The 115,343-nt window shown below is 30.2% G+C and carries 120 protein-coding genes and 1 riboswitch (1 of these 121 running past the window's edge); of the genes, 12 read left to right on the top strand and 108 right to left on the bottom strand.

Annotated elements, in window-relative coordinates:
- The 4 genes from FYJ27_RS05920 to yunB all read right to left on the bottom strand — a co-directional run.
- Nucleotides 1-113 carry the 5' portion of an NUDIX domain-containing protein gene (locus FYJ27_RS05920; protein ID WP_154483929.1) on the bottom strand. Its footprint begins 331 nt before the window's first position, so only the first 113 of its 444 coding nucleotides appear in the window; the start codon lies at nt 111-113; its stop codon lies off the left edge, out of view.
- Nucleotides 114-241: 128 nt separating this feature from the next.
- On the bottom strand, nt 242-901 hold the full coding sequence (locus FYJ27_RS05915) for a HEAT repeat domain-containing protein (RefSeq protein ID WP_154483928.1): 660 nt from the start codon (nt 899-901) through the stop codon (nt 242-244).
- Between the two features lie 9 nt (nt 902-910).
- Nucleotides 911-2,200 carry a GTPase HflX gene (hflX, locus tag FYJ27_RS05910; RefSeq protein ID WP_154483927.1) on the bottom strand — a complete coding sequence of 430 codons (1,290 nt, stop codon included), beginning with the start codon at nt 2,198-2,200 and terminating at the stop codon, nt 911-913.
- A 56-nt stretch (nt 2,201-2,256) separates the two neighbouring features.
- A complete protein-coding gene (gene yunB, locus FYJ27_RS05905) occupies nt 2,257-2,901 on the bottom strand; it encodes a sporulation protein YunB (RefSeq protein WP_154483926.1) in 645 nt (214 codons plus the stop codon).
- A 171-nt stretch (nt 2,902-3,072) separates the two neighbouring features.
- Here yunB and FYJ27_RS05900 point away from each other — a divergent pair, with 171 nt between their 5' ends.
- Entirely contained in the window at nt 3,073-5,946 is a 2,874-nt protein-coding gene (locus FYJ27_RS05900) for a penicillin-binding protein 1A (RefSeq protein ID WP_154483925.1), read from the top strand.
- A 38-nt stretch (nt 5,947-5,984) separates the two neighbouring features.
- On the opposite strand, the gene spoVAE is transcribed toward FYJ27_RS05900, so the two are convergent.
- From spoVAE to FYJ27_RS05815, 17 genes are all read right to left on the bottom strand, one after another.
- Complete coding sequence (gene spoVAE / locus FYJ27_RS05895) at nt 5,985-6,341, bottom strand: stage V sporulation protein AE (RefSeq protein ID WP_154483924.1); 357 nt, start codon at nt 6,339-6,341, stop codon at nt 5,985-5,987.
- A 12-nt stretch (nt 6,342-6,353) separates the two neighbouring features.
- Complete coding sequence (gene spoVAD / locus FYJ27_RS05890; RefSeq protein ID WP_154483923.1) at nt 6,354-7,373, bottom strand: stage V sporulation protein AD; 1,020 nt, start codon at nt 7,371-7,373, stop codon at nt 6,354-6,356.
- Between the two features lies 1 nt (nt 7,374).
- Nucleotides 7,375-7,824: a stage V sporulation protein AC gene (spoVAC, locus tag FYJ27_RS05885; protein WP_154483922.1), complete on the bottom strand. Its 450-nt coding sequence runs from the start codon at nt 7,822-7,824 to the stop codon at nt 7,375-7,377.
- A gap of 13 nt (nt 7,825-7,837) precedes the next feature.
- A complete protein-coding gene (locus FYJ27_RS05880) occupies nt 7,838-8,257 on the bottom strand; it encodes a stage V sporulation protein AB (RefSeq protein WP_195839088.1) in 420 nt (139 codons plus the stop codon).
- An 11-nt stretch (nt 8,258-8,268) separates the two neighbouring features.
- Nucleotides 8,269-8,904, bottom strand: a complete 636-nt coding sequence (locus tag FYJ27_RS05875; protein WP_154483920.1) for a stage V sporulation protein AA — start codon at nt 8,902-8,904, stop codon at nt 8,269-8,271.
- Nucleotides 8,888-9,061 carry a hypothetical protein gene (locus FYJ27_RS05870; RefSeq protein ID WP_154483919.1) on the bottom strand — a complete coding sequence of 58 codons (174 nt, stop codon included), beginning with the start codon at nt 9,059-9,061 and terminating at the stop codon, nt 8,888-8,890. Before FYJ27_RS05870 ends, FYJ27_RS05875 begins: the two co-directional genes overlap by 17 nt.
- Before the next feature lie 82 nt (nt 9,062-9,143).
- Nucleotides 9,144-9,905: an RNA polymerase sporulation sigma factor SigF gene (sigF, locus tag FYJ27_RS05865; RefSeq protein WP_154483918.1), complete on the bottom strand. Its 762-nt coding sequence runs from the start codon at nt 9,903-9,905 to the stop codon at nt 9,144-9,146.
- A gap of 5 nt (nt 9,906-9,910) precedes the next feature.
- Nucleotides 9,911-10,351: an anti-sigma F factor gene (gene spoIIAB, locus FYJ27_RS05860; RefSeq protein WP_154483917.1), complete on the bottom strand. Its 441-nt coding sequence runs from the start codon at nt 10,349-10,351 to the stop codon at nt 9,911-9,913.
- 6 nt (nt 10,352-10,357) lie between these two features.
- Nucleotides 10,358-10,702 (bottom strand): anti-sigma F factor antagonist, encoded by a 345-nt coding sequence (gene spoIIAA / locus FYJ27_RS05855; protein WP_229775489.1) that lies wholly within the window; start codon nt 10,700-10,702, stop codon nt 10,358-10,360.
- A gap of 117 nt (nt 10,703-10,819) precedes the next feature.
- Nucleotides 10,820-11,665 (bottom strand): bifunctional 5,10-methylenetetrahydrofolate dehydrogenase/5,10-methenyltetrahydrofolate cyclohydrolase, encoded by an 846-nt coding sequence (locus FYJ27_RS05850; protein WP_154483916.1) that lies wholly within the window; start codon nt 11,663-11,665, stop codon nt 10,820-10,822.
- A gap of 85 nt (nt 11,666-11,750) precedes the next feature.
- Nucleotides 11,751-12,341 (bottom strand): hypothetical protein, encoded by a 591-nt coding sequence (locus FYJ27_RS05845; protein ID WP_154483915.1) that lies wholly within the window; start codon nt 12,339-12,341, stop codon nt 11,751-11,753.
- 52 nt (nt 12,342-12,393) lie between these two features.
- Nucleotides 12,394-13,191 (bottom strand): hypothetical protein, encoded by a 798-nt coding sequence (locus FYJ27_RS05840; protein WP_154483914.1) that lies wholly within the window; start codon nt 13,189-13,191, stop codon nt 12,394-12,396.
- Nucleotides 13,192-13,320: 129 nt separating this feature from the next.
- A complete protein-coding gene (locus FYJ27_RS05835; RefSeq protein ID WP_154483913.1) occupies nt 13,321-13,509 on the bottom strand; it encodes a ferredoxin in 189 nt (62 codons plus the stop codon).
- 87 nt (nt 13,510-13,596) lie between these two features.
- The gene (locus FYJ27_RS05830; RefSeq protein ID WP_154483912.1) at nt 13,597-14,469 is read right to left on the bottom strand and encodes a cation diffusion facilitator family transporter; all 873 of its coding nucleotides are present in this window, start codon (nt 14,467-14,469) and stop codon (nt 13,597-13,599) included.
- A gap of 212 nt (nt 14,470-14,681) precedes the next feature.
- Nucleotides 14,682-15,920 (bottom strand): metal-dependent hydrolase family protein, encoded by a 1,239-nt coding sequence (locus FYJ27_RS05825; RefSeq protein ID WP_154483911.1) that lies wholly within the window; start codon nt 15,918-15,920, stop codon nt 14,682-14,684.
- A gap of 46 nt (nt 15,921-15,966) precedes the next feature.
- Nucleotides 15,967-17,322, bottom strand: coding sequence for a Na+/H+ antiporter NhaC family protein (locus FYJ27_RS05820; protein WP_154483910.1), 1,356 nt, complete (start codon nt 17,320-17,322; stop codon nt 15,967-15,969).
- 189 nt (nt 17,323-17,511) lie between these two features.
- Nucleotides 17,512-18,870 (bottom strand): YjiH family protein, encoded by a 1,359-nt coding sequence (locus FYJ27_RS05815; protein WP_154483909.1) that lies wholly within the window; start codon nt 18,868-18,870, stop codon nt 17,512-17,514.
- 289 nt (nt 18,871-19,159) lie between these two features.
- Here FYJ27_RS05815 and rocF point away from each other — a divergent pair, with 289 nt between their 5' ends.
- On the top strand, nt 19,160-20,059 hold the full coding sequence (rocF, locus tag FYJ27_RS05810) for an arginase (RefSeq protein WP_154483908.1): 900 nt from the start codon (nt 19,160-19,162) through the stop codon (nt 20,057-20,059).
- A gap of 201 nt (nt 20,060-20,260) precedes the next feature.
- Here rocF and FYJ27_RS05805 read toward each other — a convergent pair whose 3' ends face one another.
- The gene (locus FYJ27_RS05805; RefSeq protein WP_154483907.1) at nt 20,261-20,986 is read right to left on the bottom strand and encodes a phosphatase; all 726 of its coding nucleotides are present in this window, start codon (nt 20,984-20,986) and stop codon (nt 20,261-20,263) included.
- 119 nt (nt 20,987-21,105) lie between these two features.
- On the opposite strand from FYJ27_RS05805, the gene FYJ27_RS05800 reads away from it, so the two are divergent.
- The 4 genes from FYJ27_RS05800 (at nt 21,106) to prxU (ending at nt 25,616) form a co-directional block, all read left to right on the top strand.
- Complete coding sequence (locus FYJ27_RS05800; protein ID WP_154483906.1) at nt 21,106-21,894, top strand: ABC transporter ATP-binding protein; 789 nt, start codon at nt 21,106-21,108, stop codon at nt 21,892-21,894.
- Nucleotides 21,895-21,897: 3 nt separating this feature from the next.
- Nucleotides 21,898-23,541: a hypothetical protein gene (locus tag FYJ27_RS05795; RefSeq protein ID WP_154483905.1), complete on the top strand. Its 1,644-nt coding sequence runs from the start codon at nt 21,898-21,900 to the stop codon at nt 23,539-23,541.
- Nucleotides 23,542-23,658: 117 nt separating this feature from the next.
- On the top strand, nt 23,659-24,699 hold the full coding sequence (splB, locus tag FYJ27_RS05790; protein ID WP_154483904.1) for a spore photoproduct lyase: 1,041 nt from the start codon (nt 23,659-23,661) through the stop codon (nt 24,697-24,699).
- Between the two features lie 200 nt (nt 24,700-24,899).
- Nucleotides 24,900-25,616, top strand: coding sequence for a thioredoxin-dependent peroxiredoxin (gene prxU / locus FYJ27_RS05785; protein ID WP_154483903.1), 717 nt, complete (start codon nt 24,900-24,902; stop codon nt 25,614-25,616).
- An 86-nt stretch (nt 25,617-25,702) separates the two neighbouring features.
- Here the strand turns inward: prxU and FYJ27_RS05780 are convergent, their stop codons facing one another.
- Both FYJ27_RS05780 and FYJ27_RS05775 read right to left on the bottom strand, forming a co-directional pair.
- On the bottom strand, nt 25,703-26,221 hold the full coding sequence (locus FYJ27_RS05780) for a GNAT family N-acetyltransferase (RefSeq protein WP_154483902.1): 519 nt from the start codon (nt 26,219-26,221) through the stop codon (nt 25,703-25,705).
- Nucleotides 26,222-26,301: 80 nt separating this feature from the next.
- Nucleotides 26,302-28,302 carry a methyl-accepting chemotaxis protein gene (locus FYJ27_RS05775; RefSeq protein ID WP_154483901.1) on the bottom strand — a complete coding sequence of 667 codons (2,001 nt, stop codon included), beginning with the start codon at nt 28,300-28,302 and terminating at the stop codon, nt 26,302-26,304.
- 126 nt (nt 28,303-28,428) lie between these two features.
- Between FYJ27_RS05775 and FYJ27_RS05770 the strand changes: the two genes are divergently transcribed.
- The gene (locus FYJ27_RS05770) at nt 28,429-28,941 is read left to right on the top strand and encodes a cupin domain-containing protein (RefSeq protein ID WP_229775493.1); all 513 of its coding nucleotides are present in this window, start codon (nt 28,429-28,431) and stop codon (nt 28,939-28,941) included.
- Between the two features lie 145 nt (nt 28,942-29,086).
- Here FYJ27_RS05770 and FYJ27_RS05765 read toward each other — a convergent pair whose 3' ends face one another.
- The 17 genes from FYJ27_RS05765 to FYJ27_RS05690 form a co-directional block, all read right to left on the bottom strand.
- Nucleotides 29,087-30,223, bottom strand: coding sequence for a pyridoxal-phosphate-dependent aminotransferase family protein (locus FYJ27_RS05765; RefSeq protein WP_154483900.1), 1,137 nt, complete (start codon nt 30,221-30,223; stop codon nt 29,087-29,089).
- Nucleotides 30,224-30,387: 164 nt separating this feature from the next.
- On the bottom strand, nt 30,388-34,815 hold the full coding sequence (locus tag FYJ27_RS05760; RefSeq protein ID WP_154483899.1) for a coiled-coil domain-containing protein: 4,428 nt from the start codon (nt 34,813-34,815) through the stop codon (nt 30,388-30,390).
- Nucleotides 34,799-35,551: a DUF6063 family protein gene (locus tag FYJ27_RS05755; protein WP_154483898.1), complete on the bottom strand. Its 753-nt coding sequence runs from the start codon at nt 35,549-35,551 to the stop codon at nt 34,799-34,801. Before FYJ27_RS05755 ends, FYJ27_RS05760 begins: the two co-directional genes overlap by 17 nt.
- Before the next feature lie 2 nt (nt 35,552-35,553).
- Nucleotides 35,554-37,050 carry a replicative DNA helicase gene (locus tag FYJ27_RS05750; RefSeq protein ID WP_154483897.1) on the bottom strand — a complete coding sequence of 499 codons (1,497 nt, stop codon included), beginning with the start codon at nt 37,048-37,050 and terminating at the stop codon, nt 35,554-35,556.
- Nucleotides 37,047-38,060, bottom strand: coding sequence for a Wadjet anti-phage system protein JetD domain-containing protein (locus FYJ27_RS05745; RefSeq protein WP_326831045.1), 1,014 nt, complete (start codon nt 38,058-38,060; stop codon nt 37,047-37,049). Before FYJ27_RS05745 ends, FYJ27_RS05750 begins: the two co-directional genes overlap by 4 nt.
- A gap of 163 nt (nt 38,061-38,223) precedes the next feature.
- Nucleotides 38,224-40,755, bottom strand: a complete 2,532-nt coding sequence (gene pglZ, locus FYJ27_RS05740) for a BREX-1 system phosphatase PglZ type A (RefSeq protein WP_154483896.1) — start codon at nt 40,753-40,755, stop codon at nt 38,224-38,226.
- Between the two features lie 16 nt (nt 40,756-40,771).
- The gene (gene pglX / locus FYJ27_RS05735) at nt 40,772-44,416 is read right to left on the bottom strand and encodes a BREX-1 system adenine-specific DNA-methyltransferase PglX (protein WP_154483895.1); all 3,645 of its coding nucleotides are present in this window, start codon (nt 44,414-44,416) and stop codon (nt 40,772-40,774) included.
- A 10-nt stretch (nt 44,417-44,426) separates the two neighbouring features.
- Nucleotides 44,427-47,984, bottom strand: coding sequence for a BREX system P-loop protein BrxC (brxC, locus tag FYJ27_RS05730; RefSeq protein WP_226808069.1), 3,558 nt, complete (start codon nt 47,982-47,984; stop codon nt 44,427-44,429).
- A 12-nt stretch (nt 47,985-47,996) separates the two neighbouring features.
- Nucleotides 47,997-48,188: a DUF1788 domain-containing protein gene (locus tag FYJ27_RS13090; RefSeq protein ID WP_412030654.1), complete on the bottom strand. Its 192-nt coding sequence runs from the start codon at nt 48,186-48,188 to the stop codon at nt 47,997-47,999.
- Nucleotides 48,189-48,199: 11 nt separating this feature from the next.
- Nucleotides 48,200-48,571, bottom strand: a complete 372-nt coding sequence (locus FYJ27_RS12905) for a BREX protein BrxB domain-containing protein (protein WP_268234898.1) — start codon at nt 48,569-48,571, stop codon at nt 48,200-48,202.
- Between the two features lies 1 nt (nt 48,572).
- Nucleotides 48,573-49,169 (bottom strand): DUF1819 family protein, encoded by a 597-nt coding sequence (locus tag FYJ27_RS05720; protein WP_154483894.1) that lies wholly within the window; start codon nt 49,167-49,169, stop codon nt 48,573-48,575.
- A 328-nt stretch (nt 49,170-49,497) separates the two neighbouring features.
- Nucleotides 49,498-49,809 carry a hypothetical protein gene (locus FYJ27_RS05715; RefSeq protein ID WP_154483893.1) on the bottom strand — a complete coding sequence of 104 codons (312 nt, stop codon included), beginning with the start codon at nt 49,807-49,809 and terminating at the stop codon, nt 49,498-49,500.
- Between the two features lie 365 nt (nt 49,810-50,174).
- Complete coding sequence (locus FYJ27_RS05710; protein ID WP_154483892.1) at nt 50,175-50,840, bottom strand: SatD family protein; 666 nt, start codon at nt 50,838-50,840, stop codon at nt 50,175-50,177.
- Nucleotides 50,841-51,193: 353 nt separating this feature from the next.
- Nucleotides 51,194-52,141: a peptidoglycan-binding protein gene (locus FYJ27_RS05705; protein WP_154483891.1), complete on the bottom strand. Its 948-nt coding sequence runs from the start codon at nt 52,139-52,141 to the stop codon at nt 51,194-51,196.
- A 192-nt stretch (nt 52,142-52,333) separates the two neighbouring features.
- Complete coding sequence (locus FYJ27_RS05700; RefSeq protein WP_154483890.1) at nt 52,334-53,083, bottom strand: ABC transporter permease; 750 nt, start codon at nt 53,081-53,083, stop codon at nt 52,334-52,336.
- A gap of 10 nt (nt 53,084-53,093) precedes the next feature.
- Complete coding sequence (locus tag FYJ27_RS05695; RefSeq protein ID WP_154483889.1) at nt 53,094-53,870, bottom strand: ABC transporter permease; 777 nt, start codon at nt 53,868-53,870, stop codon at nt 53,094-53,096.
- Nucleotides 53,871-53,885: 15 nt separating this feature from the next.
- Complete coding sequence (locus FYJ27_RS05690) at nt 53,886-54,782, bottom strand: ABC transporter ATP-binding protein (RefSeq protein WP_154483963.1); 897 nt, start codon at nt 54,780-54,782, stop codon at nt 53,886-53,888.
- Nucleotides 54,783-54,946: 164 nt separating this feature from the next.
- Between FYJ27_RS05690 and FYJ27_RS05685 the strand changes: the two genes are divergently transcribed.
- On the top strand, nt 54,947-55,645 hold the full coding sequence (locus FYJ27_RS05685) for a response regulator transcription factor (protein ID WP_229775492.1): 699 nt from the start codon (nt 54,947-54,949) through the stop codon (nt 55,643-55,645).
- A 115-nt stretch (nt 55,646-55,760) separates the two neighbouring features.
- On the top strand, nt 55,761-57,038 hold the full coding sequence (locus tag FYJ27_RS05680) for a sensor histidine kinase (protein WP_195839087.1): 1,278 nt from the start codon (nt 55,761-55,763) through the stop codon (nt 57,036-57,038).
- 97 nt (nt 57,039-57,135) lie between these two features.
- Here the strand turns inward: FYJ27_RS05680 and FYJ27_RS12900 are convergent, their stop codons facing one another.
- From FYJ27_RS12900 to FYJ27_RS05600, 16 genes are all read right to left on the bottom strand, one after another.
- Nucleotides 57,136-57,264: a hypothetical protein gene (locus tag FYJ27_RS12900; RefSeq protein ID WP_268234897.1), complete on the bottom strand. Its 129-nt coding sequence runs from the start codon at nt 57,262-57,264 to the stop codon at nt 57,136-57,138.
- A 57-nt stretch (nt 57,265-57,321) separates the two neighbouring features.
- Nucleotides 57,322-58,128, bottom strand: a complete 807-nt coding sequence (locus FYJ27_RS05675; RefSeq protein ID WP_154483886.1) for an ATP-grasp domain-containing protein — start codon at nt 58,126-58,128, stop codon at nt 57,322-57,324.
- Between the two features lie 120 nt (nt 58,129-58,248).
- A complete protein-coding gene (locus tag FYJ27_RS05670) occupies nt 58,249-58,710 on the bottom strand; it encodes a spore coat protein (RefSeq protein WP_195839086.1) in 462 nt (153 codons plus the stop codon).
- A 95-nt stretch (nt 58,711-58,805) separates the two neighbouring features.
- On the bottom strand, nt 58,806-59,297 hold the full coding sequence (locus tag FYJ27_RS05665; protein ID WP_229775488.1) for a DUF6512 family protein: 492 nt from the start codon (nt 59,295-59,297) through the stop codon (nt 58,806-58,808).
- A gap of 279 nt (nt 59,298-59,576) precedes the next feature.
- The gene (locus FYJ27_RS05655) at nt 59,577-60,245 is read right to left on the bottom strand and encodes a rhomboid family intramembrane serine protease (RefSeq protein ID WP_154483885.1); all 669 of its coding nucleotides are present in this window, start codon (nt 60,243-60,245) and stop codon (nt 59,577-59,579) included.
- A gap of 150 nt (nt 60,246-60,395) precedes the next feature.
- Nucleotides 60,396-62,225 (bottom strand): ATP-dependent zinc metalloprotease FtsH, encoded by a 1,830-nt coding sequence (gene ftsH, locus FYJ27_RS05650; protein ID WP_154483884.1) that lies wholly within the window; start codon nt 62,223-62,225, stop codon nt 60,396-60,398.
- A gap of 152 nt (nt 62,226-62,377) precedes the next feature.
- On the bottom strand, nt 62,378-65,809 hold the full coding sequence (locus tag FYJ27_RS05645) for a pyruvate carboxylase (protein ID WP_154483883.1): 3,432 nt from the start codon (nt 65,807-65,809) through the stop codon (nt 62,378-62,380).
- 36 nt (nt 65,810-65,845) lie between these two features.
- Complete coding sequence (locus FYJ27_RS05640) at nt 65,846-66,841, bottom strand: isocitrate/isopropylmalate dehydrogenase family protein (protein WP_154483882.1); 996 nt, start codon at nt 66,839-66,841, stop codon at nt 65,846-65,848.
- Between the two features lie 34 nt (nt 66,842-66,875).
- The gene (locus FYJ27_RS05635; RefSeq protein ID WP_154483881.1) at nt 66,876-68,801 is read right to left on the bottom strand and encodes an aconitate hydratase; all 1,926 of its coding nucleotides are present in this window, start codon (nt 68,799-68,801) and stop codon (nt 66,876-66,878) included.
- A 23-nt stretch (nt 68,802-68,824) separates the two neighbouring features.
- Nucleotides 68,825-70,171, bottom strand: a complete 1,347-nt coding sequence (locus FYJ27_RS05630; protein ID WP_154483880.1) for a beta/alpha barrel domain-containing protein — start codon at nt 70,169-70,171, stop codon at nt 68,825-68,827.
- A 375-nt stretch (nt 70,172-70,546) separates the two neighbouring features.
- The gene (locus FYJ27_RS05625; protein WP_154483879.1) at nt 70,547-71,374 is read right to left on the bottom strand and encodes a DUF4352 domain-containing protein; all 828 of its coding nucleotides are present in this window, start codon (nt 71,372-71,374) and stop codon (nt 70,547-70,549) included.
- Nucleotides 71,375-71,513: 139 nt separating this feature from the next.
- Entirely contained in the window at nt 71,514-73,016 is a 1,503-nt protein-coding gene (gene glpK / locus FYJ27_RS05620) for a glycerol kinase GlpK (RefSeq protein WP_326831044.1), read from the bottom strand.
- Nucleotides 73,017-73,071: 55 nt separating this feature from the next.
- Nucleotides 73,072-73,800, bottom strand: coding sequence for an MIP/aquaporin family protein (locus FYJ27_RS05615; protein ID WP_154483878.1), 729 nt, complete (start codon nt 73,798-73,800; stop codon nt 73,072-73,074).
- A gap of 89 nt (nt 73,801-73,889) precedes the next feature.
- Entirely contained in the window at nt 73,890-74,456 is a 567-nt protein-coding gene (locus FYJ27_RS05610; protein ID WP_154483877.1) for a glycerol-3-phosphate responsive antiterminator, read from the bottom strand.
- Nucleotides 74,457-75,000: 544 nt separating this feature from the next.
- Nucleotides 75,001-76,104 carry a DUF1648 domain-containing protein gene (locus tag FYJ27_RS05605; protein WP_195839085.1) on the bottom strand — a complete coding sequence of 368 codons (1,104 nt, stop codon included), beginning with the start codon at nt 76,102-76,104 and terminating at the stop codon, nt 75,001-75,003.
- Nucleotides 76,094-76,498 (bottom strand): GntR family transcriptional regulator, encoded by a 405-nt coding sequence (locus FYJ27_RS05600; RefSeq protein WP_154483875.1) that lies wholly within the window; start codon nt 76,496-76,498, stop codon nt 76,094-76,096. The genes FYJ27_RS05605 and FYJ27_RS05600 overlap by 11 nt, the downstream gene beginning before the upstream one ends.
- A 522-nt stretch (nt 76,499-77,020) precedes the next feature.
- On the opposite strand from FYJ27_RS05600, the gene FYJ27_RS05595 reads away from it, so the two are divergent.
- Genes FYJ27_RS05595 through nadC form a run of 3 tightly spaced genes read left to right on the top strand, consistent with a single transcriptional unit; the run spans nt 77,021 to nt 79,195 of the window.
- Entirely contained in the window at nt 77,021-77,407 is a 387-nt protein-coding gene (locus FYJ27_RS05595; protein ID WP_154483874.1) for a RidA family protein, read from the top strand.
- Nucleotides 77,408-77,426: 19 nt separating this feature from the next.
- Entirely contained in the window at nt 77,427-78,335 is a 909-nt protein-coding gene (nadA, locus tag FYJ27_RS05590) for a quinolinate synthase NadA (protein ID WP_154483873.1), read from the top strand.
- A 23-nt stretch (nt 78,336-78,358) separates the two neighbouring features.
- Complete coding sequence (gene nadC, locus FYJ27_RS05585; protein WP_154483872.1) at nt 78,359-79,195, top strand: carboxylating nicotinate-nucleotide diphosphorylase; 837 nt, start codon at nt 78,359-78,361, stop codon at nt 79,193-79,195.
- An 89-nt stretch (nt 79,196-79,284) separates the two neighbouring features.
- Here nadC and FYJ27_RS05580 read toward each other — a convergent pair whose 3' ends face one another.
- The 51 genes from FYJ27_RS05580 to FYJ27_RS12620 all read right to left on the bottom strand — a co-directional run.
- On the bottom strand, nt 79,285-81,030 hold the full coding sequence (locus FYJ27_RS05580; protein WP_154483871.1) for a SpaA isopeptide-forming pilin-related protein: 1,746 nt from the start codon (nt 81,028-81,030) through the stop codon (nt 79,285-79,287).
- Between the two features lie 296 nt (nt 81,031-81,326).
- Nucleotides 81,327-81,575 carry a hypothetical protein gene (locus tag FYJ27_RS05575; protein ID WP_154483870.1) on the bottom strand — a complete coding sequence of 83 codons (249 nt, stop codon included), beginning with the start codon at nt 81,573-81,575 and terminating at the stop codon, nt 81,327-81,329.
- A 144-nt stretch (nt 81,576-81,719) separates the two neighbouring features.
- On the bottom strand, nt 81,720-82,253 hold the full coding sequence (locus FYJ27_RS05570) for a folate family ECF transporter S component (RefSeq protein ID WP_154483869.1): 534 nt from the start codon (nt 82,251-82,253) through the stop codon (nt 81,720-81,722).
- Nucleotides 82,254-82,330: 77 nt separating this feature from the next.
- Nucleotides 82,331-82,427: riboswitch (THF riboswitch) on the bottom strand.
- 80 nt (nt 82,428-82,507) lie between these two features.
- Nucleotides 82,508-82,753 (bottom strand): hypothetical protein, encoded by a 246-nt coding sequence (locus FYJ27_RS05565; RefSeq protein WP_154483868.1) that lies wholly within the window; start codon nt 82,751-82,753, stop codon nt 82,508-82,510.
- A gap of 361 nt (nt 82,754-83,114) precedes the next feature.
- Nucleotides 83,115-83,465, bottom strand: coding sequence for a hydrogenase maturation nickel metallochaperone HypA/HybF (locus tag FYJ27_RS05560; protein ID WP_154483867.1), 351 nt, complete (start codon nt 83,463-83,465; stop codon nt 83,115-83,117).
- 8 nt (nt 83,466-83,473) lie between these two features.
- Complete coding sequence (locus FYJ27_RS05555; RefSeq protein WP_229775487.1) at nt 83,474-86,116, bottom strand: FAD-dependent oxidoreductase; 2,643 nt, start codon at nt 86,114-86,116, stop codon at nt 83,474-83,476.
- A 406-nt stretch (nt 86,117-86,522) separates the two neighbouring features.
- Entirely contained in the window at nt 86,523-86,759 is a 237-nt protein-coding gene (locus FYJ27_RS05550) for a hypothetical protein (protein WP_154483865.1), read from the bottom strand.
- 74 nt (nt 86,760-86,833) lie between these two features.
- Nucleotides 86,834-87,589: a DNA adenine methylase gene (locus FYJ27_RS05545; RefSeq protein ID WP_154483864.1), complete on the bottom strand. Its 756-nt coding sequence runs from the start codon at nt 87,587-87,589 to the stop codon at nt 86,834-86,836.
- A gap of 251 nt (nt 87,590-87,840) precedes the next feature.
- Entirely contained in the window at nt 87,841-88,950 is a 1,110-nt protein-coding gene (locus FYJ27_RS05540; protein ID WP_154483863.1) for a peptidoglycan-binding protein, read from the bottom strand.
- Between the two features lie 25 nt (nt 88,951-88,975).
- The gene (locus FYJ27_RS05535) at nt 88,976-89,263 is read right to left on the bottom strand and encodes a hypothetical protein (RefSeq protein WP_154483862.1); all 288 of its coding nucleotides are present in this window, start codon (nt 89,261-89,263) and stop codon (nt 88,976-88,978) included.
- Between the two features lie 15 nt (nt 89,264-89,278).
- Nucleotides 89,279-89,581, bottom strand: a complete 303-nt coding sequence (locus FYJ27_RS05530; protein ID WP_154483861.1) for a hypothetical protein — start codon at nt 89,579-89,581, stop codon at nt 89,279-89,281.
- Between the two features lie 27 nt (nt 89,582-89,608).
- The gene (locus FYJ27_RS05525) at nt 89,609-89,755 is read right to left on the bottom strand and encodes a hypothetical protein (RefSeq protein WP_154483860.1); all 147 of its coding nucleotides are present in this window, start codon (nt 89,753-89,755) and stop codon (nt 89,609-89,611) included.
- A gap of 38 nt (nt 89,756-89,793) precedes the next feature.
- Nucleotides 89,794-89,928 (bottom strand): XkdX family protein, encoded by a 135-nt coding sequence (locus tag FYJ27_RS05520; protein ID WP_154483859.1) that lies wholly within the window; start codon nt 89,926-89,928, stop codon nt 89,794-89,796.
- Nucleotides 89,928-90,131, bottom strand: coding sequence for a hypothetical protein (locus FYJ27_RS05515; protein WP_154483858.1), 204 nt, complete (start codon nt 90,129-90,131; stop codon nt 89,928-89,930). Before FYJ27_RS05515 ends, FYJ27_RS05520 begins: the two co-directional genes overlap by 1 nt.
- 2 nt (nt 90,132-90,133) lie before the next feature.
- Nucleotides 90,134-90,406: a hypothetical protein gene (locus FYJ27_RS05510; protein WP_154483857.1), complete on the bottom strand. Its 273-nt coding sequence runs from the start codon at nt 90,404-90,406 to the stop codon at nt 90,134-90,136.
- Nucleotides 90,406-90,831 carry a hypothetical protein gene (locus tag FYJ27_RS05505; protein ID WP_154483856.1) on the bottom strand — a complete coding sequence of 142 codons (426 nt, stop codon included), beginning with the start codon at nt 90,829-90,831 and terminating at the stop codon, nt 90,406-90,408. The genes FYJ27_RS05510 and FYJ27_RS05505 overlap by 1 nt, the downstream gene beginning before the upstream one ends.
- A gap of 11 nt (nt 90,832-90,842) precedes the next feature.
- Entirely contained in the window at nt 90,843-94,499 is a 3,657-nt protein-coding gene (locus tag FYJ27_RS05500; protein ID WP_154483855.1) for a Gp37-like protein, read from the bottom strand.
- Complete coding sequence (locus tag FYJ27_RS05495) at nt 94,481-95,098, bottom strand: hypothetical protein (RefSeq protein WP_154483854.1); 618 nt, start codon at nt 95,096-95,098, stop codon at nt 94,481-94,483. Before FYJ27_RS05495 ends, FYJ27_RS05500 begins: the two co-directional genes overlap by 19 nt.
- Before the next feature lie 12 nt (nt 95,099-95,110).
- Nucleotides 95,111-95,974: a phage tail family protein gene (locus FYJ27_RS05490; RefSeq protein ID WP_154483853.1), complete on the bottom strand. Its 864-nt coding sequence runs from the start codon at nt 95,972-95,974 to the stop codon at nt 95,111-95,113.
- A 4-nt stretch (nt 95,975-95,978) separates the two neighbouring features.
- Nucleotides 95,979-99,197 carry a phage tail tape measure protein gene (locus FYJ27_RS05485; RefSeq protein WP_154483852.1) on the bottom strand — a complete coding sequence of 1,073 codons (3,219 nt, stop codon included), beginning with the start codon at nt 99,195-99,197 and terminating at the stop codon, nt 95,979-95,981.
- A 54-nt stretch (nt 99,198-99,251) separates the two neighbouring features.
- A complete protein-coding gene (locus FYJ27_RS05480) occupies nt 99,252-99,410 on the bottom strand; it encodes a hypothetical protein (RefSeq protein WP_154483851.1) in 159 nt (52 codons plus the stop codon).
- A gap of 68 nt (nt 99,411-99,478) precedes the next feature.
- Complete coding sequence (locus FYJ27_RS05475; protein ID WP_154483850.1) at nt 99,479-99,805, bottom strand: hypothetical protein; 327 nt, start codon at nt 99,803-99,805, stop codon at nt 99,479-99,481.
- 49 nt (nt 99,806-99,854) lie between these two features.
- Entirely contained in the window at nt 99,855-100,478 is a 624-nt protein-coding gene (locus FYJ27_RS05470) for a major tail protein (RefSeq protein ID WP_154483849.1), read from the bottom strand.
- 36 nt (nt 100,479-100,514) lie between these two features.
- Nucleotides 100,515-100,874, bottom strand: a complete 360-nt coding sequence (locus tag FYJ27_RS05465) for a hypothetical protein (protein ID WP_229775486.1) — start codon at nt 100,872-100,874, stop codon at nt 100,515-100,517.
- A gap of 10 nt (nt 100,875-100,884) precedes the next feature.
- Nucleotides 100,885-101,244, bottom strand: a complete 360-nt coding sequence (locus tag FYJ27_RS05460) for an HK97-gp10 family putative phage morphogenesis protein (RefSeq protein WP_154483848.1) — start codon at nt 101,242-101,244, stop codon at nt 100,885-100,887.
- A gap of 37 nt (nt 101,245-101,281) precedes the next feature.
- Entirely contained in the window at nt 101,282-101,848 is a 567-nt protein-coding gene (locus tag FYJ27_RS05455) for a hypothetical protein (RefSeq protein WP_154483847.1), read from the bottom strand.
- A gap of 51 nt (nt 101,849-101,899) precedes the next feature.
- Nucleotides 101,900-102,229 (bottom strand): phage head closure protein, encoded by a 330-nt coding sequence (locus FYJ27_RS05450; protein ID WP_154483846.1) that lies wholly within the window; start codon nt 102,227-102,229, stop codon nt 101,900-101,902.
- A 1-nt stretch (nt 102,230) separates the two neighbouring features.
- Nucleotides 102,231-102,512 carry a head-tail connector protein gene (locus FYJ27_RS05445; RefSeq protein WP_154483845.1) on the bottom strand — a complete coding sequence of 94 codons (282 nt, stop codon included), beginning with the start codon at nt 102,510-102,512 and terminating at the stop codon, nt 102,231-102,233.
- 28 nt (nt 102,513-102,540) lie between these two features.
- On the bottom strand, nt 102,541-103,647 hold the full coding sequence (locus tag FYJ27_RS05440; protein ID WP_154483844.1) for a phage major capsid protein: 1,107 nt from the start codon (nt 103,645-103,647) through the stop codon (nt 102,541-102,543).
- Nucleotides 103,648-103,686: 39 nt separating this feature from the next.
- Nucleotides 103,687-104,385, bottom strand: coding sequence for a head maturation protease, ClpP-related (locus tag FYJ27_RS05435; protein WP_154483843.1), 699 nt, complete (start codon nt 104,383-104,385; stop codon nt 103,687-103,689).
- Nucleotides 104,386-104,387: 2 nt separating this feature from the next.
- Complete coding sequence (locus tag FYJ27_RS05430) at nt 104,388-105,632, bottom strand: phage portal protein (RefSeq protein ID WP_154483842.1); 1,245 nt, start codon at nt 105,630-105,632, stop codon at nt 104,388-104,390.
- 12 nt (nt 105,633-105,644) lie between these two features.
- Entirely contained in the window at nt 105,645-107,333 is a 1,689-nt protein-coding gene (locus tag FYJ27_RS05425) for a terminase large subunit (RefSeq protein WP_154483841.1), read from the bottom strand.
- A complete protein-coding gene (locus tag FYJ27_RS05420; protein ID WP_154483840.1) occupies nt 107,333-107,791 on the bottom strand; it encodes a phage terminase small subunit P27 family in 459 nt (152 codons plus the stop codon). The genes FYJ27_RS05425 and FYJ27_RS05420 overlap by 1 nt, the downstream gene beginning before the upstream one ends.
- Nucleotides 107,792-107,896: 105 nt before the next feature.
- Nucleotides 107,897-108,349: an HNH endonuclease gene (locus FYJ27_RS13030; RefSeq protein WP_326831043.1), complete on the bottom strand. Its 453-nt coding sequence runs from the start codon at nt 108,347-108,349 to the stop codon at nt 107,897-107,899.
- Between the two features lie 46 nt (nt 108,350-108,395).
- Nucleotides 108,396-109,127 carry a hypothetical protein gene (locus FYJ27_RS05410; RefSeq protein ID WP_154483839.1) on the bottom strand — a complete coding sequence of 244 codons (732 nt, stop codon included), beginning with the start codon at nt 109,125-109,127 and terminating at the stop codon, nt 108,396-108,398.
- 87 nt (nt 109,128-109,214) lie between these two features.
- Complete coding sequence (locus FYJ27_RS05405; RefSeq protein ID WP_229775485.1) at nt 109,215-109,541, bottom strand: type II toxin-antitoxin system HicB family antitoxin; 327 nt, start codon at nt 109,539-109,541, stop codon at nt 109,215-109,217.
- Between the two features lie 92 nt (nt 109,542-109,633).
- Nucleotides 109,634-109,855 carry a type II toxin-antitoxin system HicA family toxin gene (locus tag FYJ27_RS05400; protein WP_326831042.1) on the bottom strand — a complete coding sequence of 74 codons (222 nt, stop codon included), beginning with the start codon at nt 109,853-109,855 and terminating at the stop codon, nt 109,634-109,636.
- A 96-nt stretch (nt 109,856-109,951) separates the two neighbouring features.
- On the bottom strand, nt 109,952-110,119 hold the full coding sequence (locus tag FYJ27_RS05395; protein ID WP_154483837.1) for a hypothetical protein: 168 nt from the start codon (nt 110,117-110,119) through the stop codon (nt 109,952-109,954).
- Between the two features lie 220 nt (nt 110,120-110,339).
- Nucleotides 110,340-110,846 carry an RNA polymerase sigma factor gene (locus FYJ27_RS05390; RefSeq protein ID WP_154483836.1) on the bottom strand — a complete coding sequence of 169 codons (507 nt, stop codon included), beginning with the start codon at nt 110,844-110,846 and terminating at the stop codon, nt 110,340-110,342.
- An 18-nt stretch (nt 110,847-110,864) separates the two neighbouring features.
- Nucleotides 110,865-111,524 (bottom strand): putative HNHc nuclease, encoded by a 660-nt coding sequence (locus FYJ27_RS05385; protein WP_154483835.1) that lies wholly within the window; start codon nt 111,522-111,524, stop codon nt 110,865-110,867.
- Between the two features lie 34 nt (nt 111,525-111,558).
- Nucleotides 111,559-111,690, bottom strand: coding sequence for a hypothetical protein (locus FYJ27_RS12890; RefSeq protein WP_268234889.1), 132 nt, complete (start codon nt 111,688-111,690; stop codon nt 111,559-111,561).
- Between the two features lie 10 nt (nt 111,691-111,700).
- Nucleotides 111,701-111,874, bottom strand: a complete 174-nt coding sequence (locus FYJ27_RS05380) for a hypothetical protein (RefSeq protein ID WP_154483834.1) — start codon at nt 111,872-111,874, stop codon at nt 111,701-111,703.
- 1 nt (nt 111,875) lies between these two features.
- Entirely contained in the window at nt 111,876-112,463 is a 588-nt protein-coding gene (locus tag FYJ27_RS12630) for a nucleoside triphosphate pyrophosphohydrolase family protein (protein ID WP_195839092.1), read from the bottom strand.
- Nucleotides 112,464-112,675: 212 nt separating this feature from the next.
- A complete protein-coding gene (locus FYJ27_RS05370; protein ID WP_154483833.1) occupies nt 112,676-112,855 on the bottom strand; it encodes a hypothetical protein in 180 nt (59 codons plus the stop codon).
- The gene (locus FYJ27_RS05365) at nt 112,849-113,016 is read right to left on the bottom strand and encodes a hypothetical protein (RefSeq protein WP_154483832.1); all 168 of its coding nucleotides are present in this window, start codon (nt 113,014-113,016) and stop codon (nt 112,849-112,851) included. The genes FYJ27_RS05370 and FYJ27_RS05365 overlap by 7 nt, the downstream gene beginning before the upstream one ends.
- An 11-nt stretch (nt 113,017-113,027) precedes the next feature.
- Nucleotides 113,028-113,423: a DUF1064 domain-containing protein gene (locus FYJ27_RS05360; protein ID WP_154483831.1), complete on the bottom strand. Its 396-nt coding sequence runs from the start codon at nt 113,421-113,423 to the stop codon at nt 113,028-113,030.
- Nucleotides 113,389-113,538, bottom strand: coding sequence for a hypothetical protein (locus FYJ27_RS05355; RefSeq protein ID WP_154483830.1), 150 nt, complete (start codon nt 113,536-113,538; stop codon nt 113,389-113,391). Before FYJ27_RS05355 ends, FYJ27_RS05360 begins: the two co-directional genes overlap by 35 nt.
- Before the next feature lie 2 nt (nt 113,539-113,540).
- Nucleotides 113,541-113,702, bottom strand: a complete 162-nt coding sequence (locus tag FYJ27_RS05350; protein WP_154483829.1) for a hypothetical protein — start codon at nt 113,700-113,702, stop codon at nt 113,541-113,543.
- A 1-nt stretch (nt 113,703) separates the two neighbouring features.
- Nucleotides 113,704-114,057 (bottom strand): hypothetical protein, encoded by a 354-nt coding sequence (locus tag FYJ27_RS05345; RefSeq protein ID WP_154483828.1) that lies wholly within the window; start codon nt 114,055-114,057, stop codon nt 113,704-113,706.
- 11 nt (nt 114,058-114,068) lie between these two features.
- A complete protein-coding gene (locus tag FYJ27_RS13025) occupies nt 114,069-114,932 on the bottom strand; it encodes a DnaD domain protein (protein WP_195839084.1) in 864 nt (287 codons plus the stop codon).
- Between the two features lie 43 nt (nt 114,933-114,975).
- Nucleotides 114,976-115,343, bottom strand: a 368-nt coding sequence (locus FYJ27_RS12620) for an exodeoxyribonuclease X C-terminal domain-containing protein (protein WP_459410824.1), incomplete at its 5' end; no start/stop codon positions are given.

The raw sequence follows: 115,343 nt of genomic DNA, 5'->3' as shown, positions 1-115,343 counted from the left end.
GAACCGTTACGAATTTTCCCTTTTGGTAATACCCAGTGACCTTTATCATTTTTTAAAATAAACACCTTATTATTGTGGAAAACTATACCGCCAGCACATTTTCTTATTATCATTGGCATCAACCTCCCTTTCTCTTATATTTAATGATACATTAGATTTAATTGAATTTCAACATTTTTCTGAAAATACTTTTCCTAAAAGCCTTCTTAATATATCTTATGTAATACTTTTATTATTAATCCTAATTTTTCAATTTATTTTTTATTTCTTTAATAGATTGTTTAGCTGCCCTTTTTACATATTCTTTTTCATCTGTTAAAACAACTTCTCTTAACAATTCTAAAGTATGGGAATCTCCAATTTCTGATAAAGCTTTTACTGCATATTGTCTCACTTGGGGATTTTCATCTTTTAAAGTTGCTTCGAGCCAAGGTTTTGCTCCTTTATTCCCCATCTTACCTAGTGCAGAGCAAGCTAACCTTCTATAGTTTACATTTTTACTTCTCAGTTCCATTCTTAAAAAGGGAAGAAATCTTTCTTCATTAAGCTCACCTATAAGCCAGATAAGTATAATTCTATCCTCTTGATTTTTAAATTTAATATATCTATTGTATATTTCATCAGACAATTTATTCTTTTCTTCTTCTTTTATATCCTTTAAATACAAAATCCTATCTTTTTTAGGTAAGCTTATGATCTTTACCAACCTATCTTCTCTAATTTCTTTTTTTGAATCCTTTGACAAAAATATTTTACTTTTTATAATATCCTTTTCAACTTCTTGTTTAGACATTCTTCTTATGAGGGCAATACTTTCTATAGGTTTGCCCTCTTTGTATAATAAATAAGTTATAAAATAATCTTCAATTTTAGAAATATCTTTCCAAAGAGTTCTTTCCATCACAATATATCACCTGTTTTTAATGTAATTAAAATACTTTTCATAATCAATACTACTTAGTTCCACCTTTATCTCTGTGCCTTCTTCCTTATGTTCAATATATTCCACATTGTAATTATCCAATATATGGGATAATACATCTTGTTTATCATATGGAATAACTAAGGTAGTATCTATATAATTTATAGGTAGATTTTCTTGTATCATATCCAACAGTTTATCTATATTTTTTCCATTCTTTGCAGATGTAAATATTTTTTTATCAACATATTTAGTATCATATATTAATTGTCTATCTTCTACTTTATCCATTTTATTAAATACTGTAATAATTGGTTTATCTATTACTTTTAAATCTTTCAATATATTGTAAGTTGTTGCCATTTGAAGATCTAAATTTTTGTTTGAAGCATCCACTACATGAAGGAGTAAATCTGCATACTTTACCTCTTCTAAAGTACCTTTGAAAGCCTCTACTAAATCAGTAGGAAGTTTGCTAACAAAACCTACTGTATCAGTTATCAAAAAAGACTGACCATTAGGTAATCTACCTTTTCTAAGGGATGTATCTAATGTGGCAAAAAGCATATCATATACGAATACTTTTTTCCCTTCATCATAATTTTCATTTAGTTCAATTATTTTATTTAAAAGTGTAGATTTACCTGCATTTGTATAGCCTACTAACGCTACTATAGGAAGTTGAGTTTTTTCTCTTCTTTTCCTTTTTACATCTCTAGTCCTTTTTATATCTTTTAATTGTTTTTCAATATTGTCAATTTCCCTTAAAATATGGCGTCTATCCGTTTCTAACTTTTGTTCTCCAGGACCTCTAGTACCTATACCTCCACCTTCTCTAGATAGATAATCTCTGAGGCCTACAAGTCTAGGAAGTCTATACTTAAGTTGAGCTAATTCTACTTGAAGTTGTCCTTCTTTAGAACTTGCCCTTTTAGCAAATATATCTAAAATTAAATTGGTTCTATCTATTATCTTTCTTTCTATTATATTCTCTAGATTTTTTATTTGAGCCGGTGAAAGCTCATCATTGAATACTACAGTATCTATATTTAGTTCATAACAATAATTTTTTATCTCATTTGCCTTTCCTTTTCCTATATAGTAAGCTGCATTGATTTTTTCTCTTCTTTGAACAATTCTTTCTATCACTTGACCATTAGCTGCCTCCACAAGCTCTTCCAATTCTTTCATAGAATCCTCTATATCAAAATCCTTTTCTCCTAAATCTATTCCGACAACCAATATTCTCTCTTTTGACTCTTCAGTTAAAATCACCATATCACCATCCATATATTCTTTATAATATTATACTATATATTTTGTTTCTTTTCACATTATTTAACTACTCTAAGTACTTCATCCCTTGGAACATTTATATATTGATCTGGGACGTCACCTATTATTATGGTTTCTGCAATTGGTACATTAGTGCTAATTTTAACTTCTTCTGAAACCAAAGGTACAATAATTTTAATATTAGCCTCTACAATTAAATAAATCCTATGTCTAGTTTGATTGATACCTGATTCTTGAAATTCAGTTGCAAAATCTACATAAACTGTTCCTTCAGGTACCATTTTCATATTGATACTAGGTAATTTTAAAAGTTGTGTATCAAATGCATTTCTTAGTGGTACATCTACTTCTGATTCTGAAACTTTTTCCAATTGTTTTTGAACTTCTGAAGCAACTTCTGAAGATATATCGTTCATAATTATAGTATTTGCTTGCATCAAAGTAACCCTTCCATTATCATCATATCTAACAAATATTAAATCTTTATAATCTATATCATCATTTATTTTCAAATTAACAGAATCATTTATCACTTGATTAGCTATAGCTTTTGCTTTAATTTCTGATATAGCTACTAGTGTAGGTTTAATATTTTTGTCAATATATCTAAATATGTATATTCCAATGAAAACTACTAAAACTATCCATATAATATGTTTATTTCTTTTAAAAAAATGTTTCAAAAAAAGCCCCCCTCATATATAATATATGCATATTGATAGTTTAAAGTGTGTATTTATAGTAAAAATATATTATAATGATTATAGTAAAATACTATAAGTTAACAAGGAATAATTTATATGTTATAATTAACTTATTATTTTACCTTTTTTCCCATTTAAGGAGGTATTTTAATGTCAGAAAGCAATAAAAGAAGAACAAAAAATGAAAAAAGCAAAAAAGAAACAACCAAGAAAAGAAGTAAATTTAAAATATTTTTATTAGTTTTACTAATAGCTGTAGTAGTATCAATCGGTGCTGTAACTGGCATTGTGATAGCTATTGCGAAAGATGCACCAGATATAGAACCTTCAAATATAGAAGCACTACTAAATCAAACTTCTTTCATCTTAGATGAAAATGGAAAGGTCATAGAAAAAATTCAAACAGAAGAATATAGAACAATTGTAGATCTAGAAAAAATACCTAAACATTTACAAGATGCATTTGTTTCCATTGAAGATGAAAGATTTGAAAAGCATATGGGAGTAGATCCAAAAGGTATTATGAGTGCTGTTGTAGATAATATTCGAGCAAAATCTACAGTAAGAGGTGCTAGTACTATAACTCAACAGCTAGCTAGAAATCTCTATCTAACTAATGAAAAAAAGTTAGACAGAAAAATAAAAGAAGCTTATATAGCACTCCAATTAGAAAAAGCTCTTACAAAAGATCAAATACTTGAAGCATATTTAAATAGGATATATCTAGGCCAAGGAGCTTATGGTGTACAAGAAGCTTCACAAACTTATTTTTCAAAAGATGTAGAGGACTTGACTGTTGCAGAAAGTGCTCTTCTTGCAGGAATAGTCAAAAGTCCATCAAAATATCCACCTTATAAAACAGTTAAACCTGAAAACTTCGATAGCAATAGCAATATTGAAGTTGGACAAATTGATATATTAGGTGAAAAGTATATTGCTGTATATAACGAAGAAGCTGTAAAACGTCAAAAAGTAGTGCTTATGAAAATGAAAGAATTAGGTTATATTTCAAATGAAGAATACAATCAAGCCCTAAATGAAGATGTTAAAAAAGACTTAAAACCTGGAGAAAAGAAGATAAAAGGTATTTCTTCCTATTTTAATGATTTTGTTAAATCTCAAGCCATTGATGCCCTAGTTGAAAAGCTTGGCTATACAAAAGAAGAAGCAGAAAAAGAATTATACACTGGTGGTTTGAAAATTTATTCTACTATGGATATAGAAATGCAACATAAAATAGAGGAAGTATATAGAAACTTTACAGAGATACTATTTGGAAATCCAGGTGGATCAGGAAAACCTGTACTAATAAGCTGGTCTTTAGACGGAAATAGAAATATTAGAGATGATAGAAATAACATCATATATTATAATCAAGAAAATTTATTTGACGAAAACTTCAATCTAAAAATTGAAAAAGGTACTTTTCAACTTGAAAATGATAATTTAATAATCAACAATAAGAAATTTAATCCTTATACAAAAAGTATTGATATTGCTGATTATTATACTATTAATGACAAGAGAAATTTAGTTACTCATACAGTAGGTTCTTTAGCCATTAGCGAAGATGCATACAGCATTGGAGAAAATAAAGAAATAATCATTTCTAAGAATTTTTTAGCTGAAAATAAAGATTTTTATTCAATAGATGGGAATGGTAATTTAATTATAGCTAATAATTATTTCTTTAGAAGTAATGAAGGGGTTGTTCAACCTCAATCTGCTACAGTAATCATGGATCATCACAATGGTCAAATAAAAGCATTAGTAGGCGGAAGAGATATTCAAGGTAATAAACTATTAAATAGGGCTACATCTTCTCCTAGACAACCTGGTTCATCTATAAAGCCTATTGCTGTATATTTACCAGCATTAGATAATGGATTTACTGCAGCTACTGCTATTGATGATGCTCCTCATTATGATGGAGCTGGTAGATTGTGGCCAACTAACTGGTATAAAGGATATTGGGGACCTACTCCAGTTAGAAAATCTGTAGAACAATCTATAAATGTTAACTCTGTTAAAGCTTTAGAATCCATTGGTATAGATACCTCTATAGAATATCTATCTAGAATGGGAATTGTTAATAAAGATAAGCCTGAAGATGATAATTTTGTATCTCGCAGTGAAAATAAAAATAGTAATGATGAAAACCTTGCAGCTTTAGGTCTTGGTGGTATGACAAAAGGCCTTACTCCATTAGAAATGACAGCTGCCTATGGATCTATTGCAAACAATGGAACCTATATAGAACCTATAGCTTTCACTAAGATATTAGATAGAAATGGAAATATATTAATAGACAATCAACCAAAGAAAAATAAAGTAGTATCTCCACAAGTAGCCTATATAATGACCGACATTTTAAGAACTACTGTATCAAATGGTACAGCAAAAAGAGCAGCTATTCCTAATATGACTACAGCTGGTAAAACAGGTACTACTCAAGAAAATGCAGACGCTTGGTTTGTTGGATATACACCATATTATGTATCAGCAGTATGGATAGGTAATGACTCTCCTGCAATTAGATTGAATCAAGGAAGCTCTATGGCTTCTAGTCTATGGAGAAATACAATGACCAAAGCCCATGAAGGATTGCAAAATAAAAGTTTTGATAGGCCAGAAGGTATTGTAAGTGCTCAGATATGTACTCAATCTGGAAAATTACCTGGTCCATCATGTTCTGGTACTACTATAACAGAAATATTTGTACAGGGAACAGTTCCTGGTGAAATCTGTAGCGCTCACATAGGTATTCCAGAAGAAGAGCCTGAAGACGAGGAAGATGAGGAGTTGGAAGAAGAACCTGAAGATAATGAGGAAGAAGATAAGGATAAAGATAAAGATAAAGATGAAGATGAAAAAAATGAAGATAAGAAAGATGATAATGTAACAACTCCACCTGAAAAACCTGAAGAACCAGAAGATCCTAATGAAAAACCTTCAGACCCTGGAAAAGGAGATAGAAAACCTGGAGAAAATGATAAGCCTGAATCAGGAGACAACGAGAACTAAATAATATAATCCTAAAACAAAAGACTAAGGAAATTTCCTTAGTCTTTTGTTTTAGGATTTGATACTACAGACATAATATATCCAAATATAATTGCTCCTGCTATACCTCCAGCAGTAGCTTCCAATCCTCCAGTAAAAGCTCCTATAAGACCATTCTTCTTTACACCTTCAATAGCCCCCTTACAAAGAGCATATCCAAATCCTGGCAAAGGTACGGAGGCTCCTGCTTCAGCATATTTAATTAAAGGTTCATATATACCTACTGCTGTAAGTATAACTCCAGATGTAACAAATATTACTAGAATATGAGCAGGAGTCAATTTAGTAGTATCCATTAAAATTTGTCCTATAACACATATAATCCCACCAATTATAAAAGCTTTAAGATAATCCATTTTTAGCCTCCTCTACTCTATTGAATTGCTTATAGTTACTGCATGTGCTATGCCTGGTATAGATTCACCCTGCTGGGTACTAATAGAAGAATGAAGAGCACCTGTAGAGATTAAAAGAACCCTATTTAAACTTCCTTTCAAAAGCTCCTTATATACATAGCCAGCAAACACTACCGCTGAACAGCCACATCCACTTCCTCCAGAGTGGGTGTCCTGTTCTTCATGATAAAATATTTTAACTCCACTATCATTAAATACTTCTGATATATCATATCCTTCTTCTTTCATTAGATCAGAGGCTATTGATTTACCTACAGAACCTAGATCTCCAGTTATTATTAAATCATAATCATCTGGATTATACCCTGTATCTCTAAAATGATTTGAAATAGTATCTACTGCTGCAGGTGCCATAGCTGCTCCCATATTATTTGCATCCTTTATTCCCGGATCAATAACCTTTCCTGTAGTTACATATGTAATGAAAGGTCCCTCTCCTGAAGAAGATAATATAGCAGCACCAGCACCAGTAACAGTCCATTGTGCAGAAAAAGGTCTCTGGTTCCCAAATTCTAGAGGATAGCGAAATTGTCTTTCTGCTGAACTAAAATGGCTAGAAGTTACACAGGCAACCTTTTCTGCAAATCCACCATCTATAGTCATAGCTCCTAAGCTCAATGACTCAGCCATAGTAGAGCATGCACCATAGAGACCAAAATAAGGTATGCCTAGTTGTCTAGCACAATAGGAAGATGAAATAATTTGATTTAACAAATCCCCGGAAAAAAGATAATTCATATCACTTTCTGACAATGCTGCATTAGTTAAAGCCATCCTTACTGTTTCTTCCTGCAATTTGCTCTCACATTTTTCCCAAGATTCTGTCCCCCAAAGATCATCTTCTAAAATCATATCAAAGTACTCTTTTAAAGGTCCCTCACCTTCTTTAGGTCCTACAATACTAGCTGTACTAATAATAGATGGAGGATTTTCAAGTTTCACTGTCTGATTTCCAACCCTCTTTAATCCCATATTATCTTCCACCTCCAAACAATAGATAAACTATCCCAACTAAAATAGAACTTCCTACTCCATATACCAAAACTGGTCCTGCTATTATAAACATCTTAGCTGCTACTCCAAAAATATAGCCTTCCCTTTTATGCTCCATAGCTGGGGATACTATAGAATTGGCAAATCCAGTAATAGGTACTGCTGAACCTGCACCTGCAACCTTACCTAGTCTATCATAAACTCCAATACCAGTTAAGAAAGAACCAATAAACACTAATGTTATAGAAGTTCCTGCAGCTACCTGTTTTTCATTTAATCCCCTTGAAAAAAGCCAATTTCTAATTAACTGCCCTATTGTACATATCAATCCACCTACAACAAAAGCCCAAAATATATTTTTAAAATATGTAGGTTTTGGAATCTTCTTATCTGCATATTTTTCATATTCCTTTTTATTTAATCTATCCATAATATTCTCCTCTCTATTTGTAACTTACTAATACCAACCAATTTAATAGTGAAGCTGATACCTTTCCTAATAATATTGAAATAATTAAAAAAGGTATGTACTCAGTTATTTCCATTTTTCTAGATAAAACTGGGATTACATTTAAAACTTCTGCCAATGCAGAAGCAAATAACCCTACAAAAGTACCAAAAAACAATCCTGATATAATGGATAAATACTTATTAAATTTAAAAGAAAAATCAGAAAAAAATATAAAACTAAACATTGTCATTGATAAAATCAAAATCCACTCATATAAAGGTATTTTTTCATCTGTATCGCTTATCTGAGCTAATCTTGGTACTACACCTAGCAAAGCAATAAAAGCTCCTGCTGCATTTCCTACTACTATTCCTGTTGATAAACCTATAAAAGCTAATAAAACCCTTAACAACATACCACCACCTATTTAAGAGGTTTATTTGTGTTTTTTATTTTTTCAATAATATATTCATCTAGTTCTTTATTATATTGATCCATCTCAACTTCTAATGGTCCTGGCTCTTTTCGTTTAGATTTAACACTAAATACAGGACTAAAAAAAGCACCAATACCTATGCCTATACCTAAAGAATATGGTATAAGTACAATCAAAGGATTTTTCTGATATTCTCCTGTAATAATATAGAAAATTTTTTCCATACATTTTTGCATATTCACATCTTCGTGAAAATATATAATAGCCAATCCTGCTCCAAAAAATAAAACTAAGCAGACTACTAATACTTTAAAGTATTCAAATATTTTACTCTTTTCCTCTGATTTTTTTACTTCAATTAATACTTCAGGTTCTCCAACCATTATTACATCTATATTGTCCCTTTGATTTTCAATTTTACTTAAAATATCTATAGTAGATACAAATTCATATATTTCTTCATTTTTAGATTTATATACTTTAAGAGACTCTAAAAATTTTTGTACACTTGGATTGTTACAATATATTTCAGCTACATCGGTTAAATAAACATCACTATTTGGTTTAACAGTATATCTAGACTCTAATTTTATATAAGCTTGATCTTTATCTATGGTTCTCACCCCAATTTGTATAATAACTAATATTATCTACAAATTTTGCTTTTTTAGGAATGGTCTTATTAGATTTATTATTGTTCTGATATAATATTATCCCAATAGAGAAAGAGATTATAAGTACTAAAGCTAATATTAAAACCTTTCTAGGTTTTTTCTCCATTAAATCACTCCTATTTCTTTTATTCTTCACCTTTATTATTTACATTTATTTTTTTTTAATTCAAAAAAATAAAGGCATGATTTCATGCCTCTGCTAACATTCCTCTCATATCCTTCAATATTCTCTTTTCTATTCTAGATACTTGAACCTGGGATATACCCAACATTTTAGCCACCTCAACCTGGGTTTTATCTTTAAAATAGCGCATTACAATTATTTGTCTATCCCTAGGTTTTAACTTACTTAACATTTCTTTTAAAATAATTTTTTCAATAATATCCTTTTCATCATGTTCATCTGAGCTTATTTTGTCTATTAAGAAAAGAGGTGAACCATCACTTTCATGGATTATATCATGTAAATAATCAGGTTGATAGTTAGAGTCTAAAGCTACTACTACATCTTCTTTATCCATACCTATTTCATCAGCTATTTCTTGTATTGTAGCTTCTCTTCCCAATTCTTTAGCCAACTTTTCGGAAGCAGTTCTTACCCTTATTGTAGTCTGCTTCAAAGACCTGCTCACCTTTATAATTCCATCATCCCTTAAAAATCTCTTTATCTCTCCTATGATCATTGGAACAGCATATGTAGAGAATTTAACATTATAACTTGTATCAAATTTGTCTATAGCCTTTAAAAGCCCTATACATCCTATTTGAAATAAATCTTCAGTATCATAACCTCTATTGGTAAAACCTTTTAATACGCTTCTTACAAGACCTATATTTTTATTAACTAATATATCTTTTGCTTCTTCACTACCTTTTTGAGCCTCTTTTATAAACTTCATAGTTTCTTCGTGACTTAAAAGTCCTTTTTCATTGTTATCCACCCTAGTCATAGCATCTACTCCTTATTAGGAAGGCTTTTAAACTTTTTTATCATTCTTACCTTAGTCCCTTTCCCTGGCTCAGATACTACTTCTAATTTGTCCATAAAAGTCTCCATTACTGTAAAACCCATCCCCGATCTTTCTAACTCTGGTTTAGATGTATAAAAAGGTTCCAAAGCTTTTTCTAAATCATCAATACCCTTTCCATCATCTTTAATTATTATCTCTATTTCATTATCAACTATTCTACTTTCTATAGTTACCATTCCTTCAACATTTTCATATCCATGTATTATAGAGTTTGTTACTGCTTCAGAAACTGCAGTTTTTATATCCGATATTTCTTCTATAGTAGGATCCAATTGGGAAGCAAAGGCAGCCACTACTACCCTTGCAAAAGCTTCATTAGTAGATTTGCTAGCAAACTCTAATTTCATATAATTTGTATTTTTCATCAACTATCACCCCTCTAAACTATTTTCTAATATAGAGTCAACTGTTGGATAGACCCTTATTATCTTATAAATTCCTGACATACGTAAAATTCTCTCTACATTAGAATTGGAACTAACTATAAAGACTTCTCCTCCATTTTCCTTACAAGTTTTATATCTTCCCATTATAAGTCCAATACCTGAACTATCCATAAAATTCAATTCTCTTAAATCAAATATTATATTTTTTTTCCTTTTTTCAAAATACCACATATCAATTTTATTTCTAGCTTCTTCTGTAGTGTGATGATCTAATTCCCCCTTAAATTTAACTATTAGATTTTCATCAATTGTATCTAATATTAACCTCAAATTTATCCCTCCCATGCTACATATTCTTCTATCCACTCTTCTATTCTATATCCTATCTATATTTTCCTTCAAAGAAAATTGACTAGTTTTGTATAAAAAAGAAAAAAAGAGTCTTTTTTAAAGACTCTTCGCCGCAAGGATTACATGGCTTAGTAAAATAGATGTAGTCAAGCTTCCTACTCCTCCTGGAACTGGTGTAATAGCTTCAACCTTTGAAGATACATTGTCAAAATCTACATCTCCTGCCATTTTTCCATTTTCATCAAAACTTATTCCCACATCTATCACAACACTTTTCTCATTAAAATATTCATCAGTTACATACTTTGGTCTGCCCAATGCAGTTACTACAACATCTGCACTGTTAGTAAAACCTTTTAAATCTTTAGTTTTAGAATGGCAAATAGTTACAGTAGAGTTTTTACCTAAGAGCATCATTGATAGTGGCCTACCTACTACCATACTCCTATTTATAATCACTACATGAGCCCCTTCTAAAGGTATATTATAATGATCCATAATCATCACTGCTGCTTTTGGAGTACATGGAGCAAAACCTTCCATATTTCCTTCGAATATTTTCTCTAAGTTCAATGGATTCATACAATCTACATCTTTTAAAGGACTAATAGTTTTAGCTATTATATCTTCATCTATATGTTTTGGTAATGGTCTAAATATTAAAATACCATGAACATTATTATCTGTATTTAGTTCTTCTATTAAAGAAATCAAATCTTCTGTAGAAATATTTTCATCTTTTTCATAAACCTCTCCCTCTATTCCTACACCATCACAATTTTTAAGTATGCTTCTTTCATATGCTATATCGTCTGGATTTTCTCCTAATCTAATTATGGCTAAAGTAGGAGTAATACCTCTATTATTTAGATCTTTCACATCCCTCTTCATAGACTCCTTAACTTTTTTTACAACTTCCTTACCTTTTAGTATATTAGCCATAAAAATCCCCCTTATAATAATTTTGGTTGCACTTAAATAATTTTATCATATAATATGGAAAAAACAAGTTAAAACCAGTGTATATTTATAGCAACCATAACCCTAATAGAGTAGAAAATATCCCCACTAAAGTTCCTGCTACTAATTCTTTATATGTATGTCTTTTCAAATTTATTCTTGACCAAAATATTAAGGGCATAATTAAATACAAGAAAAGAATGGGTTTGCCTAAGAAATGATACAAAAGAGTAATAGGTCCTGACACTCCACAAGCATGTCCACTGGCTTTAAATTTTAAAATTTTATTTACAAAAGCCAAAAGTACTCCCGAAGCAACATAGGCAGCAAATATTTTTTTAACAATAAGAGGACCTCTAAGTAATAAAACAAGAAGACTTCCTATAATATAACCTGATACCGCTAAAATAAATGCAAGTTTCCTTTCCCCATCTCTTCCCGCATTTTTATACTTTGGCAATATATATTTTAATGGATAAGCAGATATAGGTAATATAGTTAGAAATAATATAGAGTGAAAATACCATAAAGGACTTATAAACTCTTTCTTAAATTTAATGTACAGTAAAGTAATTGTGGAAAAAGCAACTATTGGTACAACTGTTAAAACACTAATAATTCTAGCAATCTTCTCTTTCTTAGTAATACCCTCTTTCATTTTGATTCCCCCTCTTTATAAGAATATAGAAAAGATTAGCCCAAAATTTGAGCTAATCAATATTAATTGTCATTCCTCTATTAATTATATTTTTATTTATTATGTTCATGGAATTTACATTTTGAATTTTATCTTCTACTAAAGTATTACGATACAATATATCAACGATTTTAAAATTTAATTTATCTACAGTTTCTTTTGAATTAGAGCTTCTATTTAAAGCCCTATCTCTTGAAGCTATAGCTGGATTACCATTTAAAGCAATATCTTCTGAGGACAATTTGAATTCTTTTCCAAACTTATCTACAATTATGTATTCTTTTTCATCTTCATCATAGTCTTTAATCAATACATTATCGCCTTTCACAAGTCTATAATAAGATTCATCTTCATTAAATATGGTCTTAGTAACTTTTGAAACACCGGTAGTTATATTTATTAGTTCTTCCGATTCTTCATTTACTTCATCAAGTTTTACAAAGCCTTTATTAGAATTTTTAGTTATAAATAGTCCATATCCTCCATGACTATTTATAAGATATATAATTTCTCCTGATTCTAATTCATCTACAACTCTTCCTTCTGCACTAGCTTTATCTAATAAGAATGTTTCACTTATAACCTTGTAAGCTTTTTTTCCTTCCTTTGTCTTCAAAATATTTCTTTTTTTATCCTTAGATTTTCTTTTTTCCCTAAATATATCTTTCTTCTCTTTTATCATATTTATTGTTTCCTCTTTTATAGGCTCAGTATCTTGCAAATGCCCCCCAGCACTAGCAAAACTTGTGGTTGCCAACATTCCTATTAAAACTATAACTGCAGTGCAATACCTTCTAATACACCCCACCACAAACACATCCTTCTATTTTTACATATAATATTAATATTATTACAGTGAATATTATATTACATATTACATCTAGTATCAAGAGGTGAAAATACATAGCTAAAATTCTAGCTATGTATTTTAATTTAAAAGCTATTCAACTGTTATAGCAGCTACTGGACATGACTCCTCGGCTTCTTTAGCACTATCTACTAGTCCTTCAGAAACATCCTCATTATATGCTACTGCTTTTCCATCATCGTCCATTTCAAAAACCTCTGGACATATACTTGGACATAATCCACAGCCAATACAGGTATCTTTATCTACATATGCTTTCATTTTAAAGACCTCCTTTTTATTTTTATTCTTCACTCAATAAGATACCCATATTTTTTTAATATATAGCATAATAAAAAACTCAAGAAGTTAATCTTGAGTTTTTTTAGGTTCCACATGAACCATACAATGCTTCACACTTTCTACACTATTTTCAATAATATCATGAACTTCTTCAGCTATATCATGACCTTCTTTTACAGAAATAGAACCATTTACAGCAATCTCTATATCAACAAATATTTTATTTCCAAATACTCTAGTCTTTAAATCCCTGATCTCTTCTACACCTTTTACAGAAAAAATTAAACTTTTGATTTTTTCAATAGTCTCATCATCTGCTGCTTCATCTACCAATTCCCTCGTAGCTTTTAGATATAGTTCCACCCCTACTTTTACAACAAAAATACTAACAACTATTCCAGCTATAGGGTCTAACACCTTAATACCCATTCTAGCTCCCAAAATACCTACAAAAGTACCTATAGATGATAGCACATCTGACCTGTGATGCCAAGCATCTGCCTCTAAAGATAAACTTTTTATTTTCTTTGCCGTCTTTACAGTATACCAGTACATAGCCTCTTTAGAAACAATTGAAACTAAAGCAGCTACCAAAGCTATTAAGCCAGGTGTTTTAATATTACCACTTATTAAAACTTTCACACTTTCATAACCAATATAAACCCCTGTTAGTAAAAGTAGGATACTTAAAAGCTTTGCAAAAATAGGCTCGTATTTTTCGTGCCCATATGGATGGTTTTCGTCAGCTTCTTTTGATGAAACTTTCAAACCTAGTAGTACTACAAAAGTAGTTAGTACATCGGATAAAGTATGGACACCATCTGCAAACATCGCATTACTCTTTCCTATAATTCCTGCAAATATCTTAATTGCTGATAAAACTACATTAATAATTATAGTAATAACAGACACTTTAAATCCTAATTTATAATTATCCATATTATTACCTCCAAAATAATATCTTCCATTAATATTATCAATTATATTCAATTGATAATATTATATACCCAATAAGTCCAAAAGTCTACTATTTTAGCCAAATAACAAGCTTTATCAATTGATAATAACTATTATATCCAATACAAAAAAAGATAAGTGAAAGATTTTTTCTTTCCCTTATCTTTTTAACCAATTTAAATTATTTTAATCAATTATATTCTCTTTACAAAATTTCCTTCTTTCATTATTATAGCCATATTTTCTTTATTAATATTTTCTATATTATCTAATGGATTTTTCTCAAGTACTATTAAATCAGCATATTTTCCTTCTTCTAAAGTGCCTGTAATATCTAATACTTGAAGCATATCTGCACCACTTTTAGTTGCAGCTACTATGGTTTCCATAGGTGATAGTCCAGCCTTATTTATAGCATATATTTCCTTCAAACTATATTCACCATAAGGTGTAAGCTGGCTACAGAAAGAATCAGAACCTACTACTATTCTAATTCCTGCATCTTTTGCAGCTTGAAAATTAGCTATTGTACGGTTCAATTCTTTTTCTGCAATAGTTTCTCCAGGAAATTTATCCAATATAGGCCTATATGGTGGTTCATATTCAGTAAACCATTCATAGAAAAATTGCATAGTCGGAACTAAAGTAATATCCTTTTCTACCATCATTTGAAGACATTCTTCATCTAGTTCTTGTCCATGTTCAATACTATATACTCCAGCTTTACAGCAATCCTTTGCCCCCTCTAAACTTTCACAATGAGCTCTTACAGGAAGTCCTACATAGTTTGCTTCTTCCACTACTACTTGGATCTCTTCAAAACTGTAGTGTTGATCAGTTTTTCTTTCTAATCTCCATACTCCTCCACCTGTAGCCCAAATCTTAATCATATCTGGATTAGTTCTAATAATTCTTCTCACTGCATTACGTAAATTTTCCCTACCATCTACACATATAGCCCAAGGATGGGATTCTTGAACATAATCAAAAGGTAGCGAATGGGTATCACCATGGCCACTAGTTCTAGAAAGACCTAATCCACAAGTAATAGTTCTTGGTCCTTTAACAATTCCCTTCTCAATCATATCCCTTAAGTAAGTTCCATTTCTTGAAATATCCCCTACAGTAGTAAGACCATGTTCTAAACAAGCTTCTCCTTGAGAAACAGATACAACCGCTTTTTGTAAAACTGGTTCAAGGACCCAATCTACATCTGAAGGGCTTAGGGCACCACCAAAATGAACATGGGTATCAATAAGTCCAGGCATAATTGTCATTCCAGATATATCCACGATTTCATAATCTGAATCTATATGTATTTCTTCTCCTGCATATTTGATCTTGCCATCTTCAACCAATACCAAAGAATTTTCAACAGGTTCCTTTCCTGTACCATCAATAAGCATTCCGCCTTTAAAACCAATTTTTGTCATATAACCCCTCCTTTAAGCTTTAATAATACAAAGGTATTATAACATATTATACCACTCTCTTGTCATCTGTAAAATCCCAAGGTTCTCTTTTAATTATACCATCTGCATATGGTATAAATATTGATATTATGGCAGCTAACGCCAATAATTGTTGATACCATAAGAGAGGTATTATTTCTATTGGACTTACTAAACCTTTAGTGAAACTAGCAGCTATTAATAGCTGTGCTCCATAAGGAATCATCCCCTGCATTACACAAGAAAAAGCATCTAATAATGAAGCGGTTCTTCTAGGATCTACCTTATATGTTTTTGAAATTTCTTTTACAATAGGTCCTGATATTATTATTGCTACTGTGTTATTAGCTGTAGCAGCATCTATTAAACTAATTAGGGCTGCAATACCTACTTCTGCAGTTTTCTTACCTTTAATTCTTCCTTGAATTTTTTCAAGAATCCACTGTAGCCCACCTTCTTTTGTAACCATAAAAGCTAAACCACCTGTTAACATAGATAATAAAAATATATCAAACATTCCCTCAAATCCGCTGAAAATCTCCTGAGCAAAGGTTAATATTCCTAGTTCCCTATAGGCTATACCGATGATCCCAGAAAAAATAATTCCCCCTGTTAAAACAATAAACACATTGACTCCTGCCAATGCTGCCACTAATACAAATAGATATGGCAATACCTTAATTATATTAAATGAATAATCCCCAACTTCTGAGACAGTAGTTGGTTGTCCAAAAATTAACAATAAAATTATTGTAATTATAGCTGCTGGTAGTGCAATTCTAATATTCAATCTAAATTTATCCCTCATCTCAACTCCTTGGGTTCTTGTTGCTGCTATGGTTGTATCAGATATTATCGATAAATTATCACCAAACATAGCTCCTCCTATAAGGGCAGCTATAACTAATGATAAATTCAAACCTGCTTTTTCAGCTAATCCTACGGCAATTGGCCCTATAGCTACTATAGTTCCTACAGAAGTTCCCGTAGATATAGATATAAAACCTGCAATTATAAAAATACCTGCTGTAGCATATTTAGCTGGAATAAGTGTAAGTCCTAAATTTACTGTAGCATCTACTCCACCTATTGCCTCAGAAACTGATGAAAAAGCTCCAGCCAATAAATAAATAATACACATAATAATTATATTTTCATCGCCACAACCTTGTACCAAAGTTCCAAATTTTTCATCAACAGAACCCTTAAACATAATAAATGCTATAATTATCCCTACCAGTACTGCTACTGGTCCAGGTAATTGATAAAAAGCCATCTCTACCCCTTTAGCTTGAAGAATTATACCACTTGCTAAGTAAACCACTACAAAGATCAGAAAAGGAATAAGTGCTTTACCACTACTTTTTGATTTCGATTCATACATTTATGTCCCTCCATATAATATGTTTTTTTCACATTGTAATTGTATTCTATATTTATTATTTATTCAACTTTGTATTTTAATAATCTTTTTATAGTAAACTCCATAAAATACTAAAGCATCTGATTTATATATAAATCAGATGCTTTAGTACATATACATAATCTAACCTTATTAATCATATTTATATATTTAAAATAAAATATGACCTGCAATTGCCATTATAGGCAATGCTATCAATGTTCTTTCTATAAATATAATGAACATTTCACCTAGAGATACTGGTATTTTTGAACCTAGTATTACAGCACCTACTTCTGATAGATAAATAAGTTGAGATACTGAAACACCAGCTATAACAAATCTAGTTAAATCACTAGGAATATTTGAACCAATAACAGAAGGTAAAAACATATCAGCAAATCCAATAATCATAGTTTGAGATGCTTCTACTGCATAGGGAATTCTAAAAAGCTTTAACAGAGGTATAAATGGCATACCTAACCATTGGAATATAGGGGTTGCTTCAGCTATTATTAAAGCCAATGTTCCAAAAGCCATTATTACAGGCATAACACCTAACCACATATCCAATACAGTTGCCATACCATTCTTAATAAATTGCTTTACATCTCCACTGTCTCTAGCCTTAATAAGGGCTAAATTGGTCCCCCAACTAACTGAAGTACAACCTTCGGGAATTTCTTCTGTTGACTTTTTTTGGGCTCCACCATAATAAGAATCAGGTTTTCTAGATAGTGGCGGAATACGCGGAACAATGATACCAGCAACTATCCCTATTATTATAATAGTTAAATAATAATGTCCAAATAAATGTCCCAAACCTACTTGAGAAAGTACTACTAAAGAAAATGTAATAGATACAGCTGAAAAAGTTGTAGCTACTACTGAAGCCTCTCTTTGAGTATAATATCCTTCTTCATATTGTTTATTTGTAAGAGTTACTCCAATAGTTCCATCCCCTACCCATGAAGCTATACAGTCAATAGAAGAACGACCAGGCAATAAAAATATAGGTCTCATAAACTTGGTTACAAGGGTTCCAACAAACTCTAAAAGTCCAAAGTCGGTTAGGAATGGAAGAAGAAATCCAGCAAATAAAAATATTGTAAACAATGTAATTAAAAGATCATATAATATTAGTCCTCCTATATCTTCAGAAATAACCCATTCAGGACCTATATCAAAAAACACCATTATGGCAAATATCATACCCACTACTCTAGTAATAAGCCAAAATGTATTTACATCAAAAATACCTTTTAATGTTTTGTTGTCCTTTATAAAAGATGGTTTGAAAACTTTATAAATTATAGAACCTATTGCCGTAATAGAAATTATAGTTGTTACAATCAATGGTATCTGGTCTTTTATTAAATCAGAAAGAAGACTTGCAAAAAGAGCTACTGCAATTGTAGTTTCACCTTCATGTTTAAATGGAAACATAAATAATAATATACCTATGATTGACGGTATAATAAATCTTAAATAGTCTCCCATTGAAAACCTATCTTTAAACTCTGTATCCATTATCTAATCCTCCTTAACATTTTTAAATATACAGAATATTTTTAATAGTAAGTCTGTATATTTAATATTTATACTCCAATAATTATTACATTATAACACAAGTTCTAAGAATTTTTAATCACTTTTGTAAATATTTATTAATTACTTTTTATGAAAAAATTAGAATTAAATAATTTGTAAATAATATTTTTATATTATTCCTTTTATCTTATAATTTTAAATGATATAATGAAATATATGAAAATATTATATTTATTAACAATTTTCAGAAAGGGGTTTTTGAATAAAAATGAATATAAACCTGTTAGCAGTACCTATTATGTATGGTTGTGATCGTAATGGTGCCCAATATGGTCCAAAAATCTTAAGAGAAAAAGATTTAGTAGAAGTAATAAAGAATCAAAATCATGTAGTTTATGATTTTGGGAATCTATTCATACCTAGTGTTCCAGAATCAGAAAAATATGCTAACCATGAACATATCAAATATTTAAAACCTGTAGCAGAAACAAATAATAACCTTGCCCATTTAGTATATAGCTCACTATGTTCAGAAAGCTTTCCTTTTGTAGTTGGTGGAGATCATTCCTTAGGTTTAGGTAGTATTTCAGGTGCTAGTAAACATTTTGAAAACTTAGCTGTAATATGGATAGATGCTCATGGAGATATAAATACTCCTGAAACATCACCAACTGGTAATAGCCATGGTATGCCACTAGCTGCAGCACTAGGAGTTGGAGTACCAGAATTAACAAATGTATACTATGATGGTCCAAAAGTTAAACCTGAAAATGTATATATTATTGGAGCCAGAGATTTAGACGAAGGAGAAGTTAAACTTGCCAAAGATTTAAATCTAAATCTATACACTATGGATACTGTTAGAAAAATGGGAATAAGTACAGTTATAGAAGAAGTATTAAATAAAATAAAATCTAGCAATATTGATGGAGTTCATCTAAGCTTCGATATAGATGCTTTAGATAAAAGTTTGGTACCTGGAACAGGCACTCCAGTTAGCAACGGTTTTAGTTTCGAAGAAGGAAAAAAACTTCTTGAAGGATTTTTAAGTACAGGCCTTATAAAATCAATGGACTTTGTTGAATTAAATCCAATTCTTGATAATAAAGATATGACATCTAATCTTTGTATAGAACTAATAAACTATATATTTAAAACATTAAGGTAATTTTTTGCTCTAAAATGTATAAAAATACTATTATTGAATAACTATACATAGTGTGTCATTTGCTATGCCACTATGAAGTACAGTATATTAAAAGGTCTCAGATAAAAAAGCTAATAAGAATTTTGAAATTCTTATTAGCTTTTTTGCATAAATATTTAGTCAGATAATCAAATTTAAAACTTAACTTGAGAAACTATTTCCCTAAATAAATCTATCTTTACCTTTGCTTTTTAAATATTCTACAAATCTATCAGTAGAAGTATTGATAATTAATTCTTCTGGCATTTCAATATCTTCCAATAGCTTTATTGCCTCATCAAATACTCCAACATCGAAAGAAATATGGCTATCACTATTTACAATAACTGGCACCCTATGCTTTTTACATAATAAGGCTATTTCACGACAATTTTCATAGCTACCTTTCCTACTCTTTGAAAAAGAACTATTATTAATCTCAACTAAAGTATTGGTTTTTTTAGCAGCCAATACAACTTTTTCTTTGTCTATTGGAAAAGATGGATTCCCTGGATGACCTAGTATATCCACATATTCATTTTCCATAGCATTTAAAAGGGCTTTTGTATGTTCTTCTACATTAGATGGCTCCATACATACATCATGGAGTGAAGCAATAACTATATCTAATCCTTTCAATAGTCTTTCTGGTATATCCATTTCTCCTTCTTTATTTAAAATATTTGCTTCTACACCTTTAAGTATCTCTACCCCATCTATATTGTCTGGTATAACTTTTAAATTACCTATATGAAAAATATGAGGCCCTCCTGGCATCTTAGGTCCATGATCTGTTATCCCCACATATTTTAAACCTTTTTTAGAGGCTTCTAAAGCTACTTCTTGAACAGTGCTATATGCATGACCACTTGACACAGTATGATTGTGCACGTCTAATAATAATTTCATCGAATCTTGCTCCTTTCTATATCAATAAATATAATTATAACATATCTAAAGATTTTCTATTTATTATGTGGTAAAATTGTTATTGATTAAATTTATAAATTATAAAAGGGAGTGAATATATGAACCAAAATGATGAGCCAATTATAACAATAAGAGGACTTGAAAAAAGTTTCGGCACTAAAGAAGTATTGAAAGGAATTAATCTAGATGTTGAAAAGGGACAGATCATAGGATATATAGGTCCAAATGGAGCTGGAAAAAGTACTACTGTTAAAATAATGCTAGGACTAATCAATGAATATGTTGGTGAAATAAAAATTTTCGGACAAGATATATCCAACGGAAATGTAGAGTACAAAAAGAAAATAGGATATGTTCCAGAAGTAGCAGAAATATATGATAATTTAACTGGAAGAGAATATCTAACCTTTATAGGAGAACTATATGGCCTTGATTATGATGCGGCCGATGAAAAAGCAAAAAAATTGATGGAACTATTCAATTTGGAAAAAGTATATGATTCAAGAATCTCTTCCTATTCAAAAGGTATGAGACAAAAGGCAGTCATAATATCAAGTTTGTTGAACAATCCTGATATTCTATTTTTAGATGAACCCTTAAGTGGAATGGATGCAAATAGTGTTATGGTTTTTAAAGAAGTATTGGCTGAATTAGCTTCCCAAGGAAAAACTATATTCTACTCCTCCCATATAATGGAGATAGTTGAAAAAATAAGCAACAGGATAATATTGATAAATGATGGAAAAATTGTTGCCGATGGAAGCTTTGATAAATTAAAAGAAAAATCTATGGAAGGTTCACTAGAGGGGATATTTAATGAGCTTACTGGATTTAAAGAGCATAGAGAAATTGCAGAAGAAATTGTATCCATAGTTCAAGGGGTGTAGGAAATGAAAGATTTTAAAGTGTTAAAATTCATGGATAGATTCAAAGGTTTATTTAAAAGTTTCGGAATTGATTATGATACTATGAGAAAAATACTCCAAGTTAAGCTTACTTTAGATGGAAGAAGAGTCCCTACAGTTATGAACAATAATTCTTATAAAAATGAAGGGAATAGTATCAAAAAATCTTTAGGATTTTATATATTGTTAGGACTAGTATTGGTTCCATTTGTCATTTCAAATCAAAACTATTTATTTCAAATGAGTTTTCTATTTGGAATACTCATGTTTATGATGATGACTATTTTAATTTCAGATTTTTCTTCCGTACTATTGGATTTAAGGGACAAAGATATAATTCTATCAAAACCAGTAGATGGTAAGACTCTAAGTGCAGCAAAAACTATACATATAATGATATACATGTTTTTTATAACTTTTTCTTTTACAGGACCATCGTTAGCTGTATCACTATATAGAAACGGATTTTTATTTTTCATAATATTTTTATTATCAATAATTCTAATGGATTTGTTAATAGTGGCTTTAACTGCATTATTATATCTATTGATACTTAAATTCTTTGATGGTGAAAAACTAAAAGATATTATCAACTATGTTCAAATAATTTTAACTATAGCATTATCTGTAGGTTATCAGCTTATAGGTAGATTATTTGATTTTAGTAATATTATGAATATTGATTTTGTTCCAAAATGGTGGCAGTATCTACTTCCATCTATGTGGTTTGGAGGACCTTTTGAACTAATACTTAAAAGAAATTATGATCCTCATATAATATTCTTCTCAGTTTTAGCAGTGATTGTACCTATACTTGCAATAATTATATATGTAAAGCTTACACCTACTTTTGAAGATAATTTGCAAAAACTAAACAGCAGTAGCGGAATTGTTAAAGCTAAAAATAAAGGATTCAATTATCATTTATCGCAGCTAGCCTGTAGAACCAAAGAAGAAAAAACCTTCTTTAGATTTGCAACTAATATGATGAAAAAAGAAAGGGATTTTAAACTTAGGGTATATCCATCATTAGGACTTTCTTTAGTCTTCCCTTTTATATTCCTACTGTCAGACTTCAAAAATGAAGGATGGGAATATATAGCTAGTAGCAAATTATACTTTAATATATATTTTATTGGTCTTATGATACCAACTGTACTTATGATGATAGGATATTCTAATAAATATAAAGGGGCTTGGATATATAAGATATTACCATTTAATGATACATCGGCCATATTTAAAGGGACTATAAAAGCATTTATAATAAATCTTTTACTTCCTATGTATATATTTGAAAGCATAATATTTATGATTATATTTAAAGGTAGGATAGGTTTAGATTTGGTTATTATATTTATAAATATAGTATTGTTTACTGCAATTTGTTTTATAATATTGGAAAAAACTTTACCTTTTTCCGAGCCTTTTGAATCAGCCAATAAAAGTGGTAAATTTATTATTATACCATTATTTTTAACAATAGCAGCTTTAGCTGGTGTTCATTATCTCTCCACAAAAATTGTCTACGGTAGATATATATACTTACTTATATTAGTTACTATAAACCTATTTATATGGAAAAAAGCATTTAATGTTAAAATTGAAGGAAATCATAGCCCCCAATAAAATTATTGGGGGCTATTTGCAAAAAACATCAACATTATAATGAATCTCAATTATCACAACGATTATATGGTGTAATATTAGATTTTTAGGGAATTCTAAACTTTGGAGGTGAAAGTTTTGATAGATTTTATACCTAAACAAGTATTTTATGAACCTGATGCTTTAAACTATCCCCTTGGGAAAAAACTAGTAAATTACTTCCAAAATATAAATATACCAATGAAGCCTACCACTTCTCATAATAGGGTTGTTGGTATAGCTGGAGATACTCCCCAAGAAGCCTATAAGGAAGCAAAACATACTTTAGTTATCGGAGTTAGGAGAAGTAAAACCTTCCAAACATGTAAACCCTCTGCCCACTACCAGCTTCCATTGGCTACTTCTTGCCCTGGTATGTGTGAATATTGTTACCTATCTACTACATTAGGACCAAAACCTTATCTAAGGATATATGTTAATATTGAAGAAATATTAGATACAACTAAAAACATAATTGAATCTAGAGCACCAGAAATAACTGTCTTTGAAGGTGCTGCTACAGCTGACCCTATACCTGTAGAAAAATATACTGGAAGCCTTAAAAGAACCATAGAGTTCTTTGGTCAAGAACCTTTAGGCCGTTTCCGATTTGTTACTAAATTTACTGATATAGATAGTCTTTTAAATGTAGAACATAATAACCATACACGCTTTAGATTTAGCTTAAACTGCCAATATATAATTAAAAATTTTGAACATAAAACCCCCCAGCTTTTAGACAGGGTCATGGCAGCGTCAAAAATGCTAAAAGCAAATTATCCTATAGGTTTCATTATTGCACCAATATTTAGATTTGAAAATTGGCAGGATGAATACACTGAACTATTTGTTTTATTAGAAAAATATTTATATGAAAATATGCCTCCAGATTGGTCTCCTAAAGATCTAAGTTTCGAATTTATATCTCATCGTTATACCCTTAAGGCTAAATCCAATATACTTAATGTCTTCCCTAAAAGCAAACTTCCCATGGAGGAAAAAGAACGGAAGTTTAAATATGGACAATTTGGATATGGCAAATATATTTATAATCCTAATGAAATAAATGAATTAAAAGAATTTTTCTTAAATAAGACAAAAGAATTCTTCCTCGGAGCAAAGGTTGAATATTTTATATAATTTAATCAAAGTTTAATTCCAAGAATACACCCACTTTCGCTATTTTTAGAAGTGGGTGTATTCTTGGATAAAATGATATGAAGAAAATTTTAACAATTATGATTAATAATATTTATTAAAGGGTAAGAGTATTATAGATGATTTTTATAATATTTATATGGTTCATAGATTTTATCTATATAGGAATAGGAGGTTTTTTTATGCCAGAAAAATTTAATGCAGGGTGCCAAAGACCAGAAATTAAAAAAGATAAAGTAGAAGAAAGCAAACCAGAAGAAAATAAAACCACTCAAAAGGAGGAGTTAAGTATGATTAAAGTTGGAAAGCCAGCTCCAGATTTCACTATACCAGCTTTTCACAAAGGTGAATTTGTTAATTTAAGCCTTTCAGAATTTAAAGGAAAATGGGTGCTACTATGTTTCTATCCGGGAGACTTCACTTTTGTCTGAGCTACTGAAATTTCAGCAGTTGCTGACAAATATGAAGAGCTACAAAAATTAGGGGTTGAAGTTATATCCATTAGTGTTGACAGTCCATTTGTTCACAAAATGTGGAACGAACATGAATTATCTAAAATGATAGATAAAGATATTCCATTCCTAATGGGTTCTGACCAAGACGGATCAGTAGGCAGAAAATATGGGATTTATGATGAAGATAGTGGAGTAGAAACAAGAGGTAGATTTATAATCGATCCAGATGGAATAGTTCAAGGATTTGAAGTTCTTACTTCTCCAGTAGGAAGAAATATAAATGAAACAATAAGACAAATTAAAGCTTTTCAATTAGTAAGAGAGACAAAAGGTGCTGAAGTTACACCTGCAGGTTGGAAACCAGGTAAGAAAACATTAAAACCAGGCCCTGAATTAGTAGGAAGAGTATGGGAAGAATGGAGTGTAGATCAAGTAGACGATTAATAAAATAGTTTGCCCAGTTATAAGGTCAATATTGACCTTATAACTGGGCAATAATTATTATAGTGATAAATATCTTGATAAAACCTTCACTTGAAAGCTGACATTATTATTTCATCATAGTATTTTCCATCTTTGAATATTTCATCTTTTAAAATTCCTTCTACCTTAAATCCGCACTTTTCATAACTTTTTTTAGCTCTTATATTAAATGAAAATGTACTTAATCTTATCTTTCGAATATTCATCTTATTGAAAATAAAATCCATTAGCACCTTCATTGCATCGGTACCATATCCTTTTCCCCAATATTCTTTGTCTCCAATCATTATTCCAACTGTTGCAACACGAGATAGCCAATTTACTTCTTGAATACCACAACCGCCAATATATTTTTTTGTTTCTATATCTTCTATAGCAAAATTATAACTACCATTTTGATTGCTTTTCTGAGATTTTATCCATTTTTCCTCTTCCCATAAAGTCATAGGAAAAGGAATATCGGTAACCAAATATTTTTTAAGCTCTTCATCATTTACAAACGATGTTGCTATTGGTATGTCTTCTTCTCTATAAGCTCTCAAGCAAACTTTTTCTCCATAATACATTTAACAGTGCCCCCTTTATAAATCTTTAAAGAACTATTCAAAAACTATTTCTTCTATTATACTAAAACTCTAGAAAATACTTAGAACTTAACTTGAGAAACTATCTCTTCTAATTTATTTGATACTTCTTTATTTTTTTCCATTATATCATTAATATTTTGTATAGCTTCAACTATATTTACATTCATATGGGCTATATTAGTAGTAGATATAGTGGACTCTTCTACTGTAGTGGATATTTCTTTTATAGAAGTAGATATTTCACTTATAGTTGCTGATAACTCTTCTGAAGTAGCAGATAGATCTGAAATTATATTATTTAATGAAGAACCATCATTTTTGTATTCCTCCACTGCTTCTACCATCATTTCATAATCACCCATTATGTCTTTTTCTAAAAAGTCTATTAATTTAGTTGTGTTTTTTATTAGTTTGCTAACAGCTTTAGTTATGTTTTCAGTGACAATTTGTATCTCTTCTACAGTTTCATTAGAGTTTTCTGCTAGTTTCCCTATTTCTTCAGCTACAACTGCAAACCCTCTTCCAGACTCCCCTGCTCTAGCTGCTTCAATAGCTGCATTCAAGGATAGTAGACCTGTTTGTTCTGATATTTCTAATATAGAATTAGATAATATATTTATCTTCTCTACTTCTTTAGAAGATTGTATAGCTTCTTTTATTTCTTCTTTTGTATTTGCATATAGATTCATGGTACTGTTTTTAGCTTGTACAAATTGACTATGCAATGTTTCAGCCTTTGTACTTATTTCATCTGCAGTAGAAGCTCCTTCTTCTACATTTTCTGCAAAACTTGATATAGCTTTATCTACTTCACTAACAGATTCATTTATAGATATTGCAGAAGATGAGGTCTCTTCCATACCTGCTGATAATTCTTCAGTAGTAGCTGAGGTGTCTTCTGCTTGATTTACCAAAAAGTTTAGTTTATCCATAGTTTCTTCATATACTTGATGATTAGTATGGATAGAACCTTCCATATCCTTCATAAATATTTTCAACTTTGTAATTATATTTTGGAAAGAATTATACATCTCCCCTATTTCATCTTTTCTATTAAGTTCTTTTTCATCTATTTTATCTAATAACTCTAAATTCCCTATGTTTTCTGCAATTGTCACTGTATTAATTATAGGTTGCGTAATAGAATTTGATATATATGTAGATATGGCTATAGATATTATTAATACAATTAAAGCTGCTATTATAGTATATTTAATAGCCTGATTTATATTTCCTAAAACATAATTAGTAGCAACCCCTACTCCTACTTTCCAGTTTGATTCTTCTACATTTTCAAAGAAGAAAAATCTATCAATTCCATCATAATCTTTAACTTTCCTATTTTTTATATCTAGTTTCTCTTTTTCAACTATATTTTTCAACTTACCATTTACTATATCTCCAATATTAAAGGATTTATCTTCCTGTGGTTTAAACTCTTCATTTAAATGGGTTACAATATTCCCTCTCTCATCAATTAAAAATGCATAAGAACCTTTTCCTAAATTTACAGAAGATACTAAGTCTACTAAATAGTCAATTTGGATATCAGTAGATATAACGCCTTTTTTCCCATCAAGGGCTTTAAAAGCTTTTGAAATAGTAATAACCATATCTCCTGTCATTGCATCTACATAAGGCTCAGATATGTAAAAATCATCACTGTCAATAGCTTCTACATACCAGTCTCTAGATGTAGGATCATAGCTACTTTCAGGTATCCAACCAGATCCATCTATAAAATACTTATCGGAAAAAGCCATGCAATATAGATTTCCTGGATTTCTTTCACTAGCTTCTTTTAAATAATTATAAGCAAAATCATATTCAAAATTATTATTTATAACCATACTTTCTATAACTTCATATAGAGAATCCTTTTGTATAGCCATCCATTTATCTATATCTTTAGCTATACTTGTAGCTTCTAACTGAACTTTTTCACCTACTTCACTTTCTAGCTTCTTTATTGATACCATATAATTAATTATAGATATAGATAAAATACTTAATATACACACTAATACGGTGAACAATATCATTTTATTTTTTAATTTCATACAAAACCCCTCCCTTATAACCCTATTATCGGCAATATTTTTAAAATACTTATTGTTTTCTTTCTATTCAGTTAATTTTATCTAAAGAACCCATTGTCAATATAAAACATATAATATTGTATGACTATGAAAGGAGTGAATATTATGTATAATAATTATAGATCATATCAATGTCCTTACTGTAATAGACCAATTAACTATCCAAATCATTGGAGTGATCCCATAAAATTAAAAGACTATGGCCCCTGTCCCTTTGTAACTAATATTGAAGATGCTGCAAAACAAAATAACTATTTCCGTATAGCTTTATGGACAGGAAAACACCTACAACTTACATTAATGAGTATTAATGTTGGTGATGATATTGGCTTAGAAATGCATCCAAACGTGGATCAATTTATCCGTATTGAACAAGGCCAAGGAATTGTTAGAATGGGAAGTAGTGTTGATAGGTTGGATTTCCAAGCAAATTTCTATGATGACTATGCAATATTTATACCTGCAGGTACATGGCATAATGTAATCAATACAGGTTCTGAACCAATTAAACTATATTCTATATATGCTCCTCCTGAGCATCCCCATGGTACAATCCATAAAACTAAAGAAGATGCTGAAATGGACCACAATCACTGCTAAATAAAAAATGAAAAAGTGGGCAAAAACAGCTTTCTTGTCCACTAAAATAATATTATTACACCTATATAAGATATGTTAATTCTAATATAAAAACCAGGCCGATTCCTAGAGATCAGCCTGGTTTTGTCAATAATATTCTAAAGACTTAGTCTATTTCATCCACAAAATGTTTATGTAGACTTCCCTTCATCTCCACACCTAAAGTTTTAAACGTTTCATCTAATGCTTTTAAAGTAATATACAGCTTTTCTTCATAACAATTTTCTCCCATATGTCCTATCCTAATAACTTTATCTTTTAGATAATCAAAGGCACCAGCTATCATTATATTATGTTCTTTTAACATATGATTATTTATTTCTTCAAAGGTAGTTTCTTCTGGAACAATCATTGTTGTGACGGTATTAGAAAACCCACTTAAAGGATATAGTTCTAATCCAGCTTTAGTTATTGCTTTCCTAACTGCTTCACCATTTTTTCTATGTCTTTCTATGTAATTATCTCCTTTTAAAATTCTATCTACTGCACAATCTAATCCGTAAATATCGCTTATTGATTGGGTATAAGGGAACCATTTCTCTTCATACCAATTTTCCCACAATGCTAAGTTACAATAAAATGAAGCAATAGGAGCTTTCCTATTTTTCATAATATTCCAAGCTTCTTCACTTATACTTAAAAATGTTAAACCTGGAGCTGCAGAAATACATTTTTGACTCCCACATAGAACTATATCCATTTGCCATTTATCTACTTCTATAGGCTCTCCACCAATAGCTGAAACTGAATCCACTATACTTAAAATATTGTACTCCTTAAGCAGTGGACATATCTCATCTACAGGATTAGTTATACCTGAAGGTGTCTCACAATAGACTAATGTAGCCAGTTTAAAATCATTGTCTTTATCTAAAAATTCTTTTAGTTCTTTTACATCAATAGCTTTCCTAGGATCACCTTCAAAACATACTACTTCTGCACCATATATTTCAGCAAAATCTTTAAATCCTCTTCCAAATATACCATTCTCTATACAAAGTACTCTATCACCTGGTTCAATGAGGGATGCACAAGCTGCCTCCAAGCCTAATATTCCTTCTCCGGACAATATTAAAACTTCATTTTCTGTTTTAAAAATCTTTTTTAACTTGTTGCAAGTCTCTTTATAATATTCAAAAAAATCTTGATCTAAATCTGGATTTGTAATATTCTTTGCCATAGCTTGCCTCACATCTTCATGAACCTGTGTAGGACCTGGTGTCATTAGTAATGGCTTTTTCATATCCCATACCCCCTATATTTTTACTTTGACTTTGTAATACTTATTTAAAACTGTATCCTTACATATATATTATATAAGTACAATTTCGCTGTGTCAATGAAAGTGTAGTGATAAAAGGATGGAACGCTCTATAAACGCACATTACTTCAACATATGCTCCTTAATTATTCAGCATCTCCTAATCTTATCAAAGCCTGTGGGTCTTTATCTTTGAAAAACGCATATCTTATTTCTTTCTCTTTCCCAATTATCTGAGTTTTGTTATCTACCGATGGGCGTAGTCTACAGCTATAGACTACTGGGAAAAAATCCCTAATATATTTACCTTCACTATGGGCTGTCAACGCTATTATTTGAAATCCTAGCTGCTCTGCTATAAAAAATACTGGATCTAATACATGGTCACTAGAAGCCTTTCCAAAAGGATTATCTAATAAAACTGTACGACTTCTTTTTTGATTATATGATATACTTTGACTTTTTTCTGCTAAGTAATTTAATATGCCAAGAAATAAGGTCATATTTTTACTCCATTTTTCTCCGCCAGACCATTTATTTGATTGCTCCCAGGATATAGGTCTACTACTTACCTTTCCATCATTTGTTACCTTTCTACATCTTACTTTTATCTTATCATTTCCCATTACAACCCTGAGCAACTCCTTACCTTGAAATCTGTTTTCTATATATTTTCTCACAGAAGCTTTATTTTCATTTCCATCTTCATCTTTAAATCCTATATCTTCTATATCTTTTAATAGATAATTTATACTTTCTATAAGTCTTTCTTTTCCAACTTCATCTTCCCAATTAGGAACATCTATTATATACACCGCTTTCCAATTATCACCAACTTTTATTTTTGTCTTATTTGATATGGTTCTAATTTCATCTGCTAATGTTTTTAAATAGGAATGAAGATGGTTTATAAATTGATTTATTTCCTTATCGTGTTGCATCATATCTTCTTCCAATATCCCAATATTTCTATCAATATTTTTGTCTATAATCCTCTTCCATTTAACCAATTCCTCAAAACTATCCTTATAGTTAATTCCTGATATAGCCATATTTTTAAGCCTAGGTTCTTTAATAGAATCCTCACAAAAGGATTCAAACTTTGACTTTTCCTTTGAAACCTTTTTTTCTTTATTTTCCACTTTATAACTAATATCTTCCAAAGCTTTTATAAGCTCATCAATATATTTCTTTCTGTTGTATGAAAGTTCTGTTGTTATTTCTTCTGAAAGTACATCTGGTTTAATTTCATTCGTTAGATATCCATACCTTTCATCTTTTCTTTCTAGGAGATTTAAGGCTTCTTTTATAGAATTATATTCACTATTCAATTCTTTTTCTGTTTCTATTAAATATTCATATCTTTTATCTAATTCTCTCTTCTTTTCATTAATTCGTTCTTTTATAATATCCAAAGGCTCTGTAAATTCCATAATTGAATCATGTTTTTCAAAAAACTTTTCTTCGTTAAAATGATACTTATCCCAAGCACTAAAATATTTTCTCTCAGCATTATCCTTTTTCTTTTCAATTTCATCAACTTTAGGTCTAAGTTCCCTAATATCATTTATTAGTTCTTCTACTTCATCTTCTCCATGTAGTGGAAAAACCATCTTTTCATCAATTGGATATATAGCGGATTTTATTTCATTTTTTAAGCTTTTTTCATACTTTTTTATTGTTTTAAGGCTCCTGTTTTTATTATCTTCTATGAAACTTCTGTTTTTTTGTTTCCTATCTAAACGATCTTTAATATCTATTCTTTCCTTTTTTAATACTTCAATAGATATGTTTGAATATATAGGAATTGAATCCTTTACTTCTATATACAGTTCACTATTTATTATGGAATCAGCCTGTTTATTCTTATCATTGATTCTATCTTTTAATTTAGCTATTCCTTGCTCACTATTTTTTATTAATTTATCTAATCTTGATATTTCAATTTTCTTTTTATCTTTTATATTTTTTAATTGGGATACTTCTTTTTTTATAACATCTATTTCCCGTTTTTTTCTAATATAATTTAAAGCTTTTTCTATCTTATTATTTAATATGTTTTTTTCTTCATTTGACTTTTTAATTTCATTGTTGATGTTTTCTAATTCATCATCTATTTCTTCTATCCTTTTGCTTTTCTCATTATAAATATTTTTTATATTATACATTTTCTCTTCTATATTTTTTAACTCATTTTTTAAAGGAATTAAATAATCTTTATAAGGGTATTTATTTAAAAACTCTATAGTATTTATATGCAGATTATCATAATTATTTAGCTCATTTTCTTTGTCCTTCCTATTTTGAGTAACTACTTCTGCTTTTTTGCCAATTTCAAATTTATTATATTTGAAATCTGTTATACCTATGTTATTCTCCCATATTGACGGATAAAGATAGATGTAATCGTCTTCTATTTCATATTTATTTCTAATTATAGATTGGGCATTACTTTGTGACAATATAATAATTGGATATGTGATTTTATCTAAATTATTTTCTAATTTAACCTTCAACTTATTTTTTTCATTGTCTGCTACTATGATGGCCATAGCCAAATATGGATAAAACTTATAATATTCTTTTTGATTTTTATTAGTAATTGCAGCTACTCTTTCAATAAATTCAAATCCTGATTCTAAAAAGCTAAACTGGTCTTTCCATTGTTCTACCCATTTACCTAACAACGGCTCTGCAGTAAAATATTTGTTGTCTTCATAATCATCTATAAATCTGTGAACTATTCTTTCTTCTATGATTAAATTCTCTTTTTCCTTTCTGAGTTTTTCACATCTGTTTTCCAATGTATTGATTATTTGTTCTTGTTTTGTATATATGCTATTTATATGGAATAAATTTGGAATATACTCTTTAATAGTTGATAATAGATCTTTTTCTTCATTTTCAATGTTATTTATTTTCTCTACTACAGTTGCTTTATCACTAGAAAGTTTATCTATTGCTTCCCTATATTTCATTAACTCTATTTTAATACTCTCTTTCTCATCCTTGATGGAACTTATATTTTCCTGACAATCTACTAAATATTTTTCAATGTAACCAACCTTTTTTGTCCATTTTGGATATTCATTTTCTATTTTTTCAGTTTCAATATTTGAAAGTATTTCTTTATTTATCTTTTCCATATATTCCTTATTATTTTTAATATCTTGATTTAATCTAATAATTTCTTCATTTAATTTATCCCATTCCCTATCTAATTTAGACTTGTCCATTTGAAACTTTTCTAATTCCTTTTCATATGTTTTTTCTTTATTATTTAATTTATTTATATCTTCATTTAATTTCTCTAATTCTAGACTATAATAGTTTTTTATATTTGAAGAATTTAACTTCAACTCTTCTTGTATTTCACTTATTTCCTCATCTTTTTTTAGATTTTCTAATTGTTTATTATATAATGAAATTTCATCTTCTAATTCCTTAATATCCTTCTTATATTTAGCTATTTTTAAATTTTGAATATTGGCTTCTTTGGCATCTAATTCATCTTTAATTATTTCATAGTCCTTTAATATTTCTTCATATTTTAATTTAGATATTAAAAGCTGATTTTTCAAAGAATTTAATCTATAGGAATCCTTCATTCTCTCTAATTCTATGGAATCTTCCTCATATTTATTTTGATAAGATTCATTTTCATCTAATTTTATTTTTATATCTTCTTCCTCATTAGAAATATATTTATATACTGCTTTTCCATAGGACTTCCATCTATTATATTCTTCTATGGAATTATTGTATTCATTGTATATATTTACATACTCTTCAATCTTATTTTGAATTTCTTTACTTTCATCAATACTTTTCCTAAGTCGATTATGTTGTTTGAAGTGTTCCCTTTGTTCTTCAAAAGTATCAGCAAAATCTTCTGCCCCATTACCTGCCATAGCCTCTTCTACTGTAGGGATAAGAAGTTTATCAACTAAGTTTGTTGTTGACTTACAGCCTTCAAAAAACTCATCTACATCCCCTTCCTCTCCGTTGATAATTCCTATCCGTCTCCATTCTTTTGGTATTATTTTAAAATTTTCTTCAATATATTTATGATACGCTTTTATAGTTGGAAAAATTTTAGAATTTATATTTTCTCTACACATATATTGATAATAGTCTCCCATTTCTTCCTTACTTGCAGGCCTTTCCTTCCCATCAATGGTTTCCTTTACAAAAGGAATATTTTCTATTGAATTTTCATCATTATGCTCATCATATTCATATACATATTTATAAGAATCCAATTTCCCATTATTTAAAAATAAAGTAACACAGGTTAAGGCATATCTTCTAGGTACTTCATTAATAATCCACTCTATGGCTACATGACAAGGGGTTCCTTCTAAAGATAATGTTTCCCTAATTTTTCTATCTCCAAGATCTGCATGAGGAAGTATAGCTTGAAGTGCTATTTGTATAAAAGTAGTCTTTCCACCGCCATTTTCTAACAATATGGCTCCATTATAGCCATCAAATATAAATAATTCATCATTATATCTTTTTTCTCCATTGTCATATATAGCATTGGTAAATCTTATCTTAGATATGGATGGCATCTTTATCTTCTCTCCTTTCCCTTTCAAGTCCATATATGAAATCTAGTATTCCCCTATTATATTCATAGTCCATATAATACCTTTGTATAATAACTTTTGATTTCTCTGTAAGTTCTATTTCATCATTTCCTATATCAATAATTAGATCTTGACTCTCTAAAAATCTTTTTACTGTACTTAAAAAACCAAGTCTACTATTGGTTCTAGCATTCTGTGATTTTACATTCTCCCTTAAATCATCCATTGCATTCCATTTTTCTAGTATACCTATCCAATTATACTCATACTCTTTTTCTAAGGACTTTAGTTCTTCTTCATCTATTTCATTTAAAGTTTCAATATAGGTATTTACAGATTCAAGCCATTTGTACATAGGTAGAAAATCCCTTATTGGTTCTAAACTTTGATAACTATCATAAAATTCACCAAATAAAATTATTATAGTTAAATACATTAAATATATGTCTAAATTTACAGCTTTTGATGGTAGATGTCTTTTTTTCATTTCTTCGTTAGATATATGGAAAGGAGAAGTTGTAGCTATAGGAACCATATAAATATATTCACCAGCTAAAATAATAGTACACTGTACTTCATGAGCAAATCCATCTACCAATTCCCTAACTTTGTGGTCAGTATTATACAGCCTTACTTCATCAACATATTCATAACCTTTAAGAGCTAATTTCGAATAAATATTAAAAGCTTCCATAATCTCTTTATTTTTAAATTCCATAATTACAACTCCTCTAATTTAAAAATCATATTTTTAATTTTAAATCTATTATTTATTTCTAATATATTGTTAAGTTCCACTACTTCGAGCCTTTTATATTTACCAACCAAAAGTTCTGTTGCATCTTTAAGTAGCCCAGTGTGAACTTCTTCACCGCCATCTACTAATATAGGGGATTTTTGATGTAAAATAATCCAAAAATCATAGAAAGTCCTTTCATCCAACATATCCTTTTGATTCAATTTTATATATTCTATAACCTTATCTAAAGTTATTTCATTTCCATTCCCTAGTATTTCTAATAAAATCTCCATTATTTTTTTAAAATTATTCCTTGTTATCTCTTTAAATTTATCTAACATTTCTTCATCTACTGGCTGAGAAAATGCATGGTTCTTTTCAATTTTTTTTTCTGATTCAACCCTTTGCCTTTCAAAGACACTAGTAGGTGACCAAGATCTATTCATTTCTAAAAACATAAAGGGTTTAATTAATTGTTGTGAAGATATTAAAGGTAATGGGGTAGAAATAAATCTATTAGTTATTTCTTGCTTAAAGTTAAAGGTTTCCAACCCCATAAAATATAAAGATTCTTGGGCAGCTTCCAATGCAGTTGTTTTTAAAACTATACTTTCTGTAAGTAATTTCCTATGCTCACTATGAACTTTATCTAGTTCCCTATCTATCTGTATAATTAATTCATAGGCTTTTTTATCTTTCTCATCTTTAACTTCATAGGCCATATTGTCCCTAGTATCTTTAACAAAGGATTCCAACTCATCAAATTCCTCATTCTCCCTTGTAAGTCTAATATTTATATCTTCTATCAATTCACCGTATCTTTTTTGAATCTCTTCTGACACAATATTCCTATTTATATCGTGTTTTATTTTAACCATTCTATCCCTTAAATTTTCCACTGACAATCTCATTTCATCTATTTGCCTTAGTGCTCCTACAAACTCTCCTTTTTCCAATTGCTTTCTAAGTAATAGTTGACTAATAGATAACTGAAATTCGCTAAAATATTCTTTTGTAGCAAAGATTAGTTCAAGGCCTTCTTCATCTAAAGTATAATATTGGGTATTTGATTTTGTATCTGATTTACTTGCCTTTAATATAGAATAATATATAGTTTCTTCTTCTCCTGTTTCCCAATTATAAAAGGTTTTGGAATTTCTTTCCCCACTAGGCGGACGGAACACATCTATTATCTTCCTAGCCAATTTTCTAAATCCTTCAATGTCTAAATCTATTTTTCCATTGTTTATTTCATGAAAAAATTCTGCAAGTTCATTCGCTCCTACCTCTTTATTCCTTATAATCATATTTTCAAAGAAAAATAAAAGGGTTATGAAACCTAAACTAGAGAGGTTAATAATATTTCCACTATTATCTCTTTCCTTTTTATTTCGTAACTTTAAAAATGGTTCATAAATAGAAAGTCTAGATACCCTTTCTCCATAATTTTCTAATACCTCAGTAGCCCCTACCTTCATCTTATTTGCCTCCATATTTTCCTTAATTCCCTTTTATTTAACCCCTCTTGAGGATAGTATCCACCTTTTCCTAAAACATTAACAATTTTTTCTTTATTATATTTATCAAAATTAGTTAAAAAACTTTCTATTGCCTCTATATTAGCCTGTTGATTTTCCTTTCCATAAGAACAAGTTTTTTCAAGTAATTTTTCATAAAACTCTGCAGCTAGCAATACTGGTTTCCTTTTATTTAACCCATACCAGATAGATATGCCTTCATTATCTAAATCTCCAAAATAATAAATTCTATTATGTTTTCCTACTAATCCAAGTTGTTTTTCAAATATAGATATTCCTCCCAATACATTCCAACCTGCACCATAGACTAAGGATGTGAAAGTAGTGTTTTCTATATCATCTAATAGAGCATAAAATGTAGCTTTATTTTCTACAATTAAATGCTTATGCTCATTGGAGCTAGTTATTTTATTCCTATTTATAGCAAACATTAATGGATCGGGTACTTGAATTATTTTTAATTTTTCCAATAGCTTTACTCTCTCTAAAATTTCTCTTCCACCATTTTCATCTATCCACTTTTCATCACCAGTCATTTCATAGGAGCGTTCTGGAGCAGTTACCATTTCTTTTGGTAAACCTTCTTTTTGTATGTAAGAATTAATCTTTTTTATATATGGTAAATCTCTTTTCCATATTTTTTCATCTAATGTAAAATACCCTTGAAGATTTATATTCGGATTTAATTTTAATTGATAAGAAGTTATTTCATCGATAAGGTCTTCCTTAAAATAAGATTTATTTATTCTATATGTATTGGCTAATGGAATTTTCTTATTATTAGTTCCATGTTTTTTTACAGGAGATAATACTTTAATATCTACTAATTCATTTATAACATTAGCAAAATCAGTATATTCAACATCCCCAGACAATACCTTTTCTATTTCTATAAGGGGTATCGTCTTCTTTTTATAACTTTTTAAGAAATCCAGTATTATATTTTTCACCTAAATCACCTGTTTTTTTAATTCTTTTTTAATATTATACCACAGTTCTTATACCAAAACTGTACACATAAAAAAAAGCAGCCATAAATATAATATATAAATCAATTTTATAGCTGCTATTTTTTTAATTTTTTAAGCTTTAGCTTATTAAGATTAAAAATAGTTATTTTCTAATTAAATTTATACTAAAAGGTATTTTTTCATATATTTCTTCATTGTTTATATCTTCTATTATTAGATAATATTCTTTTGTCTTGTCATAATTTATGTTTTTTAAAGTAAATTTCTCTTTAAATATTCTCTCTTCAGGTCTATTTGATTTGCTATCTGCTATTATAATATTTTCATTGGAGATTTTATCTCCATTTTCATCTGCAAAATATAATTTAAGTTTCAATGGCAATTTCTTGTCATCAACTACATCTACCTGAAAAAATTCTAAATAGGTTTCCATATTTGTTATCTTCCTTGAAATATTGGTAAGTTTAACTTCAACTTTTGTAGCTTTATATTCATCTTTTCTAATATTTTTAAACTTTATCACAGGTACCATTATTTCTTGAAGGGCCGCACCACCATGAACATAGTTTGCTCCTGCTCCTTTGATTTTGTACCTTATTATTCCTTTGGGAACTATGGCTTTAAATTTAGATTTTTCACCAAAGATATATTTAGTCGATATAGGTAAAGTACCTTTAACATCATCCATATTTTCTTCTAATATAAATCTTCTACCTCTATCTATTGGATTAGGTGCTTTTTTGCCTATCTTTTCCCATTCTTCTAGCGGAAACCTTCTATATATAAATCCATGATCAGCAGTAACCAATATATTAGTTGCACTTACATTGTTCACAAGTCTTCTTACTAAATTGCTAATATCTTCTAATGCTGCTTTTACCCCTCTAAATACATCTCTTTCAGTTTGTGCCTTATCTCCTAGTGCATCAATGGTATTGTGATAGATATACACAAGTTTTTTACCTACAAAAGTATCTTCATATTCTTTCCTATTCATATCTACAATGTCATTATATTGAATAGCCATAGCTTTGTTAGAATAGTTTTTAAGTATCTTTTCCCTATTTTCCGTTCCTTGAGTATTTATTCCATCAACTAATATATTCCCATTTCCATCTATTTCAATACTTTTTCTAGGTAACAAACTAGCCATTCCTAACTTCGTGTAGGAAGGTACTACTCCCAGCATTGGTTCTACTTCTGCAGAACCCCTTAGATCTTTATTTAATAGCTCAGTTAATTCTACTCCTGCTTCATACCTCAAAGCATCTGATATTATGACAAAAATTCTATCTTCTTTTCTTACAAAAGGTAGAACAAATTCTTTATAGAAATCTTTCTGATGGTGTATATCTTTTATAGTAAAATCCTCTAATAGCTCATCTTCTACTAATTGAGACCATTTAATTGAAAGTTCATTTAAGAAGTAATTGTTGTAGAAGTTTTCTACTTTCTCAGCTAAAATTACAAATCTATCTTTGTCTATTATTTCATCATAGGAACTATAAAATTTCCTATATAGACTATCTATTTTATATAAATTATCAGTATAGTTTCTTACTATTTCCAAAGAACTTTTCCCTTTTATATTATTTAATATTTCTCTTTCCTTTTCAAATAGGCCCATTGCATAATAAATAGCTTCGTACTCATATTTATATATTGGGAACCAATGGCTAGTTCTTCTTTTATTTATTATTTTCCTATATCTTTCATATTCCTTTAATCCATATGAAATATTTTGTAAAATTTTCTCTATAATTTTTTCATCATAAATCCTAAATGTAGTAGAATCTAAATATTTATCTAATTCCCAGTTATCTATATATTTTTCAATTTGTAACTCTTTTTCTATACTATCAGCAATTTCATTATATTTTTCACTATGGACTGTATGATTCATAAAATTACTTACAAATACAATACAATCGTATTCTTTAGAAGATAAATATTTTTTCCATTTAGCTGGGATCTTCTCTTTTAAATAATAAGAATTATGAGTTACTAAAAGCATAGTAGCTAAAATTTTTAAACTTTTTTGTTCAATATTGTATCCATACCTTTTTTCTACTAGGTTCCAAAAGGCTTTTTCATCCCCAAAGTTTCTTATAGCTTTCATATATTTATTGTCTTCTTTTAATTCTTCCATAAGAACAGCTTTCACTACTTCTTCAAAATCTGCAATAGGAAGTTTGCAAAGAGTAGACAATATCCTTATATGAATACTATCCTCAGTCCAATCTTCTGTACTATAGGAAGCAAATTTTTTATATCTTTCTTTGTTATTAAAAAACTTCAGATAATTTTTAAATACTTTAGTCAATGATTCATCTTCCACAAAGTCTCTTCTAATAAGTTCTGCCTTATCTGTTGAAAATTCAAAACTATATTCTAAAATATCCAATAGCCAATTATCTCGTAGATGGGGTTTTGCCATAGGAGAATATATAAGATAATTTGAACTAGGATCCTCAATTTCTAATAGATATTTAATATAGAAACTGTTATTTTTATCAAGTTTAACTATCTTGCCATTTTTTAAGTTTAAATTATCTATATCCTCTTCAAATTCTCCATCTTCGTCATACCAAAAAACTATATTTCTTTTTTTACCATTGTCAAGATCTTCATTTAAGTTTTTTTCCAAAATACCCTGTACTTCATCTAGTTTCATAGTACCACCTACTTTTCTATATCTTAGCCAACAAATTAATCTTCAAAGGTTTATGTTCTTCTCCACGAGGTACTTCTACCTTTTGAAATTTTTCATGATTCACTTTCACTCCATCATCTAAATCTATATCTATCCTCTTATTTGCCATATGATTTACAGCTTGGTCATATTCTTTACATTCATTTATTTGTTTCATAAGTTTTTCTTTTCTCTTTTTAGCCATATTTTTCTCTCTAGTAGATATATCTGAATCTATAACCATATTTAAATGTTCTATTTCCCCTTCATATTTTTTCTGTAATTTATGAAGATAATCGACCCTTACTTCTGCTATGATATCTGGACTATATCTATGCATATATATTAAGGCTTTAAATCCATCTTGTTTTCCACTATCAAACAACCAATATATTGGTCTCTTTTTATAAACTTTTACATGATCTTTATAGAAATTTTTTAAAAAGTATCTTCTAATAGTATCCCTAGATGTTTCCCTTGCCTTTTTTCCTAATACATCAGCTATATAATCTAAGTTTTGTTCTAGATTTTTACTTCCAAAAGTAACTTTTACAAACTCTACAAATCTTTCTACAATATCATCTTCAAAATAGTTATCATCCGTTATAGGGATGATATTGGTCATTGTTGGCCAAAAACTTGATTCTATCCATGTATTATTTTCTTCATCCTTAACCAAGCATTTTCCATCTTCAAATTTCCATTTATCTTCCCAATTTCCACCTGCATATATAAGGCCATCTACATCTAAAGAATATCTTCCCAACATACAACCTACAGCATAGGAAATAAAAGATTTAATATCCCTTTCTATATCAGCTTTATTAACTGTAACATCCTTTTCATCTACACCAGGTGTTAGTTCATCTTCAAGACCATATATTTCAATAAATATTCGATTAAGTTCTTCTTCATTTCCTTTCAATTGATAGAATTGTTTTTCCGCAAAATCCGCCCAATTGTTAAAAGCACTTTCTATAGTAGTAGCCTCTCCTTTATATGTTAGAATAGGATGTCTTTTGAAATCCCATGAGGTTTCGAAGGAATCCCAATCGGTTTTGGAGATGGAGATGTTTTGTTGGACTAGATTAACAATAATATTATTATATTTTCCACGCTCATCATAAATAACTGGTATCCTTAGTAAGTCATTTAATTTTACATGAAAACTAGAATTTAGTACTTTTAATATTATTGACGATATTTTTGAATTCAATAAACCCATAAGATAATTTCTCTTGAAATCATTTTTAACCAAAATTCCTGGTCCAGACATATCAAATAACATATCTTTTTTTAATAATCTGCCATTAAATTTCTTTGTTGTTAATTCTGTATAAGTGATACCTGACCTAAACCAATAAGCTTCATCTATTATATTCGAAGTTCTATTCTCTTTATAAAACTTAATAGCATTATCAGACCAATCTATTATATTTTCAATATTACCATACCACTTTCTAAATTCTCCACCTTTAGCATAAAATTGCCATCTAGTGCCAATCTTATAACTATCTACTTCCCATAAAAATTTTAAAAACTTATTATTATTCGCTGTTTTATTCCCACTTATTAATTTATCTGCAAGTAATTCAATATTTGTATCTAACTTAAATATTTGTAAAAAACTATTGCTTAACCAATAAGCAATTGGACTGCCAGGGATTTTAAAAAACTCATTAAAACTTGTAATATATCTATTATTAAAATTTTCAATGCTCTTCAAATATTCATCTTTTTTTCTAGCATAATCATTATACCCAGTCAATCTAACATAACTACCATTATACTTTTTAATACTTTTCTTTCTTATTACAAATGTAGTTGTTTGTACAACTTCACCTCCTATTTCCTCAAAAGCTCTAGCTCCTAAATGTACCATATTGTATATCATCATATCTTCAATCATTTTTTTTCTAAGTTTTTTAAAACTAGATATAAACATCCAAGAGTGCATAGTAATCATACCTGTATACATATTTTTTTCAGTATAATCTATACATTTTTCTATAAGTACTGTACATAAATCCTGTTTTGATTTTTTATAATTTCTATCTAAATACTTTTTCAACTTACCATTCATACCACCTTGCCCCATATAAGGTGGATTGGTACATACTACATCATATTTACTACTCATTATCTTACCTTGTTTTATGAGGGGTGGTAGTTTTTCTAATATTATATTTCTATAGCCCTGCTCATACATTTTAGCTTGTTCTTCTTCTATTTCTTCTAATCTTTCTTCTATTTTGTCAAAGTCAACTGGTTTTACTTCTAGTATGGAGCCATATTCTTTTGCATCTTCAAAGACTTCTATTAAGTATTCTACATCTTTCTTTAATTCTTCATCTTCTCCTGCAAAGTAGTTTATAGTTTCCTTTGATATATCATTACTTTCTTGTATGGAAACTAGGTTTAAATCTAGTTTTCTTCTAAATATTCTCCTATTTTTACTCCTTGCTTTCATCATTAGGGCAAATACTGCTAATTGTCCTGCTCTATCATCTATATCTAATCCATAGAGATTGTTTTCAAGTATTAGCCTAGGAATTTGTCTTTCTGAATATCCTTGGCTTAGGTATATATCATATAGTACATCGAAGGCATAAACTAATATATGGCCACTTCCCATGGCTGGATCTAATATTTTTATATCTTCTGGTATTAGGTCTGGATTTTTAAGTTTTTCTAATTCTTCCTTAACTTTTTCATCTTGTTCTGCTTCTTCTAGATAATATTTCCATTTTGACTTTAGCTCATCATCTGGATGTGATTCTATCCATAGTCTACCCAAGGAGTTTTCTACCATGTACTTAACTATCCACTTAGGTGTGAAAAGTTGAGTAGCTGCTGGTATGTTTTCCTTTGATATCTTTATATTTTTCTTCAATCCTGCGAATACTTCATCTTTCTTTTCTAAAATATAGTACTGGTATAGCCATCCTATTATTTCTATACCATGTTCTCCTTTTTCATCTTCTAATTCACTTTCTTCTTCGTTCAACTTTATTTTCCAATCATATTCTTCTATACTTTCTACTAAATCTTTAACAATTGAATTCTCTCCAAACAACAAATTGTCTGGAATTAAGAGCTCTGTATAGTCTGATATCTCTTCAAAAACTGTAGGCATGATGCTCCCTAATTGATTGCACTGTTTTATTAATAAATGTTTATATATTTCCTCTGCCTTTTGGTTTGAATCCCTATTGCTATTTTCTATATTCTCTATTTTATTCCAATCAATATCTAAATCTAGCAATGACATTTCAGTTAATATATCTGGATCTGTTTTTCCTTTTTCTTCTGAAGACAATACCCTGATCCCAGAAGGTAGATAGTTATTTACCTCCATGAAACGTAGTGCTATAAATCTATTAAACCAAATATAAGCTACTTCTTCCATTACTTGCTCATAGCCTTTTTTATCTATTTCTTTTATTAGATTATCCCTATGCTTTTTTTCTTTTTCTGTAAATATTCCACTTTCCCTACCTTTTATCTTAAATCCACCTTCAAAGGATTCTATATCAAGTATTTTGTCTTTATCTATTCCTAATTTATATGCTCTTTGCTCTACATCTTCAATAAGTTTTTTCCTAGCTCTTTTAGAAAAATCTTTTATAGCTTGCTTATTCATATTGTCACCCCTAAATCAGCCTTATGATTTTATTGTTATCTAATTGTCTTTTTAAATCTCTTTCTATTTCCTTTAAAAGTTCCTCTAGTTCTTCGTTGTTTTTAATAGTTCGTGTTCCACCTACATATTTTGATAGTTTTATAATCTCTGTTTCTTTTATTTCATAGTCATATTTTTTAGGCTCACAAGTTTTAATTGATTCTGGTTCAACTTCTTTTTCACGTTTCCTTTTCAATATCCTTTTTTCTTCTTCTATTTCTTTAAAGGCTCTTTCTTTATATCTATTGGACTCTTCTTTCATAGCTATTGCTTCTGGAATACTATTTACCGTTTCTATTCTATCTAACATATCTTCAAAATTAGCTTTAAATGAACTATAGAATTTATCTTTAAAAGGATAGATTTCTATTTCTTTTAATACAATATCCCTATCATCTTCTATAATTTTTTTCACCGGTTCACATTCTTTTTCCAGTATTTCAGCAAATTTTATAGCAAATTTGTCTGTTAAACTATTCAATTTCGCTATACTGTTATAAGGTTCTTTTGATTTTATTATTTTTTCCATACTTTTCACTATATCTAGTGTTTCCTCATCTAGAATATAAGATTTATTCTTTTCATAGATATCTAAATGGTCTAGAGCTTTGTCAAAATATTCTTTTTGATTTTTGAAAAATGTTTTAACATCAAAGACTAAGTCTTCATAGTCTAATAACTCATCTTTCAATTCATATAGTTTTTTAAAAAAATCACTGGCATCTTCTAAAGCTAATAATTCTTCAAAAGCTTCTTTTCCATTTAAAATCACTTCTTTTCCTGGGTATCTACTTTGTCTTTTATAATCATTTAATAGGTCATTTATTACATTTAATTCGTTTGTCATTAAGTCTTTAAGTATGTCCATTATTCCATCTTCATCTTCAGGCAAATATGAACGGTTAAACAATGCATTGGATAAATTTCTTGCATTGACAATATATTTCTTTGATATCTTTTCCCTTTCCTGAATAACTAGTCTTTCTTGATATTTTTGTTTATTTACATAATCAACTAAATTTTCATCTTTTATATTTATATATTCGCTACCAATTTGGAATTTAACTTCTTGGTCTTTAAAAAGCCTAAGGATTATAGCTTGTATATCCAAGTCTTTCCACCCATAAGGAGGATCTGAAAAATGATCTAATATAGATCTCATTGTAATGACCTTGTACATCCTTGATTTCTTTTCAATATGTTTATTGACTTCTTCTACTGCCAATCTATTTGGTGTATTATCTATTATGGACATTTGGCTATCATCTTCAGATATTATTTTTCTTAAATCATCGATACTTTCTGTAAATTCTTGGATATAGCCTAGTTTATTGTATTTATTCTCTATTAATATTCTTAGACCTTCATTTATTCTTTCAACAGGATTTTTAGATTTTACATCTAGTCTATCCCCATTTACATATATTTCTGCTTCCCTTAATCCATTATTAATTAGAGTATTTAATCTTTCTCTTCTTCCACCTACTTCTCTAGCTTTTCTTATCAAAATTTCTTCTACAATGGAACTTATTTGAGTACCTCTTTTTTTCCTAATATAGGTTTCTATTCTTAAAATCTCTCCCATTTCTTCTATTATTGGAGAAGTTTGAGGAAGTTTAATTATTACATTGTTCTCTCTAGAAGAAAGCATTCTAAGTTCCTGGTCTGAAAGCTCTACCCCTATATCATAATAAGGGCTAATTACTTTTACACCAATATTATATTTTTGAGTAGATATAAATTTATCATCTATAGATTTATTGAAATCAAAATAGTATTCTTTACTGTATCTATATTTCGTATCAGTATATATTCCAGTAAATATTAATTCCCCTACTTTATTTACAACATTATCTATATTTATATCTATATTTTTAATTTCCTTATTTACATCTTGTTCTTCATTTGTAAGGAATACATATTCATTGCCATTTTTTTGTATAAGGGTTTCTCCTAATAATTTTTTAAGTGAACTTTCTATTTCCTTCTTAAGTTCAATTTTATCTTTATCTATATGGTCTACCATTAAAGTAGATATATTTTCAATATTGCCCGATACTTCTTTTATGTATTTTATTAGATATAATAGTTTTAAAACTTCTACATCAAAATCTGTCAATCTATTGTTTTCATAGGCTTGGAGTATTACTACTTTTATATCATGATCCAAAAATTTCTCTACTGTATCATAAAAGGCCGAGAAAGGTATCAATACTCCTACTTCGCTATCATAATATTTTATTGCTGATTCTTGAAATCCACTAAGCAAAGAACGTTCTCCCTCAGATAGATGCTTTCCACTAGAGCTATGTTCCCTAATTCCATTAAAAACTGATTGAAGTAATTTAAATTGATAGGGTATGAATGGGTAGTTTACAGCAAAATTATCACTAGATTCATAATTTTTCATTTCTGCTGTATCTGAAAAAGTAATTAAATTTTTTAGTATTGATTCTTTTTCAATATAATATAATTTTAGTGTCTCATAAGTTGATTCTTTTTTATCTAAAAGCCTTTTTTGAATGACTTCATCTACATTGGCACTGGAAAGACTAATTCTAGTTTTAAATCTTCCTTGTATCTTTGAAAAGTCATTTCCTTTGACCCTTGTTATAGAATCTATATCTTGTTGAGAAGTCACTACAACCCAAGCCTTTCCACCACAATATGTTCCCAAATCTTCTACAACAGTTTGAAGATTTAACATAAGTCCTATATCATCACCAATATATTGGCCTACTTCATCGACTAGAAATACTACATGGTGATCCTCACCTTGAGATTCTATATATTCATTTACCTTTTTCGCAAAATCCTCTACACTCAATGAATAGTTTTCTTCAGCTTTGTGATACCAGTTTCTAGCTGCCTCTTCGCTCATTTTAGTTGTATCTGCTAAAGCCCTTACTATACTATCTTCTTCAAAATAGAAGTCATCCCTTTTATCTTCCCAAGTATCTCCGCTTATTTCTTCAAATCTCTTTTTAAAATTTTCATATGTACCATCCTTAACCATTTGCCTTTCAAGATCTGCAAGCCATGGAAGAATACCTGAAAAACCTTGCATTTCATTAAAAACTTTATTGAAAACTTTTACTATAGAATCCTTATTAGATTTTGAATCTGAATCTGATTTTGACTCTATATTAAATAACATAACATCATTTTTCATATTACATGCCTTTTCCATATCCTCAAATATGTCTGGGTCTTTTATTTTGCCTTGAAAGTACTCTATAGCTTTCTTTCCTTCAACTTCCTCATTTTTTAATAAATAGGATAAAATTTTTAAGAAATGAGATTTACCACTTCCGAAGAATCCTGAAATCCAAACTCCCATATTAGATGTATAATTATCTATACTTTTATTGTACGCTTTAAAAAACTCTCCAAAATATCTATGTAATTCTTTGGTTACTACATACTCTTCCAATTCCATTTCTATATTTCTATCAGCTTCATGGCCTATAGTTATTACACCATCTATTTCCCTACCAATATCTTTTTTGAATAGTTCATTTATAATCACAGTATTACCCCCTTATTCAATAAGTCTAAATGCTCTATAATAATTTTCATCTTTAATTTTATTAAATAGATGAAGTTCTAATCCACTATATTTCCCTGGAAAAAACATAACTACTGGCACTTTTACTACAGGTTGAAGATTATTGAGTATTGTATGAGCTCTAATTGCAGGCCATACCTTCCCTACTCCAGTAATAAAAACAATATCTTCTTCTTTTACATTTTTTTAAAATAATCAACAATTAAGTCATTCTTCTGGGTAAATCTTAAAGTGGATTTAATAGGTTTAACTAATTTATCAGTTCCCTTTTCCTTTTCCATTTTAAATAGTTTTTCCAAATAGCCTTTATCTTCAATTATTTTTATAATTATTTCGTATAAATCAAATTCTCTAATATAAATATCTGAACTTTTTTTATTAATCTTTTCTTTTAAATCCTCTATGTATTCTCTAACTAAAAGTTCATATTTAGGTTCATAGTCAAAAATATGGAAACCTACTTCATTTCCAAGACCTCTCTTTTCCTGAAATTCTTTTTCCTTTATTGTTGGAAGTATTTTGTCCAATCTTTCATAAATATTTCCCATTCTATATCTCTCCCAGCATGCTTTCTACATAAATTGTGTCCCCTTTATTTTTTAGATAATCTACTAGTTCAATATCCATTAAAGGTCTCGTTACATATATATCTTTTTTTCTTCTCTCAGCTAAGTTGGATTCTACTAATATGTATTTATATATCTGAATTAATTTTTTAATAGTTTGCTCTGTCCAAGAATTGATTTGCTCACTCTGCTCCTTTTTGATATGAAAAAAAAGGTTGAAATCCTTGTCTGTAATAATATTGTTCTTTAGATTAATCTTTTCTTTATAAACTTCCTGAATAAATTCAAAAAATAATCTATCTGTTTTTAAGATAGAATAGAAAACAATTTGCTTACTCGTATCTAAATCTCCATAGGCAATTTTTTGTATTAAATAATCATCTAATATTTCTAACCTTTTTATTATATTTGAAGTAATTTGTTTTTTTCGGCTCTCTGAATTCATCATAAAAATATTATCTTTAATAGCCTTTTCTCTTATTTCTTCTAAATCATATCCTCCTAAAACCAGCATTGAAGCCTTTTTCATTTCAGGATATAAGTAGGATATAGATTTTAAAGTCGAACTATACTTTTGCATATGCTTTTATAACACCTCTTTTTATGGCCAGTTTTGGTATGTATATTATATCCTACTTATTTAATTTTGAAAAGTTTTATTGCCATTTAATTATAGCAAAATAGCTATACCAAAATTAGTATAGCTATAGAAACATACGAATTTAATAACCCACGTTTTTTTCTCTTCTTCTTATTTATTTTTAACCCTTAAAATTACCCACACAATAAGAATAATAGGTGTTACAAGAAATAAACCAAAACTATATAATATGCATAATATTATGCCTATGAAAGTTATAGTTGAAAGCATCCATATTCATCTCCTAAAATAAACTGAATTTTCAGTTCTAAGTCAGAATAACTGCATAACATATTAAAACTGAAATCATACTATAAAGTGAGCCTATCAAATAATATTCTGCAAAAGATGGGTCGTTTGAAATTCTATTAAATCTTGCTACTGATTTAGCTGTAAAAACCAAACCTATTGCTCCAAACTGATTATAATATAAAAAAATACTTATTAATAATCGTTCTAGATTTCCGATTATTGCCCCAGCACCATCTATAGTATCTTTTCCATTATTGGATTCTATAGGAGCATAATTTTGAAACAATATTTTAAAACTTACATTTACTGGCTTTATAATTATAACCAATAATAATATCCACTTTAAAAAGGTATCTGAAATATTTAATGCAAAGTTTAAATTTTCCCCTGAAAATAATTCACCCAAAACATATATAATGATAATATGAAAAATTTGGTATGATATATAAAACATAATACTCTGATGGGTTTCTTTATTATTAATTTTCTTTTTTATCCCATTCATTAATAAATCTAAAATTATATGGATTATAAAATACAAGATAATAATTTTTGTATATTTTATATTTATTATAGATAGAATAATAGAACTAACTATTAGATATAATATATGCTTTTTGATTCAGTATCAATATATAGATAATATTCTAGATAAAGTAAAAGATGTACAAGATAACAGTCAAATTATTTATGTTAGCTCCCCCCCATTTTTTTGATTTTCTTAGCCAAGTTATTTCTACTTGACAGATATAGCTTTATCCCACTTGATTTTATCCTTCTTGACATAGCTGATTCTGATATTTTTAGTTGTTTTGCTAAAGTTTTTTGTTGGAATTTTTCATTATAGTTATTATTATCTAAAAGAGTATGTAAAATCTTTCTCTGGCTATCTGTCCAGCTTTCTTTCATCCAATCAGTATATGCTAATAGATTATTTATGATTTTATCATCATTACCTTTGCTTAAAAAGAATATCTTACTGGTTCCATAATAGTTATTGTTATAGACTGTTTCAATAGCCTCTCTTGCATTCCAATACGCTGGTCCATCTGCGCCTATACTTTTATCATAATTTATATTTGTTTTTATACTTCCTAATCCAATTCCATATCTAATCTCATTAGGACTCATTTTATAAGAAATAAAATCTAATATTTCAAAAATCTTTAAATTTGATTTCATTAACACTTGAAATTCATCACCTAATGTTATGGTCCAATTAGATATAATATGCTCTTTATATTTGCAATTCACTTCTTTTAGTATTATTTTTAGTTGTTCTTGAACTTCAAATCTATTTTCTATTTTTTTTGAATTTATTATATCTCCAATAATTGCTACTAGTTTTTCGTCTTCCATTAACCTAATCCTTTCTATATTATTTGTATATATTATATCAGATTTAACATATAGTTGCAGTTATATATGCAAGTAGCAAAAGTTGCACATATAACTGCAACTTTTATTTTCCTTATCAAACAGTCTAAGTCAATCTCTCCAAATTTCTTATGAAAAAAATCCCCTTTCCTATGTATTCTTTTGAACCTTATTTTATTATAATAAATCCGATATACTATTTTTGGTATATTGAAAAATCAACCTTAATGATATGATACCTCCAAAGTAGACAGTCTAATTAATTAAAATTAGATAATCTGCTTGGAGGTATTTTTTATAACTCCTTCTATTTTTAAAGTCAAACAAAACATATCCTACTTCCTAAACAACTCTTTCCAAGTGTTCCTTCCTACAATTCCATCTACTTTTAGGCCATTGTCTTTTTGGAAACTTTTTACTGCATTTTCTGTATCTTTACCAAAGATACCATCTACGCCAGCTTTGCCTATATTATAACCTTTTGCTCTTAATCTTTTCTGTATAATCTTTGTTAGGTTACCTCTTGCATTTCTTCTTACATTTACAAGTGCATCTATGGTCTTTTGTCCAAACCAACCGTCTACTTTAAGCCCTCTATTAAATTGCTTATTTAGCTCATGCTGCAATTCTTTTACTATTTCACCATTAATATAATTTCTCCAGACCTTGTTTGTATCCTTATTTATAGTTTTACCTGTAAAAAATTCAAGTCTTCTATTTCCCACCAATCTATTTAAATCCAAGTTTCCATCATATCCATCTAGTCGTCCTTTTGATGTATATTGATGGAGATCACAAGGAAAATCTGGTGTACTATCTACTTTGCCTATATTCCTACCATAGTGAGGTAGCCATACTGCTTCTACTTCCTCTAGATTTAGATTAAAGTCTTTATATCGATGATGTGCTACATATATTCCTATTTTTTCTGCTCCTAATCTTCTCAGTTCATTTACATATGCTGATACCCCAATTCTCATATTGTCCATGCTTCTCTCTTCTACATCTAAAAACCAGAATGTGGGATTGATATCTTTTGTTCTATTATAGAAATCTGTTGCTTCAACCCTCATGTCATCCATATCTATCCCTCTAACCCAGGCATAGGCGGCAGTAGGTATTCCTCTTTTTCTTAATTCTCTGTGATGTGTTTTATAATGTTTATCAATGGTTTTGCTTCCATACTGTGTCCTTATTATTGCAAAATCTAACTGCTCTGCTAAAGTAGCGTAATCAATTTTTTCTGGATTTTGATAATGTGAAATGTCAATTATATGACCCAATATCTATACCTCCTCTATTTTACTATCTACTTCTTATATAGAAAATATGGAAAGATCTTACTATTGTTTGAACAAGATATAATACACTTTTTTAAATGAGATATTAATACTATATTATTAATATATAGCATATGGTTATTTTATATATTCGCGTTCCTACATGGATTTCCTAAAAAATCAACTATAATCTCTCTAGCATTTTCTCATCTTTTTTATACTTCTAATTGATAATAAGGTAAAAAATATGGTGAACAATATTGTTGATACTATCATCTTTATATATTCTGATGCTTTAAGTATCTCTGATTTATTGGAAGACATTCCAACAATTAATAATGAGTTTGGGGAAAAATATGCTAGATTTTCTCCTAATCCTATTTCATTGAAAATATAAAATCCAATCCCAACAAAACATAGGAATAAAGCAATACCTACAGGAATGGAAAAATATTTTATCTTCATAGATATAAAGGATTGCATAGTACAAATAGCAATAGATATAATCCAGCTAATCCCTGCCCAAAGGAAAACTTCATAAGGGAATCCCGTTTGAAATTGGAATATAAACTTTCCAGTTATATAATAAAACACTACAAATATTGATTGGATAAATAGTGAAACTATAGATATAGATATGAACTTTGAAATAATAAGCTGTGAATAGGTATAGGGTAAAGCTAAAATTCTATTCCAATTATTATCCTTATGTTCCATTCTCCAACTATAAGAAGCTGTAATTGCAAGGATAATAGCATAAAAAAAGAAACCATAAAATAAGCTTACTTGGGTCCATAAAGAATACCACTGATTTTGCAATATTTCTCTATTCATATAATAATTTCCGCTGCCAAATAAAATAGAGATCATTGGTATAACGGCTACTGAAGTCCATACATTTGCTTTTTTTAATTTTATAAATTCAGTTTTAATTAAATTTTTCATCTGATACCTCCTAAAAATCTAGTCTCTTTAGTTTCCTACGACTCAAGAAAAACACAAAGTTACCAAGTAGTATGGAAACTAATAGAGGATATAATCGTAAAGGTACTAACTTTAGTGCCCATTGTTCTTTGCCAATCTGAATAAATTCTGTAGATATAAGATGGGCATAATAAGAATATGGAATAAATCTACTAATACTAAGGGGCAAAAATGTTCCTATAATTCCAGATAAGGAACCACAAACACCAAGGGCTAATCCAATAAGTTGATTTTCATAACGCATAGCTAAAAAATAATGGATAGCCATAATAGCAAAACTTATAGCTATAATTGAAAGTAAAGTCATAATAAGCCTACCTAAAGGAATAGGTATTGTAATCCCAATTTTTCTTCCTATGAATACAAGTAAGACCCCTTCTAGAATTTGAAATATAATATATTTAAAGAAAATAACTAAAAATTTTATATTAAATATTTCCTCCATACTCCAACCAGAAGTTTTTAATGTTTTCCACATATCTCCAATGTTTTCTATATCAACTACCCTACTTATGACAACTGCAAGTAAAGTTGGTGTAAAGATTACTTTTGCCATTAAATAACTATTTATTAACTGTAACCATGGATAACTTCCAGGCTGATTTATTGTGTTTTGAAAGTTTGAATTTAAAGCTGTCATAAGGACTACTCCCATATCTATAAATAAAAATAAAAGGAATATAATTGGTAAATATAAGCGTTGGTGTTTTTTATTCTCTACTAAAATTTTCTTCATTTTATTTGCCATAATATTCACCTCTTTTTATAAGTTTTTCTTGCCTGTTAATTGTATAAAAAGCTCTTCTAAAGATTTTGTCTTTTCTTCCATTCTATATAAATCTAAGCCACCATCAATAATTTTCTTTGCACAATAGGCAATTTCACCATCTGATAAATCTGTCAACAGTATTCCTTCTTCCTTAAATTCAGGATTTTTTTCTTGTAAAAGCCTGAAGGTCTTTTGTGGATTGGATGTTTTAAAACAAATACTTGGATGACTATTCCTTTTAAACTCAGCCAAGCTTCCTTCAAAAATCATATGGCCTTTATTGATGATGCCAATACTAGTTACCATCTTCTCCACTTCATCTAAAATATGACTGGATATCATAATGGTAATACCATATTCTTTAGGAAGGGTCTTTATCAGTTCTCTCATTTCTTCCATTCCTGCAGGATCAAGTCCATTAGTTGGTTCATCTAATATGAGAAGTTTTGGAAAACTAGAAATAGCCATGGCTACTCCCAGCCTCTGCTTCATTCCCAAAGAATAGTTTTTTACTTTTTTATTCATATGATTCTCAAGACCTACAATTTGAATAGCCTTCTCTATATTTTTCTTAGGTACATCCTTTAATGCTTGTATGATCTTCATATTATCCATTCCTGTTAGATGAGAATAGTATGAAGGACCTTCAATCAATGAACCTATTTGTTGTAAAAGGTCTACTCTCGTATTGTCATTCATTTCTCTGCCCATAATTTGGATCCTACCATTAGTAGGTGTAACAAGGGATAAGATCATCTTCATAGTTGTAGACTTCCCTGCACCATTTGGTCCAAGAAATCCATATATTTCTCCTTCTTTTACCTGTAAGGAATCAATATTTACAACTGTTTGTTTACCATATTTCTTTATAAGTTTTTCAATTTTTATCATAGTCAATTTTTTGCCTCCTTCTAACTGTTTGAATAAAGCATATCAATGAATCCTTACACCATCCTTATATCATCCTTACATTTACCTTAAATCCATAAATAATTTATTTTTATAAAATAATCTTATGGTATAATTCCATTAAAGAGGTGGTATTGTTGAATAATATGGATTATCTTAAAACTAAAAATATCCTTCTAGTAGATGATGAAGAAGCATTGTTGGATTTACTTGAGACTATTCTACAAGAAGAGGGTTATACCAATATAGCAAAAGCAAAAACAATGAGTGAAGCTTTAAATAGATTCTATGATTTTAAACCTGATGTAATTATTTTAGATATTATGCTACCTGATGGTGATGGTTTTCAATTCTTGAGTACAATTAGGAAACTATCTGATATTCCTGTTCTCTTTTTATCAGCAAAAGATGCTATGGATGATCAATACCATGGGTTTTCATTGGGAGCAGATGATTACCTTACAAAACCTTTCCTCCCTAAAGATTTGACTCTTCGTTTACAAGCTATTCTACGAAGGACTTACAAGGATGAGTCAGAGATAGTGGTATTAAAATATGCTCAAATTCGATTTGAAACAGCAGAGGTTATAAGGGATAATGAGGTTTTTAATCTTACTGCAAAAGAATTTTCTATTTTGCAAACCTTATATCAAAATGCAAACCGTATTGTTACTATTGATGGATTATGCCAAGCTGTTTGGGGTGATTCTTATTATGGATATGAAAACTCCTTAATGGCGCATATTAGGAGGATTCGAGAGAAAATAGAAAAAAACCCTTCTTCTCCTGAATCCTTAATTACCATTAAAGGTTTAGGATATAAGTTAATTTTGGAAGGGAGATAAAACTATGCAATCTACAATGAGATTTATTCGTAAAAATCTACTTGCTTTTTCTTTTTCTTTGCTTATTTTGTTAATTATAAATTTTATAATACTCATTTGCTGGGGATATAGAACTATGAAACTTGATAGCTCTATAATTGATCCAAATATTTTAAATGATCAATTGACTAGCCAAATCAATCAAAGTGGCCCATCTATAGTTATAGATGAAAAAAGCCTTATAACCTTAGAAGAAAATAACATATGGGCTATGGTCATTGATGATGAAACAGGCACAGTTGTATGGAGTAAAGACTTACCAAAAGAAATTCCTACAAAATATTCTAGAAAGGATATAGCTTTATTTTCACGATATTATCTAAAGGATTATCCTGTTTTCACTTATATAAATAATAATAAAGGCCTTTTGGTACTAGGTTATCCTAAAGACAGTTATGCCAAAATTCCATCTAATGCCTTTCCTCTATTGTTTTTACGAAATTTACCTCGAACTATTATATATTATTTATTCCTTAATTTAATAATTGTTTTCATCATCTATATGGTATCAAAAAGAAAATTATTAAAATCTATAAATCCTATTACTAATGCTATATGTAAGATTTCAAATGGAGAAAAAATTCAATTAGAAGAAAAAGGAGATTTATTGGATATTAAAATAGCTGTTAATGAAACATCAAAACAGTTACTAGAAAGAGATTCTATGAGAGCTAACTGGATTACTGGAATTAGCCACGATATAAGAACACCGTTGTCCCTCATTATAGGCTATGCTGATCATCTTTCGCAAAGCAAAAATCTTAATGAAATAGAAAAAAAGGAACTGGAGCTAATTCAAAGTAATAGCGCTCAAATTCAAAGCTTGGTTAGCAATTTAAACTTAACATCTAGATTAGAATATAATCTAGTACCTATGGAAAGAAAAAAGATTTCTATTGTGAAAATCCTGAGGGAAATTATTGTGGATTATATGAATCATGAAATATACAATGAACTATATGACTTCAATTTTATTTCTGACACCATTCCTTCCTCTACTATGGTACATGGGGATATAAAACTGTTGGAACGAGCTTTTCGAAATCTTATTTTAAATTCTATGAAACATAATCCAAAGGGCTGCCAAATTCAGATAGAAATTACTATGGACACTAGAAATATTAATATTGATATTTCTGACAATGGCATTGGTGCATCAGAAAGCCAATTAATCTTTCTGAATTCTCCTTTATCAGAACATATTAAAGAAAATAATAAGAAAGAAAAATCCCATGGATTAGGTTTACTGATTGTGAAACAAATTATTGAACTACACCAAGGCTCCCTTAAATTTAATAGCATTGAAAATCGTGGATTCAATACTAGAATAACTTTGCCCTTATATGAATATTGAAATATCCGAGTCTATATCCACTGCCATTTCATTTATTGAGTTGTATATGCACACCTTTAAATTTATTTACTGCATGTTCAATAGTGAAGAAGTTTGCTTATTTATACCTTTTATTTATCTCCAGCCAATAGTGTACTTGCTGAAGTATTATTGCTTCATTTAGGCCCAATGCAGTTGCTATATCTTTGTCTAATACTAACGGATGTATATCGAATAATTTAGGCATAAAAACCCCTCCTATTTTTCTATCTACTTCTTATACAGAAAAATAGGAGGGATCTTACTATGATACTTTAAAATACTTAGGAGTATTAGGATTGTTTGGATTGTTAAAATCTTTTGATATATATTCATAAATATATTCTTCTACTTTAATTCCCATATTTCTTAATCCTTCATTTCCAAACATTACATTGTACTCTAATATATAAAAGTTGTTATCTACTACTGCTATATCAAATCCAGCATGATTTATATCTAATGTGGTTGCCACTGTTTTTACCAGTTCTATAGCTTCTAAAGGAATATTATCATAATCATAACTAGCACCTTTTGCAATATTGTTATGAAATTCTCCTTCCTTAGCTATTCGCCAATATGCTCCTATGACCTTATTTCCTACATATACTATTCTTAAATCCCTATCTATAGGAAGTTTTTCTTGTATATATAGGATAGAATTTTTATCTATATATTCTTCTAATTCCTGTCTATTTTTTATGAGGAAGACCCCTCTTCCCATGGAATTTTTTATTTCCTTTGCTACTAGTGGATAGCCAAATTCTTCTTCAATTGTTTCAATATCTACATGGTCTCTACTTAGTATTTGAGTATAAGGTGTATTTTTGGGAAAAGTGGCCCATAGTGCCCTAGTAGTTTCAATCTTATTATGGCCTAATTGGTAAGTGCTAATGTTGGGAAATATCTTCTTTTTAAGTCCATAAACTAAGGAATTTACCTGCCAATATTCTGGAAACAATATATACTCTGCATTTTTTATCTTATCTATTTCTTTAAACATATTTTCTGGTTTAATATAGGTTACATTTGGTATCCCTATTGTTCTAAAGGGATTGAAAGTAATTAACATGATTTTCCACCACCTTATAAAGAATAACAAAATAATTTTACTACCAGAAAAACTGTTTTGCAATACTTTTTTACATAAAAAACACCCCTATTTTATCCTGAAATAAAATAGGGGTGCACTTTATTTTACATCGTACATTCCATGGCTATTCATATAATTAAATAGTTTTTCTCCATGACCTTGTTCATCTTTTTGTATATGCTGAATAGCTTGACGAACTTTAGGATTTGCTGCTTCAAATACTGTTGTATCATAGAAACCAGATACGTATTTTTCAGTAGCCAATAAATCTTCTAACAATAACTGGTCATTTGTGTTACCACTTGTTTCTTGAAATGTATTATCATTTTGCGGAGTTGCTGTCATTCCACTATGGGACATATTGGGTTCCATTCCTTGTAACATTTGGTCAATCATGTCATGGTGATGTTGTTCTTCTTGGGCTATTTCCATAAGTAGATTTTTAAGTTGCACATCTTGAACTTGATTTGCATATCCTTGATATTTTTTCACACATAGTTCTTCTTGCTTCTTTCCATCTTCTAAGAGCATTCTTTCCTTTTGTGATAGGTTTATCTGCAAAATACCACCTCCAATTAGTTTCCATATTTAGGGTTTGCAGATAAAATTTTTTTATTCATTACTTTGACTCCTTTTATATGAGCTTACCTATCTAATCATGACTTAGTAGGATCTTTGAATATTGGCAAATCAGGAGGATAGAAAGTGAAAAGTCCCAGTATGATTCCAAAGATAATAAGTATAGCAAGACCTAGTTTTTCACTTTTTTCTGAAATAGGCTTTTTAAATATTCTATAACTTACTAATTGGCAAAGTATAGCTCCAACTATGTATGAACCTATATCTATCCATAATATAGGTTCTTTTGTTATAGCTGTATAACTATAGAAAATAATAAGTATTGTCAATTCTAATGTAATAATCCCTAGTGCTTTTCCAAGAAAAAATCCACTTACATATCTTCGAAGAAACCAATACTCAATAAGCATAAATAATATAGTAGACCAGTAACCTAGTTTTAAATGTTCCCACACACTTTCATTTATTGGAGAAAATATTCCTACTATTGGAGAGTTGTTTGACCACTCATATACAAAATGTAAAAGAGAACCTACTATTATTATCCAAAAACCCCTGCTACTTCCCATTTAAATATTTTCTTATCTTTTATATACATATACTGTAGTCCACTCCTCTTCTAGATAATTAAATATGTACTGTATATATTTAATTATCTCCTATTTACAAACTATTATTTAGAAGTAAACTCATCAAGAATATCCTTTGCTTTTTTAATAGTGATTTTTCTACTAAAATATCAGTTCCATATATTGAAAAGCCACTATATATTTTCATATAGTCACCACTTTCACGATCTTTTATAATATATGGAATTTTATGTTGATCTAATAAGTCTTTTATTAACTTTAATATGGTCTTCTATATCTATTTTTTATGAATTTCTTATATAAAAATACTCCTCCTAAAAATCCAAAAATATGGGCCCACCATGCTACTCCACCTATGGCATTGCCGTGAATTCCTGACATTATTCCTGAACGAAGTTGAGCTACAAACCATATAAATAGAAAAATAGGGGCTGGTACACGTATGAAAAATGGAATGATTGGAATTAAGGTTACAATTCTAGAGTGAGGAAACATCATAAAATAGGCTCCCATTATTCCAGCAATAGCTCCAGAGGCTCCTACTGTTGGTATATTAGACATTGGACTGGATATAAAATGGGCAAATCCCGCTATTAAACCAGTTAGTATATAAAAAAGAATGAATCTAAAAGGTCCCATATTGTCTTCTACATTATCTCCAAATAACCACAATGACCACATATTACTAATGAGATGTAAAAAACTTCCGTGCATGAACATACTCGTAAATAGTGGTATATAGGATTTAGGGTTGAATATTCCTCTAACAAATCTTGATGGTATAAAGGCATATTCATATATCATATTTAAAGCTTCCTCATCTGGTAATGTTATTTGATGGAAAAATACTAAAACATTTATAATAATTATTAGCCATGTGGCTATTGAAATCCTTCGACTTGGTATAGTATCTCTAAGGGGTAACATATTATATCGCCTACTTTCATTTTATACTCTTATATTAATTATATATTAAATATATCTTTCCCAAAACATTTATTATATAGAATCTTTTCAATTAATTATACCCAACAATTATTATAGGCACCCAATATTGAGTGCCTATTTAACTTTTATCTATATATTTTTAGACTTATATTCTTCTACCATAGCATTAAATTCTTCTCCACTGATTGTTTCCACTTCAAGAAGTTTTCTTGCCACTGAGTCTAAAAGTTCAATATTATCTTTTAATATCTTTTTCGCTGTTTCATGGGCATTTTTTATTAATTTCAATACCTCATCATCTATTTCTTTGCCAGTTGTCTCACTATAGTTTTTATTTGTGCCACCATCTAAATATTGTCCACTGGCGGTTTCTAGTCCCATCATTCCAAATTTTTCACTCATACCATATCTTGTAACCATATTACGCGCTATTTCAGTAGCCTTCTCTATATCATTAGAAGCTCCCGTTGACACTAGATCAAACTTTACCTCTTCTGCCGATCTTCCTCCAAATAAAATACTTAATTCGTTTTGAAGATCTTCTTTTGATATAAGGTATTTTTCTCTTTCTGGCAGTTGTAATGTATATCCAAGAGATCCCATAGTTCTTGGAACAATGGTTATTTTCGCTACTGGATCTGTACCTTCAAGCATTGCCGCTACTACTGCATGGCCAGCTTCGTGGTATGCTACTGCCTCTTTTTCCTTTTGAGACATGATGCGATCCTTTTTCTCAGCTCCTGCAATTACAGTTTCAATAGACTCCATTAAATCCTCTTGCATAACTTCATTTCTTCCAAATCTAACTGCCCTAAGGGCTGCTTCATTGACTATATTAGCCAAATCTGAACCTGCAGCTCCAGGGGTAACTTTTGCAATATCCTCTAAATTTACATCTGGTCCTAATTTTATATCCTTAGAATGTACTTCAAGTATCTTTATCCTTCCATTAAGATCTGGTATATCAACGATGATTCTTCTATCAAATCTACCTGGTCTTAATAAGGCTGGATCTAATACTTCTGGTCTATTGGTAGCGGCTAAAATGACCACTCCATTAGAGGAATCAAAACCATCCATCTCTGTTAAAAGTTGATTTAAAGTCTGTTCCCTTTCATCATTTCCACCTATGCCTCCACTATCACGTTTTTTACCTATAGCATCTATTTCATCGATGAATACTATACATGGGGATTTTTCCTGAGCTTGTTTAAACAAATCCCTTACCCTTGAAGCTCCCATTCCTACAAACATCTGAACGAATTCTGAACCAGAAATAGAAAAGAAAGGTACTTTAGCTTCTCCTGCAATAGCTTTAGCTAGCAATGTTTTACCAGTTCCAGGTGGTCCCACAAGTAGTGCCCCTTTTGGAAGTTTTGCACCTATTTTTGTATACTTTTCTTGGTTTTTTATAAAATCTACAATTTCCTTTAATGATTCCTTAGCTTCATCTTGGCCTGCTACATCATCAAAAGTAATATTGGCTTCATTTTCTGCATAAATTGTCCCAACTTTTTCACCAAAATTCATAACATTGCCACCCATGCGTTTACTAATACTTCTAGATATAAAATTCCATATCATCATTATAATTATAATCGGTATGACCCAAGATGTTAGCAAATATTGGGCTATGGATACTTTCTGACTTCTAGCTGTATATTCTTCAACTCCCCACTCTTCTAATTTCCCTACAAGTTCTGGGTCTTTCATATTATTAGCTTTGTATAATTTGCCTGATTTTTTATTTTCTGATTTTACTTCAAATATAATCTCATCATTATCTACTTCTACTGAAACAATCTTTCCTTCTTCACCAAGCTTTACAAACTCACTATAACTAACATTTTGAATGAATTTCTGCTTAAGATATCCATTAAATATGAAATTTATCGTCAACATAATTAATAGATAGTATAAGAGCCCTTTCTTTTTATCAAATCTTTTCTTCCCCTTCATAAGTTTAACTTCCTCCATGTTCTTATTTTAAAGTTCAAATATTACAAATAAAATTCTTAGATAGATTAATTATACCATTTATATAAATACTTGCACCTTTTTAAGGTTTTATTTTGTATTTAAATGACTAAAAAGGGGCTTTTCAGCCCCTTTTAGTCTAATCTTATTAATAATTCTCCACTTTCTACATTCTGTCCTTCTTTTACTATAATTGATTTAACTGTGCCATCTACAGGGCTAGTTACATTTGTCTCCATTTTCATAGCTTCTATAATGGCTACAGTTTCTTTTGCCTTTACTTTAGCTCCAGGTTCTACTAATATTTTAGCTACAGTACCTGGGATACTTGCACCAATTTCTTTTTTATTTTCTGGATCTGCCATTTGGGTGTAAACCGCTTCATTTGTTACTACACTTGCTTCATCATAGATCTTTATGGCTCTTCTACTATCATTTACTTCAAAGTATAGGGTTCTATTGCCTTCTTCATCTAATCTTCCTATTTCAAGAAGTTTTATAACTAATATTTTTCCTTCTTCTATTTCTACTTCACAAGTTTCCCCTTCTTTTATACCATGGAAGAATATATCGCTACCCATCCTGCTAAAATCACCATGCTCTTCAATATATTTTAGATAGTCTTCGAATACCTTTGGATAGAGTGCGTAGGATAGAGTATCCTTGTCTGTAGGTTCTATTTTAAAGTTTTCCCTTAAATGCTCTTCAATTTTTTCAAAGTCTTCAGGTTCCAATAGTTCTCCTGGTCTGCAGGTAATAGGTTTTTCTCCTTTTAGAACTAATTTTTGAAGTTTTTCTGGAAATCCTCCCATAGGTTGCCCCATCATACCTTGGAAATACGAAACTACTGAATCTGGGAAAGCCATGTTCTTTCCTTTTTCATATATATTTTCAGGTGTCAAATCATTTTGAACCATAAATATAGCCATATCACCTACAACTTTGGAAGAAGGTGTTACCTTCACTATATCTCCAAGCATTTCATTTACTGTTTTATACATTTCCTTTACATCTTCAAATCTATGGCCTAGTCCAAAGCTTTCAACTTGAGGCTTAAGGTTTGAGTACTGTCCACCTGGTATTTCATATTTATATATTTCTGTAGTACCAGATTTCAGTTCTGATTCAAACTGGCTATATATTGGTCTTATAGTTGCCCAGTAGTCGGAAATCTTTTGTAAATCGTCTAATTCTAATCCTGTACTCCTATCTGTATGCTCTAGTGCTGCAACTACGGAGTTTAGTGCTGGTTGGCTAGTTAGTCCTGCCATGCTATTGAAGGCTGTATCTACTATATCTACTCCTGCCATTGTAGCCATAAGGACTGTAGCTATACCATTTCCACTAGTATCATGGGTATGAAGATGGATTGGAATACTTATTTCATTTTTCAATGCCTTTATTAACTTATAAGCTGCTTGTGGTTTTAGAAGGGATGACATATCTTTTATTCCTAATATATGGGCACCTGTTTTTTCGATTTCCTTAGCAGTCTTTACATAGTAGTCTAAAGTATATTTGTCCCTAGTTTCATCTAATATATCCCCTGTATAACAGATACAAGCCTCTGCTACTTTTCCAGCTTTCAATACTTCATCTATAGCTACTTCCATTCCTTTTATCCAGTTTAGTGAATCGAATACTCTGAAAACATCTATTCCACTTTCAGCAGATTCTTTTACAAATTTTCTAATAACATTGTCTGGATAGTTTTTGTAACCAACACCATTAGCCCCTCTAATTAACATTTGGAACAGTATATTCGGTATTTCTTTTCTCAATAATTCTAATCTTTCCCATGGAGATTCTTTTAAGAATCTATAGGATACATCAAAAGTAGCTCCTCCCCACATTTCCAATGAAAATAGATCTTTTCCTAATACAGATGTAGCCTCTGCTATTCTCATCATATCGATAGTTCTCATTCTAGTAGCCATTAGGGATTGATGGGCATCCCTCATAGTTGTATCTGTAAGGAGTAAATTATTCCTTCCTTTTATCCAATCTACAAGGCCTTCTGGACCCTTTTCATCTAATATTTGTTTAGTTCCATATAGTTTTTCCGGTCTATTTACATGGGGAACTTTAGGAATATCTAAATCTGGTTTTTGACCTTTGGTTTCATTTACAACTTTTTCCCCTAAATATGTGAGTACTTTAAGTTCTTTATCTTTCTTTGTCCTTATATCGAATAGTTCTGGATTGTCTGAAATAAATCCAGTATCACATTTACCATTTATAAAGTCTTCATGGTTCAATACATTTATTAAAAATGGTATATTTGTCTTTACTCCTCTTATCTTTTGTTCTCTTAGAGCCCTACTTACCTTTCTCGTAGCATCTTCAAAGGTTCTAGACCAAGCTGTTATTTTAACTAAAAGGCTGTCATAATATGGACTTATAGTAGCTCCTGTAAATCCATTGCCTCCATCCAACCTTATGCCAAATCCAGAGCCTGTTCTATATATATCTATAGTTCCTGTATCTGGTGCAAAATTATTTAGTGGGTCTTCTGTAGTTACCCTACATTGGATAGCATAACCTCTTACTTCTATATCATCTTGGCTTTTGATACCTATTTCTTCAGAATCAAGACTATAGCCTTCTGCTACTAATATTTGGCTTTGTACTATATCTATTCCTGTTACCATTTCAGTAACGGTATGTTCAACTTGGAGCCTTGGATTCACTTCAATGAAATAGTGGTTTCCATATTTGTCTAGCAAGAACTCAACAGTTCCTACTCCCCTATAATCAACAGACTTAGCTATTTTTATTGCGTCAGCACATATTCTTCCTCTTATTTCTTCTTTAACAGAAAAGGCTGGAGTATATTCGATTACCTTTTGATGCCTTCTTTGAATTGAACAATCTCTTTCATGGAGATGGACAATATTTCCATATTTATCCCCTAGTATTTGAACTTCTATATGTTTTGGTTTTTCTAAATATTTTTCTATAAAAATATCATCTATACCAAAAGCTTTTTTAGCTTCATTTTTGGCACTATAATATTCTTTTAATAAATCACTTTCATTTTCTACAACCCTCATACCTCTTCCACCGCCGCCAGCAGAAGCCTTTAAAATAACAGGGTAGCCACAATAGTTTGCAAATTCAATAGCTTCTTCTTCAGAAGTTACTGCTCTTTCTACTCCTGGAATAGTAGGTACTCCAACACTATTTGCTACTAGTTTAGATTGAATTTTATCTCCTAATTTTTCCATAGTTTTATGTCTAGGACCTATAAATTCAATGCCTACTTCTTCACATTTCCTTGAAAACTCTGGGTTTTCAGATAAGAATCCATAACCTGGGTGTATTGCATCTACCCCTTTATTCAATGCAAGTTTGATTATTTCATCAATATTTAAATAGGCATCTATAGGGCTTTTGTTTTTTCCTATTAAATAGGATTCATCAGCTTTTGTTCTAAATAGGGAGTTTTTGTCTTCATTAGAATATATGGCTACAGTTCTTATTCCTAGCTCACTACAAGCCCTAAATATTCTTATAGCAATTTCTCCTCTATTGGCAACTAAGACTTTTTTAAATTTTCTTTTCATACATATACCTCCATTTAAAAGGACTAAATATTAGTATCATTTTAGATTTTTAATGACTTCTTGTGCAAATTCTTCAGTTCCAAGATTTCCTCCTAAATCAATTGTTCCCTTGTCTTTAAGAGTTTCAGCCAATGCATTTTCTATTTTCTTGGCTACCCTTTCTTCTCCTATATATTTCAGCATCATTACTCCCGAAAGTATGGCTGAAGTAGGATTTGCAATATTTTTTCCAGCTATATCTGGAGCTGAACCATGGACCGATTCAAATACAGCTATATCTTCTCCTATATTGGCCCCTGGTGCTAAACCTAGTCCCCCTACCAATCCTGCTGATAGATCTGATAATATATCTCCATATAAATTTGGAGCTACAATGACATCATAGTTTTGAGGATTTTGGACTAATTTCATACTCATTGCATCTACTATTATATCTTCAAATTCTATATCTGTATATTCCTTTGCAATTTCTTTTCCACATCTTAAAAAAAGCCCATCAGAAAGCTTCATAATATTTGCCTTGTGTACTAAAGTTACTTTTTTCCTTCCTTCTCTTCTTGCCAATTCAAAGGCAAATCTACATATTCTTTCACTTGCATCTTTAGTTATAATCTTGATACTTTCTGCAGCATCTTCCCCTACCATATGCTCTATACCTGTATATAAATCTTCAGTATTTTCCCTTACAACTACAAAGTCAACATTTTTATGGATACTTTCTATACCTTCATAGGACTTTATAGGCCTTATATTGGCAAATAGATTTAGATTTTGTCTTAAAGTTACATTGACACTTTTAAATCCTTCTCCAATAGGGGTTGTTACTGGACCTTTTAGTGCTATTTTATTTTTCTTTATACTATTTATAACATAATTAGGCAGGGGAGTTCCAAGATTTTTATTGGAAATAGCACCAGCTTCTACTATTTCCCAACTAATATCTACTCCTGATGCATCTATTACCTTTCTTGCTGCTCCTATTACTTCTGGCCCTATACCGTCTCCTGGAATTAATGTTATATTATACGCCATTTGAATTCTCCTTTCAAGTAAAATTAGTATTATTTTATCTATTTTTAGCTTTTATTAGATTCAACAATCCTCCTGCCTCTAACATTTCCCTTTGTCTTTCTTCTACTTCTAGTAGAAGCTTGTATTCTTTACCTTTAGTCTTGTTCTTTATGGTTATTGTATCCCCATTTATTTGTTCTAAAATATTTTCTATAATCAACTCATCTAGTACATCTATGTCTTCATAGTCCTTTTCATTTTGGAAAACTAGTGGAAGTATTCCATTGTTAATTAAATTTTGTTTGTGTATTCTTGCAAAAGATTTTGCTATAACAGCTTTGATGCCTAGATACAATGGTGCCAATGCTGCATGTTCACGACTTGAACCCTGACCATAATTATGCCCTCCTAATATGATTCCTCCACCATATTCTTTGGCTCTTTTTGGGAACTCTGGATCACAAGGGGTTAAACAATGGTCTGCTAGATATGGAATATTGGATCTATAAGGCAATAGCTTTGCATTTGAAGGCATTATATGATCTGTTGTTATATTGTCTTCAACCTTTATAAGTACTTTACCTACTATTTCTTTTCCTAATGGATTGTTTTTAGGAAAGGGTTTAATATTTGGTCCTCTTAATATTTCAATATCATTATCCACTTCTGCTGGTTCTAATATTAAATTATCATTTATATTGAACTTTTCTGGCATATCTATATTCAAATCATCTATATAGCCTTCTGGATTTGTAATATATCCTGTTAATGCTGAAACTGCTGCTACTTCAGGACTTACTAGATATACATTGGCTGAAACAGTTCCAGATCTACCTTTAAAGTTCCTATTGAAAGTCCTCAGTGAAATACCATCAGTATTTGGTGCTTGCCCCATGCCTATACAAGGACCACATCCACATTCTAGTATTCTAGCTCCTGCCGCTATAAGTTTTCCTAAGGCTCCGTTGTTTGCAAGCATATTCAGTACTTGTTTTGAACCTGGGGAAATAACTAATGATACATTTTCTGCTATAGTTTTTCCATCCAATATTTCTGCTACCTTCATTAAATCCATATAGGAAGAGTTTGTACAACTTCCTATGGCTACTTGATTTACCTTTATATTCTCCATACTAGATAGAGGTACTACATTGTCTGGACTATGGGGACAAGCTATCAATGGTTCCAACTTATCAAGATCTATAATTATTTCTTCATTATAATATGCACCTTTATCTGCAACTATTTCTCTAAAATCTTCTTCTCTCCCTTGAGCCTTTAAAAATTCATAGGTGTTTTCATCAGAAGGGAATATAGATGTAGTAGCCCCAAGCTCTGCTCCCATATTGGTTATAGTTGCTCTTTCTGGCACTGTTAAATATTTGATTCCTTCTCCACAGTATTCAAATATCTTATTTATACCACCTTTAACTTTATACCTTCTCAAAACCTCCAATATTATATCTTTAGCTGATACACCAGCCTTCAATTTTCCCCTTAGCTCTACTTTCACTATCTCAGGCATAGTTATGAAATATTCTCCTCCAGCCATAGCTACTGCTACATCTAGTCCCCCTGCTCCTATAGCCAACATTCCTATGCCTCCACCAGTTGGAGTATGGCTATCTGAGCCTAGAAGGGTCTGACCAGGTACTCCAAACCTTTCTAAATGGACTTGATGACATATTCCATTGCCTGGCTTTGAAAAATATATGCCATGTTTTTTAGCTACTGTCTGTATATATAGGTGGTCATCTGCATTTTCTGGACCTGCTTGCAACATATTGTGATCAATATAGGCCACAGATTTTTTAGTCTTCACCCTATCTACTCCCATGGCTTCAAATTGTAAATAAGCCATGGTGCCAGTAGAATCTTGGGTTAGGGTTTGATCTATTTTTAAACCTATTTCTTTTCCAGTTTTCAATTCTCCAATTTTTAAATGGTCTTTTATTATCTTTTCCGCTACTGTAAGATTCATTTTTTCTCCTCCAATTCTTCTACTTATATTGCTTTTGTATCTTCATTTCCTAATATATTTGGAACATATTTAAGTGTTAGTTCTTTAAGTTCATCATTTCTAATATTTGAAGTTCTTCCATTTTCATATTCATTGTCTATCCATTTTTTAATTGGAAGTAGTCTTCTATCCTTTTTATCTATCTTTTGACTATCATCTAAATCAAAATATCCATTTATCCAAGCTGCTATACCAGCCATTCCAGAATAGGAATTTACTGCTACTACTGCAGGTCTTCCTAGTATTTTCCTTGTATCAAAACTATTGTATATCTCTTCATTTTTCAAAAGTCCATCTGCATGAATACCTGCTCTAGTAACATTGAATTCACTACCAACGAAAGGTGTACGAGGTGGTACTTCATATTTTAGTTCCCTTTCAAAGTAATCTGCTATTTCGGATATTATTTTAAGATCCATATTTTTAGTATTTCCCTTTATCTGTCCGTATTCAACTACCATAGCTTCTAATGGACAGTTTCCTACCCTTTCTCCAATTCCAAATAAAGTAGTATTTACAGAAGAACCGCCATAGAGCCAAGTTGCAGTTGAGTTTGTAACTACTGAATGATAGTCGTTGTGTCCATGCCATTCAATAGATTCCGATGGTACATTAGAATAATATCTTAATCCATGGATAATGGCTGGTACACTTCTAGGAAGCTCTACCCCAGCATGAGGTACTCCTACTCCTAAAGTATCACAAGCCCTTATCTTCACTGGAATACCAGATTCTTTTGAAAGTTTCATAAGATTTGTAGCCAGTGGTACAACGAATCCAAAAAAGTCTGCTCTTGTTATATCTTCAAAATGGCATCTAGGAATTATACCATTTTCTAATGCAGATTCTGCTATGGAAAGGTAGTTTTTCATAGCTTCCTTCCTATTCTTATTTAATTTGTGGAATATATGATAATCAGAACAAGACATAAGTATCCCTGTTTCCTTTATCCCCATTTCTTTAACTAGTTTAAAATCTTCTTCATTAGCCCTAATCCATGACGTTATCTCTGGAAATTCATATCCTCTTTCAATACATTTCTCCACTGCTTTTCTATCCTTATCAGAATAAAGGAAAAACTCTGTTTGCCTTATAATCCCTGAACCATTGTCAAGGTTATGTAAATAGTCATATATTTTGACCATTTGCTCTACTGTCATAGAAGATATGGATTGTTGTCCGTCCCTAAATGTAGTATCTGTAATCCATATATCTTCTGGAATTTCCATAGGCAATTGAATATTGTTAAAAACAACCTTTGGTATCTCTGAATAAGGAAACATTTCCTTAAAAAGATTTGGCCTTAAAGTATCTACTCCAGTATAATTCATAACTTTTCCTCCTTTATAATTACCATATTGCAAGTATTGTTATGTATTCTTGCAATTTAAAAATCATATTTGTTTGTTTTTGCAGGATTTCATTTCTTTTTCATTTATACTTAAAATTAAGTTTTTCGAAGTTTTATTTGTATATATACAAGGGTATGACTTGTTATATCTATGTTTTTTTGTTTTTATCTTTTACAACATTTTAAGTTATTGTAACATACGCTATTATATTTTACAAGTAAAAAATGCAAGTTTTATATAAAAACTTGCATTTGGGAGAATTTTAAAATTTATATATGCTTCATAAAAAAGCTCTAAGCTTTCACTGGTGAAAGTTTAGAGCTTTTTATTTATTATAGATATTAATCTTGTATTTTAATCCCATGTAATTTCAAAAGTAAATGGCTCCATATTTATATTATAATTATCAGAGTATACCTCTGATACAATTTTTGCTTGTTTTCCTTCTAAATCTATTTTTGGAAATCTAATTATGCCTTCAGTAGATACTCCAGGCGATATTTCACTTTGAGGTTCAGGATAACCTGTCTCATAGTTTTCCTCTGCTTCATATTGTTTATCACCTTGTATTATAAGAGTATTGAAGCTATAAAAATCAATTTTATTATCTGTTCCATTATTTAATTTGACATATACCCTTGTTTCATCTTCTGCAATTTCTACTTTATCTATTTTCAATTTACAACCATGTTGATCTTTTTCTTCATTTACTTCTACAGTCTTGATTGCTGGAGCAAATGCTGTAGCATAATCTGTTTTTTCTATAGAATCTGCAATTATTGTTGGTGCAGTTATTGAACCTCCAAAAGCATTTTCTCCATCAAAACTTCCTTTCACTTTTCCTATTACATGAATTATATCCCCTTCTTTTAAATCAATTTTAGAATCTTTTATGGCAATTATAGTATTTTTATCAGAATTTACTGGATCACCAAAAGCTTGAATATATGTAGCATCTCCATCCCTTTCTACTGGTACAAATATTTTAGCATACAATTCCACTTCTTTTCCTTTGAATTTATCTGGATCAGCATATAGTTGCTCAAGGTCTTCTTTTGAAATCTTTTCTACTTTTTCATTACTATCTTTGCTAGAATCTGCTTCTTGAGCTTCATTAGATCCACAACCTACTAATGAAAATACTAGAGTAATTGATAATAATATCAATAAAAGCTTTTTCACAAAAACCCCTCCTCATATTACAATGATTTATTATTTTTATCTATCTATAATTATAGCAAAATACGTATACCATTTTTGGTATAGAAACAAAAAACCTGTTGGTCATTTTATTTGACCAACAGGTTTTTTTATTCATATATTATTCTTCATCTTCCCATTTTAAAGATCTGCCAACAGCTTTTTTCCAACCTTTGTATATTTTTTCTCTATGATCTTCATCCATTTCAGGATTAAATACTCTATCTACATTCCATTTTTCAGATATTTCATCCATGTCTTTCCAGAATCCAACAGCTAATCCTGCTAAATATGCTGCACCTAGTGCTGTTGTTTCTATAACTTCTGGTCTATGAACTGGTACTCCTAATAAATCAGATTGGAATTGCATTAGGAAGTTATTAGCTACTGCTCCTCCATCTACTTTTAATTCTTTTAGATCTATTCCTGAATCTTCTTGCATTGCTTCCAATACGTCCCTAGTTTGATATGCAATAGATTCAAGAGCTGCTCTTGTAAGGTGATCCCTATTTGCTCCTCTTGTAAGTCCTACAATAGTACCTCTTGCATACATATCCCAATGAGGTGCTCCCAATCCTACAAATGCTGGTACTATATATACTCCATTTGTATCATCTACTTTTGAAGCAAAATATTCACTATCTGCTGCATCTGCTATAAGTCTTAATTCATCTCTTAACCATTGGATAATAGCTCCACCTATAAATATACTTCCTTCAAGGGCATAGTTTACTTTTCCGTCTATTCCCCAGGCAATAGTTGTAAGAAGTCCGTTTTCAGATGCCACTGCTTTTTCCCCAGTATTCATAAGCATGAAACAACCAGTTCCATATGTGTTCTTTGCCATTCCTTCACCATAGCAAGCCTGACCGAATAGGGCTGCTTGTTGGTCTCCTGCAATTCCTGCTATTGGTATTTCAGCTCCACCAAATGTATTTGGATCTGTAACTCCATATATTTCACTAGAAGGTCTTGGTTCTGGTAGCATAGATCTTGGAATATCTAATTCTTCTAACATTCTATCGTCCCAGTCTAGTTCATGAATATTAAATATCATAGTTCTTGATGCATTTGAATAGTCAGTTACATGAACTTTTCCTCTTGTTAAATTCCAAAGTACCCAAGTATCAATAGTTCCAAATAGAAGGTCTCCGTTTTCTGCTTTTTCCCTTGCACCTTCTACATTGTCTAATATCCATTTTATCTTTGTTCCTGAAAAATATGCGTCTACTACAAGGCCTGTAGTTTGTTTTATATAATCTTCAAGGCCTCTTCTCTTTAAATCATCAGTTATAGGAGCAGTTCTTCTACATTGCCATACGATAGCATTATATACTGGTTTACCAGTGTTTTTGTCCCAAACTACTGTTGTTTCCCTTTGGTTTGTAATTCCCATGGCAGCTACTTCTTGAGGTCTAACTCCAGCACTTTCTAGTACTTGTCTTGCAACTCCCATTTGAGTACCCCATATCTGCATTGGGTCATGTTCTACCCATCCAGCTTTGGGATAGATTTGATCAAATTCTTGTTGAGCTACTTTAACTATTTCTCCTGCATGGTTAAATAGAATAGCCCTTGAACTTGTTGTTCCTTGATCTAAGGCCATTATATATTTTTTATCCACTGTTTTTTCCCCCTTATATAATAATCTTACCTAACATTATAATATAAAATATAGCTTATACCCACATATTTGAGAAGAACATGTAGATTAATGCTCCAAGTATTCCACCTACAATAGGTCCAATAACAGGTATATGTGCATAAGACCAATCAGAATCCCTTTTTCCTGGTATTGGTAAAATAGCATGAGCTATTCTTGGGCCTAAATCTCTAGCTGGGTTGATTGCATATCCTGTTGGTCCACCTAAACTTAAACCTATAACCCAAACTAAAAATCCTGCTAATAAAGCACTTAATGCTCCAACTTCATTATTTGCATTGTTAATTCCCATTATTCCACCTACAAGTACTGCTGTACCTATAACTTCTGTTATAAAGTTTCTTCCATGATTTCTAATAGCTGGTGCTGTACAGAATACTCCAAGTTTAACATCTGGATCGTCTGTAGCTGCAAAATGATCTTTAAATGTTGAATAAACAAGGAATGCTCCTACTATAGCCCCTAATATTTGAGAAATTATATATCCTGGAACTAGTGACCAAGAAATACTTCCTGCAACTGCCATACCAACTGTCACTGCTGGATTTAAATGTGCTCCACTTACCCATCCTGTAGTATAGGCTGCTATTGCTACTGCAAGTCCCCAGGCAGCTGTTACAACTATCCATCCGCCACCTTCTCCTTTAGATTTGTTCAATGAAACGTTAGCAACTACGCCATCTCCTAATAAAATTAAAATTAATGTTCCGAAAAATTCCGCTGAATACATAGCCATGTTTGTCATGGCCTATCCCTCCTTTAAAATTCGTAGTTAATAACCTTTTGTAAATAATTTCATAACCCTAATACCTTTCAAAATCACCCCCTTAAAATTTACATATACCAGACTTCTTCATTACTAGTAGATACTGCAACTGCACCTGAGCCAATACTATTTATAACATCCTCTTTCTCTCTTATCAACCCCCCAGTTATAATAGGTATATTGCTCCGTCTTGATATTTCCCTTACTACCTTTGGCATTATTCCAGGAAGTATTTCTACTGCATTAGGCTTACTCTCTCTTATGGACCTAATACCTGAATCTAGTGACAAAGAATCTAACATAAAAAGTCTTTGAATAGTAAAAATATTTAATTCCCTAGAAAATTTAACTAAATTATTTTTAGTTGTAATAATTCCATCTGGTTTTATTTTATTAACTAGATACTTAAGTCCCCAGATATCTTTTGAAATACCTTCAATTAAATCTACATGGACATATATACCTTTATCCTTGAGTTTAATTTTTTTTACAACCTCCTCTATAGTTACAATGTTTCCAGTTAATAGGAAAATGTTTTCACATGGTGAATGAAGTGCCTTATCTAATTTATCAGAGTGATTCACTGCTGCTATTATAGGATTGATGGCTATCCTATCAAAAAAATCTTTTCTCATATTAAGGCCCCCAATATGAAATATATGAAATAATAACGAGATTTATTTCATTTTTAAAAATTTTCTTAATCTTTAAATCATAAAACAAAAAAACATCAACTAGACCTACTATTAATAGGTTTTTTGATGTTCTCTCTCATAGTCTCCAACAATATTTACTTATTTTCATTATACCAACAATGTTTTATTTTGTAAAGTAATTCATGGAAATAATACTGCATAACTATATTTATAGATATGGATAGTTTTGTATATATTAAGTATATTCTTTAGTTTTTTATTTATGACTTTTTTCATTTTATGAAAAAAGCATCAGTGAATATTGTATGAACTTCAAAATCTTCTTATATGAAATATAGTAACTTTTTATACAATAAAACATCTACTAAATTTAGTAGACATTTTATTATACTATTCTATATTTGAAAATTGACTTATACAAAGTTTTTTAAGCCAAACAAATAGAAGAAATGAGGACAAAGTAAATATGGTAGTTATTATAAAGTAAATTATATTTAATTCTAATTTCGTAATTTCGATTTCACTATGAAACTAATAATAATGTAAATACAATAATTATAAAAGGAATGATCATGAGAAACATGCCTAAAGGTCTACCTGCATTGACAGTCCAACCTACTCCAAATCTTTTTTCAATGAATAATGCTGGATCCTCTGGGTTGTAGTATATGGTGCTACCCAACTTCCAAAACCTATCATCATCCCTATTTCGCTCTTCATAATGTCCATCAAATTTTAGTCTACTACCTCCTTGACCTACCTTTATGGAAATAATAATACTTGATAATATAATAAGACTTGTAAATATGAAAAATAGGATTATAATAGTGTTTACACTTCCTCCTAATATTCCAAAAGAGTAAAAACTAGCTAAAGTAAACAGGATATTTAAGACTATATTTGTAACTAAAATATATACAGACCAAATTCTTCTGAATATAATATTTCTCTTTACTGATTCCTCAGGGTTTTTAGCACTTATCTCTTGTTTTGACCATCCTATAATTTTACAAACAAAAAACATTGTTCCTGTCATTCCTAGTTGAACTAAAGGCATAAACCATATGAAGAAATTTTTATCCATATATCCAGTTATATTTCCTTGAAAATCCCAATTTGTTGGGATTCTTTTAGGTAATTTTGAAGATATATTTAATCCTACTATTAGATTGATTAAAGCTATACCTACTGGAATTAAAAACCACCAAAATGATATACTTGCTGCACTAGCTCTATTTTTACTAAATTTTAAATCTACCACAACCTCATCTTTAAATCCTTTCCATTCTTTTTCTTCTTTTAATTTCTTTATTTTATTATTTCCATGTAAATATACCAAAAACAATATACCTATATAAATAAAGATTGTTAAAGTAACAACTATTGGACTGTTAGAATTATAAGTCCAATAAGAAAGTAAGGCTATAGATGGAATACTTATAAGAATATTTTCTATTACATAAATTATATATATCTTTTTAAGTTCTTCATTATTTAGCTCTTCTTCTGGTATTCTAATTCCAAAATATATATTTTTTCTAGTCATTTTAGGAGTTAAAATTTGCATAATTAATAAAACTACATAGATAAATAAGTTCATAATAATAATATAGATCTTATCTTCCATTAGATTCATCCTCTCCATTGGCAATGAAATTATCAAAATATTTTTCACAAATACTTAAAAACTCTTCTTTTCTGATACCTTTACAATAAGCATCTGCTGAAATATATCCTATTTCTTCTTTTAAATTATCAATATACTTTTCATTAGGCTCCGGCATAGTGTCACTAACCCTAGTTCCTTTTCTTCTATCCACAACTAGATAGCCTTCATCTTTTAAGAGATTGTAGGATTTATTTACAGTGTGAAGATTTATTCCTATATCTTCTGCCAATTGTCTAACAGATGGCAACTCTTCACCTTTAGATAAATCCCCTTTTGCTATGCCTTGAATTATTTGCCTTTTTAACTGTTCATATATAGGTATTTCCGATTCAAAATCTATTTTTATAATCATATGTCTCTTCCTTTCTATCTGTTACATATATTATATAACAGATAGAAAAGTTTTTCAATAGGAAAATAAAAAATCGTCAACACTATAGGTATTGACGATTTTAGGGCAAAATTTTTATATGGTTTTTTGTAGATCTTTTGTTTATTATTGAAATTATTTAATATAAAATTATTCTAATACATCCTATGTTGAGGTTCAGCACTATAGTAAAATAGCCACTTCTTGTTTCCAATATTATCATAAAAGCATTGATTTTTCAAGGTTTCCTTAGATTTTTCCCAATCGATTATTAGAATTTATAAAAGCTAAAATAAAACCCAACTTAAACCTTATATTTCAAGACTTAAGTTGAGTTTTTGAATTAAAACCAGTTGGGAATTTTAATTCTATGAAATATACCAAAATCTTATTAATAATATATAAACTAATCATATTTCATTACTTTGCATGATGTATTGACAGGTGTATATACACCTGTTATACTAATTATAAAATATAAAACTATAAAAGGAGAAATGATAAATGTCTAACAATTTTAAAAGTATCTCTACAAAAAATGCACCATCCCCTGCTGGGCCTTATTCTCAAGGTATTATAACTGATAATTATGTCTTTACTGCTGGACAACGTCCACAAGATCCTATTACTGGCGAAATAAAAAAAGATATAAAGGATCAGACATATCAAGTTATTAAAAATATTGAATCAATCTTAAAAGAAGCAGATTGTTCACTAAAAGATGTTGTTCGAACTACTGTATATCTATCTGATATTAAGTATTTTGATGAAATGAACTCAGTTTATAAGGAAATATTTAGTAAACCATTTCCAACTAGGACTACTATAGGCGTTCAATTAAGAGGTATTGACATTGAAATCGATGCAATTGCACTAAAAAATAATATTTGATTTTTAGGAAGGGTTGATTATGAAAAATTATAAGGAAGAAATACTTAGATTAAAAAAAGAAAAAAATGCTGCTATACTTGCACATTATTATGTAAGGGATGAAATCCAAGAATTAGCTGATTATGTAGGTGATTCCTATTATTTAAGTAAAATAGGGCTTAAACTTGATGCCAAAATAATCGTCTTTTGTGGTGTAAGCTTTATGGCTGAATGTGCTAAAATTCTTTCTCCGCATAAGAAAATTTTACTACCTAATACTAATGCCAAATGTTTCATGGTAGAAATGGCTTCTAAAGAAGATTTGTTGAAAATGAAAAAAAAGTACAAAAATGCTAAAATAGTTAGCTATGTAAATTCATCTACAGAAGTAAAAGCTCTTTCTGATGCATGTTGTACTTCTTCCAATGCATATAATGTGGTTAAAAATATTGATGGAGATGAAATAATATTTGTTCCAGACAAACATTTAGGAAGCCATATTCAAGAAAAATTCCCCGATAAAAATTTAATCCTTTGGGATGGTTTTTGTTCTGTCCATAACAATATAGAAGCTGAAGATATTTTGAATTATAAAGAAAAATTTGATTCTAAAATAATTGTATTGGTCCATCCTGAATGCAAGAAAGAAGTTAGAAACTTAGCTGATTTCGTTGGAAGTACAGGTCAAATAATTGATTATGTTGGCAAATGTTATTCTAAGGAATTTTTAGTAGTAACTGAAGATGGAATTTTATATGAACTTAAAAATAGGTATCCAGACAAAATATTTCATAGTTTAAATACTATATGTGATCCAATGAAATCCATAACTTTAGAAGATCTTCATAATAGTCTGTTGTTAGAAAAAAATGAAATAACACTTGAAGAGTCTTTGAGGGAATCTGCAAGTAAATCTCTTCTAAAGATGCTCGAATTAGCAGTAAAATAAAATCATTAAGAAAGGGATAAAATATGAATTGGTTAATTATAGATAGTATCATAGAAAGTGCACTGAAAGAAGATTCTTCTTTTAGGGATATTACTACTTCTTCAATTATAGACCCTAGTAGTAAATGTAAAATTGATTTAATAGCAAAAGAAAATGGCATAATAGCAGGTTTACCAATTTTTAAAAGAGTTTTTTACATATTGGGAGAAGTTAATATTGAATTGTATTTAAATGATGGAGACTATGTTGAAACTGGACAATCTATTGGCTGTATCTATGGAAATACACATAATATTTTAGTTGGAGAAAGGATTGCTCTTAATTTTCTGCAGAGAATGAGCGGCATTGCAACAGTTACAAATAAGGCTGTAAATCTAGTACATGGAACCAAAGCTAAAATATTGGACACTAGAAAAACTACCCCTAATTTAAGAATACTTGAAAAATATGCAGTTACTGTTGGTGGTGGATATAATCATAGATTTAATTTATCTGATGGGATTTTAATAAAAGATAATCATATAAACGCTGCTGGCAGCATAACAGAAGCTATAATGAAAGTAAAAAATAATATTCCCTTTGGTAGAAAAATCGAAGTAGAAACTGAAAACTTAGAACAGGTAAAAGAGGCATTAGCTGCTAATGCTGATATTATAATGTTAGATAATATGAGTATTGATACAATGAAAAAAGCAGTTGATATAATAAGTAACAAATGTGCCACAGAAGCTTCAGGTAATATAAGCTTAGACAATATAAGAACAGTTGCAAATACTGGAGTTGATTTTATATCTTTAGGTATGCTTACCCATAGCATCCATTCACTAGATATAAGCATGAAAAATCTATCCTGGATATAGAAAAGTTTATTAAAAATATTAAATTATGATGGATTGCCAATGTTTAAAAACTGACAATCCATCATAATTTTTATATCCTATTATTCATCTTATATACGCTTCTTCCTAAAATATACTCCTACTCCTATAAATATTAATCCTAATAGATAAAATATACTATTATCTAAAGTACCTGTTTTTGGAAGATATCCTCTTTCCATTTCTTTTGCAGTGTTTTTTTCTAGATTGGATGAAACAGGTACTGTTTCTTTAGTTGATTTATTAGTATTTCTATGAAGATCTATGGTTTTTTCAGCCCTTTTATTTTTTACTTCCGCTTTTAAAATTTTTCCGTCTTCTTTTATTTCAAAATGATGTTCTTCTCTATCTATAATATAGCCTTTTGGAGCTTCAATTTCCCTATAAGTATATTTTCCATAAGGTAGTTCATCAAATCTAACTATGCCATTCTCATCTGTAACTCCTTCACCTATTACTTCATTATTTTCATTTTTAATTTGAAATTTAGCATTGGATAGTTTTTCTCCAGATATAGTATCTAATTTAGTAATTTCTATGCCTCCTATAATAGGTCTATTTTTAATATTGATTTTTATTGGCTCTTTTGAAGCTTCATTAACTTCTACTAATGTTTTCTCATTACTCGATACATATCCTTCTGGAGCTTTGGTCTCAACTATATTGTATTTGCCCAATGGAATATCTTTAAATACAAGCTTACCATTATTTGTTTCTATTGGTCCTTGAATTTTGTTACCTCCTTCATCTAATAGTTCAAATTCTGCTCCATCTAAAAGTTTTCCATTATGGTCTGTCTTAGTAAGTTCAATATCACGTTTTATTCCGTTATATTCTATAAAAATTGAATCTGAAAAAGTGTTGTTAGTTTCTCCTAGCCAAGCAATCTTTTGAATTTTTTTCCCATTTACCCCTGAATCATTTACATATCTTTGAATATATTTATAAGGATTTAAAGAAACTGCTCGTCCACTAACTGTAAAACCTACTCTACCACTTTTAGCTATGTCTTCTATATCAATTCTTAGTTTAAATTCATTTCCAGCTAAAACATAATGATCATCTACTTTATTACCGCTTATATCTACAAAATATGCACTTCCCAAGTCTTTTTTATCTATAGTTAATAAAATCTCTGGATTTGAATTGATTATTTGTATTTTTTCTGATTCTAAATAATGTCCTTTTACTTTCATTGGAGAGACTTGGCCTTTAATTTCTACTGGCATTATCCCTTCTTCAGGTAGGGTTAATGTATTCTCATTTATTTCTTTTATAAGTTTATTTATATTATTTAATATAAGTTGGCTCTTATTACTATCAACAAGATTTCCTATATGTTTAGATAGATTGTCTTTAGTTATCTCTGGAGTTTCATTGGTAATTGCATACATGGCTACCTGTGATATATAATATCTTTCGTCCAAGGTTAAAGATTTATCAGTTTTATCATGGGGCCCACCATAGCCATACATTAGTGCTGTATATTCTTTAGCATTTAATTTTTCATTAGTCCTCTTAAACTCATTTCCATTAAATTTAGGGCTGTCCAAACTATAGTTGAGACAATAGGCAGGTTTGTTGTTTTCATCCTGTTTAATCCTTGTAGTTATCATACGGTTTTTTTCAGAAACTTTTCTATCTATGTAACCTAGGAGGTAACCTTCACCTTGTGCCTTTATGTTCCCTCTATCAATGGAATGAAATCTTTTATATTGTGAGGCTTCAACTGCTTCTACACTATCTGATATTATTCCTATACTACTTAAGATTATTGATAGCACTAATACAAAACTAAAGATTCTCTTTTTAGCCATTACCCGTCACCTCTCCTTTTTTAATTGTTTAAACCAATATATTTTAATATCTCCTCCTTCCAATGATTGTTCAAAATAACATAATTCACAATCCTTATTATTTATTTTCCTTTTTTATTTAATATTTGTCAAACCTATTTTTCTCTATATTCTGATTATTCTTTCTGATTTTTTTAGATACTTTTCATATTATTTTAATTTTAGATAATATATGATAAAAAACACCTTGACTATTTCTTCCTTTTAAAGATAAATAGTGCTTTTTTACTATTTAAAAATAGTACCAATTTCTATAGTTATCTTCCTTTTATATTCGTTATTATTGCAGTTATCATTTCAATTTCTTCTTTTGTAATCTCTATTTTTTCTAAGTCTTGGAATAAGGATGCATTTTTAGATTTTAAGTATTTTGTTAAATCTTTTTCATCTATATCTTTATCTATATTTAAAACAATATATATTTCTTCTACTTTCTCTACTGAATATTCCTTTGACATTTTTAACAGTCCATTATAGATTTTCTCATAGAGAATGTTAGTATCCATATTTTCCCCTCCACTTTTATTTAAATTCCTTTTCTCTATAGTTATTAGATAGGTAGATTTAATATTCGACTTTAAATAAAATATTCAATAAAAAAATAGTTCCTTAAAATTTTAAGGAACTATTTTTATGTTTTTTCATTCTATTTATTCGTTAGCATATACTACAGATAGTCTCTTTTGAATTGTCTGTGTGATAAATGCATATAGAGGAATTTGAACTGCTTGGCTTATTGCTCTTCCAGGTATAGTAGTTACTAAGGGTACGCTAAAAAGAGTTTTCATAAAGTATGGAACTAATAAAACGGATGTTATTACTTGGCCAATACCTATAGCTACTAGTAGTTTCCAAAAAGAATTTTTGTTTTCTTTAAACAGCATCATTACAATACCTGGAATAATCCCAGTAAGTGCAGCTGTCATAGTGAAATGTGGCATATAAGGCCCCATCGGACTCATGAAATGTCCTACTATATCTCCTATAGTCCCAACTATTCCTCCTGCTAATGGTCCAAATGCTATTCCTGCAAATATTATAGGATATCCTCCAAATCCAATTCTAACTAATTCTACTCCTCCACCGCCAATTCTAATACTACCTACTCTAGTTAGTACCACATTTAAAGCCATTAGAATGGCATAATATACCATATTCCTTGTTGATAATCTTCTTTTATCCATTAAAAAAAGACCTCCTTTTCGCTTATATTAGTGTGCAGTCTGCCACACCAAACGAAAAAAAGGTTCGTTTGTTATGTGACAGCGAACGCAACGATTTATCGCAAACTATTGAAGCTTTTCGTCTAAGGGCAACGTCCCATCCCTTAGCACTTTACGCAAATCGTTTACTCTGCCTTACTTATACCCATATTATCATCTTTCCTAACTTTTTACAATATTATATAGACAATTATATATTATTTTTTTATATTATACTATTTCAAATCCATCCAATTTAGATATTGATCTATCCATATTTTATTATCTAATATTCTTCCGTCTGTATATATTGATGCTTTATTTAATTTAAACATATTTTTTTCCATAGTGAAAACGTCTTCCTTTATTTCATCTAGTATTAATTTTGTCTCCCTTCCTCCTATATGTTTTTCTATATGGAGTATATCTTCTCTTAGTCTCTCCATATCTGAAGCTAAATCCTCTTTCAATAGATTTTTCATTACTATACCTCCCTATGTTCTTAAATTAATTGTATCATTTTATTTTCACATTGTTAAACATTATTTAATATTCTATAAATTCTGAATTTTGACTATTCTATGTTTGACTGCATATAACCTCTATAATCTTAGACTTTCTTTTTATATAACTACTTATCGATACCCTTGATAAAGGATTGTCAATATCTTGGTCTTTATAACAACTTTCATTACTTATTTAAAATATAAAGATTAAGCTAGGTTACAAAATAAAAAAATTCCATACAAAATGGTGTGGTTTTTATTTTAAAAAGTTAAGAGTATGGAAATAAGGACATTTCATCTGCTTTAAAATGAAATGTCCTTATTATTTTAAGCAGAATCAAACTTGTTCCCTAATTACAATTTCTTTTAAGATAAACTCCATTCCACTTAGTATTTCCCAATCATCAGCCTTGCAGCATGGACATTTTCCCTTATTTTTTACAATATTAAAAACTTTATTGCAATGATGGCACAAGCCATTTGCCGGAATCATCTCAATTTTTAATTTAGAATTCTCTAAGAGTGTTCCTTCTGCTGTATTTGGAAAATATTCCATCATATATCTAGGTATAATTGATGACATTTCTCCTATTTGCACAACAATAGTATCTATTTCAGCAATATTGTTCTCAATTGCAGCTGTTTCAACCATTTTTATTAATTCCACTAATATAGTTATCTCATGCATAATATTCCCTACTTATCCATACTATCTCTATTTGGATTTAAAGCAGTTTTAATTTTAATATTGAGTGCACGTTTAATTGCATGAGGTTTGACTTTTTCATAGCCATAACTATAAGCATCAAATTTTCGATGGAGTGTTATTGCATCAAATTTACATCTTGTTGTGCATTCGCCACAACCTATACATCTATTAACATCAACATGGGCAACACCACATTTTAAGCACCGATCAGTTTCAGCCTTTAGTTGTTCTTCAGTAAATGTAATACGTGGATCTGAAAAAGTATTATTCTTATTTGAATCATAACTAATTCTTTGACGTTTCGCCCTATCATAGCCATCAAGATTTAAATTATCTTTATCAAGTGATTCAAATATTCTCCTATTTCTTCCTAATGTTAATGTTTGACCAGGGTGTACAGATCGATGTAGTGATTCAGCCCCTTCTTTACCCGTTGCGATAGCATCAATAGCAAATTTTGGTCCAGTGTATACATCACCACCAACAAAGATATCTGGTTCACCTGTTTCAAATGTTAATGGATCCGCTTTCACAGTCATATTAGGATTTAATTCTACTTTGCTGTTCTTTAAAATATCACCCCAAACGATAGATTGGCCAATTGATAACAATACTTTATCAGCTTTCACAGTCTTAATATCTTTTTCATCATATTTTGGGTTAAATTTTCCGTATTTATCGAAAACACTTACACAACGTTTAAACTCAACAGCTTTAACCTTGCCATCCTCAACAATGATCTGTTTTGGACCCCAACTATTATTTACAATAACACCTTCGTCTTTAGCTTCAATAACTTCTTCATCTTGTGCAGGCATTTCATTTTCGCCTTCTAAACAAAACATATTTACAGTTTTAGCTCCTGTTCTAAGAGCAGTTCTTGCAACATCAATTGCAACATTACCGCCTCCGATTACTACTACATTACCTTTAGTTTTAACATGTTTACCTAGATTAATATCTCTTAAATAATCTATACCACTAATAACATCTTTATGGTTTTCTCCTTCAATATTAAGTTTTCTACCTGCCTGGGCACCAATAGCAATGTAGAATCCCTTATATCCTTGAGCACGTAATTCATCTAATGTAACATCTTTTCCTACTTCAACACCACATTTAAATTCAACACCTAATTGATGAAGTACATCAATTTCAGCTTCAACAACATCTTTTTCAAGTCTAAATGAAGGAATACCTAAAGTTAGCATTCCACCAAGTTTTTGCTCTTTTTCAAATACTGTAACTGTATAACCTCTTTGAGCCAGATAATATGCACAAGAAAGTCCTGCTGGTCCTGAACCAATTATTGCAATCTTAATATGACTGAAATCATATAATTTTTCTGGTACAAATCTTGTTTCTTGATTTAATTCTAAATCGGCAATAAATTTTTTGATTTCGTCAATTGCAACAGGTTCATCAATATCAGATCTAGTACATTCATTTTCACAATCATGTGGACAAATGCGACCACAAACTGCAGGGAATGGATTTTCTTTTTTAATTAATTCTAAAGCGTCAAGGTACTTTCCTTGAGCTGCTAGCTTTATATATGCTTGAACAGCAATATGGGCTGGACAAGTTGTCTTGCAAGGTGAAGTACCACAGTCATAAACATTTTCAAAGTTTTCTCTAAAATCTGGATTATAACGTTCCGGACCCCAATTGTGATCATCAGGAAGTGGAGTTAGTGGATATTCAATTGGTTCTTTTGTACACAAATTTTGACCTAGTCTAACAGCATTAGCAGGACAGGTTTCAACACATTGTCCACAGGCTGCACATTTTTCAGGATCAACTTCTGCTATATAATTAGAACGGGACATATTAGGTGTGTTAAAATATTGAGAAGTACGTAAAGCTAGACAAACATCGCGTTGACAATTACAAATAGCCCAAATCTTATTAGTACCATCCATATTGGTTACTTGATGCATATATCCCTTTTTCTCAGCTTGTAATAGGACTTCTTCAGCTTCTTCCTTTGTGATCCGTCTTGCTTTTCCTGTCATAATAGCTGATTCGGCAGTAGCTCCAAGGAGAATACATAGTTCTTCTGCTATACTACCAGTACCTTCACCCATTTGAGTACGAACCAAACGACATTGACATGGTGCAATACCAATATGGTTTTGATATTTGGTTAACCAATATGATAGTTCTTCATAAGGTGCTTTTCTAGTTTCAGCTTGGATTGCTGATTCAACTGGGATAACACGCATTGCTCCATTACCCATTGGCATAATCCTAGCAACAGGTTCAACAATTTCTCTTGTATATTGTTCAAAGGCTCTGGCTATTTCAGGGTGAACTTCAATTTGCTCTTTGTTAAGCATCATTAACTCATAGATTCCTGGAACATAAATTGGAAGTTCAAATTTATCTGTTCCATCTCCTTGTGGTTTAATTTCAATAATTCCCATATCAGCAAGTTGCATACAAATTTCAAAAGTTTCAGCATAACTCTTATTTACCTTTGCCGCAATATCTTCTACTGCTTCTTGATTTCTTCTTTTCATGGCTAAAACTACATCAGCTTGCTCATCATTTACTAAATTAGCAAATACATAATAACGTGGATCATTTTCAGTAAAGTCTATTTTTAAGCCACTGATGTGTTGTGCCATTTCAATAATTTTTGGCCTCATTGACATTACATTTTCCCCCTTTTATTTAACACTATGATAGCTATTTATATATTATTCTTTTACTTTTAATACTTCATTTTTAACCAATCAGTCCAAGCTTCAATTCCTTCCCAAGTATAGGCTAAAATTTAAAATAACAACTAAAAAAACATCAGCCAAAATGACTGATGTTTCAAAAAGTTCAACGAGTAGATCTGTAAGCCGAGTTCTGTCTTAGAAAAAGTAAATATTTTTATATATTTTATAAAATTTTTTTATATCTTTATATATGTATAAACATTGTAAAATACACAGCTTTATATTTATATATATTCTAATATATTTTTATGTAACCTATCCATGGGTGGCAATAGGGTGGCAATTTTCATTTTTGCCACCCTTCACTTTAATGCTTCTTATATGCAATAACATCTGGATATTTTAACTTAATAATATGATCTATTTCTTCATCAGATAATGTAATACTCTCTACTGATTTTCTTCCAAATGCTTCATACATAACAAATATATTTTTTATTATTTTTTCTTTTATATTAAGATATCCTGATATCTCATCTATATCTAATGGAATTTTATTTTTTATTTTGCTTTCAATAATATTTAATTCTTTTTCTTTTAGCATATAAATCTCCCCTTTTTATCCTCTTTAATATAATATTAAAACATATATTCCTTGCCAAAACTCAAATGTCGTTATCAGTAATTCGTTACAATCAATTCTTTATATTTTCTTCTCCCACTATTTTTGTTTGAAACTGAATATCCAACTTCAATATTTTTGAAATTAAATTCTTTATACCATTCCCTAGTCTTTTCATGATCATTTATTGTCAGAAGAAATTTGCCTTTAATATTTTTTAACTTATCCCTTAACAACAGATGCTCTTTTTCTTCAAATTCAAAGCCATATCCTGCTGTTTCAAAATAAGGCGGATCGCAAAAGAAAAAAGTATAGTCCCTATCATATTTATCTAGTATTTTTTCAAAACTCAAATTTTCTACATAAGTGTTTCTAAGTCTTTCTTTAATGTCCCCTAATACTCCTTTATAAAAAATATGTGGAGATGGTCTTGTATTAGTACCATAACCATAATTTCCGCCTTTTCCTGCAAAACTTTGAGATATTAAATACAAAAATCTTACTGCTCTATGAATTTCAGTCATACATTCAACGGTGTAATTTTTATATTCTTCAAATATGTCACGCCCTGAAAATTCATACTCTAACATTCTTTCAATTTCAGGTGCATGATATTTAATCATTCTAAATAGATTTATTAATTCCTTATCAATATCATTTATAACTTCAACCTTTGAAGGTTCTTTACCAAAATAGACCCATCCAGCTCCAAAAAATAATTCACAATAACAAGTATGTTCAGGAATCATTTCTATAATTTCATTTCTTAATCTTGATTTTCCGCCTAATCTTGTAATTGGTGGTTTTAGCATAAACATCATCTCCCACCATAATTATAGCAGAACATGTGTTCTGTGTAAATACAGAAAAAAGGCAAATATATTCAAAAATATAAGTAATTAGCTTTATAAGCCTGTATTTGGCTTATATTAAGATTTGACCTTATTAGAATGTAATTGTATTAATAATACTAAAATAGCTTGAATACAAAGGAAATAGAGGGGTAGTTTTGTACAAGTTTAGCTAAAATAAAAAAAGACCTGGCATTAAACCAGGTCTTTTTTTATATTACAAAAGCTTCAAATCCATCTTTCTTCAATTGTGCAACTAACTTGTCTGCATTTTCTCTCTTGCTAAATGCTCCAGTTTGGACTTTATACAAATTACCTTGCTTTACAACTATAGCATCATAGCCTTTCTTTTTGAGCTCTTTAACTAAATTGTCAGCATTACTCCTTTTGCTAAAAGCACCAGTTTGTACTCTGTATAGTTTGCCTGGTTTTGGTTGTGGCTTAATAACTTCATTTAATTTTGCCATTGTGTTTTTACCAGGTATTCCATCAGCTACCAATCTATTTGCCTTTTGAAAAGTTATTACTGCCGATTTAGTTCCAGGACCAAACATACCATCTATAGATCCTTTATAATAACCCTTACTTTTTAATTTGTTCTGAATACCTTTTATATTAGAATCCATCCTATTTAGTGTATTAGGTCCAGCTATTCCATCCACATTAAGCCCTTCAGCTTTTTGAAATCTTCTTACACCACTTTCAGTTCCAGGACCATATATTCCATCTATAGATACACCTTTATATCCTAAACCGCTAAGATTCATTTGTAAATATCTAACTTGAGTACCTCTGCTACCTCTTTTTAATACTGTAGACGTATTTTGCCCAGAACTATTTGATGTATTAAGTTCAGATTGAATCATATTTAAAAATCTATTCCACCCCATATCTAAAGTTCTATGTGGACAATATTTATTAGCAAAATCTTGATGTTTCTTTACTTTATCTATTCCCCAGCCTTTTTCTTTTAATTTGGAAGCTATAAATTTAGCAGCATTTTTTTCTGCTTTAATAAATCTGTCTCCACCTGATCTTGAATAACAAATTTCAACAGCAATACCATTTCTATTTCCACGTCCATTTCCACCGTCTCCAGCATGCCAAGTATTTCTATTTTCTGGTATTCCTTGCACTACTTCAACGTCATCTACAGCATAGTGAAAAGATACTTGATTATTATTTCTAATCATATAAGCAATTTCATTTGCAGCACTTGCATCATTAGCAGTATTATGAACTACTATAAATTGAGCATTCATAGTATAAGGACATTTTATATTATATTTTGATGCAGGCACTAGATTTTTTATTATTTCCATTATAAACCCTCTCCTTTGTTTAATTTTATTTTTCTTTTTCTGCATATGGGTCCGCTACAACCTCATAAGCTCCCATTGAGGTTAAACTCACTAATATAGCGTTTATAATTGTTAGAACTATGCCTTCTATGCCTTGTCCACTTTTAGCAAAAATAAAAGTAAGAATTAATGCAATTATGAAAGCATATATTCTTACTACTTGATCACCAAAATTCTTCTTTATAATACTTTTTGTGAATTGGACTACTATACTTACTGCAGCTACTAATCCTGCAAAGGTTGCAAGAGTTTCGGCTGTCATAAAATCATTCATATAAAATACCTCCTTCTATTTAGAAATAAAATAAGTGACTGCCGCTGTAGCAATCACTGTAATTATTGTCTTTATTAAATTCTCCCAGTTTTGAGCTGGTTTAGATTCTAATTTATCAATTTTATTATCAAGCCTATCTATTTTTACTTCTAGTTTTTCAAGTGTAGAGGTTACATTTTTCATTTGTTCATTATTTGCTGTAAAATCTAATTTTGTTTCTGTTACGTCTTTTTGTAAGTCTGTTACTGTCCCTTCAACCTTTGTTAATCTTGCTTCTACATTTTTTATATAAATGCAATCTTTACAATCTTCATTCATTTTCTACCTCCAAGTTAATTAATAATTCTACTGATATAGTTTCACTTTGCCATCTTTAAATATAATTTCCTCGGCTTCACTTGCATTAGTTTCCCATCCAAAATTACTTACAAGTATTACCTTGGCATCTTCCGGAAACTTTTTAAGTTCTTCAATTAATTCTTTTACAGTCATGTAATCCCCCCAAAATTTTTACATAAAAAATAAGCCTTTTAAGGCTCTACATAATCTTCTCCTGTTATTGTCTTATATTCTTCTTTAGTTATACACCCCCATCTAGCAGCTTCATATACATCTTCTTTACTTAGATAATTCATGCCATAAAATAAATTATAAAAATCAAACATTAAGCATTCCCTCCTTCTAATTGAGATACTTTTATATTTAATTCACTAACTGTCTTTGCTAAATTTTGTATAAGCATATCTTTCTTTTTATTATCTATAGTTAAATCTGCAATTTGTTTTGACATGACTTGTTCAGGATTAGCTATTTCTACTTCTCTTTCCTGCTCTATTTCCTCTTTAGTTTTCCAAATTATTTCTGCCATATCTACACCTCCTGCCATTCTGGAAATTTCTCTTCTTCCGTTGCATTATCATCAATAAAATTAAGCAATTCTACATAAAGTTCTCCTTCTACTCTTTTAGCTGACACTATAGGATTTACATCTAATGTTGTTTCTACTTCATCCATAATTCCATCTGGCATAGTAGAAAAATCAAATGTATCAGTTATATTGTCTATTGTTGCTATTATATTTTCTCCTTCAAATTGATAGTTAATTTTTCTATCTGATACTTGTGGAGAAAGAAAAATCTTCATTACTTCCACCTCCCTATTGCCAATAATCGTAATCCTATTAAAAGGCTTTGGTTAAAATCGTGGTAAACTGCTACTTGAGACTGATAAACACTGTCACCAGTTGCTTGAAATGCACCTACTCTAACAGTAGTAGTATCTAAAACAGGAGTAACTAGAACCGTTGGTATAATTGTAAATGCCGCTGGGAAAACCCAATTCAGTCTATTAATTGTATTTGGAGGTACTGTAGTTGCTCTATCTATTGTTCTTCTACATATCATTGTTCCATCTCCTATTTTTAAATAATCACCATTTGCATTTTGTCCGCTTTCTACAAATATCTTTTCATATAACCCTAAAACATTATCCACTTTAGTTACAGGATGTAATATATCATAGCTTCCATCTGCATTTTTTATATTCATCTCAAAATCTTTTATTGCCATTTTATCACCTCTCAATTTAAAATTTTGTACCAAAAGTCTCCTGGATTAATATTAGGTTCTGTAGGGCTTGCTTTTATTTGGGTTCCGTCTTTTCCGTCTTTGCCAGGCAATCCTTGTGGCCCAGTATCACCTTTTGGCCCTTGGGGTCCTCGAGGACCAATGTCACCTTTTTCTCCCTTTAAACCTTGAGGGCCTCTTTCTCCTTTGTCCCCTTTCTCACCTTTAATGCTAAGAAGATAATCATCTACAGTCCCAATATTTCCTTGATTAAGCCATACTTGATATGCACTATCACCCTTATCACCTTTCAATCCTTGTGGGCCTCTATCTCCTTTTGGACCTTGGATGCCTTGTGGCCCTGTATCTCCTTTGGGGCCTGCTGGTCCTTGTTCTCCTCGATCCCCCTTATCACCTTTAGGACCAGTATATCCTCTTGGACCTTGTAGGCCTTGCTCTCCCTTGGGTCCCTGTTCGCCTTGGGGTCCTTGAGGGCCTGTCAACTTTCCTAAGTCTAATTTCTGTTGAAATGTTTCTCCATCTGTAAACTTTACTTCGTTTGCTGTGTGATTATGGCTTGGTAATGATTTTAAATATCCTTCATCATTGGTTAACTGTGATAATTTAGTTGGAATATCTGTTTTATCAGCTACTTCTGTGCCATTTGATTTTTTAAAAGTACTTGCTTTAATCTCTGCTGGAAAGGCAACATTTTTATCTTCATCAACATTATATATAGTCCTTTTACCTGCTGGATATCCGCCCCAAAGTTGAAGTTTATACAAATTTATATTTCTTGCAGTATTTTTCCAGGTCGGTATAAACTCAATTCTAACTTCATTATAATGACTAGATGTCGTACTTAGACTCCATGGAATAGTTGGAAATGGTAAATACATATGTCCTGGCCAACTTGATATAGTAATATTAGAGCTTGTATGTTGTATCCAATCGCCATCATCTCGTTTTTTCCAAATATGAACTTGAGTATTATTGCCATTACTGCTCCAATACATATAAAGAGCATTAAGAAATACATAAGAATTTTTATTTCTAATTGTTATCCTATATTTAACCGCTCCATTTGGTATATATATACCAATAGAATTACTATCTCCACCTAAAAAACGCTTTTTATTTATATCACTAATACTTGATGTTATATCTGTCCAGGTAGTTCCATCATATGTTTCAAAAGTCAGGTTTGAAATCGGGTAAAATTCAAGTTTATTATTAAATTGTTCTTGAAATAGAGCCATTTCAGTAATAGATGGACTACCTAAATTATTAGTAGGTTCACCTGTGGCTTTTTGGATTATTCTATTAAAATAATCAGTTGCATCATTTCTTAAAAATTGATTAGCTTTTTTTCCACCCACTGTATCAGCATTACCACCATTAGCTGGTAGGCTAGAAGGGAAATCGGTAATATCACTTTTACTGTGCTTATGAACTTTATCAGCTGGCGTATATCCAATTGCATTTATAACATTTTCTTTAGTTACATTTGCATCACTTCCGTCTTTACCAGGTAGCCCTTGAGGTCCTTCTGGTCCTCTTGGTCCTGTATCTCCTTTTTCACCTTTCAGTCCTATAGCTACATTTGTAAATTCAATATACTCAACTAAAACATCTGTATTGGCTGGTACTCCACCTTTAATTCTAAAACTAGTCGGTGATATTTCTTCTATTGCACCATTTGGTTGTTTTTGTCCATACATATACCAAGAAATTGAATTAGTTCCTAATCTGTAAGCTCCCTTGGTTAAATTAAATATTTCCTGTTCAGTTTTTGTTATGAAGCGTTCTTGATGTATTATCACTGTTTCAGGATTTATATCTACAATATCTCCCCAAGTTCCATCTGGATTTTCAAACTGAATTTGAGTTTGGCTTACCCATCTATGATTAGGTTTGTCCCCCTTAGGTCCTTGAATTCCCTGTTCACCTTGTGGTCCAATATCGCCCTTTTCACCTTTATCTCCTTTTAAATCCACATATACATAATTAGCTTGACCTTCTTGTCTAACTCCTAATTTTGTACCACTCCAAATAAATTCTAGATTTTTGCCTGGAATACCTTGAGGACCTACTGGACCTGTTTTTCCTTGAATACCTTGTATACCCTGTGGCCCCTGTTCTCCTTTATCGCCCTTTGGACCTTGTAAATCCATATATTGATATGTTGTTTCGCCTTCTACTCTAATACCTAGTTGTGTACCATTCCATAAAAACTCTAGACCTTTACCTTGAATTCCTTGTAATCCTTGCGGACCTTGGTCGCCTTTTGGGCCTTGAATACCTTGAGGGCCCCTGTCACCCTTTTCACCTTTCAAATCCACATATATAAAGTCAGTATCTGTTTCTCTTTTTACTCCTAATCTGGTTCCATCCCAATTAAAAATTAATCCAATACCTGTAGGTCCTGGTTCTCCTTTTGCTCCTTTTAATTCTGTATAAGTATAACTAGTTTCATCTTCCCTTTTAATACCTAGCTTACTGCCATTCCAATGATATTGAATGCTATATCCTTGTTGACCTTGCGGTCCTCTTTCACCTTGTGGCCCTTCTGGACCTGGTACATTATCAGTTACAGGTGTATCTGTTATTTGTTTTATTTTTTCTCCTGGAAGTGGAATAGTGGTACCAAATGTAGGCTCTACTTTATATGCATTTTCCCATACTTCTCTAACTTCTGTAACTCTGTTATGCATTATAAGGTTCCACTTTTTATTCACTGTAGTTACTATATCTCCTAGGTTCCAATTCTTCCTATAATCACTACTATCTACTTCACACTCAAAGCTATTTATTTGAGGTGTTTCTGCAAGCTTTACTTTTCCTCTATCTATAAGATTTCCACCTTGTTCTATATCTCTTGCGTCAATAAAAGTTTCTCTTCTATCAAAGCCAGATAAATCATTATTCAATACTTCTATTTCTCTTTCTGCTCCTTCACCTTGGCCAGCAACAAAGGCCATATTTTTGTAACCTATATCACTGTCAATATAGCTTTGTTTCTTTATATTGTCATAATCTACGCTAAATATTTGTGGTGGATTAGTAGACTGCTCTGTACTTAAATCTTTTCCTTCCAGGATCTTAAATACAAATTTCTTATTTTTATAATCTAGTTCTACGGTCCAACCTAACCCACTAGCCTTTGATAGCTTAGTAAGTTCATCAGCTAAATTTTTATACCTAGTTTGAAATTCTATTACTTCACCTCTACCTTTAGAAGTTTCCAAAATTAAACCAGGTATTTTTCTATTAATGTCTTCAGGATCTACTGCATTAACTTTAACTAATTGAATCATTATATCCTCAATATTAGTATTAAATGTGTGATAGGCTCTGCCTGTAGGAGGTACTGTTATTCTTTGAGTTAGCCAATATCCTAGTGAATATCCTTTTATAGTTATTTCTTCTACATTCTCTTGATTTATCTCTACATATTCAATTACACCAGTTCTGCTACCATCATTATCAATCATTATTATGTTACCTTTTTTCATCAAGTCTCTATCAATATTAGAATTAGATACATGAAACTCAAGCTCTCCAAAATTTTCCCATTTTGAAATATAAAAAAGAGAAGTATAGTTATCTACTTCCCCAATGAAATTTATATCTTTATCAAATATTCTTATGTTTACAATATTCTTAACCATATGCTACCAGCCACACTTTCCACAGGATCATTTTCATCAATGTAAATATTCCTCCAACCTTTTTCCTGTTGTGCATTAAACCACTTATCAAATTCTTTAGTCATATTCTCAATCATATTATTAAATTCAGTTAGATTTTTTGGCCTTATAGCTCCACATAAATCCTTTCTATACCTTTCATCTGTAATAGTTGTATTACCATTTCTATATACATAAACTTGTGCTAAAGATAACTCATGAATTAAATTATCACGCTGCAAATTTGGAGCTGTAGGCTTACTTCCTGGAGTTCCTTTCTTATGTTCTATACTTACAGTCTTAGTACTTAAATTTAATCTAATAACTATCCTATCTACTCTGTCATAGTTTGAATCAGCTACTATATTAATAGTTTTAGGATTATCATTGTAAAGATAGAATCCCTTTATTATAGAAAAACCCTTGTCTACTTTTATGACAGACTCTTCTTTATATACTCTCATAGTCATATTGTTATTGCTGTCTATAGATACTCCACTTTCATATATATTTTCAAAGTATCGCGCTAACTCTTCTTGGCCATAATACTGGTCACCATCAAAGAAGCCATAGTATTCCATATCCTTCACCTCCTACATTCCTAGATATCTATTTCTATATCTTATTTCAACAGATTGAGGTTCTAAGTTCTCTGTATTGTATTCAATTAAATTGTCACCTGCTTGTAAACTAAAGAATGTACTATCTAGATCTATATAATGAAAGGCATTTTCTCTTTCTCCATTTCCTCTTTTAATCTCTACTTTCTTATTTCCTCTTTCAGTTGTGATATATAAAGTATCATCAGATGTTAATTCTCTATTAACTTTTATAAACTCATTGGTAGTTAGATTAGTTATAGATGGATTTACTGCAGGTCCTTTAAATATTATTTCAACTGGTGTTTCTACATCACCTTCATTGTAGATATTTTTTCTAGTTTTACCTCTTTGTCTTAGCTGGAAAGGTAACTTTAAAGGAAATTGAAATCCTTTAATCCAGGTTTGAATTAATTCTCCTGATTTATAAATATCTAATAAAAAAGGATCTGGACCTAAAAGATTTATCATAAACCTTTGAACTCTCCAAACATTACTTTTTGCAAATACTGGACTTTCTTCTACCTCTACATCTATTTCTTTTATAATTCCGCCATATGAATATTTAAGTTTCCCTTTTAATTTAGGATTAAATATTCTTATTAATTTTCTTCTACAATATAATACATCTCCCCTAGAAGTTCCTCTTATCTTACCTATTATATTTATTTCTCTTTCATCTAGACTTTTATCTTCTATAGTTGTGCCATCTTGGCCAACTGCTTTATATCTGTGTATCTCATTTTTAATGCCATCTATTCCAGTTATCTCTTCTAAAAAGAAAGGAAGTGAATGAGATATTTCTATACTTTCTCCTAGTTCATTTTCATAGATTATTTTTTCAGAAGTATTCAACATATCATCACCTCCCTAATTCAAATGTAAATTTTTGATATTCTTTTCTACTTAATCTTTGTGTTTCAGCAGGACTATCTGTTTTTGAATAAATATGTTGAACTACAGTAACTCCATTTGGACCACCTTGAGCATTTTTCAATACACTATTAGCTACCTTTGTTGCTACTTGTTCTGCAGTTTTCATTACTAAATCTTGTGAAGCATCATGATTGTAGATCCTGGTTCCTCTAGGTAAATCATACAATTCATAATTTGTACTATTACCAGGCCTATCATGTAGATATGTTAGTCCACCCCTCCAGTAGTTAGTACCTGTCCAATTTTTACCTGGTTTTTCTTCTTTAGTGCCAAAGCTAAACCATTTCTTTGACGGTTTCCATTCATCCCACCATCTTTTTAGTTTATCCCATTTTGTAAGAACTTTTCCTGTTTCAGTATCAACATTATCTACAACATCCCTATTCATATCTTTAATCTTTTTTACTACTTGCGTTTTTTGGTCATCTGCTTTTTTAATAGATTCTTTTCTTTGCCTTTCCGCTTCTTTAATCATCTTATCAGCTTGATCTGCAGTTATTGTTTTATTTTCATCTCTCATTTTTATAATATTTCTTACAGTTTGTTCATATTGCTGATTAGCTTTTTTAACACTATCTTTTCTTTGTCTTTCTGCCTGCTTTATTATTGCACTAGCTTGTTCAGTTGAAATTCTTTTTCCGTGTCCTTTTAATCTTTCCATTATTACTTTCTGCTCCAATTCACTCTTACTAAGAGTCTTAACTGCACTTGTCCTCATATTTTCTTGTATTTGATTAATTAGCTGCTGCTCTTCTTTTGTAATATCTCTTTTTTCATCACTAGCACGTTTCCAGATTTCATTAATTTGATTAGTTCCTTGTTCTATTATATTTTTCTGATTCTCATTGTTCTCATTCATGCTTTCAAGCATTTGCTGTTGTTCTTCTTTAGTAATATTTTTGCTATTTTCAAAGAAAATTTTCATATTGTCAAGCTGTTGGTTATATTTTTCATCCATTCCTTGCTTAATTTGTTCACCCATTTGACTATAAGTATTTACCATGCTATCAGCTGTTTCTTGGGTTATAGTAGTTGAATTAACATAAAGATTTTGTAGAGATTGTTGAGCTTGTTCATCTAGTTCCATGTATGCCCCCAACTGTTCTTTGGTTGCTTGACTAATTTTAATAGTAGTTTCTTTTACGTTTGTTTGTAGTTGTCCATTTGCTCCTTTAACAGTTTCAACTGACTTTTCTGTTTTATCAGCAAACAGATCTACTGCGGGCACTGCATCTTTTTCTAGATGTTTTTTTAATGCCACTGCTCCAACTCCTACTCCAGCTATAGCTAATGTCCAAGGATTTAATAAAAGTGTACTTGCTTTTGCTGCTAAACCTAAAGCCCCTACTCCTTTAGTTGCTCCACCAGTTGCAACTCCTACTCCCTTTACTGCCGTGCCTACCCCTTTAGTTGCAAGAGTAGATTTTCCTAACCAACCTGTAACTTTGCTAAGTCCTCCTACTATATTTCCTAACCCTACTGTTGCTTTTCCTCCTATTTTTAAAGCTAGTCCTGCACCTACAACAAACTTACCTAAACTAACTATATTTTGAATTTGCTTATCATCTAATTGTCCTAATTTATCTGATATCTTACTTATTCCTTGAGAAGCTCTATCCATTAAAGGAGCTATGGCATCCCCAAATCGTATAGATTGATTTTTCATTTCATTTAGAGATTTTTTAAATCTTTCACCAGTCGTATTAGTAACTTTATCAAAAGCTTTATCAGTAGCTCCTGCAGATTTCTCCATTTTACCTAGCATTTCATTAAAATCTTCACCACTATTAGTAGCTAATACCAATGCTGCTTTTCCAGCTTCAGCACTTCCAAACATGTCTTTTAAACTAAGATTATTTTTCTTAGCATATTCATTTAATATATTTAAAACATCAGATAAATTTTTCCCTTCCTTCATTAAATCAGAAAAAGACTTACCTGACATTTCTTTTAATGCCTTATCTGCTTTAGTTCCAGATTTAGACACTTCATTTAGCATACTATTCATATAAGTAGTAGATTCTGCTGCCTTAATACCATTCTTAGTTAAAAGTGCATATCCTGCTGTAACATTTGTAAGATTTGTATTTGTTGCTACTGCAGTAGGTATCATCTTACCCATTACACTAGATAACTCTCCAACTGTTACTTTACCTTCATTTTGTGTAGCTATAAGCATATCAGATACTTTTCCAACTTCTTGAGATTCTAATTTATAAGCATTCATTATTGTAGTTAAAATATCCAATGAATCCCCAGCTTCAGCAAACCCTGCTTTTGCAAGTTTTGTTGAACGTGATACAAAATTTACAGCATCTCCTGTTTTCTGTCCTGCTGAAATTGCATCATATACGTTATTTGCTATTTCTGCACTTGCTATACCTGTATCATCACTTAACTTTAAAATTCCAACTCTAAGTTCATCAATTGGAACTTCTGCTTCGTCTGCTATAGTAGATACTTTTGCAACGCTATCTTCAAATTCAGTAGCAAACTTTAAACTTGCAGCACCTGCACCTATCATAGGAGCCGATAACTTCAATACTTTATCTCCTGCAGCTTCTGCAGCTCCGCCAACTTCTTTCATCTTTTCACTAGATTTTTTTAAAGATTCACTAGCTTTTATCCATTTGTTTTCATTTCTAGCTAGCTCCTCATTAACTTTCTTGAGTTCAGCCTGAGTTTTATTCATTTGAGCTTCAGCTTTATTTAAGTTTGTTTCATAGTTTTGTATCTGTTTAGCATTAGATTCTATAGCTTTTTCTTTTTTCTCATATTCTTCTTTAAGTCTATCTACTTCCTCTTTGGCTTTCTTAGCTTCTTCTGATTCTTTTCCATATAGTTTTACAGCTTCATCATATTTTTTATTAGCTTTTTCAAGACTTACACCTAATTTATCCCTTTCCTTTATATTGTCATTCATTTTTGTACTAGTTTCTTCAATGGATTTTTTATATAAGTCTACTTTTTTAGAATGTAAATCTACCTGTTTAGCTAAAGCTTCTTGAACCGATCCTAATCTTTCACTATCTCTACCAAATACGCCTACACTACTTGAAGCATTTTTTAATTCTGCTTGGGCTAATCTTAATTGTGCATTTGTACCTTTAATACTTTGATTAAACTGGCTATTTTCTAAAACCATCTTAGCGGTTATTCTTTTCTCTACATTACTAGCTATTTTCTTTCACCTGCCTTCCTAATTCAGACAAGGCACATCTGTTATGTTTACTCTTTTATAAATAACTCCTTTATCCTTACTTTTTTCTTCGCTATCTTGATCATGAAATCTTAAATGTAATTTCCATAGTGTTCCTATCTTTCTAGGAGTACTTCTCCAAAATTCTTCGTCACTCATATTTAAATGAACTGTTGCAATATAATAAAACCAGTCAAAATCAACTATGTGTGATTCTGACTGGTCATTTAGTTTTTTTCATTTCCTCCATCCGATTCATTTATTAGTCCTTCAGCTAAAGCAAAGGTGATCTTATCTAAATCTTTCATAGTATTAAAATTAAAAGGTAAATTCTTTTTAATGTATTCTTCATCTAGATCTCTTTCTACACAAGCACAAGAAAGTATTTTTACTATACAATCGTATACATTTTTACCTTGCAGAAAATTGTTGAATAACAAAATTCCATCTTCATATTTATTCTCTAGTTTAATTAATGCATTAAAATCTAATCTAAAAGTATATTCTTTTTTACCTATTTTAAATTTAAACTCTCTAACCTCTACATTTACCATATTTATTTACCCTCCTATTTTGTAATAATAATGAAGGATAGAAATTAATCTATCCTTCTATTGGTGGTTCTTCTGGAACTGTTGCTTCTGTTTTTTCAGTTGGTACTGTGACTTGTTTAAAGAATGTACTATCTAAATCGGTTGGAGCATTTGGAGAATCACTATCTACTTTATATTGCCACATTTTGTTATATCTAAGTGGAGCAAAACTTGCCTTTAACTTTCTAGATTGAAACTCTGGTTTTCCTTCTTTTCCTTTATAACTATCATCAGAAGGACTAAAACTACCCTTATATAATATTTGATATCTGCTTTCACCTTTTCCTTTATTAGCTTTAAATAATAATGCCACATCAGGAGCAGTATCATCTGCTGATTTTATTACCCCACCTTCTGTTGCTAACTTATGTCCTAATAGAAAAACCTCATCTTCATCAGATAAATCAGTAATATCAACTTCTACTTCTGTGTTTGCTAAAGTTGCTTCACTTAACCATTCAATGTTTTCAGCATAAAAACTTTCTTGTGAAATATTAGGCTTAAGTGCTATTTCCTTAATACCTGGTAAGTATCTAGGAGTATCAAATTCAACTCCAGATTCATCATCTTTTAATATTTTAGCTGCATACAGTTTTTCTAAGCCTACTACTGGTACTATTTTTTGTTGATCCATATTTATCACCCTTTCATTTTTTTGCATTAAAAAAGACTAGTTTTCACTAGTCGGTAAATCTATAGAAAATCTCATTCCTTTATGATATAAACCTGTTTTTTCTTCATATAAATCTGCTGCCATATCTCTTTCAAATCCTGCATTAAACATATGTTTTTTAATTACATTTTCAATTTCTGTATAGTCTTTTTTAGAGAATATATCTATTTGTATTATATATCTTGTATATTTTTCTTTATTCTCTTCATACTCTACTCCATATTCATTTATAACTTGATATTCTACATAAGGAGGATTAGGGTTATTAGCGTGTATATGATAAACTCTTTCATCAGGTAACAACTCCAGTATTGATTTGTCAGATAATATTTTTAAAATATATTGTTTTATATTCACATATACTCACCTACTTAGCTTTATCAAGCAATTCTTTACCTAATATCCCTACAGCTTCATCTTCAGTGTTACTTACACTTCTTTCAAAAAACCCCACATTCTTTTTTTGAAATGAAGTGCCAAATTCCTGAAATTTATCCCACCAGGCACCTAATCTAACTGTACCTATAGTTGATAAATGATTAGACTTTACTGAAGTTTTTACTTTAGCTAATTTCCCGCTATCCTTAGGAGTATCTTTTTGTAATCCTTCTTTTATAGGTTTAATAGCTTTTCTCATTGCTTTTTTTCCATCTTCTTCAGTTATAGTCATTTCCTCAAGTAATTCTGTAAACTCATCCATACCTTCTATTTCTATACTATTAGACATTTAAATCACCTCAATAAAAAAGACCTTTAAAGGTCTTTTATTCCACTGGTACTTCAAAAGTAAGAGTAGTGTCATACATTTCACTTTTGAAAATCACTTTTACTTTATCACTCTCATTAGCAAGGCCATGGTATGCCTGGACTGTACAATTAGTCCCTGGGTTTATTTCTTGTGGCTGTTGTTTAGGAAACATTGAAGATCCTTCAGATACTGCTCCTGTGGTATCAACTACCTGAAGGTCTGCCCCATGGATGTATAAACCCACCTCATCATCTTTGGATATATTCTCATAAGTATAGTCTACTTCTACTATTTGCTTTTGGTTAGACTCTGGAAAATCATCCTTATATTCAAAGTCATTAGCTATTTTTATACCATTAATTTTTAAAGAATATGCTTTTTCTCCATTTTCATCTAGCACAAAAGCTTCCTCTCCAACTCCATATATTTTTTCACTTTCCGCTTTTTTAGGTTTACTTTTTTTATTTTCTTCTGCATCAACTTCTGTAGTATTTGTTTTTGTTTCTGTTCCTGTTTTTGTTTGACATCCCACTAAACTTATTGATAATAAAGTAATTAATAATATTAATGATATTTTTTTCATATATTACACCTCCAACTATATAGTACCAACTTTAATTAAATATTGGAAGTATTATAGTCTTTCTATAGCTTTTATCTTCAGCCACTTATTCTCATACTTAATATTATCTATAAATGTAATATCAAATTTTCTACCTTGCCACTTGATTCTATATTCCTTAGAGTTTAGCACTTCTAAATCTTTAGAATATCTTATAATAAACTCTACTGTATTTTCAGCATTTACTGCCTTGGCCGCATAAAACTCTTTACCCCAAAGATTATTTACACTGGCCCAAACTGCTTTAAAATCAATCCAAGCCTCTTCATCAAAATTATTTTCTGTAGTAATAGTTCCATATTTTTGTATTGTTATTCTTTTATTTAATTTACCTGGATTCATTTTAATCACCATCACAATACTTTAACTGCTGCAAAATAGATTGCATTGTAAACCTAACTCGTTTAGATATTTTATTTTCTTCCATATACTCTCTATTGTCATACCAATCTGATATTAGGATTTTGCAATATAGTTTTGCTAAAAAGCTAGTAGAATCATATTCCTTACCAGTAGCATTTTTAAGATATTGTTCACTAGCATTTATTAATTCTTCTATATATTCATCTTCATCATCATAATCTACTTTTAAAAAACTTTTGGTTTCTTCTAAAGTTAGTATCATTTAACCACTCCTTTTTTAGTAGAGGGAACTATCCCTCTACTGGTGCTTCTGGAGTTATTTCTACATAAACAACTGCTTTTTCATCAACTTTCTTAACATCAAATCTTTCTATTACTCTCATCATTGTTGCATTTTTAGTAAATCCAGCTTCTTTAGATACTGCCATTTCATATGCTTTTCTATCAAAGAAGGCCATATACTCTGTCATATCTCCTACATAGAACGGTATTGCATTAGTTGGAGATTTAAAATGTTGATTAGACATTACTACTACTTCCTTACCTTTAAAAGTCTTAGCACCTTCTTCAGTTAAGGAATCTTTCAATAAAGGTCTTCCATTTCCATCTATTAAAGAATCTAAATAATCATATCCATCTTGATTAGTTATGATTATAGCATTTGCAGCTATTGCAGGATCTAAGTCTTTATTTAATGCTTTTTGAATTACAGTATAGTCTTCCCCAGCTTTCTTTGTAGCAGTAGCTAGCAATTCTAATATTTTCTTGTTTTCTGTTCTAACTGCTTTCTTAGCAAATCTTCTACCTACGAAATTTGTTAAATTAGCTTTTTCATCTTGTAATAAAGTATTGGAAATTGGAATTATATCTCCATAGTCAGTTAATTCCCATTTAACTTGTCCAAATTTAATAGTTGATTGGTTTATTTCTGTCATTTCTTCAAAGTTAGTTAATTCATCATCTGATTCAACCTCTAAAGGCATGGATCCTGATAAAGTCCCTACAGGAATTACATTGCAGTAGTCTTTTAATGGAATTAATTGTCTCTTCAACTCTTCTATTTGAGTTCTTTGTTCTTGTGGTACTAAATACCCTCCATCTTCGCCTATTCTTTCAACTAAAGCTGCTTCTGGTTCTGTTAATGTTTTTCCTAATACTGCTTTGTTAAAAGCTACTGTTTCATCAGCTTTTTCTATTACAGATGGTTCTAATACTGTACCTTCAAGGTTTTCTATTTCTTCTTCTTCAAGTACTTCTTGTACTTGTATTGATTTCTTTAAGTTTTCCACTTCTTCTAGTTTTGTATAAGCTTCATCTATTTTACCCTCTGCTTGTAATGTTGCAATCTCATTTTTTAAACCTTCTAGTTTTTGATACATTTCTTGACTTTTCTTCATTGATTAATCACTCCTTAATTTTTAATATAAAAAATAGACCTATCTTAAAGCTAAGATTAGAGCTATCTCTTTTAACTTATTTTCAATTTCTTGCATTCTTTTATCATTCACTCTTGGATTTTTTTCTGGCTCTTTTTTAAATTCATTTCTTAGTTTATTTATTACTTCTGGTGGTAACATTCTTGTATGATCTGCACTAGCTATTAATTGTGTTTCTTCTTCAAACATTATTCCATCAACAAATTTATTATCTAATGCTTGTTGTGCAGTCATCCATGTTTCTTTATCCATTAATGCAAGTAGTTCTTCTTGACTCATGCCAGTTTTAATCCTATAGGCATTAGAAATGCTTGCATTAACATTTTTAAGCATTTCTGCACCTTTTTCCATTTCTCTATAATCACCACTAGCATAGCTACTTGCATTATGAATCATTATTTGTCCAGTTGGTGACATCATTACTTTGTTGCCGGCCATTGCTATAACACTAGCGGCACTAGCTGCTAAACCTACAATATTTACTACAACATTGCCTTTATAAGACTTTAAAGTTGTATAGATTTCACTTCCAGCAAACACACTACCTCCACCAGAATTAATCTCTACTTCTAATTCTTCTCCTTTGGCTTGTTTGATTAAGCTACTCACTTTTTTAGGGCTTGTAGCTTCCATTCCAAACCAATCATATATCCATTGATCGCTGCTAGAAATTATAGGACCTTTTACTTCTATTTTCATTGTTAATCACCACCTTTCTCATATTGTTTACCTAGCATACTTAATGGAATATAATTACCATTTGCCATTAAATTATCTCCAGATTCATCTTTGGGTAAATCTAAATAACTTCTTGCTTCGTTTGGAGCATAAATTCCATTATTAACACCTATGGCTAAACTTTCCATTTGAGTTTTCATATCTGCTCTTAAAATAGAATTTACATTAAATTTAAAATAGAAACCTTCTAGCTGTTCTTCTTCTGTTAATAATTTATAACTTATCTCTTCTTCATACTGTTTCAGTATAAATAGTAAGGTATCTGTATAAAAACTTAAGTTCTGCATTTCACTATTAGCATAGCTAGACTTTTCATAATTATTTAAATGATTAGGTTTTATTCCAAAAGCTGCGGCTATTTGTAAGGAACTATATTTCTTTAATTCAAAGAATTGACTATCAGTTAATTTTATATCTAATGGAATTAACTTCATGCCCAATGGCACCGGTACAATTTTACCTGCATTATTAGCTCCATTTGCAAAATCTTCAAATCCTTTCACAAGCCTTCTTTTAGCTTTTTCATCTAAATCTCCTGTGTATTCTAATGCAGCCTTAGCTGTCAAACCACTTTTATATAGTTCATTCATAAAATTTTGACTAGCTTTATTGCCTTCCATAGATGTTTTTAAAATATCTTGTATGGCCAATCCTGTTATACCATCTTTACTCACTCCAGTTTTGAAATGTAAAATTTCTTTCTCTGAAAAAACATACTCTTTACCTGTCTGTGAATCATTATATGAATAGTAAATTGCATTTATATTTCCTAAAATACCTTCATTATCGACTACTATTTTTACGTTTCTGGAATCTAATATCCATAGATCTATCAACCTTCCTTTAAACCATCTGGCCCATACATATGCATTTCCATAGTGATTCCTATTAAATTCAATTGTTGACCAAAATATTGAAGGAGTCATATAAGGATTAGGTCTAACTTTTAATAGTCTATAGACCTGATTATCATTTCCTTTTATGACTCCTTTTTCTGTTTCTTTATAAAATTTTAAAGTAAGTTTACCTAAACTTTCTGATAACATTTTTATACAAGTAAAATAAGTAATTTCACTTAAATTTTCGCCAGTATTTCCACCTGTAAGCATTTTATAAACTTCTTCAGAATTTATATCATATATTTCAGTTTCATTCTTAATATTAAATAATCTTTTCATTCCATTTTGTATAATATTTACTATTCCCATTTGCTCACCTCCTTACCATCCCATCATCTCTAAATATTCCTCTGTAACTTCATTTATATCTATTTCATTTTCTAAAAATAATTGACTATAGCAAAATGTACTGGCGACTAATAAATCTATTCTTTGTTTATTTTTATTTTCTTTTTTTAACATTACATCTTCACTTCTACCTTTTTGTAAAGTGGCACAACTTACACACCAATCTAATAATTTATTTTCTTGATATGCTATATTTCCTTTATAAACATCATCCCTGAAAGCTTTTGTTGGTGGAGACAAGTTTGTATAAGTTTGTTTAATAAGTATTACCTCATAATCATTTGCAAGAGACTCCATCATTTGCATAGCATTGTAAGGGTCAGATACAATACACTTAATTTTACAATTGTATTTATCTTCAATATTCCTTATATATTCTTCTATTTTTGTATAATTAACTGTAAAACCTTCATGTATTTCACAATATCCTTCTTCTTCATATTGCCTATAATCTATTTTTTCACGCCTTTGATCCAATGTTGCTCCTGGTAAAAATCCTTTAGAATGTAAATAATACTTACCATTTTCTTTATACATAATTGATACTGCTGTAAGGTCTGTAGAAATGCTTAAATCTATACCTACAACAACTTCTTTGTCTTTGAAATCAATATTATCAACACTACCTTTTTTCCACTCATTTATATCTAGATACTTTTCTTCAAAATTCTCCTGAACAAATACATTCATTGTTTTAGTTAAATATTCTTCTCTTGCACTAGGCTTTTCCTTTGCTACAGATCTATCTTCCCTCATTGTCTTATAATTCTCTTCGACCCTTAAAGGATTAGCCTGATACATGCCATAGTCATCCCAAAGATGTTCTTTATCAGAATAATAAAGTAATGCAAACATTCTTTCGTTTTCTACTACACCATTATAGACTTTTCTAATATAGTCTAGATCTTCTTCCATAATAGAATTATTTATTGCATAGGCTGTAGTAGTTCTAAAAACCAAAGGATTTATAACATTCTTTTGACCAGATTTCATAGCATTAAAATTATCTGCATTTTGGAAGTTTCCATGTTCATCTGATACAAAGGCACTTGGTCTAATAGAGTTGTTTTTCCCTGCTTCAGCAACTCTAGGTTCAAAGAAGCTATTTGTTAATTTACATTTAATTTGTCCTGTTTTTGTTGCAGAAATAATAAATCTATTCTTAATATAAGGACTAGCATTTATTATTTGTGTCATTATTTTCTTAATTTCTGCTGCCAATTCTTTAGTTAAACATATACTATAAAATTCACTGTATTGTTGTTCTGTTAGCATTAATAATATAAAAACTAATGCTATAGTTGCTGTTTTAGCATTTTTTCTTGCTATAAAAAGCGTATTATCGTTATATCTGAACTTGTCCTTATTATTTTTAAATCTCCAACCGAAAATATTTGCAATAAAAAAGCATTGGAACGGTGCTAAATACTCCAATACCTGTTTCCCTGCTACAAATCCAGTAGCAAAATTCATAAGTTTTAATAAATCATTAATTATCTGAAGTTTATCTTCATCAAAATAAAACTCAAAACCATCCTGATATTGTCTATTATTATAATCGTTGAGAAACCACTTACACTGTATTTTTACTTCCCATGTAGTTATTTCTTTTCCCTCTACAACATCCTTAGCATACTGTATTGCTCTTGCTAATAAAATCATTACTTATCACCACGTAAAACTTTTAGGAGTGGATCTTCCTTTTCTTTTTCAGCTTCTAAATTGATATTAGCAAACTTGGCTCTAGATTGTGGAGAGAGGGATAATTCATTGCAGCATCTAAAGAAATCTTTAGTATATTTATCATTTGCAAGCCTTAAATCTTTGCTATAAATCAAATCTGGTTTCTCATTTATTTTTTCTTCTATTGTCTGCATTCTATCTAAAGATATTGCACAAGTAGACAATATATATATATCTAGATTTCCTAATATTCCACTTTCCTTTAATTCTTTCACTATGTTTCTAAATATTTTTTTCTGATTTTTATTTAAATATTTTGGTGGGGAAATTTTATCAGCTCCACCTTTTAATTTGTTCTCTGATTTAAGCCTAGCTTCTTTTTCTTCCTTAGTTAAATTTTTAGACATAGCATTTACTGATTTACAAGGTCTTGCCATTTATTCCCTCACCTCCTTAAAATTTTCATTTAGGGAATTTCATAAAAATGAGAGTGCGGCGTGGGTCTTTTAACTTTTTTTAAAACTTTTCACCCACCCCCCTACCTATCTATATCGTCCATACTTCTTCTCCCACCTTTCTATTAATTCAAACAATAATCTTTGTGTACCTTCTTTATCTTTTAAATACATCCCATGTATCTTCTTGTGACTAATATCATTTAAAGGAATTAAGTTATCTAAATCTAATCTTCTATTCCAATCCTCTTTTAGTTCTACTATGTGATGAACTGTATCAGCATAGATAATTTCTTTTAAAATAAAAAAAGCATAAAGATCTAATCCTTTATACTTGTTTAATATATATTCTCTTGTCTTAATCCATTCTGTACTATTATAAAAAGAAGTAGCTTTCTTATCCCTTATATGTTTATCATAGTATCTATTTCTTTCAATCTTCTCTTTTTTATATTTATCTCTACAATCATCACAATATCTTTTATTATAATCAATTACCTTTCCACATCTGCATAGTTTTTTTAGTGCAATAACTATCACCTACTCTATATAATAAAAGACACCCATCATTGAGTGTCTTCATCTTCTATGGTTGTATATCTTTATCCCAGCCTTTATGTTTTGTAAATGTATATGTACCTTTATCTTCACTATTTAATTTTAAGCTTATTTCTATTCTATCTACTTCTATTACTTCATCAACTTCCTGTGCTATTTCATTTCTAATTGTTGTCATTTGTCCTACTGTAATATCTTTTGTAGTCATTACATCAGTATCTATTATTACTTTATTACTAACACTATCAGTATCTATAACTTCACTTTTAATAATATATCCATCATACTTATTCTCTAAGTTATTATTTAAGTTCTCTTGTATTTTATCCTTGGCTGCTGAATATTTTGCGACCTCATTATTAAATTCCTCTGCAGCTTTTTCTCTTTCTTTATCTTCTTTCTTTTCTTCTTCTGTTAATTTCCCCTGTTTTTTTCTTAATTCATAATCATAAGATTCTTCAAAGAGTTTATCAGCTCTCTCTTTTGTCATCAATCCTTTTGATACCATTTCTTCCGCATGCAATCTTTTTAAATCATCTTTGAATTTTATATATTCATCTTCCGTCATATTAAAGCTCATTGTTGCCAGTTTTATCTCTTCATCTTCTGTTAAATTACTGAAATTCTTTTGAAGTATTTTCATATCTTCTTTAGTTAGTTCGCTATCACTGCTTACTTTATATTTACTATTTCCACACGCACTCAACAAGGTTGTAACTATTAATAATGATGTAATTAGTATGATTACCTTTTTCCTCATATTGTTCCCCTCCCAAGGCTTTTTAGTATATTATAGCATTTTTGGGAAGGAAATAATATGCATGAAAAAAGAGCCTTGTTAGGGCTCTTATCTACTTAATTTATACATTGCATATTGATTTAAAGATATTCCTTCTCTTTCTGCTTCTGTTGCTAATTTTCTGTGTAAACTTTTAGGTATTCTAACTACAAATTTGCCACTGTAATTTTCATCTCCTAAAGGCTGTGGAATTGGATCTCCATATTCTATTCTTACCTCTAACCAGCCTTCCATTGCTTCTTGTAAATTTTTATATGCTTCTTCAAATGTTTCTCCTGTACTTTGACAACCATCTAACTCTAATACTTTCCCATAATAATAACTTCCGCTTTCATCTGTAATTGGTTGTATTAAATAATTATATGGTAAACTCATATAGTATTTTATATCTTTTTTAGCCATTCCGAAAAAGGTGGGAGCCTTTTTTTATAATTATTATCATTAATACTCGAGAGTTAAGGAGGAGTTTACCTCCCTATTCTCTTAAGTACATCTTTTACATATACAGCCTTCAGTGGATTTTCTTCTTTTATTGTGATTACATCTCCTTGATTGTTTCTAAAGTGTCTATGTGAGCCTTTACTTCTAACTAATTCATATCCATATTTGTTTAGAACTTTTGAAATCTCATTGTATCTTATCCCATTTGGCTGTCTTTCCATTTTCTTTATTATCTTTTCAACTCCCACCTTCTGTTCACCTCCTTAACTATATAGTATCATATGTAGTACTATAAGTCAAGTAGTTATATAATTTTCTATTTAATTTTAATTAGTAGTCCTTTTTTATTCCCACTTAACCTGCCTAATTCTTCTTCCTTGTCTCCTGTATGAATCATGCATCATTAACTTCTCAGGTTTATCTCCAAGCTTAATCTTTTTATTTCTGCTTATATTCTTCAATTTTCTATATGTAACAGGATCTGTCTCCTTAATAATATTCTCTATTCTCATTTTCTCACCTCATTTTTGCATAATAAAAGGACATACCCTGCGCAATAAGGTATGCCCTCTTTTAGGTCTATTCTAATTTAATAGTAATAGCCTAATTCATTATATGTCCTTACTCTATTAAGTTTCCTGTAGCTAAAATTTCTTCCAATACCATATTAACATAAAAACATATAATTTTGTCCCATTCTTGTCCCATTTCTGTCCCACCATTTATTGCCAGTTACTTTATTTCCTCTATTAAGAATTTAATTATTCTATCTTTTTTTCTCTGTATAGTGCTTCTAGCCATAAATAATTTTTGTTCCATCTCTCTATAATTCATTTCTTCTGCATATTTAAGTTCTACTATTTCTAATTCTTCATCTGTTAGTTTTTCTAATAACATATCTATATTCTCTATCTGCTTTTCTAAGTTCATTATTTTATTTTTGAGCTTATACTTTTGTCTTATATTTATTCCTAATTCTTTAATAAGTTTATCTATAGCTATTTCAAGTGACTTCTCTATGTTAGATATAGTACTGCTTGTTTGTACTTTATCTTTAGAATAGTCTATTGCCTGTAAGGTATCTTCCAGCTCTACATTGCACTCTCTTATATCTTTTCTTAATTTATATATTCTTTCTTCAGTTCTAGCAAGTCTCACTCTAAGAATATATATTTTCTTTTTCTTTCTATAATGACTATATAGCATTCCTTCTACTCTTCTATACATATTTATATTCATATCTATCTTCCTCCTATCCTAATTGTTATAGATAACCCCATAAACGTGATATTTCTTCTCAAAATTTTTACGCCCTATTTTATGATATTCAGTGTGGTGTTCTCTGCATAGGCACATTTTTCTGTTTTCACTATCATCAACCTTTGTCCTATCTCTTCCCATGCCTATAGTGTCAACATGATGCTCTTCTCCCTCTCTGCCGCATACGCAACATTTCTTTTGCTCTAAACATATTCTTAAATAGCTTTCTATATTATCAAGTCCCTCGGCTGGATTTTCCTTAAGTGGTATTCCTGCTTCAAAACATAATCTAATTAAAAATTCTATATAGTCACCTGCTAGATCCTTGCTACAGTTACTTAAACTAAAATCCTCATATTCTGTTGCTCTTATAAAACTTGATTTAGTAGCTTCTTTAATATTCTCTTTATTGTCTCCTGTATAAGTAGCTATATCTTTAAGTAATCCGTATATTTTCTTTCTCTGTTCTGGAGTTATTTGTTTCATTCTTTCTATTTGTTTTTCCTCGTCAATAAGTAGATCCACCGTTATTGGCTTATCCATAAAATTATATATATTTTTCATTACTTCTATAGTTTGTTTATCATTTATGGCCAATGTTATTTTCATTCCTTTTTTCAAGGTTTTTATATTATCTATCTCACAATTAAATTTCATATTATTCCTCCTAAAAATAAAGAAGCCCAAGGAATTATTCTCCCTGGGCTTCTAGAGCCTCTGTATTATATTTATTTTTCCTTTTACATCTAGGACAAACTATTTCTGCTTTGCCTTCTATTTCTCCTAGTTTTCTTCCACAGTACTTACATCTGACTTCTTCCATAGCTAACCTCCTACAACTCTATAACGTTTATACTTACATTCTTTAAGTCTTCATTCGTCTTATTATCTTTTTCTAGTAATAAAGATAAATGGAATGGTATATCATTGCATATGAAATTATCATCTTCAACTAATTCTAGTTTTTCAACTCCATTGTTATATTTCAAATTAAATTCTACCTTCATATTATTCCTCCCGCTCTATAATGATTTCTGCACATTTACTGCATAAATCTTCTTCGACCCAATAACATCCGCCCTCACATGGTGTATAGTAAGTGCATCCACACACCCTACATTTCTGAATTTCCTCCTCTTTTAGTCTTTCTTCTAACCTTTTTAATTTATATTCCTTCATTTCTTCTACTTCTTTTTCTATATCAAATAATAATCTCATCTGCTCTAACATTATTTCTACATCCGCTATTTCTTCAGTAATATTTCCAACTATTTCGCTTCCTCTTAGATATTTACATAGTTCTTTCTGTAACTCAGCCATTTCCTCAAATACCATGCATATCTGTGCTTCTTTTCCGTATATATCTAGAGCTTGTTTACAGATTTCTTTCTCATTTATATCACCGTAATATTCTTCTTCATTTAGCCAGCAAATACATTCCTCTATATCTTCAAATTCTTCTACCCATGCATGGCCAGTAGTATTATCTATGCCTAAATATTTGCCTGTAACATTATCTATTTTGAAAAACTTTCCTAAAGGTTTTCTTGCTATTATTATTCCAAATGCTTCTTTGCTCGTTATATTTTTAATCATATTCGCCCTCCTATTTCCTTTTGCGACTTCTTTCTATCCTCAATAGTGTAATTGCTATAGTTGCTATAATTAAAGCCTGTATCATTCCTGTATATCCTCCTATTACTATTGCTTGTCCTCTGTATTCGCTAGAGTAAATATAGCTAATGAAAAACTAAACATTATTAAACTTATTGTTACTAAAAAGAATATTGTTAGCATTACTTTTCCTCCTAATTTACTAATTTGTATAACTTCTTCTTTGTTCTATCTGGTATCATTTCTTCTATACTGCATATACATTGCTCTCTATGATAAGTTTCTATAGCCTTATCTCTATACGATTCAAATAGCTTTAAGTCTCCATTCAAGTGTCTTATTATTGCTCTAGCACAGTATTCTATAGTTAGCATTTTTTTATCCCTCCATCTTCTTTTCTCATTGCCCAATCCTCAAAACCATAATAGTCACAGTCATGACAAATAAATATTTTCCTTGTATACTCAGGCTTTTCGACTGGTATAAACTCATCATATTCTATATTTTTTGAACCACACCATTTACATTTTTTCATTCTCCTACCTCCTACTTAACTATTTTTAAACTTAAATCTGGATATTGATACTCAAACATCTTTTTCTTTATCTTAAACACTTGAGTTTCAACCCCTTTAACATCTACAACCTCTGTGGTCCCATCTAGATTTACTATTACAAAATCTGCTATGTAAGTAATAGCTCTATATGTCTTCCCGTTCTTTGAAAATTTAGGTTGTAACTCGTATCTTGGTTGTAATCCAAAGTCTTTTATATCTCCTGCTTGTTTTAAAATCTTTAACATAGAGTAGTATTCAGCTTCTTTTTTGCTATCAAAAGTAATTCCGTCTATAGTTGTTTTCTTATTGTTGTATTTATTTTTCTTTTTAGGTTTTTTCTTATTTAAATAATCAAGATATTGCTCTTCTGTCCATCTTAAACTCATAATCTTCACCTTTTTCTTCTATTGCTTTTGTTATAGCTTTCTCTACACTTATATTCTCATTAAAATATATCTCTACAATTTCATCAGCTATAGCTAATATTTCTTTTCTAGTCACTTTTAAGCTCCTTTCATCCTTCTCATAGCTCCCTCTAAATAACCTAAGTATTCACTTTCCTCTTTGTCCCTGCTTTTATATTTATCTTTATATTCTCTATAGGCTGTGCAATAACTATGACAACCTATTTTTCGTCTCATACAATCTTTGCAAGGTACTTTCATTTTAGAGCCCCTCCACTTCATTCTCTGTGTATGGAATTATTGTCCTGTTTCTCCTAAACTCTATCCCACATTTTACACAGTAATAAGCCTGTATAGTGTTATTACGATAAGGGTCATAAGTTGTTATCTCATTCACGGTTTTATCACTGTTGCAACAAGGGCATGTTGAATCTCCTTCATCCTCAATTACAATATCATCAGCTACCCTTACTCCTTTTCTTATTAATTTTTTTCTTACGGCAATTGCATTTACAGTCCTATCTAATTTTTCAGCTATTTCTTTTTCTTTCATTATCCCCATATTTTTTATAAGGAAACTCTCTTCTTCTTTAGTCCATCTCCTACTTCTATCCAATTCTCTCCCTCCTATAAAGCATTCTGATTCCTCAGCCTTTCCAAATGTTCTAGCATTTTTCTCTCAGCTATATCATCTAACTGATCAGCTGAATACTTGTCCGTCCTCTGTTCAAAGTTATGAAATTTAGTTTTCTTAGGTTGATTATATTGCTTATTTTTATATTGCTGATTCTGTTGCTTTTGTTGCCTTTCTATTTCTTTTTCTCTTCTTAAAGCTTCTAAATCATCTATGGTTAAAATGTTATTGTCCTTCCAGTTTCTTAAAATTCCTAATATATAATTAACTGTTCTCTTTTTGTTATTAGCTGCAATTTTTGTAGCTTCACTAAACATATCTAAATTAAATACATTTGAGTATTCATATATTTCATCAATTAAGATTGGAGGTATTACTCCAGTATTTTTTTCTAAAAGCCTTATAATATTTTTAAAGTTTTCGTCGTACATACATAAACTATTATTATCATTATTATCATTATTGTTTGGGTTTTTGTGTGGTTCTTTTGTAGTCTCTCCATAGTCTTTTAGTGGTTCTTTTGTAGTTTCTGAAATCTGGTAATCGTTGTAATTTACTATTGTTAAGGTAGTCTTTTTTCTGTCTGATATTTTTATTATCATTTTGTCATCTTCTAATAATTTTAAAAAATTTCTAACCTTAGTTTTAGACCAACCCCACCTATCCATAAGCTTATACTCCGAGGTTATGAAACTCCCTCTTTTTACCTCTATAAGCTCATTGCCTAATAAAAATTTATTATCTTTGTGATTAGCCATTAACAATAAGTCAATCCATGCAGACCTTTTGTCAAATGGCTTTTCTTGCCACAGCCAATGATCTTGTATTTTTCTATGAATACTTATCCATCCTGACACTTTATCACCTGCTTATTTAAGACTAGGAGCTTTAGCTCCCAGCCTAAAATGGTAATTCATTCTCAATTACTTCATCAAATCCTTCTACTTTTTCATCCTGCTTATTGTTGCTTTCCTTATTGTTTTTGCTGCTATTTAAAACCATGTTTGCTGCTTTCTTCATTACCTCTTCCTTTGCATTGCTTGCTAACCAATCAAGGTAATCTGGTTGAATCTCATGTACTTCTTTCAAAGTTTTTCCTTTATATTTACCAAATGTTAATTTTACATTTTCAGCTTCTACATCTGTTAAATTAGAAACCTCTTCTTGCTGTATAAACTGTCTCATATCTTCAATATCCTGAGTAAATAATTCTGACAAACTTGCAACTGTTAATGTAGCATCTATTTGAGCTCGTTTTTTAGCCATTT

It is taken from the genome of Anaerosalibacter bizertensis (assembly GCF_009696605.1).
Lineage (GTDB): Bacteria > Bacillota > Clostridia > Tissierellales > Sporanaerobacteraceae > Anaerosalibacter > Anaerosalibacter bizertensis.
Note: the sequence above shows the minus strand (reverse complement) of the source record. Positions and strands in the feature narration are given on the sequence as shown.

Excerpts from the sequence above, each read along its gene's own strand:
- FYJ27_RS05800 (WP_154483906.1), top strand. The coding sequence starts at position 21,106 with ATGAACCAAAATGATGAGCCAATTATAACAATAAGAGGACTTGAAAAA.
- FYJ27_RS05780 (WP_154483902.1), bottom strand. The coding sequence starts at position 26,221 with ATGTATTATGGAGAAAAAGTTTGCTTGAGAGCTTATAGAGAAGAAGAC.
- FYJ27_RS05570 (WP_154483869.1), bottom strand. The coding sequence starts at position 82,253 with ATGGATAAAAGAAGATTATCAACAAGGAATATGGTATATTATGCCATT.
- FYJ27_RS05370 (WP_154483833.1), bottom strand. The coding sequence starts at position 112,855 with ATGCTAACTATAGAATACTGTGCTAGAGCAATAATAAGACACTTGAAT.
- FYJ27_RS05395 (WP_154483837.1), bottom strand. The coding sequence starts at position 110,119 with ATGAGAATAGAGAATATTATTAAGGAGACAGATCCTGTTACATATAGA.
- FYJ27_RS05480 (WP_154483851.1), bottom strand. The coding sequence starts at position 99,410 with ATGAGTGACGAAGAATTTTGGAGAAGTACTCCTAGAAAGATAGGAACA.
- FYJ27_RS05505 (WP_154483856.1), bottom strand. The coding sequence starts at position 90,831 with ATGGCAATAAAAGATTTTGAGATGAATATAAAAAATGCAGATGGAAGC.
- FYJ27_RS05710 (WP_154483892.1), bottom strand. The coding sequence starts at position 50,840 with ATGGAAGACGAAAAACTAGTAGCAATTATTGGAGATATAATAAATTCA.
- FYJ27_RS05690 (WP_154483963.1), bottom strand. The coding sequence starts at position 54,782 with ATGATAAAAATTGAAAAACTTATAAAGAAATATGGTAAACAAACAGTT.
- FYJ27_RS05635 (WP_154483881.1), bottom strand. The coding sequence starts at position 68,801 with ATGAATCTTACAGTAGCGGAAAAGATAATAAAAGACCATTTAAAAATT.
- FYJ27_RS05500 (WP_154483855.1), bottom strand. The coding sequence starts at position 94,499 with ATGGTTAAGAATATTGTAAACATAAGAATATTTGATAAAGATATAAAT.
- FYJ27_RS05770 (WP_229775493.1), top strand. The coding sequence starts at position 28,429 with ATGAAAGGAGTGAATATTATGTATAATAATTATAGATCATATCAATGT.
- spoVAE (WP_154483924.1), bottom strand. The coding sequence starts at position 6,341 with ATGGATTATCTTAAAGCTTTTATAATTGGTGGGATTATATGTGTTATA.
- rocF (WP_154483908.1), top strand. The coding sequence starts at position 19,160 with ATGAATATAAACCTGTTAGCAGTACCTATTATGTATGGTTGTGATCGT.
- FYJ27_RS05540 (WP_154483863.1), bottom strand. The coding sequence starts at position 88,950 with ATGGAAATAATAAAAAATCTAGTGCCTGCATCAAAATATAATATAAAA.
- hflX (WP_154483927.1), bottom strand. The coding sequence starts at position 2,200 with ATGGTGATTTTAACTGAAGAGTCAAAAGAGAGAATATTGGTTGTCGGA.
- FYJ27_RS05850 (WP_154483916.1), bottom strand. The coding sequence starts at position 11,665 with ATGGCTAATATACTAAAAGGTAAGGAAGTTGTAAAAAAAGTTAAGGAG.
- FYJ27_RS05870 (WP_154483919.1), bottom strand. The coding sequence starts at position 9,061 with ATGGAGAAAAAACCTAGAAAGGTTTTAATATTAGCTTTAGTACTTATA.
- FYJ27_RS05390 (WP_154483836.1), bottom strand. The coding sequence starts at position 110,846 with ATGAATATAAATATGTATAGAAGAGTAGAAGGAATGCTATATAGTCAT.
- FYJ27_RS05640 (WP_154483882.1), bottom strand. The coding sequence starts at position 66,841 with ATGGCGTATAATATAACATTAATTCCAGGAGACGGTATAGGGCCAGAA.
- pglX (WP_154483895.1), bottom strand. The coding sequence starts at position 44,416 with ATGAATAAGCAAGCTATAAAAGATTTTTCTAAAAGAGCTAGGAAAAAA.
- FYJ27_RS05520 (WP_154483859.1), bottom strand. The coding sequence starts at position 89,928 with ATGTTTGATTTTTATAATTTATTTTATGGCATGAATTATCTAAGTAAA.
- FYJ27_RS05835 (WP_154483913.1), bottom strand. The coding sequence starts at position 13,509 with ATGAAAGCATATGTAGATAAAGATACCTGTATTGGCTGTGGATTATGT.
- FYJ27_RS05565 (WP_154483868.1), bottom strand. The coding sequence starts at position 82,753 with ATGAAAAATCTATTGAAAGAGGATTTAGCTTCAGATATGGAGAGACTA.
- ftsH (WP_154483884.1), bottom strand. The coding sequence starts at position 62,225 with ATGAAGGGGAAGAAAAGATTTGATAAAAAGAAAGGGCTCTTATACTAT.
- FYJ27_RS05490 (WP_154483853.1), bottom strand. The coding sequence starts at position 95,974 with ATGTTGAATACTTCTGAAAAAATAATCTATGAAAATGAACTAGGAGAA.
- FYJ27_RS05470 (WP_154483849.1), bottom strand. The coding sequence starts at position 100,478 with ATGGATCAACAAAAAATAGTACCAGTAGTAGGCTTAGAAAAACTGTAT.
- FYJ27_RS05760 (WP_154483899.1), bottom strand. The coding sequence starts at position 34,815 with ATGCCATCCATATCTAAGATAAGATTTACCAATGCTATATATGACAAT.
- FYJ27_RS05610 (WP_154483877.1), bottom strand. The coding sequence starts at position 74,456 with ATGAGAAAAGATTTTTTTGATAGGATAGCCATCAATCCTATAATAGCA.
- FYJ27_RS05545 (WP_154483864.1), bottom strand. The coding sequence starts at position 87,589 with ATGCTAAAACCACCAATTACAAGATTAGGCGGAAAATCAAGATTAAGA.
- FYJ27_RS05695 (WP_154483889.1), bottom strand. The coding sequence starts at position 53,870 with ATGGCAAATAAAATGAAGAAAATTTTAGTAGAGAATAAAAAACACCAA.
- FYJ27_RS05575 (WP_154483870.1), bottom strand. The coding sequence starts at position 81,575 with ATGGATACTAACATTCTCTATGAGAAAATCTATAATGGACTGTTAAAA.
- spoVAC (WP_154483922.1), bottom strand. The coding sequence starts at position 7,824 with ATGGATAGATTAAATAAAAAGGAATATGAAAAATATGCAGATAAGAAG.
- FYJ27_RS05580 (WP_154483871.1), bottom strand. The coding sequence starts at position 81,030 with ATGGCTAAAAAGAGAATCTTTAGTTTTGTATTAGTGCTATCAATAATC.
- FYJ27_RS12905 (WP_268234898.1), bottom strand. The coding sequence starts at position 48,571 with ATGGGAAATATTTATGAAAGATTGGACAAAATACTTCCAACAATAAAG.
- pglZ (WP_154483896.1), bottom strand. The coding sequence starts at position 40,755 with ATGAAACTAGATGAAGTACAGGGTATTTTGGAAAAAAACTTAAATGAA.
- FYJ27_RS05495 (WP_154483854.1), bottom strand. The coding sequence starts at position 95,098 with ATGGAATACTATGGCTTCTTTGATGGTGACCAGTATTATGGCCAAGAA.
- spoVAD (WP_154483923.1), bottom strand. The coding sequence starts at position 7,373 with ATGGGATTAAAGAGGGTTGGAAATCAGACAGTGAAACTTGAAAATCCT.
- FYJ27_RS12630 (WP_195839092.1), bottom strand. The coding sequence starts at position 112,463 with ATGATTAAAAATATAACGAGCAAAGAAGCATTTGGAATAATAATAGCA.
- FYJ27_RS05515 (WP_154483858.1), bottom strand. The coding sequence starts at position 90,131 with ATGGCAGAAATAATTTGGAAAACTAAAGAGGAAATAGAGCAGGAAAGA.
- FYJ27_RS05560 (WP_154483867.1), bottom strand. The coding sequence starts at position 83,465 with ATGCATGAGATAACTATATTAGTGGAATTAATAAAAATGGTTGAAACA.
- FYJ27_RS05830 (WP_154483912.1), bottom strand. The coding sequence starts at position 14,469 with ATGGATAATTATAAATTAGGATTTAAAGTGTCTGTTATTACTATAATT.
- FYJ27_RS12900 (WP_268234897.1), bottom strand. The coding sequence starts at position 57,264 with ATGCCTAAATTATTCGATATACATCCGTTAGTATTAGACAAAGATATA.
- FYJ27_RS05595 (WP_154483874.1), top strand. The coding sequence starts at position 77,021 with ATGTCTAACAATTTTAAAAGTATCTCTACAAAAAATGCACCATCCCCT.
- FYJ27_RS12890 (WP_268234889.1), bottom strand. The coding sequence starts at position 111,690 with ATGGAAGAAGTCAGATGTAAGTACTGTGGAAGAAAACTAGGAGAAATA.
- nadC (WP_154483872.1), top strand. The coding sequence starts at position 78,359 with ATGAATTGGTTAATTATAGATAGTATCATAGAAAGTGCACTGAAAGAA.
- FYJ27_RS05665 (WP_229775488.1), bottom strand. The coding sequence starts at position 59,297 with ATGGGAAGTAGCAGGGGTTTTTGGATAATAATAGTAGGTTCTCTTTTA.
- FYJ27_RS05645 (WP_154483883.1), bottom strand. The coding sequence starts at position 65,809 with ATGAAAAGAAAATTTAAAAAAGTCTTAGTTGCCAATAGAGGAGAAATT.
- spoIIAB (WP_154483917.1), bottom strand. The coding sequence starts at position 10,351 with ATGAAAAATACAAATTATATGAAATTAGAGTTTGCTAGCAAATCTACT.
- FYJ27_RS05700 (WP_154483890.1), bottom strand. The coding sequence starts at position 53,083 with ATGAAAAATTTAATTAAAACTGAATTTATAAAATTAAAAAAAGCAAAT.
- FYJ27_RS05510 (WP_154483857.1), bottom strand. The coding sequence starts at position 90,406 with ATGAAGATTTTTCTTTCTCCACAAGTATCAGATAGAAAAATTAACTAT.
- FYJ27_RS05530 (WP_154483861.1), bottom strand. The coding sequence starts at position 89,581 with ATGAATGAAGATTGTAAAGATTGCATTTATATAAAAAATGTAGAAGCA.
- FYJ27_RS05815 (WP_154483909.1), bottom strand. The coding sequence starts at position 18,870 with ATGGATACAGAGTTTAAAGATAGGTTTTCAATGGGAGACTATTTAAGA.
- FYJ27_RS05680 (WP_195839087.1), top strand. The coding sequence starts at position 55,761 with ATGAAACTTGATAGCTCTATAATTGATCCAAATATTTTAAATGATCAA.
- FYJ27_RS05430 (WP_154483842.1), bottom strand. The coding sequence starts at position 105,632 with ATGGGAATAGTAAATATTATACAAAATGGAATGAAAAGATTATTTAAT.
- FYJ27_RS05350 (WP_154483829.1), bottom strand. The coding sequence starts at position 113,702 with ATGAAAGTACCTTGCAAAGATTGTATGAGACGAAAAATAGGTTGTCAT.
- FYJ27_RS05410 (WP_154483839.1), bottom strand. The coding sequence starts at position 109,127 with ATGAGGAAAAAGGTAATCATACTAATTACATCATTATTAATAGTTACA.
- FYJ27_RS05655 (WP_154483885.1), bottom strand. The coding sequence starts at position 60,245 with ATGTTACCCCTTAGAGATACTATACCAAGTCGAAGGATTTCAATAGCC.
- FYJ27_RS05825 (WP_154483911.1), bottom strand. The coding sequence starts at position 15,920 with ATGACAAAAATTGGTTTTAAAGGCGGAATGCTTATTGATGGTACAGGA.
- FYJ27_RS05435 (WP_154483843.1), bottom strand. The coding sequence starts at position 104,385 with ATGAAAATAGAAGTAAAAGGTCCTATAATTTCTAGCAGCGATCAATGG.
- FYJ27_RS05360 (WP_154483831.1), bottom strand. The coding sequence starts at position 113,423 with ATGAGTTTAAGATGGACAGAAGAGCAATATCTTGATTATTTAAATAAG.
- FYJ27_RS05550 (WP_154483865.1), bottom strand. The coding sequence starts at position 86,759 with ATGCTAAAAGAAAAAGAATTAAATATTATTGAAAGCAAAATAAAAAAT.
- FYJ27_RS05795 (WP_154483905.1), top strand. The coding sequence starts at position 21,898 with ATGAAAGATTTTAAAGTGTTAAAATTCATGGATAGATTCAAAGGTTTA.
- FYJ27_RS05425 (WP_154483841.1), bottom strand. The coding sequence starts at position 107,333 with ATGATTTTATTAGCAAGAGCAATACAGTATGCTAAGGATGTTGTAGAG.
- FYJ27_RS05455 (WP_154483847.1), bottom strand. The coding sequence starts at position 101,848 with ATGAAAAAAATATCATTAATATTATTAATTACTTTATTATCAATAAGT.
- FYJ27_RS05900 (WP_154483925.1), top strand. The coding sequence starts at position 3,073 with ATGTCAGAAAGCAATAAAAGAAGAACAAAAAATGAAAAAAGCAAAAAA.
- FYJ27_RS05535 (WP_154483862.1), bottom strand. The coding sequence starts at position 89,263 with ATGAATGATTTTATGACAGCCGAAACTCTTGCAACCTTTGCAGGATTA.
- FYJ27_RS05440 (WP_154483844.1), bottom strand. The coding sequence starts at position 103,647 with ATGAAGAAAAGTCAAGAAATGTATCAAAAACTAGAAGGTTTAAAAAAT.
- FYJ27_RS05720 (WP_154483894.1), bottom strand. The coding sequence starts at position 49,169 with ATGCAAAAGTATAGTTCGACTTTAAAATCTATATCCTACTTATATCCT.
- FYJ27_RS05385 (WP_154483835.1), bottom strand. The coding sequence starts at position 111,524 with ATGAAATTTAATTGTGAGATAGATAATATAAAAACCTTGAAAAAAGGA.
- FYJ27_RS05685 (WP_229775492.1), top strand. The coding sequence starts at position 54,947 with ATGGATTATCTTAAAACTAAAAATATCCTTCTAGTAGATGATGAAGAA.
- FYJ27_RS05630 (WP_154483880.1), bottom strand. The coding sequence starts at position 70,171 with ATGAATTATACTGGAGTAGATACTTTAAGGCCAAATCTTTTTAAGGAA.
- FYJ27_RS05755 (WP_154483898.1), bottom strand. The coding sequence starts at position 35,551 with ATGGAATTTAAAAATAAAGAGATTATGGAAGCTTTTAATATTTATTCG.
- FYJ27_RS05845 (WP_154483915.1), bottom strand. The coding sequence starts at position 12,341 with ATGAAAGAGGGTATTACTAAGAAAGAGAAGATTGCTAGAATTATTAGT.
- FYJ27_RS05675 (WP_154483886.1), bottom strand. The coding sequence starts at position 58,128 with ATGTTAATTACTTTCAATCCCTTTAGAACAATAGGGATACCAAATGTA.
- FYJ27_RS05405 (WP_229775485.1), bottom strand. The coding sequence starts at position 109,541 with ATGAGTTTACCATATAATTATTTAATACAACCAATTACAGATGAAAGC.
- FYJ27_RS05460 (WP_154483848.1), bottom strand. The coding sequence starts at position 101,244 with ATGTCTAATAGTATAGAAATAGAAGGTATGGATGAGTTTACAGAATTA.
- FYJ27_RS05365 (WP_154483832.1), bottom strand. The coding sequence starts at position 113,016 with ATGAAAAAATGTAAATGGTGTGGTTCAAAAAATATAGAATATGATGAG.
- FYJ27_RS05555 (WP_229775487.1), bottom strand. The coding sequence starts at position 86,116 with ATGGCACAACACATCAGTGGCTTAAAAATAGACTTTACTGAAAATGAT.
- FYJ27_RS05775 (WP_154483901.1), bottom strand. The coding sequence starts at position 28,302 with ATGAAATTAAAAAATAAAATGATATTGTTCACCGTATTAGTGTGTATA.
- FYJ27_RS05420 (WP_154483840.1), bottom strand. The coding sequence starts at position 107,791 with ATGGCAAGACCTTGTAAATCAGTAAATGCTATGTCTAAAAATTTAACT.
- FYJ27_RS05485 (WP_154483852.1), bottom strand. The coding sequence starts at position 99,197 with ATGGTTTTAGAAAATAGCCAGTTTAATCAAAGTATTAAAGGTACAAAT.
- FYJ27_RS05445 (WP_154483845.1), bottom strand. The coding sequence starts at position 102,512 with ATGATACTAACTTTAGAAGAAACCAAAAGTTTTTTAAAAGTAGATTAT.
- FYJ27_RS05915 (WP_154483928.1), bottom strand. The coding sequence starts at position 901 with ATGGAAAGAACTCTTTGGAAAGATATTTCTAAAATTGAAGATTATTTT.
- FYJ27_RS05525 (WP_154483860.1), bottom strand. The coding sequence starts at position 89,755 with ATGACTGTAAAAGAATTAATTGAAGAACTTAAAAAGTTTCCGGAAGAT.
- FYJ27_RS05615 (WP_154483878.1), bottom strand. The coding sequence starts at position 73,800 with ATGACAAACATGGCTATGTATTCAGCGGAATTTTTCGGAACATTAATT.
- FYJ27_RS05605 (WP_195839085.1), bottom strand. The coding sequence starts at position 76,104 with ATGGAAGATAAGATCTATATTATTATTATGAACTTATTTATCTATGTA.
- FYJ27_RS05820 (WP_154483910.1), bottom strand. The coding sequence starts at position 17,322 with ATGTATGAATCGAAATCAAAAAGTAGTGGTAAAGCACTTATTCCTTTT.
- FYJ27_RS05380 (WP_154483834.1), bottom strand. The coding sequence starts at position 111,874 with ATGAAGGTAGAATTTAATTTGAAATATAACAATGGAGTTGAAAAACTA.
- FYJ27_RS05475 (WP_154483850.1), bottom strand. The coding sequence starts at position 99,805 with ATGGTAAATGTAGAGGTTAGAGAGTTTAAATTTAAAATAGGTAAAAAA.
- FYJ27_RS05450 (WP_154483846.1), bottom strand. The coding sequence starts at position 102,229 with ATGAATCCAGGTAAATTAAATAAAAGAATAACAATACAAAAATATGGA.
- FYJ27_RS05805 (WP_154483907.1), bottom strand. The coding sequence starts at position 20,986 with ATGAAATTATTATTAGACGTGCACAATCATACTGTGTCAAGTGGTCAT.
- FYJ27_RS05765 (WP_154483900.1), bottom strand. The coding sequence starts at position 30,223 with ATGAAAAAGCCATTACTAATGACACCAGGTCCTACACAGGTTCATGAA.
- nadA (WP_154483873.1), top strand. The coding sequence starts at position 77,427 with ATGAAAAATTATAAGGAAGAAATACTTAGATTAAAAAAAGAAAAAAAT.
- FYJ27_RS05600 (WP_154483875.1), bottom strand. The coding sequence starts at position 76,498 with ATGATTATAAAAATAGATTTTGAATCGGAAATACCTATATATGAACAG.
- sigF (WP_154483918.1), bottom strand. The coding sequence starts at position 9,905 with ATGACTAGGGTGGATAACAATGAAAAAGGACTTTTAAGTCACGAAGAA.
- FYJ27_RS05750 (WP_154483897.1), bottom strand. The coding sequence starts at position 37,050 with ATGAAGGTAGGGGCTACTGAGGTATTAGAAAATTATGGAGAAAGGGTA.